This is a genomic window from Paenibacillus xerothermodurans, assembly GCF_002220865.2.
Lineage (GTDB): Bacteria > Bacillota > Bacilli > Paenibacillales > NBRC-103111 > Paenibacillus_S > Paenibacillus_S xerothermodurans.
The window spans coordinates 1-102,798 of record NZ_NHRJ02000013.1 but is presented as its reverse complement, the minus strand read 5'-3'; the positions used below and the strand labels follow the sequence as shown (position 1 = coordinate 102,798).

The 102,798-nt window shown below is 51.8% G+C and carries 90 protein-coding genes, 1 rRNA gene and 3 pseudogenes; 67 read left to right on the top strand and 27 right to left on the bottom strand.

The window, feature by feature from the left end:
- Nucleotides 1-608, top strand: a 608-nt coding sequence (locus tag CBW46_RS16870; protein WP_111361084.1) for an IS256 family transposase, incomplete at its 5' end; no start/stop codon positions are given.
- Nucleotides 609-628: 20 nt separating this feature from the next.
- Here CBW46_RS16870 and CBW46_RS16865 read toward each other — a convergent pair.
- Both CBW46_RS16865 and CBW46_RS16855 read right to left on the bottom strand, forming a co-directional pair.
- Entirely contained in the window at nucleotides 629-994 is a 366-nt protein-coding gene (locus CBW46_RS16865) for a hypothetical protein (protein ID WP_089201159.1), read from the bottom strand.
- Between the two features lie 1,203 nt (nucleotides 995-2,197).
- Nucleotides 2,198-3,712 (bottom strand): LysM peptidoglycan-binding domain-containing protein, encoded by a 1,515-nt coding sequence (locus CBW46_RS16855; protein WP_089201157.1) that lies wholly within the window; start codon nucleotides 3,710-3,712, stop codon nucleotides 2,198-2,200.
- Between the two features lie 335 nt (nucleotides 3,713-4,047).
- Between CBW46_RS16855 and CBW46_RS21420 the strand changes: the two genes are divergently transcribed.
- The 12 genes from CBW46_RS21420 to CBW46_RS16795 all read left to right on the top strand — a co-directional run bounded on the left by CBW46_RS21420 (nucleotide 4,048) and on the right by CBW46_RS16795 (nucleotide 15,473).
- Nucleotides 4,048-4,206, top strand: coding sequence for a hypothetical protein (locus tag CBW46_RS21420; RefSeq protein WP_165842354.1), 159 nt, complete (start codon nucleotides 4,048-4,050; stop codon nucleotides 4,204-4,206).
- Nucleotides 4,207-4,296: 90 nt separating this feature from the next.
- The gene (locus CBW46_RS16850) at nucleotides 4,297-4,596 is read left to right on the top strand and encodes a hypothetical protein (protein WP_089201156.1); all 300 of its coding nucleotides are present in this window, start codon (nucleotides 4,297-4,299) and stop codon (nucleotides 4,594-4,596) included.
- Nucleotides 4,597-4,875: 279 nt separating this feature from the next.
- Nucleotides 4,876-5,973 carry a BMP family lipoprotein gene (locus tag CBW46_RS16845; protein ID WP_089201155.1) on the top strand — a complete coding sequence of 366 codons (1,098 nt, stop codon included), beginning with the start codon at nucleotides 4,876-4,878 and terminating at the stop codon, nucleotides 5,971-5,973.
- 88 nt (nucleotides 5,974-6,061) lie between these two features.
- Nucleotides 6,062-7,585 (top strand): ABC transporter ATP-binding protein, encoded by a 1,524-nt coding sequence (locus CBW46_RS16840; RefSeq protein WP_089201154.1) that lies wholly within the window; start codon nucleotides 6,062-6,064, stop codon nucleotides 7,583-7,585.
- The gene (locus CBW46_RS16835; protein ID WP_089201153.1) at nucleotides 7,582-8,664 is read left to right on the top strand and encodes an ABC transporter permease; all 1,083 of its coding nucleotides are present in this window, start codon (nucleotides 7,582-7,584) and stop codon (nucleotides 8,662-8,664) included. Before CBW46_RS16840 ends, CBW46_RS16835 begins: the two co-directional genes overlap by 4 nt.
- Nucleotides 8,648-9,601 (top strand): ABC transporter permease, encoded by a 954-nt coding sequence (locus CBW46_RS16830; RefSeq protein ID WP_089201152.1) that lies wholly within the window; start codon nucleotides 8,648-8,650, stop codon nucleotides 9,599-9,601. The genes CBW46_RS16835 and CBW46_RS16830 overlap by 17 nt, the downstream gene beginning before the upstream one ends.
- Before the next feature lie 191 nt (nucleotides 9,602-9,792).
- Nucleotides 9,793-10,920, top strand: a complete 1,128-nt coding sequence (locus CBW46_RS16820; RefSeq protein WP_089201150.1) for an RDD family protein — start codon at nucleotides 9,793-9,795, stop codon at nucleotides 10,918-10,920.
- A 121-nt stretch (nucleotides 10,921-11,041) separates the two neighbouring features.
- Nucleotides 11,042-11,467 carry a metallopeptidase family protein gene (locus CBW46_RS16815; RefSeq protein ID WP_243633364.1) on the top strand — a complete coding sequence of 142 codons (426 nt, stop codon included), beginning with the start codon at nucleotides 11,042-11,044 and terminating at the stop codon, nucleotides 11,465-11,467.
- Nucleotides 11,468-11,732: 265 nt separating this feature from the next.
- The gene (locus tag CBW46_RS16810) at nucleotides 11,733-12,122 is read left to right on the top strand and encodes a hypothetical protein (protein ID WP_341538197.1); all 390 of its coding nucleotides are present in this window, start codon (nucleotides 11,733-11,735) and stop codon (nucleotides 12,120-12,122) included.
- 127 nt (nucleotides 12,123-12,249) lie between these two features.
- Nucleotides 12,250-12,795: a DNA-3-methyladenine glycosylase gene (locus tag CBW46_RS16805; RefSeq protein ID WP_089201148.1), complete on the top strand. Its 546-nt coding sequence runs from the start codon at nucleotides 12,250-12,252 to the stop codon at nucleotides 12,793-12,795.
- A gap of 161 nt (nucleotides 12,796-12,956) precedes the next feature.
- Nucleotides 12,957-14,063: a GIY-YIG nuclease family protein gene (locus tag CBW46_RS16800; RefSeq protein ID WP_089201147.1), complete on the top strand. Its 1,107-nt coding sequence runs from the start codon at nucleotides 12,957-12,959 to the stop codon at nucleotides 14,061-14,063.
- A 666-nt stretch (nucleotides 14,064-14,729) separates the two neighbouring features.
- A complete protein-coding gene (locus tag CBW46_RS16795) occupies nucleotides 14,730-15,473 on the top strand; it encodes a glycerophosphodiester phosphodiesterase (protein WP_089201169.1) in 744 nt (247 codons plus the stop codon).
- Nucleotides 15,474-16,048: 575 nt separating this feature from the next.
- Here CBW46_RS16795 and CBW46_RS16785 read toward each other — a convergent pair.
- The gene (locus tag CBW46_RS16785) at nucleotides 16,049-17,512 is read right to left on the bottom strand and encodes an S-layer homology domain-containing protein (protein WP_089201145.1); all 1,464 of its coding nucleotides are present in this window, start codon (nucleotides 17,510-17,512) and stop codon (nucleotides 16,049-16,051) included.
- A 340-nt stretch (nucleotides 17,513-17,852) separates the two neighbouring features.
- Here CBW46_RS16785 and CBW46_RS16780 point away from each other — a divergent pair, with 340 nt between their 5' ends.
- The 3 genes from CBW46_RS16780 (at nucleotide 17,853) to mgrA (ending at nucleotide 23,523) form a co-directional block, all read left to right on the top strand.
- On the top strand, nucleotides 17,853-21,722 hold the full coding sequence (locus CBW46_RS16780; protein WP_243633366.1) for an S-layer homology domain-containing protein: 3,870 nt from the start codon (nucleotides 17,853-17,855) through the stop codon (nucleotides 21,720-21,722).
- A 265-nt stretch (nucleotides 21,723-21,987) separates the two neighbouring features.
- Nucleotides 21,988-22,188 carry a cold-shock protein gene (locus CBW46_RS16775; RefSeq protein ID WP_025692494.1) on the top strand — a complete coding sequence of 67 codons (201 nt, stop codon included), beginning with the start codon at nucleotides 21,988-21,990 and terminating at the stop codon, nucleotides 22,186-22,188.
- Nucleotides 22,189-22,533: 345 nt separating this feature from the next.
- Nucleotides 22,534-23,523 carry an L-glyceraldehyde 3-phosphate reductase gene (gene mgrA / locus CBW46_RS16770; RefSeq protein ID WP_089201143.1) on the top strand — a complete coding sequence of 330 codons (990 nt, stop codon included), beginning with the start codon at nucleotides 22,534-22,536 and terminating at the stop codon, nucleotides 23,521-23,523.
- A gap of 10 nt (nucleotides 23,524-23,533) precedes the next feature.
- Here the strand turns inward: mgrA and CBW46_RS16765 are convergent, their stop codons facing one another.
- Both CBW46_RS16765 and CBW46_RS16760 read right to left on the bottom strand, forming a co-directional pair.
- Nucleotides 23,534-24,292 (bottom strand): YwmB family TATA-box binding protein, encoded by a 759-nt coding sequence (locus tag CBW46_RS16765; RefSeq protein WP_089201142.1) that lies wholly within the window; start codon nucleotides 24,290-24,292, stop codon nucleotides 23,534-23,536.
- 227 nt (nucleotides 24,293-24,519) lie between these two features.
- The gene (locus CBW46_RS16760; protein WP_424446657.1) at nucleotides 24,520-24,759 is read right to left on the bottom strand and encodes a cold-shock protein; all 240 of its coding nucleotides are present in this window, start codon (nucleotides 24,757-24,759) and stop codon (nucleotides 24,520-24,522) included.
- A gap of 739 nt (nucleotides 24,760-25,498) precedes the next feature.
- Here CBW46_RS16760 and CBW46_RS16755 point away from each other — a divergent pair.
- Nucleotides 25,499-25,756 carry a hypothetical protein gene (locus CBW46_RS16755; protein ID WP_089201140.1) on the top strand — a complete coding sequence of 86 codons (258 nt, stop codon included), beginning with the start codon at nucleotides 25,499-25,501 and terminating at the stop codon, nucleotides 25,754-25,756.
- 303 nt (nucleotides 25,757-26,059) lie between these two features.
- On the opposite strand, the gene CBW46_RS21530 is transcribed toward CBW46_RS16755, so the two are convergent.
- Nucleotides 26,060-26,908, bottom strand: coding sequence for a polyadenylate binding domain-containing protein (locus CBW46_RS21530; RefSeq protein WP_207802305.1), 849 nt, complete (start codon nucleotides 26,906-26,908; stop codon nucleotides 26,060-26,062).
- A 354-nt stretch (nucleotides 26,909-27,262) separates the two neighbouring features.
- Complete coding sequence (locus tag CBW46_RS16745; RefSeq protein WP_243633363.1) at nucleotides 27,263-28,570, bottom strand: erythromycin esterase family protein; 1,308 nt, start codon at nucleotides 28,568-28,570, stop codon at nucleotides 27,263-27,265.
- Between the two features lie 162 nt (nucleotides 28,571-28,732).
- Here CBW46_RS16745 and CBW46_RS16740 point away from each other — a divergent pair, with 162 nt between their 5' ends.
- The 4 genes from CBW46_RS16740 (at nucleotide 28,733) to CBW46_RS16725 (ending at nucleotide 31,774) form a co-directional block, all read left to right on the top strand.
- Nucleotides 28,733-29,461, top strand: coding sequence for an amino acid ABC transporter ATP-binding protein (locus CBW46_RS16740; protein WP_089201139.1), 729 nt, complete (start codon nucleotides 28,733-28,735; stop codon nucleotides 29,459-29,461).
- A gap of 36 nt (nucleotides 29,462-29,497) precedes the next feature.
- Entirely contained in the window at nucleotides 29,498-30,361 is an 864-nt protein-coding gene (locus tag CBW46_RS16735; RefSeq protein WP_089201138.1) for an ABC transporter substrate-binding protein, read from the top strand.
- 75 nt (nucleotides 30,362-30,436) lie between these two features.
- Nucleotides 30,437-31,096 (top strand): amino acid ABC transporter permease, encoded by a 660-nt coding sequence (locus CBW46_RS16730; protein ID WP_089201137.1) that lies wholly within the window; start codon nucleotides 30,437-30,439, stop codon nucleotides 31,094-31,096.
- Nucleotides 31,097-31,123: 27 nt separating this feature from the next.
- Nucleotides 31,124-31,774: an amino acid ABC transporter permease gene (locus tag CBW46_RS16725; protein WP_089201136.1), complete on the top strand. Its 651-nt coding sequence runs from the start codon at nucleotides 31,124-31,126 to the stop codon at nucleotides 31,772-31,774.
- A 255-nt stretch (nucleotides 31,775-32,029) separates the two neighbouring features.
- Here CBW46_RS16725 and CBW46_RS16720 read toward each other — a convergent pair whose 3' ends face one another.
- Nucleotides 32,030-32,995: an SPL family radical SAM protein gene (locus tag CBW46_RS16720; RefSeq protein ID WP_089201135.1), complete on the bottom strand. Its 966-nt coding sequence runs from the start codon at nucleotides 32,993-32,995 to the stop codon at nucleotides 32,030-32,032.
- A 260-nt stretch (nucleotides 32,996-33,255) separates the two neighbouring features.
- On the opposite strand from CBW46_RS16720, the gene CBW46_RS16715 reads away from it, so the two are divergent.
- From CBW46_RS16715 to CBW46_RS16680, 7 genes are all read left to right on the top strand, one after another.
- Nucleotides 33,256-33,792, top strand: coding sequence for a TRAP transporter small permease (locus CBW46_RS16715; protein ID WP_243633362.1), 537 nt, complete (start codon nucleotides 33,256-33,258; stop codon nucleotides 33,790-33,792).
- Nucleotides 33,793-35,091: a TRAP transporter large permease gene (locus CBW46_RS16710; RefSeq protein ID WP_089201134.1), complete on the top strand. Its 1,299-nt coding sequence runs from the start codon at nucleotides 33,793-33,795 to the stop codon at nucleotides 35,089-35,091.
- A gap of 99 nt (nucleotides 35,092-35,190) precedes the next feature.
- Nucleotides 35,191-36,219 (top strand): TRAP transporter substrate-binding protein, encoded by a 1,029-nt coding sequence (locus CBW46_RS16705; RefSeq protein WP_089201133.1) that lies wholly within the window; start codon nucleotides 35,191-35,193, stop codon nucleotides 36,217-36,219.
- A 616-nt stretch (nucleotides 36,220-36,835) separates the two neighbouring features.
- Nucleotides 36,836-38,686, top strand: coding sequence for a sensor histidine kinase (locus CBW46_RS16695; protein WP_243633361.1), 1,851 nt, complete (start codon nucleotides 36,836-36,838; stop codon nucleotides 38,684-38,686).
- Nucleotides 38,687-38,704: 18 nt separating this feature from the next.
- Nucleotides 38,705-39,478 (top strand): response regulator transcription factor, encoded by a 774-nt coding sequence (locus tag CBW46_RS16690; RefSeq protein WP_089201131.1) that lies wholly within the window; start codon nucleotides 38,705-38,707, stop codon nucleotides 39,476-39,478.
- Between the two features lie 246 nt (nucleotides 39,479-39,724).
- Nucleotides 39,725-40,207, top strand: a complete 483-nt coding sequence (locus CBW46_RS16685; protein ID WP_089201130.1) for a copper amine oxidase N-terminal domain-containing protein — start codon at nucleotides 39,725-39,727, stop codon at nucleotides 40,205-40,207.
- A gap of 145 nt (nucleotides 40,208-40,352) precedes the next feature.
- The gene (locus CBW46_RS16680; protein WP_089201129.1) at nucleotides 40,353-41,036 is read left to right on the top strand and encodes a GNAT family N-acetyltransferase; all 684 of its coding nucleotides are present in this window, start codon (nucleotides 40,353-40,355) and stop codon (nucleotides 41,034-41,036) included.
- A 146-nt stretch (nucleotides 41,037-41,182) separates the two neighbouring features.
- On the opposite strand, the gene CBW46_RS16675 is transcribed toward CBW46_RS16680, so the two are convergent.
- The gene (locus tag CBW46_RS16675; RefSeq protein WP_165842353.1) at nucleotides 41,183-41,974 is read right to left on the bottom strand and encodes a copper amine oxidase N-terminal domain-containing protein; all 792 of its coding nucleotides are present in this window, start codon (nucleotides 41,972-41,974) and stop codon (nucleotides 41,183-41,185) included.
- Nucleotides 41,975-42,252: 278 nt separating this feature from the next.
- Here CBW46_RS16675 and CBW46_RS16670 point away from each other — a divergent pair, with 278 nt between their 5' ends.
- From CBW46_RS16670 to CBW46_RS16630, 9 genes are all read left to right on the top strand, one after another.
- Nucleotides 42,253-43,128, top strand: coding sequence for a glycosyltransferase family 2 protein (locus CBW46_RS16670; protein WP_089201127.1), 876 nt, complete (start codon nucleotides 42,253-42,255; stop codon nucleotides 43,126-43,128).
- A gap of 60 nt (nucleotides 43,129-43,188) precedes the next feature.
- Nucleotides 43,189-44,955: a DNA helicase RecQ gene (gene recQ / locus CBW46_RS16665; protein ID WP_089201165.1), complete on the top strand. Its 1,767-nt coding sequence runs from the start codon at nucleotides 43,189-43,191 to the stop codon at nucleotides 44,953-44,955.
- Between the two features lie 14 nt (nucleotides 44,956-44,969).
- Nucleotides 44,970-45,644 carry a ribonuclease H gene (gene rnhA / locus CBW46_RS16660; protein ID WP_089201126.1) on the top strand — a complete coding sequence of 225 codons (675 nt, stop codon included), beginning with the start codon at nucleotides 44,970-44,972 and terminating at the stop codon, nucleotides 45,642-45,644.
- A gap of 222 nt (nucleotides 45,645-45,866) precedes the next feature.
- Nucleotides 45,867-47,324, top strand: coding sequence for a SulP family inorganic anion transporter (locus tag CBW46_RS16655; RefSeq protein ID WP_089201125.1), 1,458 nt, complete (start codon nucleotides 45,867-45,869; stop codon nucleotides 47,322-47,324).
- A 136-nt stretch (nucleotides 47,325-47,460) separates the two neighbouring features.
- Nucleotides 47,461-48,231 (top strand): DUF554 domain-containing protein, encoded by a 771-nt coding sequence (locus tag CBW46_RS16650; protein WP_089201124.1) that lies wholly within the window; start codon nucleotides 47,461-47,463, stop codon nucleotides 48,229-48,231.
- Nucleotides 48,232-48,434: 203 nt separating this feature from the next.
- Nucleotides 48,435-50,207, top strand: coding sequence for an ABC transporter ATP-binding protein (locus tag CBW46_RS16645; RefSeq protein ID WP_089201123.1), 1,773 nt, complete (start codon nucleotides 48,435-48,437; stop codon nucleotides 50,205-50,207).
- Nucleotides 50,204-52,342, top strand: a complete 2,139-nt coding sequence (locus CBW46_RS16640; protein WP_089201122.1) for an ABC transporter ATP-binding protein — start codon at nucleotides 50,204-50,206, stop codon at nucleotides 52,340-52,342. Before CBW46_RS16645 ends, CBW46_RS16640 begins: the two co-directional genes overlap by 4 nt.
- 75 nt (nucleotides 52,343-52,417) lie before the next feature.
- On the top strand, nucleotides 52,418-53,350 hold the full coding sequence (locus CBW46_RS16635; protein WP_089201121.1) for an MBL fold metallo-hydrolase: 933 nt from the start codon (nucleotides 52,418-52,420) through the stop codon (nucleotides 53,348-53,350).
- A gap of 120 nt (nucleotides 53,351-53,470) precedes the next feature.
- Nucleotides 53,471-53,845, top strand: coding sequence for a hypothetical protein (locus CBW46_RS16630; RefSeq protein WP_089201120.1), 375 nt, complete (start codon nucleotides 53,471-53,473; stop codon nucleotides 53,843-53,845).
- Between the two features lie 401 nt (nucleotides 53,846-54,246).
- Here the strand turns inward: CBW46_RS16630 and CBW46_RS16625 are convergent, their stop codons facing one another.
- The 3 genes from CBW46_RS16625 to CBW46_RS16615 all read right to left on the bottom strand — a co-directional run bounded on the left by CBW46_RS16625 (nucleotide 54,247) and on the right by CBW46_RS16615 (nucleotide 58,147).
- Complete coding sequence (locus CBW46_RS16625; RefSeq protein WP_089201119.1) at nucleotides 54,247-55,428, bottom strand: conserved virulence factor C family protein; 1,182 nt, start codon at nucleotides 55,426-55,428, stop codon at nucleotides 54,247-54,249.
- A gap of 97 nt (nucleotides 55,429-55,525) precedes the next feature.
- Complete coding sequence (locus CBW46_RS16620) at nucleotides 55,526-56,116, bottom strand: guanylate kinase (RefSeq protein ID WP_089201118.1); 591 nt, start codon at nucleotides 56,114-56,116, stop codon at nucleotides 55,526-55,528.
- 165 nt (nucleotides 56,117-56,281) lie between these two features.
- Nucleotides 56,282-58,147 (bottom strand): DEAD/DEAH box helicase, encoded by a 1,866-nt coding sequence (locus tag CBW46_RS16615; protein ID WP_089201117.1) that lies wholly within the window; start codon nucleotides 58,145-58,147, stop codon nucleotides 56,282-56,284.
- Between the two features lie 633 nt (nucleotides 58,148-58,780).
- On the opposite strand from CBW46_RS16615, the gene coxB reads away from it, so the two are divergent.
- The 7 genes from coxB (at nucleotide 58,781) to CBW46_RS16575 (ending at nucleotide 65,795) form a co-directional block, all read left to right on the top strand.
- Nucleotides 58,781-59,791 (top strand): cytochrome c oxidase subunit II, encoded by a 1,011-nt coding sequence (gene coxB, locus CBW46_RS16610; RefSeq protein WP_089201116.1) that lies wholly within the window; start codon nucleotides 58,781-58,783, stop codon nucleotides 59,789-59,791.
- 70 nt (nucleotides 59,792-59,861) lie between these two features.
- On the top strand, nucleotides 59,862-61,673 hold the full coding sequence (ctaD, locus tag CBW46_RS16605; RefSeq protein ID WP_207802310.1) for a cytochrome c oxidase subunit I: 1,812 nt from the start codon (nucleotides 59,862-59,864) through the stop codon (nucleotides 61,671-61,673).
- Nucleotides 61,670-62,290 carry a cytochrome (ubi)quinol oxidase subunit III gene (locus CBW46_RS16600; RefSeq protein WP_089201114.1) on the top strand — a complete coding sequence of 207 codons (621 nt, stop codon included), beginning with the start codon at nucleotides 61,670-61,672 and terminating at the stop codon, nucleotides 62,288-62,290. Before ctaD ends, CBW46_RS16600 begins: the two co-directional genes overlap by 4 nt.
- A complete protein-coding gene (locus tag CBW46_RS16595) occupies nucleotides 62,291-62,605 on the top strand; it encodes a cytochrome C oxidase subunit IV family protein (RefSeq protein ID WP_089201113.1) in 315 nt (104 codons plus the stop codon).
- A 132-nt stretch (nucleotides 62,606-62,737) separates the two neighbouring features.
- The gene (locus CBW46_RS16590; protein WP_243633360.1) at nucleotides 62,738-63,643 is read left to right on the top strand and encodes a cytochrome c oxidase assembly protein; all 906 of its coding nucleotides are present in this window, start codon (nucleotides 62,738-62,740) and stop codon (nucleotides 63,641-63,643) included.
- 32 nt (nucleotides 63,644-63,675) lie between these two features.
- Nucleotides 63,676-64,134 carry a DUF420 domain-containing protein gene (locus tag CBW46_RS16585; RefSeq protein WP_089201112.1) on the top strand — a complete coding sequence of 153 codons (459 nt, stop codon included), beginning with the start codon at nucleotides 63,676-63,678 and terminating at the stop codon, nucleotides 64,132-64,134.
- 461 nt (nucleotides 64,135-64,595) lie between these two features.
- Nucleotides 64,596-65,795: an MFS transporter gene (locus CBW46_RS16575; protein WP_089201110.1), complete on the top strand. Its 1,200-nt coding sequence runs from the start codon at nucleotides 64,596-64,598 to the stop codon at nucleotides 65,793-65,795.
- A 264-nt stretch (nucleotides 65,796-66,059) separates the two neighbouring features.
- On the opposite strand, the gene CBW46_RS16570 is transcribed toward CBW46_RS16575, so the two are convergent.
- On the bottom strand, nucleotides 66,060-66,578 hold the full coding sequence (locus CBW46_RS16570; RefSeq protein WP_089201109.1) for a hypothetical protein: 519 nt from the start codon (nucleotides 66,576-66,578) through the stop codon (nucleotides 66,060-66,062).
- Nucleotides 66,579-66,767: 189 nt separating this feature from the next.
- Between CBW46_RS16570 and CBW46_RS16565 the strand changes: the two genes are divergently transcribed.
- On the top strand, nucleotides 66,768-67,796 hold the full coding sequence (locus tag CBW46_RS16565) for a redoxin domain-containing protein (RefSeq protein ID WP_089201108.1): 1,029 nt from the start codon (nucleotides 66,768-66,770) through the stop codon (nucleotides 67,794-67,796).
- 101 nt (nucleotides 67,797-67,897) lie between these two features.
- Complete coding sequence (locus CBW46_RS16560; protein WP_089201107.1) at nucleotides 67,898-69,301, top strand: NAD-dependent malic enzyme; 1,404 nt, start codon at nucleotides 67,898-67,900, stop codon at nucleotides 69,299-69,301.
- A 341-nt stretch (nucleotides 69,302-69,642) separates the two neighbouring features.
- Here CBW46_RS16560 and CBW46_RS16555 read toward each other — a convergent pair.
- The 4 genes and pseudogenes from CBW46_RS16555 to CBW46_RS16540 all read right to left on the bottom strand — a co-directional run bounded on the left by CBW46_RS16555 (nucleotide 69,643) and on the right by CBW46_RS16540 (nucleotide 73,302).
- Nucleotides 69,643-70,413, bottom strand: a pseudogene (locus CBW46_RS16555) (SPL family radical SAM protein).
- A 109-nt stretch (nucleotides 70,414-70,522) separates the two neighbouring features.
- Nucleotides 70,523-71,356 carry a molybdate ABC transporter permease subunit gene (gene modB, locus CBW46_RS16550; protein WP_341538196.1) on the bottom strand — a complete coding sequence of 278 codons (834 nt, stop codon included), beginning with the start codon at nucleotides 71,354-71,356 and terminating at the stop codon, nucleotides 70,523-70,525.
- A gap of 2 nt (nucleotides 71,357-71,358) precedes the next feature.
- Entirely contained in the window at nucleotides 71,359-72,198 is an 840-nt protein-coding gene (gene modA / locus CBW46_RS16545) for a molybdate ABC transporter substrate-binding protein (RefSeq protein ID WP_089201106.1), read from the bottom strand.
- Between the two features lie 147 nt (nucleotides 72,199-72,345).
- Entirely contained in the window at nucleotides 72,346-73,302 is a 957-nt protein-coding gene (locus tag CBW46_RS16540) for an aldolase catalytic domain-containing protein (protein WP_089201105.1), read from the bottom strand.
- Nucleotides 73,303-73,604: 302 nt separating this feature from the next.
- Between CBW46_RS16540 and CBW46_RS16535 the strand changes: the two genes are divergently transcribed.
- Nucleotides 73,605-74,033: a hypothetical protein gene (locus tag CBW46_RS16535; protein ID WP_089201104.1), complete on the top strand. Its 429-nt coding sequence runs from the start codon at nucleotides 73,605-73,607 to the stop codon at nucleotides 74,031-74,033.
- A gap of 279 nt (nucleotides 74,034-74,312) precedes the next feature.
- Nucleotides 74,313-75,212, top strand: a complete 900-nt coding sequence (locus CBW46_RS16530; protein ID WP_089201103.1) for a cation diffusion facilitator family transporter — start codon at nucleotides 74,313-74,315, stop codon at nucleotides 75,210-75,212.
- A 452-nt stretch (nucleotides 75,213-75,664) separates the two neighbouring features.
- Here the strand turns inward: CBW46_RS16530 and CBW46_RS21920 are convergent, their stop codons facing one another.
- Both CBW46_RS21920 and CBW46_RS16520 read right to left on the bottom strand, forming a co-directional pair.
- Nucleotides 75,665-76,438: a hypothetical protein gene (locus CBW46_RS21920; RefSeq protein WP_243633359.1), complete on the bottom strand. Its 774-nt coding sequence runs from the start codon at nucleotides 76,436-76,438 to the stop codon at nucleotides 75,665-75,667.
- 272 nt (nucleotides 76,439-76,710) lie between these two features.
- Nucleotides 76,711-77,982, bottom strand: coding sequence for a BaiN/RdsA family NAD(P)/FAD-dependent oxidoreductase (locus CBW46_RS16520; RefSeq protein WP_089201102.1), 1,272 nt, complete (start codon nucleotides 77,980-77,982; stop codon nucleotides 76,711-76,713).
- 762 nt (nucleotides 77,983-78,744) lie between these two features.
- Between CBW46_RS16520 and CBW46_RS16515 the strand changes: the two genes are divergently transcribed.
- The 3 genes from CBW46_RS16515 (at nucleotide 78,745) to acpS (ending at nucleotide 80,578) form a co-directional block, all read left to right on the top strand.
- Nucleotides 78,745-79,179 carry a BrxA/BrxB family bacilliredoxin gene (locus tag CBW46_RS16515; protein ID WP_089201101.1) on the top strand — a complete coding sequence of 145 codons (435 nt, stop codon included), beginning with the start codon at nucleotides 78,745-78,747 and terminating at the stop codon, nucleotides 79,177-79,179.
- A 124-nt stretch (nucleotides 79,180-79,303) separates the two neighbouring features.
- Complete coding sequence (gene nadE, locus CBW46_RS16510; protein ID WP_089201100.1) at nucleotides 79,304-80,113, top strand: ammonia-dependent NAD(+) synthetase; 810 nt, start codon at nucleotides 79,304-79,306, stop codon at nucleotides 80,111-80,113.
- A gap of 69 nt (nucleotides 80,114-80,182) precedes the next feature.
- On the top strand, nucleotides 80,183-80,578 hold the full coding sequence (gene acpS, locus CBW46_RS16505; RefSeq protein WP_089201099.1) for a holo-ACP synthase: 396 nt from the start codon (nucleotides 80,183-80,185) through the stop codon (nucleotides 80,576-80,578).
- Nucleotides 80,579-80,731: 153 nt separating this feature from the next.
- Here acpS and CBW46_RS16500 read toward each other — a convergent pair whose 3' ends face one another.
- Both CBW46_RS16500 and CBW46_RS16495 read right to left on the bottom strand, forming a co-directional pair.
- Entirely contained in the window at nucleotides 80,732-81,118 is a 387-nt protein-coding gene (locus tag CBW46_RS16500; RefSeq protein WP_243633358.1) for a c-type cytochrome, read from the bottom strand.
- 243 nt (nucleotides 81,119-81,361) lie between these two features.
- A complete protein-coding gene (locus tag CBW46_RS16495) occupies nucleotides 81,362-82,219 on the bottom strand; it encodes an AraC family transcriptional regulator (protein ID WP_089201098.1) in 858 nt (285 codons plus the stop codon).
- A gap of 58 nt (nucleotides 82,220-82,277) precedes the next feature.
- On the opposite strand from CBW46_RS16495, the gene mutY reads away from it, so the two are divergent.
- Nucleotides 82,278-83,408, top strand: a complete 1,131-nt coding sequence (mutY, locus tag CBW46_RS16490; protein WP_089201097.1) for an A/G-specific adenine glycosylase — start codon at nucleotides 82,278-82,280, stop codon at nucleotides 83,406-83,408.
- 510 nt (nucleotides 83,409-83,918) lie between these two features.
- Here mutY and CBW46_RS16485 read toward each other — a convergent pair.
- On the bottom strand, nucleotides 83,919-84,536 hold the full coding sequence (locus tag CBW46_RS16485; RefSeq protein ID WP_089201096.1) for a superoxide dismutase: 618 nt from the start codon (nucleotides 84,534-84,536) through the stop codon (nucleotides 83,919-83,921).
- A 335-nt stretch (nucleotides 84,537-84,871) separates the two neighbouring features.
- On the opposite strand from CBW46_RS16485, the gene CBW46_RS16480 reads away from it, so the two are divergent.
- The 7 genes from CBW46_RS16480 to folE all read left to right on the top strand — a co-directional run bounded on the left by CBW46_RS16480 (nucleotide 84,872) and on the right by folE (nucleotide 89,669).
- Nucleotides 84,872-85,294, top strand: coding sequence for a GNAT family N-acetyltransferase (locus tag CBW46_RS16480; RefSeq protein WP_089201095.1), 423 nt, complete (start codon nucleotides 84,872-84,874; stop codon nucleotides 85,292-85,294).
- 265 nt (nucleotides 85,295-85,559) lie between these two features.
- Nucleotides 85,560-86,120 (top strand): DUF402 domain-containing protein, encoded by a 561-nt coding sequence (locus CBW46_RS16475; RefSeq protein ID WP_089201094.1) that lies wholly within the window; start codon nucleotides 85,560-85,562, stop codon nucleotides 86,118-86,120.
- Between the two features lies 1 nt (nucleotide 86,121).
- A complete protein-coding gene (lepB, locus tag CBW46_RS16470) occupies nucleotides 86,122-86,718 on the top strand; it encodes a signal peptidase I (protein ID WP_243633357.1) in 597 nt (198 codons plus the stop codon).
- Between the two features lie 24 nt (nucleotides 86,719-86,742).
- Nucleotides 86,743-87,912, top strand: coding sequence for a tRNA epoxyqueuosine(34) reductase QueG (gene queG, locus CBW46_RS16465; protein WP_089201160.1), 1,170 nt, complete (start codon nucleotides 86,743-86,745; stop codon nucleotides 87,910-87,912).
- Nucleotides 87,890-88,414 (top strand): methylated-DNA--[protein]-cysteine S-methyltransferase, encoded by a 525-nt coding sequence (locus CBW46_RS16460; RefSeq protein ID WP_089201093.1) that lies wholly within the window; start codon nucleotides 87,890-87,892, stop codon nucleotides 88,412-88,414. Before queG ends, CBW46_RS16460 begins: the two co-directional genes overlap by 23 nt.
- A gap of 366 nt (nucleotides 88,415-88,780) precedes the next feature.
- Nucleotides 88,781-88,993: a YneF family protein gene (locus tag CBW46_RS16450; protein ID WP_089201092.1), complete on the top strand. Its 213-nt coding sequence runs from the start codon at nucleotides 88,781-88,783 to the stop codon at nucleotides 88,991-88,993.
- Between the two features lie 85 nt (nucleotides 88,994-89,078).
- Nucleotides 89,079-89,669 (top strand): GTP cyclohydrolase I FolE, encoded by a 591-nt coding sequence (folE, locus tag CBW46_RS16445; RefSeq protein ID WP_089201091.1) that lies wholly within the window; start codon nucleotides 89,079-89,081, stop codon nucleotides 89,667-89,669.
- Between the two features lie 104 nt (nucleotides 89,670-89,773).
- On the opposite strand, the gene CBW46_RS22365 is transcribed toward folE, so the two are convergent.
- From CBW46_RS22365 to CBW46_RS16435, 4 genes and pseudogenes are all read right to left on the bottom strand, one after another.
- The gene (locus tag CBW46_RS22365; RefSeq protein WP_424446654.1) at nucleotides 89,774-90,190 is read right to left on the bottom strand and encodes a superoxide dismutase; all 417 of its coding nucleotides are present in this window, start codon (nucleotides 90,188-90,190) and stop codon (nucleotides 89,774-89,776) included.
- Nucleotides 90,191-90,202: 12 nt separating this feature from the next.
- Nucleotides 90,203-90,376: pseudogene (locus tag CBW46_RS22360) on the bottom strand (Fe-Mn family superoxide dismutase); the annotation flags it as partial.
- A 228-nt stretch (nucleotides 90,377-90,604) separates the two neighbouring features.
- Nucleotides 90,605-90,967 (bottom strand): annotated as a pseudogene (locus CBW46_RS22355) (DUF2935 domain-containing protein); the annotation flags it as partial.
- 126 nt (nucleotides 90,968-91,093) lie between these two features.
- On the bottom strand, nucleotides 91,094-92,116 hold the full coding sequence (locus tag CBW46_RS16435; RefSeq protein WP_089201089.1) for an alpha/beta hydrolase: 1,023 nt from the start codon (nucleotides 92,114-92,116) through the stop codon (nucleotides 91,094-91,096).
- A 279-nt stretch (nucleotides 92,117-92,395) separates the two neighbouring features.
- On the opposite strand from CBW46_RS16435, the gene CBW46_RS16430 reads away from it, so the two are divergent.
- Nucleotides 92,396-93,139 carry an IclR family transcriptional regulator gene (locus CBW46_RS16430; protein WP_089201088.1) on the top strand — a complete coding sequence of 248 codons (744 nt, stop codon included), beginning with the start codon at nucleotides 92,396-92,398 and terminating at the stop codon, nucleotides 93,137-93,139.
- 156 nt (nucleotides 93,140-93,295) lie between these two features.
- Here the strand turns inward: CBW46_RS16430 and acnA are convergent, their stop codons facing one another.
- Entirely contained in the window at nucleotides 93,296-96,001 is a 2,706-nt protein-coding gene (acnA, locus tag CBW46_RS16425; protein WP_089201087.1) for an aconitate hydratase AcnA, read from the bottom strand.
- 239 nt (nucleotides 96,002-96,240) lie between these two features.
- On the opposite strand from acnA, the gene CBW46_RS16420 reads away from it, so the two are divergent.
- The 7 genes from CBW46_RS16420 to CBW46_RS16390 all read left to right on the top strand — a co-directional run.
- Complete coding sequence (locus CBW46_RS16420) at nucleotides 96,241-97,263, top strand: amidase domain-containing protein (protein WP_089201086.1); 1,023 nt, start codon at nucleotides 96,241-96,243, stop codon at nucleotides 97,261-97,263.
- 130 nt (nucleotides 97,264-97,393) lie between these two features.
- Nucleotides 97,394-98,533, top strand: a complete 1,140-nt coding sequence (locus CBW46_RS16415; RefSeq protein WP_089201085.1) for a D-alanine--D-alanine ligase — start codon at nucleotides 97,394-97,396, stop codon at nucleotides 98,531-98,533.
- A gap of 116 nt (nucleotides 98,534-98,649) precedes the next feature.
- Nucleotides 98,650-98,970, top strand: coding sequence for a hypothetical protein (locus CBW46_RS16410; protein ID WP_089201084.1), 321 nt, complete (start codon nucleotides 98,650-98,652; stop codon nucleotides 98,968-98,970).
- A gap of 162 nt (nucleotides 98,971-99,132) precedes the next feature.
- Entirely contained in the window at nucleotides 99,133-100,122 is a 990-nt protein-coding gene (uvsE, locus tag CBW46_RS16405; protein WP_089201083.1) for a UV DNA damage repair endonuclease UvsE, read from the top strand.
- A gap of 99 nt (nucleotides 100,123-100,221) precedes the next feature.
- The gene (gene fabI, locus CBW46_RS16400) at nucleotides 100,222-100,992 is read left to right on the top strand and encodes an enoyl-ACP reductase FabI (RefSeq protein ID WP_089201082.1); all 771 of its coding nucleotides are present in this window, start codon (nucleotides 100,222-100,224) and stop codon (nucleotides 100,990-100,992) included.
- A 431-nt stretch (nucleotides 100,993-101,423) separates the two neighbouring features.
- Complete coding sequence (locus CBW46_RS16395) at nucleotides 101,424-102,290, top strand: inositol monophosphatase family protein (RefSeq protein ID WP_089201081.1); 867 nt, start codon at nucleotides 101,424-101,426, stop codon at nucleotides 102,288-102,290.
- A gap of 410 nt (nucleotides 102,291-102,700) precedes the next feature.
- Nucleotides 102,701-102,798, top strand: a 16S ribosomal RNA gene (locus tag CBW46_RS16390); the annotation flags it as partial.

Here is a 102,798-nt window from a genome sequence, read left to right as displayed (position 1 = left end):
TTGGTGAGAACGAATCGTCAAAGTTCTGGCTAAACGTGCTCAATGATCTGCGGAACCGTGGCGTGCAGGATATTCTGATCACTTGTGTGGACAACCTTACGGGAGTCTCTGAGGCCATTACTGCGTGTTATCCGGGCACTGAGATTCAACAGTGTATTATTCATCAGATTCGCAATTCTACACGTTACGTTTCGTACAAGGACTTGAAGAAAGTCACAGCCGATCTCAAGCCGATCTACAAAGCGGTGACTGAGGAAGCTGCCTTGTTGGAGTTGGATCGCTTTGAAGAGGCTTGGGGCAACAAATACCCACTCATTGTGCGTTCCTGGCGCAACAACTGGGCGGAACTCTCCACCTTCTTTAAGTACCCTCCAGAGATTCGCAAGCTGATCTATACCACCAATATGATTGAGAGCTACCATCGCCAGCTGCGGAAAGTCACCAAGGGTAAAAGCATCTTCCCAACGGACGACGCACTGCTCAAGATGCTCTACCTGGCCACGATGGACGTGACACGAAAATGGACTGGTCGCGTGCAGAACTGGGGACAAATCCTGCTCCAGCTCTCCGTCTTCTTCCCTGACCGAATCGGGCATCATTTACGTTAGAATCTGTGCTTCAAGAGGGTTTACACAAAATTCTGGACAGACCCAAGATGGGAGCTGAATAATAACCAAACATTGGAACCCTGTGATTGAGGGGCAGAAGGTGCGTATACATTCCCTCCTTGTACGTTTCTCACGTATGCCCCGTTAATGCCCCCTGTTCCTTCAGTCCGCACATCAATAGTATATGCTTCAGTAGCATGCATGCTTAAATCTGCATTGCCACCAGTAGCAGCCTTTTGTTGAATTGATGATGTGACGTTTCCATTCATACCTGGCAAGGTTCTTGATTCATTCCAAGTATAGGAAGTACCAGCGTAAGCTAAGGCTCCGGTCATTAGCACCGCACTTGCTAGGATTCCTGCAAAAAACTTGGATTTTTTAATCATTATTCATTCTCCTTTTATGTACATTATTTGTAAAACACGTACATCTAATGACAATCTGTAAACCTAACATCTACCGTTTTTTATAAACAATGGCCTTCAATAAAGATAGATATAGATTGGACGAGAAACTAAGTCGACCTTTTAAAACGTGGGTGAGGGAGCAAAAGGACCGCCGAATAAGAAGAAACGCAAAGCAGGTGCCGGTCTCCAGCAGGGCGGCTTCCTCTGTCACCGCCTTGTAGATGGGCTGGTAAATCAGCGGTTAGATTTTTAAATCTTCTTGTTTCAGTTTGCATGAATGGCATCAAAGCGTACTAGATGCCTTTTTAGCATCCACCACTGTGCCATAATGAACGAGCCGGTTGTAATCTTAAATCGAACGATAACCACGTAAACGGTGGAGGGTATGGAAAGGATCGTAGCGGAGGGAAAAAGTGTGAGATGGGCGTGTCCAACCTTGATACCGCTGACATACAAGAGTTGTTCCCTCTGGCCCAACGTACCGCGTGCGTGACGAATCAAGCATCTCGGCTCCCGCGCCATAGAATATGATTTGCTGCCTCGGCATAGACAGCATCGCATGCCGGTAACGGCCTACAGTCCGCACGCACAGGCAGGGGCGTTGAGGCGGGGGGATTGTGGAGAATCCGGTGGTGAGCAACATCGCAGACAAACATAACGAGCAGCCGCTGCAGCTGCTTTTAGTATGGTGCATGAGATACGGCGACGTTGATCGCGATTCCGATCACGTTGTCTGAGCAACATGCAGCCCAGAACATAGCGGCCCGCTTGATCGAGCTGACAGATCAGATTTGCGGCGGCTGGTTGCGGAGTTTCCCCAGCCCAAGCGAAAAGTCCCGCTGGATATTATTTGTTATGTCGATCTGCGGGTGAGAATGCATTATCCACACACTTATACACATAATGCACAGGCTTACAGAGCGGATTGTGCATAAGTTTTCAGAAGGATAATAACATATCCACAGCTTCGGATATCCACATCAACTGCCAGTTCGAAGTAACTCACTGTGTGCATTAACTGCTGTTCGAGATCACTATCTACAGCATTGGATCACCCTGCGAGGGTCGCCACCCATGACAGCTTGCTCCAGTGCAGAAACGCGAATACAGCCCGCTGCCGCTACGCAGAGGGCGGGTCGCTTCTTGCACGCCTGCCAATGGCGCTGTTCTGGAGGGCAGAGATCAAATGATCGCTTTCTCCACTACAAATTCTTCTGAAATCATGGTCCACATCTCGGGATCTTCCATGCCTAGTCGCCATAATGCCACGCCGCGAATGCCAAGACGCTCAGCCAGCAGCAGTTTCGCGCGAATACTGGCGGCATTTTCGAACCAGACTTCATGGTCGTTGCCCTCTTCATCGGTGTAAGCGAACATCGGCGTCTGGGTTTCCTCATCGAAAATAACGGTTCGGTTGTATCGTCTTGCGAGATCCATAGCCATCGCGTAAGTCGCATAAGTATTCCGGCCGGTCGTAAGATTGAAATCAAAACCAAACACGGACACAGCTGCAGTGATCTTTCTGCCCGGCATCTTGGTTAATGCGTAACGGACGACGGACTCCATCCACCCGATCGACACAACCGGTCCAGGTCCGCTGCCCGGCCACCCATGCTCGTTATAAAGCATCACCACAAACTCATCGACCACGCCTCCGATCACAGCATAAGTGAATGGCGCAGAAAAAGGATTCGTCGGTTCATCTGAGGTCCGCGACGGCACTGCCACGGAATAATAATATCCGGCGTCTCTTAGCTGCGGTTCCAGCTCTCTGTAAAGGGCGTTCAGAAGTTCCCTGTCCTCGTAGCGGACATCTTCGAAGTCGATGTTGACTCCATCAAAATTGTAGCTTCGTAAAACGGTGAGCATATTGGCGATAAACGCGCTGCGGTTTTCCATGGTAGCCAGCATGACGCCTATCACTTCTTGGTTAACCTCCTGATTTCCCCGCTCGTATAGCAGGTTATGGATGCAGGCGAGCATTTTCACGTTGTGGCGGTGGCCGTATCCTATGACCTCCCGCATGTACTCATCGTCGAACTCAGGGAATTTCTCTACCCGAGAGGGGTTTTCCCGGTCTATACGAAAATGGAACATGGCCGTGTTAGTCAGCTGGTCGGCCTGCGCTTCAAAGACCTCACGCGAGCTTGGCAGCGCCGGGCCTTCCTCTTCCACGTAGTATCCAAATATCTCGGTGATCGGGCGTTCTCCGCTGTGTGGCACCAAGTCCACAATGTCACGAAAAACCCATCCGGGGTTTGCATTAAACAAGCGTATCCGGACCCAATCGCCTTGTATGCCGGTCACAGGGAGTCGGGCGCCGCGAGCCATCTGTGCGACAATAGGAAAGCCGGTGCCCGGGCGGCTGCGCACGTTGGCACTATCGACCGTCACTATCGCTTCGGTATAGACGGGGATCACCAGACGCTGGCCAACGGCTAAGGACGACGAGGTCAGCCTGTTTAACTCCATGACGGCTTCCACGGTAGTATCGAATCTGCGTGCGATCAGATAGAGCGTATCCCCGGGCTGAACTTCGTATGTGAACGGCACGGTCACCGGAATCGTTAATCGTTGGCCCGGGATCAGGGCACTGGAGGCCAAATTATTAGCCTGCATCAACGCCTCCACACTGGTGCCGAACCGTCTTGCAATGAGATACAGCGTGTCACCTGGTTGAACCACATAAGTCAGCATGGGCAATCTTCCTTTACGTTTTCTGTCGATACCATGTTATTCATGACACCTGCCCAGTGGAACATGGAATTTTGTGCGCGGTGTGCGCTGTGCCGTGTCCTTTGGCTTTCTCAACTGCGCCAGCATTTATGTGCTAGACGGCAAATGACACTAAATATAAACGATTTGAATTATTTATCTAGTAAAACTAAAATGTAAGCGGTATGAATGTTTTCGGCAACCCGTAGCCAGTGAATGGGTAAACCGGGTAGCTCGATGCATCACGATATAAATAATAGAACTCATCTCACAAATAAGCGTCCTGAAACCAAAGCGAACTGGGAGGGGTGGCATGCATGCTTATATGGATCAACGGGGCGTTCGGAGCGGGAAGACGCAGACGGCGTACGAATTGCACAGAAGAATCCCTGATTCCTTCGTTTGCCATGCTACGATATATACACAGCAGCTATAACGGCACGATTATTGTGCCAATGACCGTGGTTGATCCGTAAGTTTTCGATGAAATTGGTGTGGTTACGGATTCCCATTTTCGGTATAATTAGTGGATTATTTGTCTGTGAAAAAAATTGAGAGGTGCTCTAATGAACAAAAAGGAACTGGAAGAAGGATTGATCCGTAATTATCAGCGGGAAGAGAACATGATGATTCTCGTGTTTGCCCAGTGGTGCATCAACAACGGCCTCGACCCTGAGGAGCTGTACCGCCGAGCGTATCCGGACCAGCAGGAGAATGTGGTGCTGCAGCAAACCCTGAAACTTACCGTTCCGAAGGAGGAGGCAGGGGACATTGCGGACGAAACCGTTCTTGGCGTGTTATCGTTATTCGGCAATGAAGAGCTGGCGTTTGTGGTGAGTGGGGAGATCCACCGAATGAGACGTTAGGCAGCTCATGCTCATAATTAGATTGTCGGAACGCAGAGAAGCTTTCGCTTGCACGAAAAAAGGCCGGCCTTTTTGGGTAAATGTCAGTAGAGCTCGACTTTGGCCTCGTCGGGGTATACAACAGACAAGAGGTTGACGTTAGAATTGCTCCATGTGACATGAACCCACCTGTAAATAAATTTCACCATAGATTCAAATGGACGTTTTTTCCGCTTATAGTTATAATTATCAATGGCTTAATAGAATAATAGTTAACCAGCGGAGGAGGCACCTCGACCAATGAAAAAGGGAATGATCGTATTTGCTGTGTTTTCGCTCGTATTAATGCTTTTTGCGGGCTGCGGCAACCAAGACAATCAAGCTGCGCAGGGAAAAGAAGGCGCGGCGGCAAGCTTTAAAGTGGGCATGGTCACTGATGCCGGCACCATCGACGACAAGTCTTTTAACCAGGGCACTTGGGAAGGTGTGGTGAAGGCGGCCGAGGAGCTGAAGCTTGAACACAGATATTTAAAACCGAACGGCACGACAGAGGCGGATTACACAAAAGAGATGGGCAACTTATATGACGCCGGCTACAAGATGATCGTTACGCCGGGATATAAATTCGAGACGGCTATTTTTAAGTCGCAGGATAAGTACGAGGATGCTAAGTTTGTGTTAATTGACGGCACGCCTCACGCCGGTGACATGAAATCCGTGGTGAAGCCTAACACGGTCTCGATCTTGTTCGCCGAACAGGAATCAGGCTTCTTGGCCGGGGTAGCGGCTGCGCTGCAGCTCAAAGAAGGTGAAGCCGGTTTCATCGGAGGGATGAAAATTCCGCCGGTGCAGAAATACAACTGGGGCTTCCAACAAGGCGTGAAGTATGCCAATGACAATTTGGGCACCAAACTCAACATTAAACCGGAGAACGTAATCTATCAGGGCACTTTTGATAATGTGGCGGCTGGAAGCCAATTGGCGGCACAGATGTATGACCGCGGTGTGAAGGTGATTTTCACAGCGGCCGGCGGTGTTGGAGTTGGTGCGATCAACGAAGCGAAAAACCGGGCGACATCCGGCAAAGAAGTTTGGGTTGTCGGCGTCGACGTCGACCAGTACCAAGATGGCGTCTACTCGGGCGACAAATCAGTGATCCTGACATCGGCGCTGAAAAAGATCGACACTGCAGCATATGACATGGTGAAGGCGGAAAAAGACGGCAAGTTCCCGGGCGGCCAGACTTTAATGTTTGACTCCAAAAATGACGGAATCGGTCTCCCTGAGAAAAATCCTAACTTAAGTGAAGACACGGTGAAGAAAGTGAGCGACATAGTAGCCAAGATTAAATCGGGAGAAATTAAAGTCGCGGCTGAGCAGGGCAGTTTGATCGAGTGATTGGTGAACTAAAAAAAGAGACGGACACCCGTCTTTTTTTTGTCTGCAGCCTCAGGTGGATAGCGTGTGGGTAAAGGAGGGGACATTCATGGAATATGTTGTTGAAATGCTAAACATTAGAAAAGAGTTTCCGGGCGTCGTAGCCAACGACGATATTACGCTTCGACTAAGGCGTGGGGAAATTCACGCACTGTTGGGTGAGAACGGAGCGGGAAAGTCCACGCTGATGAGCATCCTGTTCGGGATGTATCAGGCCGATCGCGGGACAATCAAAATCCGCGGGCAGGAGACCCGGATTTTGAATCCGAACAGTGCAACGAAGCTTGGTATCGGTATGGTGCATCAGCATTTTAAACTGGTGGGAAATTTCACAGTGACCGAAAATATTATTCTCGGGTCGGAGCTGCGCAAGGGGCTTGTCATAGACGTCAAGACGGCCGGCAAAAGAATTGAGGAATTGTCCCTGCAGTACGGACTGAATGTGGATCCTTACGCGAAGATCGATGATATCTCGGTTGGCATGCAGCAGAGGGTTGAAATTCTGAAGATGCTCTATCGTGACGCCGAGGTACTCATTTTCGATGAGCCGACCGCCGTGCTCACGCCGCAGGAAATCAAGGATCTTGGCCAGATCATGAAAAATCTGATTGGCGAAGGCAAATCCATCATTCTGATTACTCACAAATTAACAGAAATCAAGGCGATGGCTAATCGCTGCACCGTCATCCGCCGGGGAAAATCTATCGACACCGTCGATGTGTCAACCACGAGCGAACAAACGATGGCTGACATGATGGTAGGAAGGCATGTCACTTTCAAAGTGGATAAAGAGGTGAGTGTGCCAGGTGACGTGGTGCTGAAACTAGATTCCCTGTCGATTAAAAACAACAAAAACTTCTGGGCTGTGAATGAGTTCTCGCTGGAGGTGCGAGAAGGGGAAATTGTCGGCATCGCAGGCGTTGAAGGCAATGGCCAAACTGAGCTGATCGAGGGGATCACCGGGTTAAGAAAAATCGAGTCTGGCACGTTTTGGTTTGAGGGGCAAGACATCACCAACACGACCATACGGAGCCGAGTAGAGCAAGGCATTGCCCATGTCCCGGAAGACCGACACAAACGCGGCTTGGTGCTCGATTACACGTTGGCTGACAACATGGTGTTGGAGGTTTACCACCGTGCGCCGTTTTCCCGCAACGGCCTGCTGAACAAAGGGGCGATTCGGGACCACGCCAATCATATTATTCAAAGTTTCGACGTGCGGTCCGGGCAAGGCGCCGCATCTGTAGCCAGATCTTTGTCTGGCGGTAATCAGCAAAAGGCCGTGATTGGCCGTGAGCTCGAGAGGGACCCCGCTCTGCTTATAGCGGTGCAGCCTACACGGGGACTGGACGTCGGTTCCATTGAATATATTCACAAACGGTTGATCGAGCATCGGGACAAGGGGAAGGCAGTTTTGCTCGTCTCGTTGGAATTGGAGGAGCTCATGAACCTGTCGGATCGCATTGCCGTTGTCAATAACGGGGAGCTGATCGGTATCGTCCGGCCTGCTGATGTGGGCGAGCAGGAGATAGGATTGATGATGGCCGGAGTGAAGAGGGGGCAAACAACATGAAAACCGGAGTCATATCATTGGTTGCTGTGCTGTTGGGCTTGTTGGCCGGCGGCTTATTAATGGCAATCACCGGCCACAATCCACTGGACGGTTATACGTATCTATTTCAGGGCGGACTGAAGAACCTTGAAAGGGTAGGGAATACGTTAGCCACAGCCACCCCCCTGATCTTCACCGGGTTGTCGGTTGCTTTTGCGTTCAGAACAGGGCTGTTCAACATCGGTGCGGCAGGACAAATGCTGATCGGCGGCTTTAGCGCCACGGCCATCGGTCTGTCGCTGGATTTGCCGGGGCCGCTCCTGCTGGTCATTATGGTGCTTGCCGGGTGTTTGGGCGGTGCTCTGTGGGCGTTTGTGCCCGGGCTGCTGAAAGCCAAATATAATGTGCACGAAGTGGTCTCCACCATTATGATGAACTGGATCGCTTACTGGACAGTCTATTACGCTGTACCGGCTTACTTTAAGGGTCCTAGCTTGGAGACGGAATCGAGACCGCTGCCAGAGGCCGCGACACTCCAGGCGCCGTTTTTATCAGAGATGTTCGACGGCTCTTATATTAATTTGGGGTTGTTTATCGCATTTATCGTAGTGGCGATCATCTCGTTCATCATTAACAGGACGACGCTCGGATATGAACTGAAGGCGGTGGGCTTTAATCGGCATGCCGCTGAATATGCAGGTATTGCGGTGAACCGCAGCATGATTCTGTCCATGCTCATCTCGGGCGGAATCGCGGGTCTGGCTGGAGTAGCGCAGTACGCAGGCAACGCCTCCAACATTCAGATTGGCGTCCTGCCGTCGCAGGGCTTTGACGGGATCGCCATAGCGTTGCTGGGAGCCAATTCGCCGGTAGGGGTGATGCTCGCGGCGGTTTTTTTCGGCCTGCTATACTCGGGTAGAGGGTTTATGAATGCGATGACCGAGATTCCACCGGAGATCGCGGATTCAATTATCGCCATTATCATCTATTTTGCTGCTACCAGCATTCTGATCGAGCGGGTATTGAAGAAGATTAGCGCGCGGCGCAGTGCAAGCGAAAGCGGAAGGCAGGTGAAAAGCGATCATGTGGACAACTTTTGAACAAATATTTCCGTATGCGATCGCATTTACGATACCCCTGTTGATCACCGCCCTGGGTGCCTTGTTCAGTGAAAGGAGCGGGATCGTGAACATCGGTCTGGAAGGGCTCATGGTGGTTGGCTCCTTCACGGGCGCATACATCATTCACCAACTGCAGGAGCTTTGGCCGGGAAGCACACTTGCACTGTGGGTGGGCCTGCTGGCGGCGGCTGCGGCCGGGGCACTATTTTCCCTGCTCCATGCATTCGCCAGCGTTAATTTGAGCGCCAACCAGATTATCAGCGGCACGGCCATCAACTTGGTCGCCGGGGCATTGACGGTGTTTCTGGCCAGAAACATGACGGGAAGCGGTAATATCCGTATTACCACCGGCTTTCTGCCGATGGATATTCCACTGCTCTCATCCATACCGGTGATAGGTCCGCTGCTGTTTGCCAAGACATACCTCACAAGTTGGCTCATACTGGCCGTGGTGCTCGTCAGTGCGTTTGTGTTGTATAAAACTCCGTTCGGTCTACGCCTGAGAGCGTGCGGTGAACATCCCCAGGCGGCGGAGGCGGCAGGGATTTCAGTGGCGGCAATGAGATACACCGGCGTGATCATCTCAGGGGCGTTTTCCGCGCTGGGAGGGGCGATTATAATCGTGACCTACGCCGGCGAATTCACTGGCACCGTGGCAGGGTTGGGCTTTTTGGCACTGGCATCGTTGATATTCGGGCAGTGGAAGCCGCTCGGTATACTCGCGGCGACGCTGTTTTTCGGCTTCGCCAGCACGATCGCCAACGTATCCCAGGTAATTCCTTCGCTAACGGTCATTCCGCCGGTCATACTGAAGGTGTTTCCTTACGTTGTGACGCTCATCGCACTCATTGCTTTCTCAAAATCGTCGAATGCGCCTAAGGCGGTCGGCGAACCGTACGAGCCGGGGAAACGCTAGAAGACAACCGGGCGCGCGCAGATGTTCAGCCTTTTCATGGATTCATCATGGAAGGGCTTTTTGTCCTGAGAAATATTCATCAGTTTGTTAGTTGGAAAATAGTCCAAATACCGGATTGACTTAAAAAAACCGGAATGATTTAATTTGTGGTTGAATGGATTGTTTACCGCATAAAAGTAAGAGGTGGTGTTTTGGAACATCAATCGACGGAGATATACCAGCCCTTGCCGCTACCTGCCCCGCATAGACCGGACTTCAGATATTCACCTGCGGCGGATATGGGCGCGTTGTCTTCCACATATGGGGTGTCGGTGTTTTTCTTGCGCTGGGCGGCGACAATCATTGATTTTTTGCTGTTTTTATTTTTCTCCGGCGCGCTCCTAATTTCCCATTATTGGTCGGCGGGAAACGCCGTTTACACATCGGTCACGTTTCTGCTGCTGTCCGTGGGGGTTGCGGTGTACTACTTAGTGTTGGAAGGGCTGACGGGTTATACGGTTGGAAAATTTATTATGCGTATCCGCGTGGTGAATGCAACGGGAAATCCGCCGGGTGTGTTTAAAGCATTAATTCGAAGCTCATTTCATCTGTTTGAGGTCAACCCATTCTTCCTGGGGGGCTTGCCGGCCGGGCTCTGCGTATTGCTATCAGAGAAGAAACAGCGTGTTGGCGATATGCTGGCAGAAACATATGTAGTCAAGGTACGCGACTTGCCCGCTGCAAGCGGCGTGCACAATGTTGTATACGCCGGCGCGTGCGCGTTTGTCATGCTGACCTCTGTTGCAACCGGCACGTACGGCATCTATGTGTTGGCGCAACAAGATAGCAACAGTGCGAGCTCTACGATGATCAGCGGCATTAAAATGCACATCTTTCTCAGCGCGGACAAAGAGATACAAATTTCCGCACCGTCAGATTGGTCTCACGACAAGGAGCTGGGGGAAGAGGGCGACATTGCAATTTCCAACTCCGACTCAAGCCAGCATGTGCTTGCCCTGTCGGAGTCCAAAGACGCATACGATAATATGACGATAAATGATTATCAGGATATGGTAGAAAGAAGTGTGAGGAGAACATTTCGGGGTGTGAGAATGCTTGAATCTCCTCATCACACGGACATCAACGGGTATCCCGCCGTGCAGTTTGAATTCAGAGGGAAAGGCGATGGGGCCTCATACGCACACATTATGACCATTGTGGAGACTGGTACCGAGTTTCACCGGATCCACGCTTGGGTGCCGGAAGCCGACTATGAGGTGATGCGAGAAGAGTTATTGGACATTATCGCCAGCTTTAAAGAAGTGGACGGCCACATTTGATGAATTCATGGGACGTGTGCAACAAATAACAGTCCAATTCCGTATATAGTAGTTGTTGGATTTAAAACTTATGAAAAGGGTCAGGTGAGTTGGACTGGAGCAAGCGTTATTTGAGCGCGTCGTGAACGCGGTTTTGCCGCTGTCAGGCAGCCAGGTTGAGGTGAGCGTACAACGGCGCTTTCCCGGGAAGCGTTTGGTCGGCGGCAAGTATCAACCGGCATCACACAAGGTGACTTTATACCAAGAGCCAATCAAACAGCAATGCCGGCAGCTTTTCGGATCGTTAGATCGGTTGGAGGATTATATCGCGGTTGTTTTCGCACACGAGCTCGGACATGCGGAGGACCCTCAACTGGAGCAGCTTTCCCGTCTGTTAGATGGGGACTTGATGGTGAAGGAGCGGAATGCCATCGCTTTGCAGATCGAGGAGAATGCGTGGGCATTCGCGGAGGCTTGGCTCACAGGCATTGATCCGGCGTTCATCCGGCTCATCATTGATGAATCCCTTGCAGCGTATCGGCTTGCGGTGCAGTCCGATATAGCGTGAAGGGTATATACCAGGACCAGGAACACCATACTTAATGGGGCTCCTGGTCTTTTGTTTTTGTATATTGTTAGTTGATTATTTCCTACTAAGCCAATACACTCAATTATCAATAGAGCAGGTATTGGGGGCAAAGACGGCATATCGATCACGTGGGTGGCTATCGCCATTGCGATGGTATTTGCAATGAATATCGGTGCGAGCGGTGTGATAGCGGCTATCGGTATGGCCCTTGCTATCTGCGACCATTACGTTATTTAGTGCGAACATGATGGGCATACCGCTGTCCACGAGTGAGTTTACCGTCGGTGCAGTGGTCGGAGAAGGCGCCGCCTGCCAAAAGCTGCTGTTTTGGTCATCAATTCCCCCCTACTCGGCCTGCCCGTACCGCTCGACTCAAGTGACAGCGACTGCGATATTGGGGCTTGGTACTGCTGAACACGGATGGAAGCTGTGGCAAAAGGGGATCATCTCTAAAATTATCAAGGTGTGGATCGTTTCACCTGTCCTGGCTCTTGTTATGTCGTACACCAGGGTGCGCATATATATTGAACCCTCGCCGTACTTGTTGGTCGTGCTAGGTCCGCTGGTAGTGGCGAGCATCGGAGTAAAGAGCTTGTACGATACGATTCAACACGAGAAGCGTACGGGCCAATGAAGGCGGCGGCGGCATTTGAAGAGCGGGGCATAGGCGGAGATTGACAGGGCAAAACAGAATAGTAACCAGCTGTCCCCATGTGTTAGCCCACTTAAGCTGGATTTCTAATTTCAAAAAGGACGGATGCATGATGCACGCGATTCTGGAACAGGATACTGTAGCGCATCGTTTAATCGGTTGCCACCTCGTCAGGCAAACGCCACATGGTACGATCCGGGTGGAAATCACCGAGACAGAGGCGTACAAAGGCCGGGACGATCCCGCCAGTCATGCGTACCGTGCCGTGACGCCGCGGAACCGCCTGATGTTCGGCGAAGTCGGACGGTTGTATGTGTACTTGATATATGGCCTCCATTATTGTATGAATGTGGTGGCGCATGAGCCGGGTAACGCGGGTGCGGTGCTGCTGAGGGCAGCTGAGCCTGTCGAAGGGCTTGAGCTGATACGTGCCAACAGGCCGGGCGTTGCGGACCGGAATCTATTGAACGGTCCGGGCAAGCTTGCGCAAGGCTTAGGTGTCGACATCGGCTTCAATGGATATGATCTGATGCGCAGTCCGGATCGACAGCTGGCCCTGCACATATCTTCCAAAGCCCTGCCGGTGGCGGCGAGTCCGCGCATCGGTATCAGCCAGGCGAAAGAACTTCTTTGGCGTTTTACTCCCAGTGACTGATATATGGGCAAATTACGGTGCAAGAAGACAGCTTGAACACGGTAGTCTTGTGCCAGATACGCTGTCGGCCCCCGCTGTTTCTTTCTATCAATATCGTGTAAAATGGTAGAAAGGAACATGAATTCGTGCAAAGGCTCCAATTGCACCGAGGGGGATGGCCCATGTCATTTGTATTTCAAGCCGGAGACTACCCCGAACGTCCTGGCTGCTATTTAATGAAAGATGATACAGGCAAAATTCTATATGTCGGTAAATCCAAAAATTTGTGCAGCCGCTTGCGTTCTTATTTTCACCAAAATCATGCTCATAAAAAAACCAAGCCATGGGTCGAGCACATCGCGGCAATTGAAGTAGTGCTTGTCAACAACGAGGCGGAGAGTCTGCTTCTGGAAAATAATCTGATCAAAATCCATAAGCCGCCTTATAACCGTGCGCTTAAACGGGATAACAGCGGATATGCCTATCTGCAGCTGACGGACGAAAGATTTCCGCGCCTCGACGTGTGTTATCGGGAGCGGCGCTCGACTGCCCGAGCGACGCTCCGGGAGAGCACGCCAGGGACAGCATCGGGAATCCCACGGAAGCGGCTCGGTCCATTCAAAAGCGCTCGTTTCCGCAATGCAATGCTGGAGTTCGCGGCGGATCACTACGGTCTGCGTACCTGCAAAACTATGCCGAAGCAGGCATGCTTGCTGTATCACATCAACAAATGCAGCGGAGTTTGCGAAGGCAAGATTAGCGAGGAAGAGTACCGTGAGCGGGCGCAGCAGGCGGCGAGCTTACTCGAAAACAGCGGTCGGCAGTTGATTCAGGCGATGACAGCCAAAATGGAGAACTACTCAGCGGCGCTCGAATTTGAGAAGGCCGCCAACATGCTGCGTCATATTCAAATTCTGGAACATCTGTCGGATAAGCAGATCGTTGACAGAGATGGTGATTATGACCAAGACGTGCTCTATTTTCAAGACAGTCATGTAATGATCGCCAAAGTGCAGGAGGGCATGCTTCGCGATTTTGAATTGGTCGAGCTCGACCAGGGCCGTGACGCAATGGCATACGACAATTTTCTGCTGTCACGTTACCAGACGGACACGCCGGACGAGCTTATCGTTAACACGATTGGAGATGCCAAGCGGGTGCACGACAGTTTACGACGCCGGGCTACGAGGAAGATCAAAATCACCCAGCCCAAGCGAGGATTGAAGTATGATTTGCTGCAGCTGTGCAAAAGCAATTATGAATATCGGATAAATGCGCGATCTATGTAAGGCAGCAAAAGGAAACAGCCCGCGGCAGGCAGCAAGAAGCCCCGTCAAACCATGACGGGGCTTCTCTTTTACTCGTTCACAGGTACATATTTCATTTCTAGGAGTAGTACCATCATATCAAACACTATTTTATTTGACAAGATTAGACAACAAATAGTCATAAACGCCACTCGTATGTGTGAAAAGACACATTTTAGTTAAATATGACTATGCCCCCCGGTTCCTAATATCGAGTCTAGGTACAGTAATTCAATAATAAACCAGTGCGTTGACAATTCCTTTTATTACCGTGTATGATGGAGCAAGTTTCATAAACGTGATGGAGATCGGGAGATTCACATAAGTGCCTTGTCGCTGGACAATGCAAATTATGTGTTTTTTTGTGTTTCGGACTAAATCGGTGGGCTGAAGCGGACGAAGAGAGGGTATGGCAGTCTTGATGCTCTTTTTTATTTGGTGATAAATCAAGGCGGGTTAAAACCCGGGTCAAAGGAAAGCGTTTTGACAAGGAAAAGAAATTCGGCGAGAATGTGTTGGCCTATTTGTTTTTCGCACTCGCCTTAATCTTGTTTATCACTTTCTTGTTTTTCTCCCACCACCGGTTGCACAAGCGGATCCCAGAGGTCCAATAATCAAATGCGACTTAGCCGCAATGAAAGGGAAACTATGATGCCTAATAAACCGCTCATTATCGCACACCGCGGGGCCAAAGGAATGGCCCCCGAAAACACGCTTGCTGCCTTCCGGCTGGCCCTGAGTCAGGGATGCCAAGGCATCGAGCTTGACATTCATCTGACCGCCGATGACCACATTGTCGTATGCCACGATAGCACGCTGGATCGCACAACCAACGGATCAGGTGCAATAGTTAACCAAACTTTGATGGAAATCCAGGCCTATGATGCAGGCGGCTGGTGTGCCGATGAGTACAAGGGTGAGATTGTCCCTACGCTGGATGAGGTATTCGAGCTGGTACCTCAGACCGTTATGATTAACATTGAGGTGAAAAACGCTTATAGCGGAAGAATTGAGTGCAAACTAATCGATTTATTGCGGCAGCGTGGTCGGGTTGAGGACGTAGTCATTTCTTCGTTCGACCACAAATGTATCAGGCGGATCAAACAAATGGAGCCACGTCTAAAGATTGGTCTGCTTTATCAAGCCAATTTGCTAGACCCTGTCGCATATGCCCGCGGCTTCGATGTGGAGGTATACTCTCTCCATCCTCAATTTCAAATGCTGGATGCGGAAGATGTGCAGCAGGCGGTGGCGCAAGGTCTACGAGTGTATCCCTTCACGGCAAACTCAGAAAAGGATCTGAGCCGCCTGATGGAGATGGGCGTCTCCGGAATCATCACGGATTTTCCCTGCAGGATGAAAGAGTTGGTCGACGCTCGTCATTCAGGGTAACTTGCCAGCACTGACTTTTGAGCTTAAAACCGGCAGAGCGTGCCCATACGATGCAAACACTTGCACCGGCTGAGGGCACATAAACTTGTGCAACCAGGAGCACCCCGTTGATAGAGGGTGTTGTGGTTTTATTTATATTTGTTGCTTATCCACCGACGGGAAAAAGCCCCCTTCCTCCTCAGTAACCAAAACCAGGGCAGGGGTGGGGCTGACGTCAAATTAGATGCTGCGTTGTTGTCAGCTAGTTCGTACTCCACATTAGAGCAGCCGGCATAGTCTGCAGAGCAAGCCGGCACAGGCTGCCAATTAGTCCGACGTCAATGTGTCTGGCTGCCGGAGATGCTACAGCTGGCTGCCGTCGATGGCAGCGGCCTGTCGTAGACGACAGCCAGCGGCCCGCGTGCGATAGCCAACGTCAGCGAACCGGTGGCGCCAGTGGAGCATGGCGCCATCGCCGCTGGAGCAACCACAGCCGCCGGTGCCACTGTCGCCGCCGGCGGTGTGGTCGAGGTTATCGGGGCAGCCGCCGACGGTGTGGTCGAGGTTACCGGGGCAGCCGCAGCCGCCGACGCTGCTCAAGCCGCTGGCGGCCTGGTCGCAGACTCCGCTGGATTAGCGGGAATCGGCTCGGTTGCGGGCGGTGCGACTGGCTTAGGTTTTTCCTTGCTCAATCTGACGGTCAGGCTCACATTCCCGCCTTTCTTCAGCGGGTTGTTGTCGCGAAGTTGAGTTCGTATGCCTACCTGCTGTACGCTGCCCACTTCGATCGTCATTGGGAATGATTCCTGCTTTACCAAAGTGCTGTTTCCGTCTGCGATCAAGTACATATCTACCACATCGCCTGGGTCCTGACTCACCAATTCTATGGTGAGATAGTTGTAACCCATAGGCAGAACGGCTGTTTCGATTTCCCCGTTCTTTCTCAGATTTTTCGTGATGACGCCCGCCTCGCTGTAAGCGCCCTGCGTTTCAAATAAATCCCTAACCTTCACTGCGGTCTGGTTCGAAGGACCCGTCCCGTCCACCCAAGGGTTCGCCACACCACCCGGCGTCGTGCCGCCAATTGAACCAGCACTGTAGCCCGGACTGGCATTGGCTGCAGCAGATCCCCCGGATGCACCGCCACTCACAGCACCAATGCTCGCCTGATCCAAGTCGATAGTGGAGTAATCCGCGATCCAATAATTTTTTTTCAGATAATTATAAATGCGGTTCAGGATCGTCACGGCCTCCGCACGAGTGACCTTGTCCAACGGCCGGAAATATCCCCCGCTCGTAGCAGTCATGATTCCCGAAGCTTGGAGGTTTGCCAGACTGCTGGCTTGCGCGTTGGAGAAAGCATCCGTTCCGAAGCCGCAATCAGTTACAGCCGTTCCCATAAAGTATGTAGTCAGCACAATGTTGTTTGTTGTCAACAGTACGTTGGCGGAATCGAGTCTGCCGTCCGACTTTACTGCCGCGTCATATTCATCCTGCGTTTTAAACATTTTCATAGGGACGTCCTTATAGCCGGACACAACGGAACAAACGTCGTTGGGAGTCAACCGCCGGTCAATCATTCTGGTGTCAAAAAACGAATACAGCATGTTCGCCAGCTGCAAACGATTCAACTGTGTGTCGGGCCGGAAAGTTAGAAGGCCATTCGGGCTGAGTCCGTATACTCCCGACTGGAAAGTGCTGTCATATATATCTGAGATTTGCTTATACGCCCAATGCTGTGGACTGACGTCGGAGTAGCCGTTTATTTTTTCAACACCGAAGGCGGTCAGATTCGGACGATACGTATCGAACAAGCGATGTACCATCGCGGTCCACTCGGCCTTAGTGACAGCATGGTCCGGTCGAAACGTGCCGTCGGGATACCCTGTCAGTATTTGCTTTTCGGCCATCAGGTAGATGGAGCTTATCGCCCACGAGTTTTGCTGCATGTTCACATCTTTGAATGATGCCGCGGCAGAAGCTGCTGCAGCAGGTACCATTAAGCCGGCCATCAGCAGAAGAAAGAGCGATTTCACGCGTATTTTGAGCAATTGTTTCATTATTAAGCCCTCCAATCTTCTTAAATATATCGGCTTCAGGCATTAGAATGTTAACATTTGGGCTGCATATTCGTGCCCGACGGACAAACATCGCACCTCTCCATAATGTTGTCGAAGTTTTACACGGCTAGGAAAAAAGTAACACTTTTTCGACGTATTCCGATTTTTTTCTATCGACAGTTAAAAATTATAGCCGCTCCCGCCGATAAAATTTATATACTCACCGTTCCATACCGTTTTTGGAGCCTGGCAATAATGTAAGGCGGGTGATTTTCTAGCTAATGCCGGCTCGGTCAAAATGTATAATTTCATAACTTAAGGAGAGAGAAAATTGACGCATATGAAAAAAGTTATAAATTATGTGTTGATGTTTGTCATGTTGGCGTCACTCATACCAGTTCAACCGGCTGAAGCTGCAACCGGCATTGCCAACTTCTTCATTCCGGATGACGCCCAGCTGAAGAGCACAGCCAACATGGATTTATCGACACCTGCTGATCTTAACCGTTCGACTGTCAAAATCTCCAACTCTGCCACGCTGTCTATCGGCGGCATGTTTCAGCAGCTCAACGCCACATCGTTGGCGCTGACTGTCGACCAAATCACTTCGATTAACGGAGGGGCATGGGCGGTGCAACCAGGCAAAACCGCACTCACACCGGTCACTGCTACTAACAACCGTTTTCAGGTAAACTCCGTTCAGCTATTCCCTGGATACAACCGGCTTACATTCACAGGCATGCGGGGAGCGGCTACCACTACGGATGTATTCTATGTGCTGTATGAGTCGGCTCCTATCATCAACAAGCTGCAAATCACCTCAAACAGCCAAAATTACGATTTGAACGAAGGCGCTAGCCTTGTAGTGACTTCGGCAACTGCCTTAATTCAGGGTAGTGCGGATAACGCAAAAACAGTGACAGTGAACGGGCGATCGGCTTCGGTGCTGGGTAACGGAACGTTTTACGCTCCGACGGTCACATTGACTCCCGGATTGAATGAGTTCGAAATCACATTGACGAATCCTACAGACTCGCTCACTGTCAAGCGGCAAGTGTACTATTATGATGCAAACAGCCCATTCACCAAAGTCGACCTGACACATGGCACAGCGGACCCGGCAGATAGTTTCAGTGAAACATACAGCATTCTGGGCTCGGCCAACCCAACTTTTACGGGTGATGCTGTGACAGCAACGTTGAATTTGGAATTTTTAGCACCTGCGGCTTTTAACGAGGCAAGTGCAGCTGTGACTGTGAACGGCGCCGCACCGGTGTCTCATGACACTCCGACAGCTACAGTTATTACGAACACATACGGTGCGGCCTCATATAAATTGGTCAGTATTAAGAACGTGGTTTACAATTTGCAGGCGGCTGGCACTACGTTGAATACCAATCAGACGGCGGCGATCACAGTGAGTGACGGCACCACACCTACGCCGATCAGCGTCCGTTCAGCAGCGCTCCCTTTCACGATTGCGCCGAATAACACGATTATCAAAAAGGTTCTTTTGCTGCCGGATTACCCAGGCGGCGCAACAGCAGTAACCGCCACAACTCCTACAACGCCCTTAAACGGCAGCCAGGTGAAATCATCTGAGTTTTACGTGCTGGTGGAGACATCTAAACCAATAAGCGGCCCTAACGATATAAAGGTGGCTCTGCAGCCGGCGGGCAACCCTGCAGGTTTCACGGCTGTTGAGACCGGTGCGTCAGTAGATAGTACGGCCTGGGCTGGGAACTGGAAGGTAGTTAAAATTTCAAACCTGCCCGAGGGCGCACAGACTATAGCTTTCTCGTATCAAACCGAGCCTGTGTCTTTCACAGCTAGAGTGAGTTATGTTTCCAAGCTTTACATTGAACTGGACAATCTGTACGAAGGCCAAGTCATTGATGCAGCGACACTGACGGACCCCAAAATGATTCGTCTGGCGGGTAGATTTATTGGTTTCGAAAATCGGTTAAAGCCCGGCACACAGCTAATTATCAACAACAATGACAAATCAGGTCTAATGACGATCACCGGTTATGAAATCGACACGCAAACGGCGAATTATCCTACCGCAGGCATAACCACACCTGGTGTAACGATCGACGCAACCAACGGTCCATTCTTTCACGGCGAGAACACCGTAAAAATCATCGCAAAATATACGGATCAGCCTGGTACTGGAGTTTTACGCGAATATATTAAAGAGATTAAGTTCTACATCATCGACAGCAATACCCCGAACATTCTTGATATCCGTCCGCTGACGCCGCCGGCTGGCAGCGCAACGCGCGGCGAATTGAGTGACTCTATACCGTCGAATTACTTACCGGCATCGCCCGAGCTTCAGTTGAATAACGGTGTTTATACGACTACGTTGCGCGCTTTTGACTTATATGTAGAAGGTGCCGGTGCAGTCGGCATTACAATCAAAAAAGGGGCGGATCTGATCTACTCTGCCAATCCTGCTAACTTTGGCGCGTACTCTGCTCCTGTCGCAAACGCGTTTACTTCCGTCAGCTCTCACGGTAACCGCGGCGGGTTTAAGATTCGGTTGAATGATGTCGCGATTCCTATCGGTACGCATGTGTTCACGATTGAATTGACAAATGCGAATGGGGCCAAAGTCGTTCAGACGTTGACGATTGAAAGTCAAGATATGCCATACCGAATACTGGCACCTGTTGCCAACACAGGAAGTGCCATTCTCGTAAACAGAAACTTCGTTCTATTTGACATAGAAGCCGTGGGTGCTACGGACGTACAGATTGACGGTAATTCAGCCAAGCCGCGCGGAGCAGGCTTTCCGAATCGCTATACGTACACTTTGACTGGATTGAAGGGTGATGCAGACAACAAAATCTCTGTCGTCATCAAGCGTGCGGGCGGGGATATAGAAGAAACGGTGACCGTCACATACGTGACGAACCCTGATGCCGGTGCAATGTTTATGGAACCGCTCGGCACTAAGCATTCGGTCTTTAACAAAGCGGTACAGCTGAGCTTCCCGAAAGGAAACGCGCTGCGCCGCGTAACAGATGGCAAAATACAGCCGCAACCGAATATACTATTCGGAATCGCCAAACCAACTAACGGTAATACGGACTTGGTCAACGATTACAATCAGATTGTCGGCCACGACATTGACTTTAGAACGCCGAAAACACCGGTACAAACCACTATACCTATCGACAGCTCCTTATCTACGCAGTTCTCGTCGCCTTCATTAGGCAGAGACCACTTTGTCCGCGTATCGGATTACTACTGGATCTCGGCGGGTATGGCTGAACTGAAAAATGTCGGTGAGGCCGGATATAAAGAGGCGACAGGCGGATTGGCGCCTTACTCAACGGAAGGAACGTACACTCGCTATGACGAGGACAGAAAGTTACTTCCGAACGAACGCGGTACACTGACGCTGAAGTACGAAGACAGCGTGGTGGACCAAGCTGCAGCCGAAGTCACTGTCTTTTATTTGAATGATAAAGGAATTTGGAAAAACCTTGGCGGTAAAGTGGATCCCAAAGCGAGCACCATCACGGTGCCGTTCGACGATTTCGGATACTACATGGTGGGTAAATTGAGATACGGTTACGATGATATTTCCAACCACACCTGGGCGCGCGATGTTCTGCAAGCTCTTCTGGCAAAAGGTCACATGCCTGCAATATACCCAGACAGCTTCGGCGCCGGGGACAATATAACGCGCGGTGAATTCGCGGCAATGTTGGTGCGTTCCCTAGGCTTGAGACTCAATGCGGATGATAACCCAACATTTAACGATATCGATGTGAACAGCGTATCTGATGCATGGTCTTATGCCGAAATCGAGACAGCGGCACGTGCCGGCATTGTACAGGGGCTGGACAACCTTATTTTCGCGCCTGACGTCGAAGTGACAAGACAGGATGCGGCGGTTATGATTGGCCGGGCAACCAATGTGAAACTGGCGCCTAACGATGCCAAGCTGCAAGCAAGCATCAACAAGGCTTTTGCGGACGGCGATGTAATCAACACGTACGCACGTGCATCAGTCGACGCGGTGAATTCCGCTGGAATTATGGTCGGCAGCCCGGTGATATCACCACTGCCTACTGCAGCAAAGCCACTTCTGAACTTTAATCCTCTCGCTAATATGACAAGAGCGGAGGCCGGCCAAGTGATGGTACGGCTGCTGCAAAAATATCAGAAGGGCAGCTTGCCTGCGAACCTGTCCTAAGACTCATGAACAAAGGGTTGTCCTGCGCGGCAGCCCTTTATTTTCTTTTTTTTACCGCTAGATGTAAAATTTTTTTAAAAATGGCTCTATTGCAGTTTGCTTTTTGTATCTCTTCGTGGTAAGATGAAATTAATCGAAAACGTGAGACCTGAATTCACATATTGTTAAGGGTTATCATGACATATGGAACCTTTGGCAATGTGTGAATTTTTATTTTTGTAAATAAAATAGGATCATGTTAATACATTTTTAGGAGGCATATTACATGCAAACAGGTACAGTTAAATGGTTTAACGCAGAGAAAGGTTTTGGCTTCATCGAAGTTGAAGGTGGCAACGACGTATTCGTACATTTCTCCGCAATCGTTGGCGACGGCTTCAAAACTTTGGACGAAGGTCAACGCGTTGAGTTCAACGTTGTACAAGGCAACCGCGGACCTCAAGCTGAGAACGTTGTAAAGTTGTAATGTAACAAGAAGCTGCCCTTAACATCCGTTAGGGGCAGCTTTTTTCTGTCCACTTCAGGCGACACCGCTATGCGCACAAGGAAACACCAGTGGAGGCTTCTTCTCGCCGCTGCTAAACCGCTGTCAACCGCTGGCACGCTCAAGCACTCACACTAAGCACCAGCGGAAGTCTCTTGGCGCCGCCGCTAGATGGCGCTGACAGCTGAACTCAATCACACTAAGAATAGGCAGAGGATCCGTTAACATGTTTTTTTGTATGCGGTTTCATGCGGTGGCAGACGGCGTTGAGGGTTATTATCCGTCGGGGGAAAAATGGAAACAAAATCTACATAGGAGGTAATGATAATGGTGTATGTGGCGAGTGAGCAGAGGTACGATACGATGATCTACCGTAGATGCGGGAACAGCGGCTTGAAGCTGCCCGCAATATCGCTTGGGCTTTGGCATAATTTCGGCGGTGCGGATGTGTACGAGAATGGGCGCAGCATGATTCGCCGTGCGTTCGATCTCGGAATCACCCACTTTGACTTGGCAAATAACTATGGGCCGCCGCCGGGAAGCGCGGAAGAGACGTTCGGTAGCATTTTGCAGCAGGATTTTACCGCATACAGGGATGAAATGATTATTTCTTCTAAAGCCGGCTTTCACATGTGGCCTGGACCCTATGGAGATTGGGGATCGAAAAAGTACTTGATTTCCAGTTTGGATCAGAGCTTGAAGAGGATGCGACTGGATTACGTCGACATTTTTTATCATCACCGGCCAGATCCGGCGACACCTTTGGAAGAGACGATGGGAGCTTTGGACCAGGTGGTGCGGCAAGGCAAGGCACTCTACGCAGGTATCTCCAATTATGGCGCGGAGCAAACTCAGCAAGCGATTCGTATACTCAGGCAGCTGGGAACTCCCTGCTTGATCCATCAGCCGAGATATTCGATGCTGGACCGATGGGTGGAGCATGGACTGCTGGACGTACTGGAGACAGAAGGCGTTGGCAGCATTGCGTATTCACCGCTGGCCAAAGGGATGCTGTCGGACCGGTATCTGCGTGGGATACCTAAGGACTCCCGGGCGGGCGGACCCAGTGTGTTTTTAAAACCTGAGGACTTGACCGAATCTGTTATGGATAAAATTAACAGACTAAACAGCTTGGCTGAGCGCCGTGGGCAGAAGCTGTCACAGATGGCTCTGGCGTGGGTTTTGCGCGGGGAACGGGTCACTTCTGCACTCATCGGAGCTAGTAAGGTCAGCCAGATTGAAGACGCGGTAGCAGCCCTGTCCGCCCTGGACTTCACTGACGAAGAATTGGCAGAGATCGAATCAATTCTCGCCTAGCCGTAGCGATCTAGTATTCTATTGAAATTGCCGGCATGCCGATCGTCACTCTCTGCTTGAGGGTCATGGAGTCGCGGTGTACAGCCACCTGCAGATTCATCGCGTCTGCATCGCCAATGGCAGAGTTGGATTGGCTCAGCGTAGGCACGTGATAGCTGACACTAACACTGCCTGCGTCCTGATAGCGTCCAATTTCTGCTGCTTGCAATCGTTCGAATAATTTCGAAAACAACAGCTCTTGTCTGGTGTCAGTGACCTTAGCCGCACCCTGGATGGTTACACACCAATCGGGCGTCACATCCAACGCCTCCAGCTGCGCCGTCATGTCGTTTTGCACCTGCTGGAGCGCTCTCATTTCTTCCGAATGATCGACTTTCGCCGTGGCTGTCAGCTGTGAGGAGCCATCCTGGAAACCGATCCATAGGATGGTTCGTTGTACTCCGTCAGCACCCAACAATTCAGCCTGATATAACAGGTGATCATTGTTTTGCACTAACTGTGTGTGAGGCGATGCTATGTTAAAATGATGGCTTATACGCTCGCCCATTTCCATGAATTCATTTTTACTGCCAAATGGGTGATAGGCGGATGTATGCTTGATGATAACGGTTCTCTCGTTTGTCATGATGTCGTCAGACACCGCCAGCAACTGTGCCAAATCTTGCCCGTATGTACCGGGGCCCCTTGGCGCCGCCCAAGCGGTCGTCGCAATTACGGTTAGCAGCGCAGCCAGTAAAAGTAATCCGAGCATGGGTCTGATGGGTGTCATTGTGGGATCAGCCTCCGGTTCACGAATCTATGAATCTAGTACAAGCATTCACAGAATCGACCAGATTTATACTGGTGCCAATGCTGCTTTGTTCGCACTGAAGTTTTCCGTATAACAAAAATCCCCCTCGTGCAGTAAGGAATGATTTCCAAACCGTTCGCACAAGGAGGACGATTTTTTACATAGATATTGATGTCTACACTGATTATGCGGATGTTACCGCAGAGTTAGTGGGATTTATGGTGATTGGTGAGCAGGGGGAGCATCTTCGTATTCTTTACCATCTCAGACTGGCATATAGGGCAATGCGGACTATCCTCGAGAGAAAAATCTTCCCGCATCCAACATGAGCATCCATCGTTACTGCACATCCAAACGGATGTTTGTTCTTCCTGAACTGGTTCCATGGTTTTCTTAGAGAAATACAAGATGAACCCTCCTTCGGTTTGTGCAATGCAAGCATTCATTGTGAGGAGCATGGATGGTCATGAACTTAAAAAAACTGCCCAGACAGAGCAGTTCTTTTTTTAGAAGAAACTTCACAGTTTTCGGCTTGAGGTCCTCGGCTGCCCTCCTCAGCGTTAAACATTGAACTGTGCCTGTTTCCATCGTTGTGCTACGACACCCCAATGAATGTTTTGCTTAAGTGTTGCTTTGCATGAATAAAAAATTCACACATTAAAAAGAGTACCCTAGGTCTGACGTGATAACCCTTTTTAACATGTGAATTCAGCGCTCTATATATTATATAAAGTATACCACAAAATAGAACCTGTCTCAATAAATTTCCATTTTTTATGGTTTGCCTCATCACAAAATTTAATGCTGCTGAATACATAGGGAAGCCACACGACAAATTACCGCGGGGCAGGCTCCATAACTTCGGCTGGGGAGGCGGCTTGCTTTTCAAAGGGCGGAGCGCTAATCGTGCTCCCGCATGCGTAAGCCAGTTCGGTATTTTATTATGCCAAATGTTCGATAGTTTAATTCATTTTGGCAGCAGATGGTATAGCTGGACTGGGATGGGCTGGGTGGTGGGCGTAACCGGTTCCGAACGGTCTAATGGTCTCTGCTTTGCGCTCATCATGCACGTTAAATCGGATGCCGTAACAAGTTAGATTTAGCGTACGCCGCACCGCCACCGCATATTTAATGCGGTTAACTTTACATGTCACAAACAGGTTAAATCCGGTGGATAGCCATTCGATGCATACACAGGGATATGCCAGCGCGTATGCGGTGGGCAATCCTGCACTGACGCTCACTTTGGCAATTTCTACGGAGCGGGGTAAAGAATTGGATGAGCAAATTTGGGATGCCCAGACTAGATACATTATGGGGAAAATGGATGATGCAGGCTGGCAAGCGGAGGTTCACAACTGGCGCAAATCGGGAGGAGATACGTTGACTCAAAGAATACGAGGAGGTACGCTAAGTTGGCCAAATGATGCACCACAAATGTGAGCACAACTCTGTCGCGGACCGTGCTTTTTTATGCAGCGTTTGTTTGGGTGGGCGAGCTAATGGTTCGATGATTGAGCCGCTGCCGGGTGATCCCGGCGGCAGCGTTGCTCACTGTTGGCCGCGCTGATGCACTACTGCGCTCCCGAACTGCGGCGGTATGGCTTTCTGTTGAAGCATGGCCCTCCTTTGTGGAGCAAGGCCTCCTTCATGCTCATTGAACCCGTCCCAGTAACACCATAGCGGTGAGCTCAATTACGGCTCAGCTCAGCGGCCATTAGCTACCGCACCCAACCAGCATGGCCATTAAGCAATCGGGGAGCGAGTTATACCGCTACGGAGCTGAGCCGGAGCAGCCATCTGCTGAGTGAATCCATCCATCATGGGGGATGGCGCCATCATTGCAGGTGACATCGCGCCACCGAGCTGGGGCTGAGCAGCCATCTGTTGAGTGAGCCCATCCATCATGGGGGATTGAGCCATCATCGCAGGTGACATCGCGCCATCTAGCTGCGGCTGACCCGCCATCTGTTGAGTGAGCCCATCCATCATGGGGGATTGAGCCATCATCGCAGGTGACATCGCGCCACCAAACTGCGGCTGAGCGGCCATTTGCTGAGTAAGCCCATCCATCATGGGGGATGGAGCCATCATCGATGCGGACATTCCGTCCGCGAACTGGGGCTGAGCGGCCATCTGTTGAGTGAGCCCATCCATCATCGGGGATTGAGCCATCATCGATGGGGACATTCCGTCCGCGAACTGCGGCTGAGCAGCCATCTGTTGAGTGAGCCCATCCATCGCCTGCATCTGCGCCATAATTGACGGTGATATTGCCGTTCCGAACTGAGATTGCGCCGCAAGCTGCTGCGTTGGCGGCATTTGAGAAGTTTGTGCAAGACTATTCATTTGCTGGATCGCCTGTGTGAGCTGCTGCTGTGTTTGATTTAAGCGCCGTCTCTGGGCATCCATTTGATATGCCAGCTGGTCTTGTACTTGCTGCAACAGCTGCTGTACCTGTATAAACTGCTGCTGCAGCCGGCGTAGATTCTGTGTCATGTTGTTCAAACCGGTTGCATTTATAGCTTGCCTTGCTTGTTCAGCCTGCTGCATCTCCCGTATTACCTGCTGATAAGTGGGATACATGGTGCTCATCGCGATAACCTCCGTATAATTAAGGTAATGTGTTTGCCTGCGCCTCCACTTTGCATTGTATGACCTTAATACCATGTGAAAATACGGTAGGGTTTATGCGCGCGGTTACAGCCATTTGCCGAGAGCATAATCCATGTCGGCGTGGCCTTGGCGCTCGGCATGATCAACTCGAAGCCGTGAGAAGCTGGCGTATCGTGTGGGGCAAGGGTGCTGCAACAGGCGCAGAGAGACGCTAGCGTGACCGTGAAGGCAAGCGGCTGGCATCAACAGGCAAAAGAGGAGCTCGCGTTGCCATGCGAACAAGCTCCTCTCCCGCCTGTGACGTATGATGCTGCAGCAGCCGCACAGGGCTGCTTAACTATAGACTGCGGCAACCTCGAGCGGCTCGAGTGCGCTGCTTTCGTCAATATGGATGAACGCGTCGTAACGTTCCCCCATGATCGACGGCACGTAATTGCCTGCCTCAAAGCGCGGGTGGTAGACAACCCCGATCGCGCGGTGGCGAATCCTCTGCTGCAGCTCGGGAGCTTGCCGGTCGATAAGCAGGATGCGGTTCTCGCCTCCGCCGGCTTCGTGCAACATGTCCTCCCAGCTGTTTGGCCGCCCCGGCGGCACCACCATCCGTTCGGCAGGCGCGCCCCATTCTTGTCCGGCGATCACCGTGCCCCTGTGAGTACCGAAGCCGACAGCGAACACATTTTCCCGCCCGTGCTGTTCCCGCAGCAGCTGCCCTACATTGACCATGCCCTCGGCCGCCATGTCGGTCGCGCGTGCATCGCCGATATGAGTGTTATGCTCCCACACGATCGCTTTCGCATCCGGGCCATAGAAATCCTGCACGCGCGTCAGCGCCTCGACCATGTGCCTATCCCGGACATTCCACGATTCCCCATCATGAGTAATCATGCTCCGATAGTAGCGCTCCGCATTCACCGAAACTAGGGAATTGATTTCGGCGCTTAATGCAGCTTCATCGTCGTTCGGCTGGCGCTGCCGACGCTGCTGCATCTCAGTGAGGAGCTGAACTACCTCGTCTTTACAGCCTTCACCATAAAGTGCGGCCGCCAAGCCGTACGCTTGCCCTTCCCGTCCGTGCGGATCGAAACATTCGAGAGCGGCTCTCGCCATTCGCTCGATTTCCTCAGATCCGGTCTCTTTGGCGTACCGCATAATGGCATCCAGTGATTCCCACAAGCTGTATACATCAATCCCGTAGAAGCCAACTTTACGTTTGTTATCAGCCCGATCGTTGTAATCCCGTATCCATTGGATGAGCGGCATGATTTCGCGGTTTGCCCACATCCAGGTGGGCCATCGGTTGAAGTCCTGCAACGCCTCTTCTGGCGATTGCGCCGCCCCGGGGTATCTTTTCACAAATCGGTTAATCTCGTAGCAGGAAGGCCAGTCACCTTCCACACCGATAAAACGGAAGCCTTTTTGCTCAATCAGTTTTTTCGATATTTCGGCGCGCTGCGTATAAAACTCTGCCGTCCCATGCGACGCCTCGCCAAGTAAGACGATTTGAGCGTCGCCGACCGCGTCGACAATCGCTTGCAGATCGTTGGGCTGCCTGAGCGGAAGACTTTTGCGTTCAATGTATTCAATCACAGAGCCTGCGTTCATCCAACTATTCAACTCCCCAAGGATTTGTAATGCGGACATAGTATGCCCCCTTATACCACTCATTAAGAGCGGGACATAGAAATTTACAATGACGCTGTTGGTTTTTAGAGTCGTATTTTCAAGATTGTGGTAATAAGTTTTAAGTAACAGCTAGGTGCGCTTCAGAGTTTGATTCCGCTGTTTGGGGGTGAAAACCGTCTAATGATCGAATTTCGCAACGTTAACAAGCATTATGGTCAGTTTCATGTCCTGAAACAGATCAATCTCACCATCGGTGCAGGTGAAGTGGTGGTTGTGGTGGGCCCGTCCGGGTCGGGAAAAAGTACACTGCTTCGCTGTATCAACCGGTTGGAAACCATCACGGATGGCGAACTGACAGTCAACGGCGTTGCGCTTCACAGCAAAAAGACAGACGTCAATAAACTGCGCCGGCACATCGGCATGGTGTTTCAACATTTCAATCTTTATCCGCACATGACGGTGCTCGACAACATTACACTGGCACCGATCAAGGTGGCGGGTATGTCCAAGCAGGAAGCTGTAGCAACCGCAATGCAGTACCTGGAAAAAGTGGGCATTCCGGATAAGGCCAACGCTCTTCCGTCCCAGCTATCCGGCGGCCAGCAGCAGCGTGTGGCGATTGCAAGGGGGCTCGCGATGAAGCCGCAGATCATGCTGTTCGATGAGCCAACTTCAGCGTTGGACCCCGAGATGATCGGTGAGGTGCTGGATGTAATGAAAAGCCTGGCGCGCGAGGGCATGACGATGGTCGTGGTCACTCATGAGATGGGCTTTGCCCGCGAGGTCGCACACCGTGTCGTGTTCATGGACCAGGGGCAAATCGTGGAGGAGGCGGCACCGGCAGACTTTTTCAACAATCCGCGTGAGGAGCGGGCACGCCTGTTCTTGAGCCGTTTATTGCAGCATTAAAAATAAAATATGTGCACAAGAGAGGGGTTTACATGGATGCGTAGGAAAAAACCTTGGGGTACGTTAACGTTAATTCTCGTAATGCTGGCGCTCGCTATGGCCGGCTGTGGCACCGGCAGCACTGAACCGGCGCCTGCGGCACCCGCTGCGTCGGGCGGCGGAACGGACACTGGAACAGCCGCGGCGAGTACGCTGGACGCGATCAAGCAGCGTGGCAAGCTGGTTGTTGGCGTGAAGTTCGATACGAAGCTGTTCGGCTTGAAAGACCCGGCGACCGGCAAGGTAGAAGGTTTTGATATCGACATGGCTAAGGCGCTGGCCAAGAACATACTTGGTGATGAAACAAAATTGGAACTCAAAGAGGTCACCTCAAAAACACGAATTCCCATGCTGAACAACGGGGACATCGATATGATTATAGCAACCATGACGATCACTGAGGAACGTAAGCAGGAGGTTGAATTTACCGATGTCTATTTTAACGCAGGACAATCGCTTCTCGTGAAGAAAGGCAGCAATATCAAGTCCGTCGCAGATCTGAAAAAAGGGGTCAAAGTGTTAGCCGTCAAAGGTTCCACTTCCACAACCAACGTGCGTGCTAAGGCGCCGGAAGCCACTGTGCTTGAATTCGAGAATTATCAAGACGCGTTCACGGCGTTAAAAGCCGGGCAAGGGGATGCCCTGACGACAGACAACGCAATACTCTTCGGTATGGTGAAACAAGATCCGAACTTCGAGGTCGTTGGCGGTACGTTTACGGATGAACCTTACGGCATGGCCATCAAAAAAGGCGACAAAGCGTTCGTTAACCACGTTAACGAGTTCTTGAAAGCCATGAAGTCGAGCGGTGAGTACGACAAGCTGTACGAGCACTGGATGGGCGAAAAACCGAGCAAGTAAAAGCCGGGAACCGGGGATGAGCGAATATCCCGTACGCTCATCCTATTCCATCGCGGAAGGAGGCGCTCGGCGGGCATGGACAAGTTGAAGTTTGACGTTTTATTTAAGTATTGGGATACATATCTCGAAGGCTTTTTTAATACGCTGCAGGTTAGCGTGATCGCTTTAATTGGCAGTTTCATTATCGGCACCTTGGTCGCCGTCATGCGCATAGCGCCGATCAAGCCCCTCAACTGGCTCGGCGCCGGTTTTGTAGAATTTATCAGGAATATCCCGCTCATTCTGATTGTGTTTATGTTTTTTCTAGCTCCGTCGGTGGTAGGTTTTCCACTGAGCGGCTTTGTGGCGGGGACACTGGGCCTCATGATCTACACAGCCGCATTTATCGCTGAATCCGTGCGCGCCGGCATTCAAGCGGTGCCCAAGGGGCAGTCCGAAGCAGCCAGGGCTTCCGGCATGACGTACAACCAGACCATGAGGTACATCATCCTCCCGCAGGCGTTGAAAATCGTTATCCCGCCTATCGGCAACCAGTTTCTAAATTTAGTGAAAAATTCTTCGATTCTAAGCGTTGTAGCAGGGCTTGACTTAATGTATTACGCCGACCTGATTTCAAGCAAATCTTTTGTCACATTCAGTGTATATATTTTTGTCGCGATGTTTTATCTGGTGATTACGATTCCGCTGAGCATCGGGTTGGCCTATTTGGAGCGGAGAATGGCGAAATCCCAGTAGCAGGCCGGCCGTTGGAGGTGAGAGTTTATGGATTTTGCTGGCGCGTATACGTGGGAGCACATACGTTTTTTACTGGAAGGACTCGGTGTCACTCTTAAAGTTGCGGTGATCGCCATTGTGTTGAGTTTTTTGATAGGATGTCTGCTCGGCATCGTCCGCTACACCAAGCTTCCCGTAATTTCACAGCTTACTGCGCTGTGTGTGGAGATTATACGCAATCTTCCGCTTCTGCTCATTATCTTCTTCGCCTTTTTTGCCCTGCCGGAAGTAGGAATCAAGCTTAGCGTGCAGAACGCCGCCATTCTCGCGCTCACTGTGTTTGAGGCCGCCATGATATCGGAGATCGTCCGCAGCGGTGTCAAATCGATTGATCAAGGCCAGATCGAGGCCGCAAGGTCTTCCGGTCTGGGCTACACGCAAACATTGTGGCACATCACCTTGCCGCAAGCTCTACGCCGTATGATGCCGCCGATGGTGAGCCAATTCATATCGCTGTTAAAAGATACATCGCTGGCAGTCGTCATCTCACTTGGGGAGCTGATGCATCACGCGCAAATCATTAATGGGCAAAATGTGAATTTCATCATCCCGATACTTCTGCTTGCCGCCATCATTTACTTCGTTGTCAATTATACTTTGTCCATCGTGGCCCGCCGTTTGGAAGCGCGTCAGGTATAAGATGCCGATCAAAAAGCATCAAGATAATAATAAAAAACGAAAAGCTATCTCGCCTCTCACAAACTGGGAAAGTTCTGTGGGAAGAAAGGTAGCTTTTTTGTGTGCTGCGCCGCGGTTGTTCTTGCACCTGCGCTTATACTAACCAACTGTCGTGCCTCGCAGGCTTCGAGACAGAACGAATATGCCTTGCATGCGCTACTACTCCACGCAGGTCACCGGGTCTTTAGCTAATGCTGCAAACCGTGACAGCGCCGTTTAGAACAATGTTAATTGTACTGGTCCTTCAGGTTGCTGCTGCATGGCAGCCGGGGTCATATCTTTTTGAGGGTTTGGGACAATTTTCTGCATACCGATTTTGTGTTGACGCAGTAGTGCTTCTATATATCGCATGTTTGGTTCACGGTAGCTTGAAGGAGCGTATCCTGACGACGCATATAATTTTGCATATTTTTCGGTTAACTCGGGATAATGCTGCTGCAGTGTTTGGAAGAACCACACCTTCACAGCTGAAGTGCTCAGCCGTAAATACGAGGGCATCAGGAACTGCGCATGAGCTTCCGCGGCGGCCGCCACCAGTTCGTCCAGATCGGACTTGCTGTCTGTAATGTAGGGGAGGATCGGCGCCGCAAACACACCTGCACGTATGCCTTCCGCATTAAGCTGCGCCACGGTGGACAGCCGTTGGGCCGGGGACGGCGTGGACGGCTCGAATTGACGCCAAACGTTGTTGCTCAACGTACTAATGCTTACGTTCACGGAAATCGAGTTGAGCTGGGTCAATAAATCGATATCGCGCAGAATCAATGGGGAACGCGTGGTGATGGACACAGGAAGCTGGTACTCGACCAACACCTCAAGACAGCCGCGGGTCAATTTGGCCTTGCTTTCAATTTGTTGATAGGGGTCGGTCGCGGTGCCGATGGTAATCTGTCCCCATGAAGACGTGGGCTTTTTGCTGCGAAGCCGTTTTTCTATCTGTTCGCGAAGGATTTCCGGCGCTTCGGATTTCATAAAAATACGATTTTGGAATGTATCGTCAGCCTCAACACCGAGAAACTCATGCGTAGAACGCGCATAGCAAAAGCTGCACCCATGCTGGCAGCCCCGGTAAGGATTGATGGAGTAGTCGAACGGCATAGACGGCGCTTTCACAGGATTCAATATCGTTTTGGCCTTCATCGGCTCGTATTGTGTTTTGTTAGCCTTACTTTCGGATTTCATCAATGTCACCTCATCTGTGAATGTCACCTCATCTGTGAAGCGAATGTATGTTCTGTTTATCGTATCAAAACACATACATATGATCAAGTTATGTAAACATTTACCGAGATACATACGGCGTACTAATACTACAATAGTCCCTGCGCATTCGTTTCCAACCGCCCCACCTAAAAATATTACAAACTTTCCTAAAACCAACCGTGTTACTTTATGTTATTGCATTCATTACAATAGGGATTAGCAAAAAGGAAAGCACTTACATGCAGCAGGATTTCGCGCAGGAAGGGGATGATGTTTTGAAAGCGTTAAAACGAATCGCTTTAGCCATCGACAGTTTTGTTGAAACTTTTTCGTTGCTGGCGCTTCTATCAATGATTTTAATAGTCACACTTCAGGTTATGACCCGAAAATTATTTAACTTCGTACTGTTCTGGTCTGAGGAAATCACACTTCTGCTGCTCGTGTGGTTCTCATTTCTCGGTATTGCTATCGGGTTTCGGGAGAGGCTGCACTTGGCCATCGATTCATTCACAGGCAAATTTCCGGCTAACGTCAACTGGGTTCTGGACCGTGTGATCTATGCTTCTACCTTTGCATTCGGTTTATACCTGGTGGTTTACGGCACGGAATTTACGGTACTCATGCACGAAAGCACTTTGGCGGCCACTAAACTGCCTAACAGTCTAGTTTACGTCATTATGCCGGTCACAGGCGGGTTGGTATGCATTTATTCATTCTTGCAGTTCATTGGTATCGATACCAGAAGGCATCACGGCATGGAAGAGGGTGAGCACTAGATGGAAGAAACAACAATTGCCGTATTAATACTCACGATCAGTTTTGTTCTGTTAATGATGCTGCGTTTCCCGATCTCTTTGACGCTGGCATTATCTACACTGCTTACAGTGCTCTATTTGGAAATACCGCCCGCAGTGGTCGGACAGCGTATGATCCAGGGTCTGAGCTCTTACTCGCTGCTGACCATACCGTTCTTCATTCTCGCCGGTCATATTATGAGTGAAGGCAAGCTCGCATTGCGTATCGTCAATTTTGCCCAATTAATCGTCGGCGGAGTACGCGGCGGATTGGCGATGGTGAACTCGGTAGCATGTATGTTTTTCGGAAATATTTCCGGTTCGGCCGTGGCGGACGTATCATCGATCGGCTCAGTGATGATTCCGATGATGAAGAAAAAAGGGTATGACACCGACTACGCTGTCGGCGTTACCGTATCCTCCGCCATCCAGGGCGTTGTCGTACCGCCAAGTCACAACCTGGTGCTGTATTCTTTGGCGGCCGGCGGCGGCGTATCCATTGCCAGCTTGTTTCTGGCAGGTATCGTGCCGGGTATCATCCTATGTTTGTCCCTGATGGCAACAAGCTATGTGTTTGCTATCAAGAGAGGCTATGCCAAGGGAGAACCGGTTCAACGCAAGGACATTCCTAAGATCATTCTGGATGGTATCATGTCGCTCGCAACGGCGGCTATCATTCTGGGCGGTATATTTACAGGCTGGTTTACAGCTACGGAATCCGGCGCACTTGCATGTCTGTACGCATTTATTTTAACATTTGTCGTTTACCGTGATATTCCGATTTCCCGGATGTGGCTCATTTTGAAAAAAACGTTCCGCACCGTGGCGATGGTTCTGTTCCTGATCGCGGCATCCGACGCATTCAGCTGGCTGCTGGCATTCCTGAAAATTCCGTCCATGGTTACGGATCTGATGTTGAGTATTTCGGACAGCCCGATTGTGATTCTGCTTATCATTAACGTGTTATTGCTGATCCTAGGCGCTCCAATGGACATGGCGCCGCTGATTTTGATCATGACTCCAATTTTATTGCCGGTCGTAACGCACCTGGGCATGGATCCTGTTCACTTCGGTATCATCATGATGCTCAACTTGGGCATCGGGCTGTTAACCCCGCCGGTGGGCACGGTGCTCTTTGTGGGCTGCGCGATAGGCAAGATCTCGATCGCCGAAGGAACCAAGGCAATGATGCCGTTCTTCTACGTGATGTGTGTGGTGCTGCTGGTACTGACCTACATACCGGATCTGGTGATGTGGCTGCCTAATATGGCGAAGGATTGACTACGCTTTTGAAAAATCTTAAAAAATAAATACAGTTGGGGTTAAGAGGACTCTTAGCCCCCGTGTTACATTAACAAATAAGAAAAGGGGCAAGAAAAAATGAAAATGCTAACGAAAACGGTAAGCATCATTTCTGTGCTGGCTTTGGCAGGCGGTCTGCTGGCAGGCTGCGGCAGCAAAGAAACGAGTCAAGGTGCAGGTGAGGCTCCGCAGGACTCAGGCAAAAAATACACGTTCCGTCTGGCCGATACCCATCCAGCTGACTATCCGACAGTTATCGGCGATAAGAAGTTCGCAGATTTAGTCAACGAGCGCACCAATGGACGTATCAAAATTGAAGTGTTTCCAGCTTCTCAGCTCGGCGAAGAAAAAGCGGTGGTGGAGCAGGTTCAGCTCGGCGCTATCGAATTCACCCGCGTGAGCAGCGGACCTTTGGGCGAATTCAACAAAAACTTTGGCGTATTCAGCTTGCCATATGTGTTTGACAGCGACGAGCATTTGTGGAAGTTCCTTGAGAGCGAACCCGGCAACAAGCTGCTCGACAGCTTGGAAAGCTCGAAGATGAGAGGCTTGGCTTACTACAGCTCCGGCGCCCGCCACTTTTATTCGCGCAAACCTATCACGAGCTTGGCTGATATGAAAGGACAAAAAGTTCGCGTTCAGCAAAATAAAATCAACATCGACTTAATGGCGGCTCTCGGTGCGAATGCTACGCCGATGGCATATGGTGAAGTGTTCAGCTCCTTGCAAACAGGCGTTATCGACGCAGCGGAAAACAACTTCCCAAGCTATCAGTCTTCCAACCACTATGAAGTGGCTAAAAACTTGATCTTGGACGGCCACCAACGGGTGCCTGAAGTGCTGCTCATCTCTCAATCCACATGGAACAAGCTGTCCGAAGAGGATCGCAAAATTATTAAGCAAGCTGCTTTGGACTCTGTGCCAACACAGCGTGAAGCATGGGACAAATACGAGAAAGAAGCAGAAGCTAAAGTCCGTGCCGCTGGTGTAACCATCACCGAAGTGAAAGATGTTAAACCTTGGCAGGATGCAGTGAAGCCAGTACTCGACAAGTACCGTCCTGAATACAAAGATGTAATGGATCAAATCGACGCGGCCCGCAAGTAACGTCCGCTTGGCAGCTAAATAGCGTGCACCGGCCTGATTGGCTGGGACGCACTATTTTGTTTCGTGGTAGTATGTGAGTAGGAATCAGCGTGGAGTCAAACGGCGCTCATGCATCCGAGCGGCAGCAGCATATCGGCGTACCACTCCGGTTCCGCGCTGCTAAGGATGCTGCACCCGGGCCCGCCCGGCGGTAATGCTATGCTCCATAAACCAAACGCCGGACTGCACGGGGTGTGTGCTCCCACAATGTCGGCGCACCCCAGCGATTCGGTTACTAGCTAAAGCCCGCAGTATAATCACACCGGCGTGCCGAGCCGCGTGTGTGCTCCCACCATTATACGGCGTACCACCTGCTTGTGCGCAGCAGCTCATCATACAACCGGCGTATTGATCCGGATGTGCTCTCGTGGTCGGCCGACAGGCGAAGGGCTCAGCAAGTTTTGGAGAAACGACAGTGTTCGCCTTTGTGCAGCTTGTTGCTTCCATTGCAGCAATAATAAAGACGCAACAAGCAGCACCCAGCGATCGGAAAAACTTGCTGAAGCGCACAGCCGACCGAGGCCGACCCCATCCTCGCACGCCCGGTCCATACGCCAACTCCCGGAGGCGAACCACAGTGCAACCATGGCAACGGGCGGCGGACTGGTTCCAACGCTTCATACTGCTTCGAAATCTGCCGCTCACCTCCAAGATGTTTTTTTACTCCGCTTTTATTGTCGTATTTCCACTGGCGCTTGTCGGATTGATATCCTATGAGCGTTCGTCGGAAGTGCTTGAGCAAGAGGCGGGGCAGTACAGCCGGCAAATTATTGAACAGGTCAAGAGCCACGTAGAGTATTACGTGCGTGACATTGAAATCAACACATTGAGGATCATTAACCACCCGGATATGGTGCGCTTCATGCGCATGAGAACGCTGGAAGAAGTACAGCAGAGCGGAATACGCGAGAACATCGAGCAGGTGCTGAAAAACGCGACTTACTCACGTGCCGACATCTCAAATATAACCGTGGTCCTCGACGACTTGCAGGTGGTTGACGTGGCGAGCATCAACAGTCCGGTGCCCGTGGACCGTCTGCAGAAGGAGTACTGGTATGCAGACATTCCCATGGACGGCTCACCGAAACTGATCAGCCGGGTGATCGAATGGCCTGACCGCAACGAGCAGGTGATCTCCATCGTCCGGCGCCTGATCAGCCCGTATACGCTCCAGCCGATCGGGGTGATGATTATGGATGTAAATTTTAGACGCATTCAAGAAATCACCGAAAAGGTAACCATAGGACGCACAGGCTTTCTGTACATTGTCGACTCGCAGAATCACTATGTGTATCACCCTGATTTGCAGCAGGTTGGACAGCCTTCGAATTTCGATCATATGAGTGCTATGCTGACGGCAGACAGCGGCTCAATGATCACGGAGGACTGGCCTCATAAATTTCTCACTTATAGTTTGTCACCCTATCTTGGCTGGAGGCTGGTCACTTCAATACCGTATAAAGAGCTGACTCAAGGTGCCAATTATATCGGCCAGACGATATTGGGCACGCTTCTCATCACACTTGCGTTAGTGTATCTGCTGGGGATTGGGTTTGCGGCAAGTCTGCTTCGGCCCATTCGAAGGCTGCACCATTTTATGAAAAAGGTCGAGGTCGGTGACTTTTCCGGCAGGCTGGAGATCAGCTCAAAGGACGAGCTAGGCGTACTCACTGACGGTTTTAACAAGATGGTCGGGAAATTGGAAGAACTGCTGGAAGAAATATATTTTACCCGTTTACAGGAGACGGAGGCTTCACTAAGGCAAAAAGGGACGGAGCTCAAGGTACTGCAGTCGCAGATCAATCCGCATTTTTTGTACAATTCGTTGGAGACGTTGCGAGGGATGGCGCTCGATCAGGATATGGACGACATCGCGGAGATGTCGGCATCCCTTGCGAAGCTGCTCAGGTATAACTTAAAGAACGATTCTCCGACCGTGACGCTGCGCGAGGAATTACGCTTTTGTGAAGTATACTTGCGTATCCAGAAATTTCGCTTCGAAGATAAATTGGAGTATGAGCTGGATGTGCCAGAATGGGCGCTCGACCAGAGCATCGTCAAATTCTCACTGCAGCCCATCGTGGAGAACAGCATGATTCACGGCATTGAGCCGGGCGTAGGGCTGATGCATATCCGGATCACAGCGCTGAGGGACACGGAGAATTCCTTTTTTGTGGCAATTCGCGACACTGGCGTGGGCATGACCGAGCAGCAGCTGCATGACATCCACCGTGACCTGGATCGAAAGGACGTGCTCTCAGGCGGCGAGCATATCGGTATCGCCAATGTACACAGACGTATCGCTTATTTATACGGGACGGAGTATGGAGTTTCGCTTAACAGCATTCAGGAGAAGGGCACCGCGGTCCGCATTCGACTACCTTACGTGCAACAGACAGGCACCGATGTCCCTATTACAGAAGAATAAAAGGAGGCGACTGCCCTAATGTATACACTGCTGCTGGTGGACGATGAACGCTGGGTACGCACGTCGTTGAAGCGTGTGCTGGAGAAAACCGGACTACCGATTTCTGTAGTAAAAGAAGCCGCCCACGGCTTGGAGGCCCTCGACTGGCTCAAGGATCATAGCGTGGACCTGATTATGACGGATGTGCGTATGCCGGTGATGCAGGGGCTGCCGTTTGTGGAAGCGATCCGACGGCAGCGCCGGGATCAGCCGATCGTGGTCGTCAGCGGTTACGACGACTTCGGGTATGTGCAGCAGGCGCTCCGGTTCGGCGTCCTCGATTATTTGCTGAAGCCGGTGGAGGTAGCGGATATGAAGCGATGTCTGGAGCACTGGATAGATCAGCGGCAGCGACCTCAGGCGGAGACCCAGTCCGCCGCACAGCAGACGCGCGAAGCGTTGGAGAAATCGCCGATTCAGCAGGTGAAGGAATACATTCGTCTCAACATGGCGGGAGATATCACGTTGACGCAAGCGGCCGCGCGGGTACATCTGAATCCCAGCTATCTCAGCCAATTGTTCAAGCAGCAGCTGAACCGTAACTTTGTGGATTATATCGTCGAGGTGCGGATGGAGGAAGCGAAACGGCTGCTGTCCCGTACCTCGCTGCGGATCAACGAGGTCGCCGACCGTGTAGGTTACTCGGACGTCGCATACTTTAGCAATACGTTCAAAAAATGCAACGGCTGTACTCCATCCGAGTTTCGCAAGGATCCAGCAAAGTGTGTAACAGGGCCGCCGGCGCTCGGGTGAGCGGCGCGGCGGATATAGATGGTTCTGTGCATAACCGGTTGCAACATTTTTGTAAGCGGTTTTTCTTGATTTCAGCATCAATGGCGGCACCCTTTAATATGTTAATTATCGGGGTGTGTAGAATCGGCCTATTCGGGTGTTTCAAGCATTCGCCGCATAGGGTAAACCATCCTTAATTGGGATAAATAGCCGCTAGTGGAGGTGTCCCAGACGAAGACAATCGGTCGAGGAGAGGTGAGCGCTTGCATGAAGTCGATGAAAACTAAATGTATTCCGCTTGTTTTGGGCTTTGCTTTACTCATGCCGGCCGCGGTGGGAGCTGCGGAATTGACACCGGTCGAGGGTAGTATCGTGCCTTCGGAGATCATTTTTACACTGAACGGCACGGACATGACGGTCAACGGCAAAGTGACGGCCATGGATGCGCAGCCGACCCAAAAAGACGGCTTCACTTACATTCCTCTGCGGTACGCGGCTGAAGCTATGGGGGCGGTGGTGACATGGAATGCGGAAGATCGTGCTGCTACGATGCAGTGGGATAATAAGAGCGTTCTCCTAACGGTCGGTACGGATAAGGTTCTCATTAACGGTGAGGAGAAAATTGCGAGCTCCAACGTGACAATGATCGGCGAACGGGCCATGATACCGGTTTCGTTGTTCACTGAGCTGACGGGTTGGACCGCTGATCTGGCCGATGAAGGGAAGACGATTCGTTTGCTTAGACCATAGCGCGGGTAGCGGCAGCAATGAGAACAGGCAGGCTATAGGGCCTGCCTTTGGTGTCTACGTGAGCAGGATTAGCGTGTTTGTGAAGTTTGGAATGTGCTGCTCCAGTTGGTATACTAGGCTTAACACTGGGAATGGGGGAACAGCCATGGATTATATTCGAATCACCGGGATTAACGATCCGTATTTCCGCCAGATGCATGATCTCATGAAATTGGTGTTTCCGCCGGAGGAAGTGCTGGAATTCGAGCAGTGGGCGGGTCCTCTTAGCGATCCAGGCATACGCGTTTTTGTTGCCGTGCACGAAGGGGAAGTCGTCGGGGCAACGGAGTACCGGTACTATGATGATATGCAGGTTGCTATGACCGACTTCACCATCATCGGCCGGGAGGGGCTCGGGATCGGCCCGCTGCTGGTTAGAAACAGGATGGAAGACATCCTGCGGCTCGTACAAGCCGGCAGCGGCGTGCTTCATGGCATGTTTGCGGAAATTTACAATCCCTACCTGACACAGGACTACAACTTTGGCGGTGTGAAGCCAATGGATCCTTTTGTCAGGCGCGAGGTGCTGTCGCATTTGGGATTCCGTAAGTTGGATATCGATTATGTGCACCCATCCTGGCATAATGACGGGACTGCAGTGCAGGCTTTGGACCTGTGCTTTATGCCGTACCGGGAAGATGCTTTTGCTGTTGAATCCGTACCGACAGGCCGTATTACTAATTTCCTGGAGCGCTACTATGCGGTGCTCCCAAACAAGCCTCAGCAGTGGTACGACATGATCGAACAATTAAAGCGTATGCGCGAACCCGTTCGACTGCTGCCCCTGTAATGCTCACACAAAAACAAGGTAACGCGCCATGCCCATGCATGGATCGCTACCTTGTTTTTTGTGTGGCAGCCGAGGTTTGTTAATGTTCCACGCTGCCTGTGTTAGCCGTTCTATTGGCCCTGCGGGATACGTCATGCCAGTTTGCGTCAGAACGGTTTGTTTTCTTTTAACACATACTCCATAGCCGAGGGGGGCTGCCTTAACAGCCATTGTCCATAAGCGTCTTTATAAACGCTGCATATGAACTCATACACCACTGACTCCGCCGGGGCAATTGTCACCCCGCTGCCCGTTTTCACAGCCTTGGACACTGTGAAACCTGCCTGGAACGTGACCTTCGCCGAAGTTCCGTCTGGCGCTATGCTGAGCTGCTGTGTCACGACGTCGTTTTTCTTAATACCGTCGCCGCCTGTGATAACCATCGCATGCTGGATGAAGCTGCTGCTGTTAGTAACGTTGTCGATCAGCTTGCGGATTCTGTGTTGAGGATCACGGTTGAAATCGATATGAACAGCGCGGTCCTCGTCATTCCAGGTCACATCCGCACCGGCCGATTCGCTCACAAAGCGCAGCGGCATAAAAGTGCTGCCTCCCTCAATCATCGGTGCCGTTTCCAGATAGTAAGCAATCCCATTCACCGTTGCTGTTGTTTTATTAATAGATAAAGCGATAGTTAGATCGCCTCGAACGGCTGTCGCTGTTTCCGTGGCCGCGTCCCACGTTACGGCAAATCCTAATTTTTCGAACAGAGCGCGCATCGGAACCATGGTGTTACCTTGTGAAATAAATGGGGCTTGTTCCCATTGCTGCAGCTCCTGCTGCATATATATTTGAACCGGTGGTGCTGCCTCGGCGCCGGCGGGCACGGGAAGCAACGTGAGCAACGCAGTCAATAGCAACGCTAAACAGGTGTACCGAATGTTTCTTACGCTAAGCATGTTGTTTCTCCTCCTGATTAGTTTGACAACAGTATACATCAAAATGTGACTAAGAAAGAGATTCCACACGCACAATGTGAATTCCTTCAAGCCGGCACATCCCAAATAATCCTAACGTTAGCGCCGGAGATGGACGTGGCTGGCGGACAGGAATTTTGTGCCGTGTGGGCGCTGCGTCAAAGCCGGTGAACTTGGTTCGAGGTTTCCCTTTCGCGTTTTTTTTGGTATCTTTGTGGGTAGCGGCTCGTACGGAAATAACGTTAAAAAGGAGCAATCAGATGGAATCACCGCTGGTGTCCGTTATTATTCCGACATACAACAGGCCTGACTTTTTGTCGGAGTTGATCGAAGCTTTAGCTAGGCAGACTTACCGCCATTTACAAATTATCGTCGTGAACGATGCAGGGGAGCCGATTGACTTTATCCAATCGTTATACGCCGAGCTGGATATTACGATCGTCACCATGGGACGCAATCTTAAGCATGTTCATGCAAGAAACCGCGGTCTCCAACTGGTGCGCGGACAATATATTATGCTGTGCGACGACGATGACCTGCTGGTGCCTACACATGTCGAACGGATGCTGGACGCTGTCAACGACTCGGACTTGGTTTATTCCGACGTAGAGATTTTCGATTATGTTATGTCCGCTCACACCCGTGTACCCACGAAGCGTTTCGTGTTTGCCTATGAGCATGATGTGGCGGCGATGCGAAAGTTTTCCACGTTCGTATCTTCCGGATGTTTGTATCGGGCTTCGATGCATGAACGGCTCGGAGCGTTCGACACAGGGCTGTATCATTATTGGGACTGGGATTTTTTCCTGCGCGCGGTACAACATTACCGGGTGAAAAGGGTGCCGGCGGCAACGGCGTTGTACGCCTTCTCAGCACAGGGCGGCAACATGTCCGGACAGCATGAGAATATGAGGCCGTATTTGGATAAGCTGTCCGCGAAGCATGATCTAGGCTTTCTGCCAACAAAGAACTTTTTTGTGCTGTTGGAGGAGCCGGAGGTTGCCCGCCGCAAGGCTGCCACGGAAATAGTCTGGGACGGACAACCGATGGTTTCCCGTCGGGCGGTGCTGTTAACGGAGGCTGAGTCGCGACCTGCCGCGCCTGACGGTGACGGAGCAATGGAAACGGGGTTGTGACCGCAATCCGGTCGAAGAAATCCCTGTAAAAAGAGGAGGCGTGCGATCTTGGCTGGCACGATGAAGCAGGCAGAGACGCTGCTTAAAACATATTATGGATATAACTCATTTCGCGACGGGCAAAAGAAAGTCATCGCCAGTGTTGTAAGTCAGCGCGATACCCTGGGAATCATGCCTACGGGCGGCGGCAAGTCGATATGCTATCAGATTCCGGCACTGCTGCTTAACGGAACGACGATTGTTGTGTCGCCGTTAATCTCACTGATGAAGGACCAGGTTGACGGGCTCGACAGCATCGGCATACCGGCGACGTATATCAACAGCTCTCTCACGTACAGTCAGGTGGAGCAGCGCATTCACCGGGCGCGCCGAGGAGAGTACAAGCTGTTGTACATCGCGCCCGAGCGCCTCGAGTCGGAGCGGTTCGTGCAACTTCTAGCCAATTTGGAAATCCCTATGGTGGCTGTGGATGAAGCGCATTGCGTCTCGCAATGGGGGCACGATTTCCGGCCAAGTTACCTGGCGATCAGCCGGCTGGTAAGCAGCTTGCCGAGGCGGCCGGTCTTGACGGCGTTCACTGCGACGGCGACGGACCAGGTACGAGAGGACATAGTGAAGCATTTAGGTCTGAGTGAGCCGCAGCAATTTGTGACAGGGTTCGCGCGCGACAATCTTGCCTTTCACGTGATCAAAGGTGAGAACAAACGGGATGTCATGCTGGAATACATTCACGCGCACAAGGATGAAGTCGGTATCGTGTACGCGGCGACGCGCAAAGAGGTGGACAACCTCTATGAGCTGCTGCACAAAAAAAAGGTACCCGTAGGCAAGTACCACGCAGGACTGTCGGACAAAGAACGGGCGGAAGCTCAAGAGAAATTTTTGTACGATGAGGTGCGCGTGATAGTCGCGAGTAACGCCTTCGGCATGGGGATCGACAAATCCAACGTGCGTTATGTCATTCACTACAACATGCCGAAGAACATGGAAGCATACTACCAAGAAGCGGGCCGGGCCGGGCGGGATGGCCTGCCGAGCGAATGCCTGCTGCTGTTCAGTCCGCAGGATATTATGATCCAGAAGTTCCTGATTGAGCAGTCGATTACCGATACGGAACGCCAGACGCAGGAGTACCGCAGGCTGCAGCAGATGGCGGATTACTGCCACACATCGCAGTGTCTGCAGCGTTACATCGTGCGGTATTTCGGAGACGACGCTGAGGAATGCGGCCGATGCAGCAGCTGCAGTACGGAGCGGCAGTTGACCGACATCACGCTGGAGGCACAGAAGATTTTCTCATGTGTCCGGAGGATGCGGGAACGTTTTGGCGCCACCATGGTTGCTGCCGTGCTCAAGGGCTCACGCAGCAAAAAGGTGTTGGACATGGGCTTCCACGAACTGAGCACGTACGGTTTATTAAAGGACCGCACAGAAAAGGAGATTGTCGATCTCATTCAGCTTCTCGTCGCTGAGGGCTACCTGCTCATTTCCGATGGCAAGTACCCGGTGCTCAGGCTGCATGCGAAAGCCCAGGCAGTATTAGCCGGCAGCGAGCGCGTCATACAGAAGATTCGAGTGCGACAGGAGCCTGCGGCCCGTGAGGTGGAGGCTGAGCTGTTTGACGAGCTGCGCAGGTTGCGAACGGAGATCGCGAAGCGGGAAGGCATCCCGCCTTATATCGTGTTTCCGGACAGCACGCTGCGGGATATGTGCGGGGTGAAGCCTACGAATCCGGCGGCCATGCTGAAGATCAAGGGTGTTGGCGAGGCGAAATTTTTCAAGTATGGGGCTTATTTCATAGATTTTTTCAAAAATTATAGCGGCTAGAGGGGCGTCCCGAAATGGCTAAACAAAAGTATTATGTCGTATGGGAAGGAAAAGTTCCGGGAATTTACAAGACCTGGGCGGAATGTCAAGCGGTGACCAATGGCTATCCGCAGGCGAAATTCAAGGCGTATGAGAGTGAGGCCGAAGCTCAAGCGGCGTTGAAGCGTGGCTGGAAAGCCTCTTTCGCCGCCTCATCTAAGGCTGCTGCTGCGTCTTCCGCCGGTGCAGCGCAGCGCGGTTCGGAGAGAGCCAGAGCAGCGAAAGGCAGCAAATCGTCCGAGCAAGTAGTGCTGGACAGCATCTCTGTCGATGTAGGGAGCAAAGGCAACCCCGGATTGGTGGAATACAAGGGAGTGGACACGCGAACAGGAAAGGTCATTTTTCAGCATCCGCCGATCGCTAAGGGAACCAATAATTTAGGTGAGTTCCTTGCCATCGTTCATGCTCTCGCTTATTTAAAGCAAAAGGGAAGCTCAATGACCATTTACAGCGACTCCGTTACCGCCATCAGTTGGGTACGCAAAAAGGCGGTGGCAACGAACCTGCCTCGCGATGAGTCTACCAAGGAGATATGGGCGCTGGTTGACCGGGCCCTGGCTTGGCTGCACAATAACAGCTACAGCAATCCAATCCTGAAGTGGGATACTAAGGCGTGGGGCGAGATCAAGGCCGATTACGGCAGAAAGTGACGCGTGCGCCGGCAGCAGCAGCGCTAACTGAGCAAATAATAGTATGATAAAGCATGAAAGAGAATAACAATGATAATCAGGCCCTGCGTGACTGACAACGGAATTACAATATGTGAAAAATCCTCTCCAACCGTTTATAATCGATGACAGTGTACATCGGACCCCGGCGATCCTGAGAGTGGAGAGCTAAAGAATAACAAACGGAATAGGAGAGGATTTTTCTTGTTTTTGCAACAGCTGAGACGGGGTTTCTTAGGGAATGTCCGAAATGATGTTCTGTCCGGCGTCACTGTGGCGTTGGCGTTAATCCCGGAAGCAATCGCTTTCTCAATTATGGCGGGCGTAGACCCTATGGTCGGATTGTACGCTTCCTTCACGATTGCCGTCACCATTTCGATCGTCGGCGGGCGTCCGGGCATGATTTCCGCCGCAACCGGAGCGATGGCTTCCCTGATGGGGCCGATCATCGTGCAATACGGTGTGGAGTATCTATTTGCGGCTACAATTTTAACTGGAATTTTACAATGGTTGCTCGGTGTACTTAAAGTTGGACGGTTCATTACATTTGTTCCGCAATCCGTGATTGTGGGCTTCGTCAATGCGCTCGCGATTATCATTTTCATGGCGCAGCTGCCCAACTTTGCCGGAGAATCGTGGCCGATGTACGCGATGGTTGCAGGTACTCTTGCTATTATTTATTTACTGCCTTTGCTGACGAAGGCTGTACCTTCGGCATTGACGGCGATTATTGTCATAACGTTGATCTCTGTTTTCTCGGGTGCAGATGTGCGCACAGTCGGCGATATGGGCAATATCCAGCAGGCGCTGCCTCTGTTCCATATTCCACAGATCGCCTGGAGCTTCGACACGCTCCTCCACCTGCTGCCTTATTCTTTGGCCTTGGCGGTAGTAGGGCTGACCGAGTCTCTCCTTACCGCGACCATCGTCGACGAAATGACGGAAACAAAAAGCGACAAAAACCGTGAGGTGCGCGGTCAGGGCATTGCCAATGTGATCACCGGATTTTTCGGCGGCATGGCGGGCTGTGCCATGATTGGTCAGACCGTAATCAACGTGAAATCGGGTGGAAGAACCAGACTATCGACGCTAGTCGCAGGGTTGTTCCTGTTGTTTTTGATCCTTGTGTTGGGTGACATTGTGAAGCGAATTCCTATGGCTGCTCTGGTGGGCGTCATGTTTATGGTGTCCATCGGAACCTTTGATTGGGGTTCGCTGAGGACGCTTGGCAAAATCCCGCGCAGTGATGCCGTGGTCATGGTATTGACGGTGGCTATCGTCGTGGCTACCTCCGATTTGGCTATCGGTGTCGTATCGGGTGTCATTCTGAGTTCGCTCAATTTCGGGTGGAAAATGGCCAGCCTGCGCTGCCGCACCACCATGGATACAGCCGGTCGGAAAACTTACCACGTCAGTGGGCAGCTGTTTTTCGGAACGATGACGCATTTCGTCGAGCTGTTCGACCATAATGCGGACCCCGGGCACATCGTGATCGATTTCAGCGGATCCCATGTTTGGGATCATTCGGCGATCACGGCGATATCGAAGGTGACACAGAAATACGCCGGCGTCGGCAAAACCGTCGACATCACCGGACTCAATCATGAAAGCCAACGTATCATAGATCAGATGGGTCTTTCCGGCACCTCCGCACATCAATGACTAGTTTAATCTCCGGTACTTCCGCATCTGAAATAATTAACTCCATCAGTTATTAGGCGGCCCTTGAACTCCGGGGCTGCCTGCGTTGTTTTGTTGACACCATTTTTCCACACGAAGAACGAGAGGTTTATACGGCATGACACTTTGGGGAACTACGGGTAACGCTGCAGCGATCATTGTGGGCGCTTTGCTGGGACTTATATTTCATCGAATGAGCCCGGGAATCCGGAGCACTGTCGTGCAGGGGATCGGTATTGCGCTTCTGGTGCTGGGTGTGTCGATGGCGTTGAAGTCATCGAATTTTTTATTGGTGGTAGCAAGTCTGGTTATTGGAGGCGTGATAGGCGAGCTGCTGCAAGTTGAGCGCATGCTCGACAGACTGGGCGTACTTCTGGAACGCGTGGTGAATGCGATGATGAGACTGCTGTCCAGGCGAGGCTCCACAGCTCATCCTGTGAAAAATGAACGGGGGCGAATTGCCGCCGGGTTCGTGAATACGACACTCATTTATTGCGTGGGTGCGATGGCTATTTTGGGCGCTTTGGATGGAGGACTTCGGGGTGCCCATGACATTTTGTACACAAAGGCGATGCTCGATGGATTTTTATCCATCATATTTGCTTCCACGCTAGGCGTTGGGGTTATGTTTTCGGCGCTTCCCGTATTTGTGTATCAAGGCAGCATTGCTCTGGCTGCGTCTGGGATCGCTGCCATCATAGAGCAGCGGTTGCTTAATGCCATCATTACTGAAATTACAGCAGTCGGCGGCATTCTTATCATCGGTCTCGGCTTGAATCTGTTGGAGATCAGGCAAATCAATGTTGCCAATCTGCTCCCATCCGTATTGGTAGCAGCCCTGGCGGTGCCTTTTGTGCAATCGCTGACGGCGCTTTGGGCGGGCGGTTAAAGTCACAAAACTTCAGCATGAGTTGGATCACCTTATGAACTTCATCCGGGTGATTTTTTTAATAACAATTCAGGCACTTTGGCTGCATCCATATTATGGTGTAATACCTGGTGCAGGCCAGACCTTGTTTGGACAAAGCTTGCTTGTCACAACGTCATGAAGCTGACGGTTTTAAAAAAAAGCTTGTGAGGAGGGGTGAAGCCGTGTCTTTTATTAGGAGATTGTCGTGGTTTTTTCAGCAGCGCTGGAAGAACTACGCGGTCGCCATCGCACTGATGACGGCGGTTAGTAGTTTAAGCATTATCCCGCCAAGGATGGTAGGTAACGTCATTGACCAGATACGCACCGGCACGCTGGACGCTCAAGGTTTAACGCAAAGTGTTCTTTTGCTCGTGTGTCTTGGCGTTGTTATCTATGGCTTGTCGTTTGCGTGGGTGACCGCTTTGTTTGGTAACTCCATTCTGCTAGAGCGTGTACTGAGGGGAAGATTATTGGAGCATCTCACCAAAATGGCACCTTCCTTCTTCCAACGCAACAGTACCGGGGAATTGATGGCGTTGGCCACAAATGATGTGCTGGCGATCAGCCAAACCGCAGGTTACGGGGTTATGACGCTGGTAAACACGCTCGTCGGTACCGCCGTTGTTCTAATCACCATGATTTCCTTGATTAGTTATAAGCTAATGCTCGCCGCTCTCATACCAATGCCTTTGTTGGTGGTCGTAATCAACCTGTTGGGAAAGCACACACGCAAAAGGTTTGTCGCGGCGCAGGCTGCGTTCGGCAAGATGAACGATCAAGCTTTGGAGTCGATCTCAGGGATGCGCGTGATCCGCTCTTACGTGCAGGAGGAGCATGATATTGCCGCGTTTGACAAAGTGACCCGAGATGTTATGGATAAAAACAGGAGGGTGGCCGCCGTCAACGCGCTGTTTCATCCGGCCATAGCGCTGATTGTCGGCTTAAGCTATGCCATAGGGATCGGATATGGAGCGTACATGGTGTTTCATAATGAGATCTCGCTCGGGCAGTTGGTTTCTTTCAACATATACCTCGGCATGCTGATTTGGCCGATGATTGCTTTCGGCGAATTTATCAACGTGCTGCAGCGGGGTACGGCCTCGGTTGAGCGGTTGTCCACTGCATTTGTTCAGGCACCCGACGTACAGGATGCACCCCACACAGTGGACGTGGAGGCACCGGGGCAGATTATTATGAATCGGCTGAAGTTCCGATATCCTGGAGCGACTACCGACAGCCTCACGGATATCTCCTTTCAACTGGAGCGTGGGCAAACGCTTGGAATAGTGGGACGCACCGGCAGCGGCAAAAGCACTCTACTGAAGCAGCTGCTGCGGCAGTACCCGATTGCGCCGGAAAGCATGTTCATTTCGCAGGTGCCTATGGAACAAATCCCGGTCTCCCGCGTGCGGGGCTGGATTGGTTATGTGTCGCAGGAGCATTTGCTGCTATCGAAAACAATCCGTGAGAATATCGCCTTGGGTAAACCGGATGCATCTGATGATGAGATTTGGCGCGCGATTGAGTTAGCTTCTTTTACCAAGGACGTGGAGCAGCTGCCTGACGGGCTCGACACGGTGGTGGGCGAGAACGGGGTCATGCTCTCCGGAGGGCAAAAGCAGAGAGTCAGCATTGCACGCGCGCTGCTGATTGATCCTGAAATACTAATTCTTGATGACTCACTGTCGGCAGTGGATGCCCGGACGGAGAACCGCATACTAATGAATCTGCGCAGGGAGCGCGTAGGTAAAACCACATTTTTAGCGACACACCGCCTCTCCGCTGTCGCCCATGCAGATTGGATTGTGGTGCTGAGTGACGGCAGGATTGCGGAGGAAGGAACACATGAGCAGCTCATGCTGTTGGGCGGATGGTATAAGGAGCAGTTCGAGCGTCAGCAGACGGAAGCCGTCTTAATCGGAGGGGGAGAGAACGGGGAAGGAAGTGAATCATGAGGACAGCCAAACAAAAGGCAGCTAAACAAACGATTGCGCGGCGTTTGCTGGCTTACGCGATGCTGTACAAAACGCGGATAGCAGCGGCACTGCTGGTGCTCTGCTGCGCGGTAGCGGCTGAGCTCGCCGGCCCTTACATTGCGAAAACCATTATCGATAAGCATATCAGCAGTGTGCAACTGCCTTGGTACCAGGTAAGCGCGGACAATTTCCACGCGGAGGATGTCAAAGCAGTGCAACTCAGGGACAAAACGTACGTCAGAAGTGATTGGCTTGAGGACAACCGGGCGGCAGAGGCAGCTCTGGCAGCAGGGGCGGGGTCCGAGAAGTTAAAAGAGGTACGTTTCATGCAGTTGGACAGCGGGATGTACTTGATCGACAATGCCACGCGGTTTGATGGCAAATGGTCGCTGGTGCCGCACGCAGGCGCGGACTCCGAGTCTGATCAGGCAGTGGTGCAAGTACTGCGCATTACCGAGCAGGCTGAGCAATACCCAGCGACACGGCTAAGCGCCGGTGAAGTTGCAGCGTTGTATCAGTACGACGTAGGTGCGGTCATTCGCTGGTTGGCACTGTTCATCGGCCTGCTGCTGACGGCGAGCGTGCTGCATTATGTGCAGGCCTATACACTGCAGTCTACGGCTCTGCGCATCATTCAACGGATGCGGATGGATCTCATGCGTCACATCCAGGAGATCCCGCTGCGCTTTTTTGACAACACACCAATCGGGCAGGTGGTCTCCAGGATTGCTAATGATACCGAAGCGATCCGGGATCTTTTTATGAGTTTTATGGCCACATTCGTGGTCAGCACTATTAACATCATTGGTATTTATATCGCACTTCTGCTTTTGGATGTACGGCTCGCCTTAGTCACGCTGATTTTTATTCCGCTGTTTGCGGCGGTCATGTGGGTGCACTTGAAATATTCCAAACGATACATTACCGTAATGCGGGCAAGACTCAGTGATATGAATGCCATGATCAACGAATCCATCGCTGTGATGCCGATCCTTCAGGCTTTCCGGCAGGAGAAGGCACGGCTGCGCGAGTTCGAAGTGCTAAATGAGGACCGGTACCGCAACAATATCAAGCAAATTCGGTTGTTTTCTCTTTCCTCCCGGAATTTCACGGGTCTGGTAGGGTCATTGTTTACCGCCGCGACCATTTGGTATTTCGGCAGCACTTCACTGCAGACGGCTATATCTTTTGGCGTTCTGTATGCATTTATTGATTATTTGGGACGTTTATTCCAACCGATTATCGGCATTTTCGATCAACTTATGAATGCACAGCGTGCGGTAGTATCCGCAGAAAAGGTATTCTATCTGCTGGATCTGGAGGGACGTGAGCTGGAGGATGCACTGAGCACCTCCAAATCTAAAGGGCATGTCACATTCGACAACGTCAGCTTTGCCTACAATGAAGGAGAGCCGGTTCTGCGCGGCATTACGTTCGAGGCGAAAAAAGGCGAAACTGTGGCATTGGTTGGACATACGGGCTCTGGCAAGAGCTCAATTATGAACTTGCTGCTCGGGTTTTATGAACCAACCGCGGGGCAGATCCGTGTTGACGGCCGCAACATCTCCGAGATGTCGAAGCAGCAGCTGCGAAAGAATATGGGTATCGTACTGCAGGATCCGTTTCTGTTCGCCGGGGATATCAAGTTTAACGTTAGCTTGTATAATAAAGATATCGATGAACAAAAGGTGAAGCAGGCACTGGCCGATGTCGGTGCGGCTTCATTCATTGAACAGCTTCCGCATGGGTACGATGAGCCGGTCGTTGAGCGGGGCAGCACGCTATCCGCGGGGCAAAGGCAGCTGATTTCGTTTGCAAGGGCGCTCGCCTTCGATCCTGCGATTTTGATCCTGGACGAAGCGACTGCGAGCATCGACAGTGAGACCGAAGGCTTAATACAACAAGCCCTAAAAGTAGTTAGTGCGGGCAGAACGACCTTCGTGATAGCACACCGCTTATCTACCATCCGGGATGCCGATCTGATTCTTGTCCTGCATCGCGGTGAAATTGTAGAGCGCGGCAATCATCAGCAGCTGATGCAGCTGCAAGGCCGGTACTACAATATGTATCAGCTGCAAAAAGGCGCCGAAACTGTAGCAGAAAACGTTCGGTGATGTATGGCTGCCGCAGACCTGTCAGGGGCGGGGTCGTCCGCACAGAATAGGAATCTATGTAAAGGGGCACACAGCATGAAGATTGTTCGCAAGCGGTATGAAAATATGAATGGCGTCCGCCACGTCGGCGGCATAAATGATTTGCGCAAGTGGCGCAAGGAACGCAGGGCAAAGGTGAAGGACATGTCGTATACCGTGCCGATGTGTGAGGAGAGACAGGTAGAGCTGCTGCGTGACAATCAGGAGCTCACCACGATAACGTGGATCGGCCACTCTACATTTCTGATCCAGATGGCAGGTTTGAACGTGCTCACAGACCCTGTATGGGCAGAGCGGATGGGCCTGGAGAGGCGGCTTACACCGCCGGGTCTCAGCGTCCGGGAGCTGCCGCGTATCGACGTGGTGCTGCTGTCGCACAGCCACTACGATCATATGGATATGCGCAGCCTGCGCGAATTTAAGGCTGCGCACCTATTCGTGCCGGAAGGGCTCGGCAGTAAGCTGCGCGCGCGAGGGTTCGCTCGGGTGACAGAGATGAGCTGGTGGGACCGGGAGCAGCTTGGCGGGCTCGAGCTGCATTTTGTGCCGGCGCAGCATTGGACACGCCGGACGCTGATTGATACCAACCGGTCACACTGGGGCGGTTGGGTTCTGCAGCCCGCAGCGCGCAGTGAGGAGCGGGCGGCGGTGTATTTTGCCGGGGACAGCGGCTATTTCCCCGGCTTTAAGATGATCGGTGAGCGCTTCGCAATCCGATACGCTCTGCTGCCGATCGGCGCGTACGAGCCGGAGTGGTTTATGAGCGCTCAGCACGTTACGCCGGAGGAGGCGGTGCAGGCGTTCGAGGATGTGCAAGGGGAGATCTTCGTCCCCATGCACTACGGCACTTTCCGGCTGGCAGACGACACTCCCCGTGAAGCGCTGGACCGGCTGTTGGCCGAATGGGAACGGCGGAAGCTGCCGGGTGACGCCCTGCGTATGCTCAAGCTCGGGGAGACGTTGATGTAGCTCTGTGCAGGCGGCGCAATGCTAGTCGCCAGACAGTGTTGGCATGCCTGGCAGTGACCACCCACGGGCCGTTTGGGCGCAGCTGGGGAGACGTTCAGCAGAACTGTTGGAGGTGCGGAGATGCAATCACGTGTGGGATATTTAATTATTGGTTTTTTATTACTATGTTTGAGTGGATATATCTTTTTTGATGCAATTTGGGCTCACTCAACCGTACCACTGGTAACATCACACGTCTTCGCTGTGTCAGTGCTGTTGCTCTCTTACAGTTATCTTCATCCTCAGTTTAAAAAGAAAGATGAAAGAATGAAAATAATACGGGAAAAAGGCATGCATTATTCCTTTCTTGTATTGATGCTGTATTTTATTATTTTTGTCGTGTTACTTAGCGCTAACATCGTTAGCTTAACTGCTATTGCAGTAGTTCAAATTCTAATATCTCTTACTATAATCACTGTCGCTCTTTGCATGGTCATCTTATCCAAAATTTATTAATTGGGAGCAGAATGAAAATGAAGTTAGTGCTGCACCCCCATGGGAGGCAGCGCTGAGTTCGCTGCGCCGACCGCGTTTGTCAAATCCAGACAGTTCGATCACAGCTGGGGGGCACGTTGAGCGGGTCCATTGATCGTGTTCAACTCTCGATTGACGCAAGTGACGCGCGGCCACTGTCAGCTGAGCTTAGCGTTGGTGCCACGGTAGCACTTTCAACTTCTGCGGTTCTGTTAGCACCCTGAAACAGTTGGTTTCGTCCATCTCTACACACAAAATTTCCTGGGAAAAAAAGGCATCACCCTACCTCGGAACAGCCGGGTAGGCAAAAAAAGCATCGCCCTATCTCGGAACAGCCGGGTAGAGTGATGCTTTTCTGCGTTTATGCGCTGATTGCGGCAGATTCAGGTGGATTGCGATCTACGAGTCATTTGCTGCCACACCGATCCTTCCGCGGCATGACCGCCTTCGATGCGCTCGATGGCCATTTTGATCTGCATGCGAACCTCGAACTCAGGCTCATCCTCAGCTTCATGCAGAGCGGGTAGAGCTTCCTGGTCGCCTACTTCATATAGGAAACGGGCTGCACGCCAACGCACTAGCTTGTTTGGATCCTGCAATGCTTTAACCATCGCAGGCGCCGCCGCGGGATCTCCGATGTCCGACAGCGTATCTCCGGCCGTGCGTCGCACGGAAACAGAACTATCCTCGAGCGCTCGGTACAGGTATGGCAGCACCTCGGGTTCTTTCACGTCACCTAAATACACCGTGGCCAGCCGACGGACAGACGACTTTTCATCGTTCAGAGCGTCAACTAGCAGCGGGACGGTCTCCGCTGACGGCTTGACCTGCTGCAGCGCGGCATATCGCCGCTTCCATTCGGGGGCGGCCAACTCCTGCTGCAGCTCGGCTGGGCTCAGAGCGACACGGCCCGCTGATCTCACCGCAGCGGCGCCTTCCACCGCGCCGCCCAATTGCTGCTGTGCCTGCTCAACCAACTGCTGCAGACGTTCCTCATCGTAGGTGGCGTCTAACTCCTGGGTGACCTCGTCCAGCACCTCCTGAAGCTCGCCGTAGCGGATACCCCAATCTTCCAGCGACCGCTCCTTAATCAGGTTGGGGGATGCTGCAGCAGCCCGGACGGCGGCTTCGCTGAAGCGCTCCGGCATAGCGGCGCGAAGCTGTTCGGTCCCGCTTTGGACACGCACCTGCAACGGGATGCCGCGAAAGTGCTGAAGCAGCACTTGAACTTCACCAAAGTGTGCAGCACTCTCAGCCGCGGCCTCGCCTAGAGCAGCAGGGGCGTCATGCGCAACAGCCGCGTCGCCGCCTAGTACTTCCCGCACTTGCGCGAGGATAGGCTGCCAATCCGCTTTGGCCGTGCGGTCTACCGCGATGAAATCGGCAGCGTGATACACGCTTCTCACGCCATCGATCTGCAGCAGCTCTGTAATGAACGCCGGCGTATGGGGCTTGCCTGCATGGTCTTTATCATACGTAACTCTAACTCCTTCAGGCAGTCGTTCATCTAACTGCACCCGCATCGTGTTAGGGCTTGGTGTCGGTTCTATAGATACAATTTTCATGATCGATCGCACCTTTCTATGAAAAAAAGACCAATCGCCGTTACGGCGGTACCGGTCTTTTATCCATTTTATCAATTTTGCCTCGGACAGTCACATCTTAGTCCTTGTCAACAAGATTCCGGTGCAGATAATTGTCGTCCAAAGTCTTGGTCAAGTCAAATACGGTATGTGCTAGATCCAAGTTTTCAAACACGTGCTCGCACTGGTCTTTATATGCCATTTCTTCTTCATAGTGTGACATGTAACGCTGGATCAACTCCGGGGAATCACCGCGCTCCTGCTCGCGCTTCTGGATGGTGTCACGGTCTGCGTAAATGAAGATACGTACGGCTTGCGTTCCATACTGCTGCTTCACGGCATCGGCGCCAAAACGGTTAAGAATCAAGTATACCGCCCCGTATTTTTGCAATGTCCGAGCAATATCCTGCTCCTTCACTCCGTATAAATTACCGTCAATCTCAATGACCTCGACAAATTCGTTGTTCTGCTGAGCGGCGATAAAATTTTCACGCGTAGTAAAATGATAGTCCTGACCATCTACTTCCGCTGATCGAGGTGGTCTAGTCGTGTACGAAATAACCTGCTTAACACCAAGTGTACTGCCTGACATTTGGGCAACAGTTCTACGGCCTGCGCCGTTAGGTCCGGTAAAAATAAAAATGACGTCATTCGCGTTTAATTCGTACATGGATGCCCTCCTTGGTTTTGGAAGTTGGAAACCGGTTTCTTCCTACATTTTACATGCTTTACCATGTCGGGTAAAGGTGTCTTGGTCATGAAGTACCGTTCGGCGGCCAATAGTGTGTGAACCGGCATGCGCCGAGAGCCCAGCCACGCCGTTCGCGTGGCTGGCTCACCGGCCCCGGCGGCCTCGACCGCCGCCCTTGCGCTCGCCGCGTGCGCCACCGCCAGCTCCCGCGCCGCGTGCGCCTTCGGCTCTGCGTGCCCCGCGCCCTGCCGCCGCTTCTCTCGCCGCCCGCAGCGCCTCCCGCTTCGTGGTCCACTCGCCGTCGTCGCCGCCGCGCCTCGCGCCTGCGGCCCCGCGCGCGCCAGCCGCCGCCCGTCCGCGCTCACCGCGCGCCGTGCCATCGCGCCTCGCGCCTGCGGCCCCGCGAGCGCCAGCTGCCGCCCGTCCGCGCTCACCGCGCGCCGTGCCGTCCGCGGCGCCATCGCGCCTCACGCCTGCGGCCCCGCGAGCGCCGGCTGCCGCCCGTCCGCGCTCACCGCGCGCCGTGCCGTCCGCGGCGCCATCGCGCCTCGCGCCTGCGGCCCCGCGAGCGCCGGCTGCCGCCCGTCCGCGCTCACCGCGCGCCGTGCCGTCCGCGGCGCCGTCGCGCCTCGCGCCTGCGGCCCCGCGCGCGCCAGCCGCCGCCCGTCCGCGCTCACCGCGTGCCGTGCCGTCCGCCGCGCCATCGCGCCTCGCGCCTGCGGCCCCGCGAGCGCCGGCTGCCGCCCGTCCGCGCTCACCGCGTGCCGCCCCGCGCCGGCCGCGGCCTGCAGCCCTCTCGCCGCGCGTGCTCAAGTCGACCGGGCTCTCCGCCGCCGGCCGTCTGCGCTCGGCCCCGCCGCGTCCGCTTGTTCTCGCTTCGCTGAGCTCGCCATCCGCTTTCATCGTCCGCCGCGGCAGCTCCGCATTGATGCCGCGCTCGATCTCGGCAAGCGCTCCTTGGTCGCGCGGGGTCACCATCGTCACCGCCATACCTCTCTGTCCGGCTCGTCCGGTACGGCCTATACGGTGGATATAGCTCTCCACATCATGGGGCATATCGTAGTTGAACACGTGGGTGATTCCTTCAACATCCAATCCGCGAGCGGCAATGTCGGTAGCTACCAGCAGTTGGATTTTGGCATCACGGAACCGTTTCATCACTTGTTCACGCTTCGCTTGTGTGAGATCGCCGTGCAGCTCATCGGAAGCATAGCCGGCTTCCTGCAGCGCTTGATTCAGCTTCGAAGCCCGCAGCTTCGTCCGGCAAAAAATCATCGCCAAAAACGGCCGGTACTCCTCAAGCAGTCTAAACAAAGCCTCTTGCTTGCCGCGGTCCGTCGTTTTAACAGCGATCTGTTCGATCTCCGTCAGCGTGATCTGTTTGGACTTTACTTTGATTTCCTCCGGTTGTTTCATGTAACCTTTCGCCAGATTGCGAATGGGTCCCGGCATGGTGGCCGAGAATAACAACGTCTGTCTCTTAGGTGATGTTTGGATGATAATATCTTCGACCTCCTGCAGAAAACCCATGTGCAGCATTTGGTCCGCTTCATCGAGTACCAGCGTTGACAAGCGCTGTAGATTCACGGTGCCTCTGCGGAGATGATCCAGCAGACGTCCCGGAGTAGCGATGATCATGTGCACTGACCCTTCCAGCTGCTTCAGCTGGCGCTCAACATCCTGTCCGCCGTAAGCAGCAAGCACACGCACCCCTTTCATCGGGGCCCATTTGCGTACTTCGCCTGCGATCTGGATGGCCAGCTCACGGGTGGGAGTCACGATCAGCGCCTGCGTGTAATCTTTTGTCTCCTCGATACTTTCGAGAATCGGAAGCACGAACGCCAGCGTCTTGCCCGTGCCTGTTTGGGCCTGAGCAATAACATCTGCGCCCGATAGTATGACCGGAATTGCTTCCTTTTGTATAGGTGTGGGCTGGGTATAGCCGTGTTGCCTTAACGCCTCCGCCATCTGTTCGTCGATGCCAAGAGCGGCGAATAAATTTGATTTCATTATAGCTAATCTCCTCATCTACCAATTCATTCCACGAAGTAGTATAAGCAGCGGAACAGAATTCTACTGGATCTATATGTTCCGGTACTGCTGTCGCCCTAATCCCCATAGTTCTACCTGCATTCTACAGGAAGCGTGAGGAAAAAGAAACCGGCCATGCCGCAGCGGTCGCTCATCACATTGCAGCTATATAATTAAGGAAAGAACAGAGAACGGTATACCACATTCATCCAGCATCACGCCGGTTCAGCGGCATCGAAATAAAGCTGCTCTCCAAATCTTTTTTCCATAATTATCACGCAAAGTTCAAATCCAAAAGACATAAATCCAACTGGCCGAAATTATATTTTGAAAGTGTTTAATTTCTATAAATAGGATTCATTAAATGGGGGTAATTATACGTGTTCGAAGGTCCTATTTTAATGTCTGATAGAGGCGATTATTAGAGCCAGAATTCCCTGCGCGAACGTCGAAAAACCTAAGCAAACCGAGGATTGAGAACAATTTGTGAACTTCACGAGATTCATTGACAAAATTCAAGTGCCTAATTATAGTTAATATGGTAATTAGGTTCATTGACAATATATGACCTTTTGTTCGAAAAATATTAGCTTTAGAGGTGGGATTGATAAGATGAATCGATGGCAAAATCTGTGGCGTTTCATCCCTCTTTTCGGGTTGATGATGTTGCTTTTGACGGGGTGTGGAAGCGATACAATTTCCGCCCTAAAGCCAAGAGGTCCCGTTGCAAGAGACCAGCTGTTTTTGATGCAGCTGAGCTTAGGCATTATGGTCATCGTTGTCTTGGTTGTGTTCGCGATTTACATTTATGTGTTAATACGCTTCCGTAAGAAAAAGGGAGACAAAGACATCATTCCGAAGCAGGTGGAAGGCAGTCATACGCTTGAAATCATTTGGACAGTTATCCCAATCATCCTATTGCTTATTCTCGCTGTGCCGACGGTGAGCTACACTGTGAATTTGTCCGCCAATCACATTGAAAACAAGGAAGCGATTCACGTCAAAGTGACAGCGCATCAATTCTGGTGGCAGTTCGATTATCCGAAGCTGGGCATTGCAACGGCACAAGATCTCGTTATTCCTGTGAACAAAAAAATTGCACTGGAAATTACTTCTGCTGACGTGATTCACTCTTTTTGGGTACCCTCGCTGGCTGGTAAGCAAGACACTAACGTGGGCATGACCAACATTATGTATTTGGAAGCGGACGAAGCGGAAGTGTTCTTAGGTAAATGTGCTGAGCTTTGCGGCGACTCCCACGCTTTGATGGATTTCAAAGTTGTATCGAAATCCGAAGCAGACTTTAATGCCTGGGTAGAGGACATGAAGACGCCTGTCGCGATTCCTGCTGAAGCCAAGGCTGGTGAACAAGTGTTTAAAGACAACTGCTTGTCCTGTCATGCAGTGAGTGCGGATGGGCTCGGATTCGGTCCGAACCTGAACGGATTTGCCAAGCGTGAGATGATCGCGGGTGTCATGCCGCGCGGTGCAGAGAACGACCGGAACTTGCATGCTTGGATCGTAAATCCGCAGGAAGTGAAACCGGATACGCAGATGCCGCCGGTACCTTTGCAGGAACAGCAGGTTAACGATCTTATTAAATACTTGAATGCATTGAAATAATGCACATCTTGGTGAAAAGGAGGTAAACACGTTGGCTCACGCTCATACTCGAAAGCATTACACCGGATTAATGGATTGGTTGACAACAGTTGACCACAAAAAGATCGGTATCCTGTATCTGATTTTCGGTGGTTTTTTCTTTCTGCTCGGCGGTTTGGAAGCGGTACTGATCCGTATACAACTAATGTATCCAGATAATGAACTTTTTATTGGCAATACTTTTAACGAATTGACAACCATGCACGGCACAACGATGATCTTCTTTGCCGCGATGCCGCTGATTTTCGCCTTTATGAATGCGATTGTACCGCTGCAAATCGGCGCGCGCGACGTAGCGTTTCCTTTTGTAAACGCGTTAGGGTTATGGCTGTTTGTGTTCGGAGGCATCATGCTCAACGTGAGCTGGTTTTTGGGCGGTGCTCCGGCGGCCGGTTGGACAGCTTATGCACCTCTATCCTCCATTATCGATCCTTCGGGAAATTCGCATGGTGTCGACTTCTACGTGCTGGGACTCCAAATCTCCGGTCTCGGTACGTTAATCGGAGGGATTAACTTCCTGGTGACGATCATCAACATGCGTGCGCCAGGTATGACATACATGAGGATGCCTCTGTTCACTTGGACGGCGTTTATCACTTCCGCTCTGATCCTGTTCGCGTTTCCCGCGATCACCGTGGGCTTGGTTCAATTAATGTTCGACCGGTTGTTCGAAGGAGCTTTCTTCGATGTGTCGAAGGGCGGTAACCCGGTGCTGTGGCAGCACATATTCTGGATTTTCGGGCATCCTGAGGTTTACATCCTGATTTTGCCTGCATTCGGTATTATCTCTGAAATTGTTTCTACGTTCTCCAGAAAGCGTCTGTTTGGTTACAGCTCTATGGTATTTGCAACAGCGTTGATCGGTTTCCTGGGTTTCATGGTCTGGGTTCACCATATGTTTGCTGTAGGTATCGGGGCTGTAGGTAACTCGATCTTCTCGATCGCGACCATGGCCATTGCAGTGCCGACCGGCGTAAAGATCTTTAACTGGTTATTTACACTGTGGGGAGGTCAAATTACTTTCTCCACGGCAAATATTTTTGCAACGGCATTTATTCCTACATTCGTTATGGGCGGTACGACAGGAGTTATGCTCGCGGTACCCGCAGCAGACTTCCAATATCATGACACATATTTCGTTGTAGCTCACTTCCACTACGTAATCGTGGGTGGTTTGGTGCTCGGCTTGTTCGCCGGCATGTATTACTGGTGGCCAAAAATGTTCGGCCGCATGCTCAACGAGACTCTGGGCAAAATCCATTTTTGGACGTTCTTTATCGGCTTCCATTTAACATTCTTCCCTCAGCATTTCTTGGGATTGATGGGTATGCCACGCCGCGTGTTTACATATCAGCCTGGCGTCGGCTTAGAAGAGGGTAACCTTATCAGTACAATAGGCGCTTTCTTGATGGGTATCGGAACTATCGTATTCCTGATCAATGTTATTTCAACGCAGCGTAAGCCGCAAAATGCACCTGCAGATCCTTGGGACGGACGTACTCTGGAATGGGCTATTCCGTCGCCTGCACCTGAGTATAACTTCAAACAAACTCCACTGGTACGCGGCTTGGATCCGCTGTGGAAGGAGAAGATGGCGGGCAACAAAGAGATGACGCCGGCGGAGCCAATCGGTTCTATTCATATGCCGAATCCATCGATCCTCCCGTTGATTTTCTCGGTTGGCTTCTTCATAGCGGGCTTTGGCTTCATGTATCATGAATACCTGGTTGTAGCGGTAGGTATGGGCTTGTTGTTCGGTTCCATGTTCCTGAGATCGATTAACGATGATCCTGGCTTCCATATCGAGCCGGAAGAACTTGAAGAAAAGGGGGTTAAGGCATGAGTGCACATCACGAAGCAGGTGGCGCCTTGCCACCTCACGCGGAAACCGCGACGTTGGAAGGCAAGAATAAAGTACTTGGTTTCTGGTTATTCCTCGGCGGAGAATGCGTGTTGTTCGGTATGCTTTTCGCCTCCTTTATCGCACTGCGTAATCAAGTGCCGGACGGCCCGACGGGTCAGGAGATATTCCAATTAGGTCTGGTTGCTTTGTCTACGTTCATTTTGCTGACAAGTTCGCTGACCAGTGTGTTCGGTACCATGGCTTTACACCGTGGCGATTTGAAAAAGCTGAACATGTGGATGATTATCACCGTGCTGCTCGGTTTGAGCTTTTTAGCTCTCGAAATTTATGAATTCGTTCATTATGTGCATGAAGGGCATGTATTCTCCAAGAGCGCGTTCGCGACCTCGTTCTACACGTTGGTTGGCTTCCATGGTGCGCACGTCGCGTTTGGTATAGTGTGGATCACGCTATTGGTCATCTCCTCTATGAAGAAAGGGCTCACGGTTGTGACAGCACCTAAGTATTATGTGGCTGGGTTGTACTGGCACTTTATCGACGTCGTATGGGTATTTATTTTCACCGTCGTGTACTTGATGGGGAAGGTGGGACCGTAAATGAGCAGCCAACAACATACTTCAAATGCCGGCGGGCGGCATAAGCTGGAAGGCCCTAGAAATCACTACGTGTCATACATTATTTCGATCATATTAACCATGCTCGCTTTTGCAGCAGTGTTGTATGGGGGATTGGACCGCAGCTTTCTAATTTTGTTCATGGTTGGATTAGCGATCGTTCAGATCATCTTCCAATTGGCATACTGGATGCACATGAAGGATAAAGGACACCTCATGCCAATCGTTGGCTTACTGTTCGGTGGTTTCGTGGCCTTGACGGGAGTAGCTGCTGCAGTATACTGGATGTGGTGGTAATAGAAGAGGAGGCGGCTTTTATCTGAAAGCCCCTCTTTTTTTCATAGGGATTGCACTAATTTTCACAAATAACCAGTAATATCAAAATCTTGTAATTTCCTCAACTAGCATACAGAGGAAGGAGAGGTTAACATGAAGTCAGAGGCTACAGCGCATATGGGACACTTGGGCGATACGGCGGTCGGTGTTGGAGGCAATTTCGCGACGCTTTGGAGTCCAGCTTTGGCTCTTATATTGATAGTCATGGGATGGCTGTACGGGCTGACTGTTCATCGCTGGCGGCATCAATTTACTGATTCGTCTCCGGTGGGCGCGCGCGAGCAATTTTATTTTTACTCAGGGCTGCTGTTGTTTTATGTGGCTGAAGGCAGCCCTTTGAGCTATTATGCACATCACTACAGCTTCAGTGCGCATATGCTCCAGCAGTCGATATCCTATTTGATTGTGCCTCCGCTGCTGCTGTTAGGCACCCCGGGATGGCTGCTCCGCTCGCTATTTCAACATGCTGCCATGCAGCGTCTCATTAATGTTGCAGCGTCGCCGCTGGTCGCGTTATTCGTGTTCAACTTCATTTTTTCCTTTTACCATATACCGATGGTGATGGATACGTTGATGACGCATCCGCTGCTGCATTTCATGTATAACATTATTTTTCTGCTGGCTGCGTTTCAAATGTGGTTCCCTGTATTTTGCCCGCTGCCGGAGTATAATAAGATCAGCGACCTCCGGAAAATGGGATACATTTTCATTAATGGTATTCTGCTTACTCCAGCTTGCGCGCTGATTATCTTTGCCGGGAAACCGCTGTACGATTCATATGCGAACGTGCCGGAATCTTACCTGCTGTTGACGCTCGTGAACGATCAGCAGCTGGGCGGTGTCATTATGAAGATCGTGCAAGAAATCGTGTATGGCATTGCGTTGGGCTATGTGTTCTTTCGTTGGTATCGCAGAGAGCGGCAGCGTGATGAGGAAGAGGAGCTGGCTCATAGCATCCATGGATATTCTGCTTCGCAAGTGGACATCCACCGGATATAATAACTTTATTTTGATTGGTGGGAACAAAAATAATGCAAATTCTGCCTACGATTAGTACTACGTTTATCGTTATCAGTGCTATTTTTGTAGCGTTAGGCTGGGCGCAAATTATGAAGGGGAATCGCGAATCCCATCAAAAGCTTATGCTTTGGGGAGCCGGTTTCGCGCTGGCCTTTTTCATTGTGTATATGTCCCGAACGGTGTTCGTCGGTAACACCACATTCGGCGGACCGGAAGAACTGAAACTCGCATATCATGTATTTCTTATATTTCATATTGTACTCGCTACTACAGCAGCTGTGTTTGGAATCATTACGCTGCTTCATGCCTTTAACAAACGGTTTGCCAAGCACAAAAGGATAGGCCGTTGGACAGCCGTGATCTGGCTGCTGACAGCGCCAACCGGCGTGGCGGTGTACGTGCTGCTATACGTTCTGTATCCTGGTGGCGAGACGCGGCCGTTGATAGAGGCAATCCTAGGGACGTACTAGGGCACGAAAAAGAATGCACAGATCGCAAAAGCAGCAGGCACTTTGAACCTGCTGCTTTTTTTTGCACCACACACATGAAGGTATATCATGGAAATCACCCCTGGAGGACCCGGCAGAAGCAGAAGCGGCCCGATGCTGAATGTTGTCCGCACTTTCCTGGCAGCATCAGTTGGCCGCATTGCGAGGGATATATTACATACCTTGGCGTTCCGGCACTCGGGAACTTTCTGCCCGCAGGAGCGGAGCTCTTTGTTCTCCATTAGATCGATCACCTTATTGTAACTTACGATCCAGTGGAAACTAACTAGGTTTTTTTCAGCCCTTTTATCAAATGTTGTAAAGCGTTATGATTCGAGATAGGTACAGCGGGCAGCTTCACCTCTGCTGAGGTTATCTTGGAGCGGTTTTTTTCGCTTGATCGTGTGCTGGTCAAATCACTCAGCTTATGTAAAGGAGATCTCATGTCGTCCACCACAGCAACCAACTATCGCATTCCTTTGTTCTGTATAGTTACGTTATTGTTCTGGTTTTCCATGTACACTTGTGTGCCGATCCTGGCGGCATATGTTGAGTTTTTGGGCGCATCGCATAAAATGGCAGGTCTGATTGTCGGCATGTATGGCTTCAGCCAGATGCTGCTGCGGATCCCGGTAGGCATCATGTCGGACCGTTTTCATAAACGGCGGTTGTTTATCGTATTTGGCTTAATGTTCACAACCTTGGCCGGGGCCGGCATCCTAGTGTCTCAGAGTGTGACATGGATTCTCATCCTTAGGGCGTTGGCGGGCGCCGCCGCCGCAACTTGGGTGGATTTCACGATACTGTTTGCGAGCTACTACAGCAAGGAAGAAACCACCAAAGCCATCGGCACGATTACGGTATATAACACATTGGGGCAGATGCTGGGGATATTATGCGGCGGATGGTTTGCGGATATGTATGGCTGGGAGTCATCCTTTTTAATCGGGGCGCTGGTAGGGACTGTGGGATTCGCCGCCTCTTTCTTCCTGGTTGAAAAGTTCGATGAAAGCGCACAAAAAATTACCGCCCAAGGGGTGATAGAGGTCGCCCGGGACAGGACATTGATCGTAGTATCATGCCTCGCTATCCTCTTTCAACTGTTGACGTTCGCAACGGTGTTCGGATTCACGCCGGTGTATGCTCAGTCTTTGAACGCAACGAAGCTTGATATGGGACTGCTGACCTTTTTCTCAACCCTTCCGACAGCGGTAGCCGCATGGCTCGGGGGGAGCCACTTGGCAGCGCGGCTAGGAGACAGAAACGTCATTGTTGGCGGATTCATCTTGAGCGGTATTTTCACGCTGATCATACCATGGACTAACAACCTCGCAGTGCTGATTCTCACTCAAGCCATCGCAGGATTCGGGCGGGGATTGGCCACACCCATATTAATGGCGCTCAGTATTAAGCACATGGCACCGGGCCAGCGTGCGACCGCGATGGGCTTTTATCAAGCTATTTATGGTTTAGGCATGTTTTTGGGGCCGCTGTTCATGGGGATCGCGGGAGATATACTCACTCTCCGACAGGGCTTCGTGATCGTAGGTGCGCTGGGCTGCCTGTCTGCCTGGCTGGCTCATCGAATGATACGCACCCCGTCAGCGCAGAAGGCAACAAAAAAGGGAAGCGCCGCTTACTAGCGAATCATTTGTCACGCCTGCTGCCCCGAGTTGAGCTCGATACGATTTTGTGTCGGCAAAGCAGGTGCAATGCAGGCTCTTTTCCATGACACGGCTGTGCGGCTCCACTCTCAATGTGAGGTCCCGGCTGTGCGGCTCTACTCTCAATGCGAGGTCCCGGCTGTGGACGGCGCCTCTGATAAAACAGAACTGACTTCCGTGTATACTGGCTTCCGCTTATACGGAAGTCTTTTTTGTCATCGAGTGGCTCCTCCGCAGAAAAATTCATCCCTTGCGTTGAAAGCCTTCATCCAGCAAATACTCCTCCGCTTCCTCATAGGTCTCGAACGCTGACTCGAGATTATCACCAAAATACAGGTGCCACAGCTCGTCCTCCCGTGTCAGAATGAGAGTTTCATTGTCTGGGTTGACCCATTGTTCATGGTCGCTATGTGAGGCGCTCAGTCCTACGTTACTATCCGATGCTCTCACAGCTTCATTGGCACTCTCCTTGGTGGGCGTCGTATCACCGGACAGCAAGCGAATTGCGGCTGCCAGCAGTGTGCGGAGCTGGTCGGCGGAGTAATCGCGGATGTTGACCAGCTGCTTGCTGTCGGTCTCGTAGCCCGGCAAATTACCGGCATACACATAGCCATTACCGTTCGGATGCAAATGGTAAACCACGTTCTTTTTCTCATAAATGCTGTCTTCGTACTGGTAATTCACCCGGCCGAGGGAGACGTCTTTCCGTTGCAGTTCGGGAAACGATTCGATGATCTTGATTTTTTCTTCAAAAGTGAGCATGCCTAACCTCCATTGATTATCCGTTGAACGGTAGGTCGATTATAGCACACGGCCGATTCTGGACGAAATTCAAGCTGCACAGCAATAAAAAAACATAGGCGCGGCTATCAAAATTGGTGATTTGACAGGTTGCCGTCCCACGGTCCACAATGGAGACAGAAACCTCACGAGTAGGAGGTGTGATCGCAGTTGGATACCTGGACGCTGGGGCCGCTAGTTATACAGCAAAGCATGTTCATCATCGTGGCCTCGATCCTGACAGGCTTCGGCGTGCTCAGACTGCGTCAATATCATGAGCCCGAGTTGGCTAAGGGCATAACGGGGAGGACTGTAGAAGCGCTTCTGATCGGACTTGTGATCTGCAAGTTGAGCGGTGTGCTGTTCGATCCGCAAAGCCTGCGGGATGATCCCCGGTCCTTGTTGTATTTTCATGGGGGTGCTAAGGGAATTTGGCTGGCGCTCGTGCTGATGTGCGGGTATGTATGGTACCGGGAGCACAAGTCTTCGCACTGGCCCGTGTACATTGATGCTTGGCTTATCGCTATTTTGACAGGTTACCCTGTTTACCGTATCCTGCACCATTTTTTGCTTGAGGGCAGCAAGGTGACGGACACAATCATCATTATTTTATGCGCCCTTGTGCTCATCATTCGTTTTGTTGGACAAGCTGCCGCAGGAGGGAGGCGGACACAGCAGCTTTTTCTGGCTTTCATTATCGGTCATATGCTTATCACTACGGTGGCTTCGCACGTTTGGGAGAAACCGCTTTCGAAAGGCGTCAGCCAGGGTCTTGTCACAGGCATCCGCGTTGGCCAGCAGGCACCGGACTTTGCACTGGAGGATCCGGCAGGCACACGCGTGAAGCTGTCGGACTTTCGGGGACAGAAGGTACTGGTGAATTTCTGGGCGACCTGGTGTCCGCCCTGTAAGGTTGAGATGCCGCATATGCAGCGGTTTTACAGCGAGTACCAGGACCGCGAAGTTGTGATTCTGTCGGTGAATGCAGCCCATACTGAGGCGAGCAAGATCGTAGTCAATTCTTTTATCAGGTATTGGGGATTGACATTTCCGGTTGTGCTGGATACGTTGGGAGATGTAGGAAATACATACGGTGTGGCTGCGTATCCTGCTACTTATGTGATCGATGAGCACGGCATAGTACGCGATAAAATCCAAGGGGCGATGAATGAACAGATGCTGCGGGAGGCGGTAAAATAAGGCGTGTGTCCACCACATCTAAGACTCGGACGATTTAGTCAAAAGTATGGCGATATGATGAGTGTATTAAATTTATCGACATTGGAACAGGGGGATTCATTATGGCTAATACAAGTATTATTCTACGGGTAGAGCTTACACATGATAAGGTGTCTTTCGGAGATGTGGCGTCCGCTATCAGCAGGGCAGGAGGAGATGTAACTTCCATTGACGTTATTCGCGTCGGTAAAGAGTCCTCGGTGCGGGACATTACGGTCGACGTGCAGGATGCAGCGGAAGCTGCGGTTGTCGACGCGATTAAGCAGCTGGAGGGCAGCACACTAATCAACGTGTCGGACCGAACGTTTTTGGCGCATCTTGGTGGTAAGATATCCACGCAGCCGAGCATGCCTATTAAAAATCGGGATGACTTATCCCGTGTGTATACTCCAGGTGTAGCACGTGTCTGCACAGCCATTCATCAAGATCCGCAAAAAGCGTATTCATTGACTATTAAAAGAAACACGGTTGCCGTAATCAGCGACGGCACGGCAGTGCTCGGGCTAGGCGACATAGGGCCGAAGGCTGCCGCACCCGTCATGGAAGGTAAGGCGATGCTATTTAAGCAGCTGGCGGGCGTTGATGCGTTCCCGATCTGCTTGGATACGACGGACACGGAGGAAATCATTCGTACGGTGAAGGCGATCAGTCCGATATTCGGCGGCATTAACCTGGAGGATATCAGCTCGCCCCGCTGCTTTGAAATCGAGTCACGGCTCGGGCAGGAGCTGGATATTCCCGTTTTTCACGATGACCAACACGGTACCGCGGTGGTCATGCTCGCCGGCCTGCTCAATGCGTTGAAGGTCGTGGGTAAGCCCATCGAATCAATCCGCGTGGTTGTGAATGGCATTGGCGCAGCCGGAGTGTCGATCTGCAAGATGCTGTTAGCTGCCGGCGTGAAACGGCTGGTGCCGGTCGACCGAGAAGGCGCTATTATACGTGGTGAAACATATGAGCAGCCGATGTGGCAGTGGCTGGCTCAACAGCCGCAGGTGGAGGCGGTGTCCGGCACCTTGGATCAGCTGATCAAGGGAGCGGATGTGTTTATCGGGGTGTCCCGCGCAGGCCTGCTGAAGGTTGAACATGTGCAATCGATGGCAAAAGATCCGATCGTGTTTGCGCTAGCTAATCCACAGCCGGAAATCGATCCCGAAATCGCGCAGCCTTATGTACGCGTATTAGCAACGGGTCGAAGCGATTTTCCAAACCAAATCAACAACGTACTGTGCTTTCCCGGCATTTTCCGTGGAGCGTTGGATTGCCGTGCCAGCCATATCAACGAGGAGATGAAGCTGGCTGTAGCGCGAGCTATCGCTTCGGTAGTTTCCGACGCAGAGTTGAACGAGCTGTATGTCATTCCTAGCATTTTCAATGAGCAGGTCGTAGCAACCGTGCGGCACGCTGTCATCGAAGCAGCAATTAGAACGGGCACCGCCCGCAGAATTCCACCGGATTTTCGTTGAGACGACGCAGTACTAGCACGCCACCTCCCGACATGGACACATTAGGTCGGGAGGTTTTGTTATAGCCGCAACCAATGGCGATTGATAGCAGAGCACGTTAATCGGCTGAAATCACGCTATTGTTAGCTCTGACCACAAGAACATTATAACGTCGATTCACTTGCCAAAATTAGCTGTGGATACCAGAACAGATAACGTCTATTCACTCGACAGAACTAGTTCTGAATAACAGCCAAATACGTCAATTGACTCGCCAAAATTAGCTCTAACTACGAGTGCGCGGTGGCGTGCGAGCGAGTTTTCATTGCCTCACGGCAAAAATCCCGATTAACTCATGAAAATCACATCCTCCGCTGCTCCAGCACGCGATTATACGCATCTCTGCCATACCAGTCCAAAAGGCCGAGTTCCTCGTACATCCCTCGGATGCCCAGCCGCTCCGTCCTCTTGCCTGCACTGCCGTCACCCATGAAAAAGTCGTCGATGCACACACGATCCACGACAGCCGCCAAGCGCCCTGCAAACTCGTCCGAACAGGGCAGCGCTGGCGACACCGCCGCTTGCACGGCTAAGCCTGCCTGACACAGCTGTTTCATCGCCCGAAGCCTTGCCGCGATTGGGGCGCACCGGGCGTGAATACCCGGCGGACGGTTTCCATGTCGGTCTCCACAGTAACGCTGACACAAGCGCGTTCCCGCAGCTCCAGCAGCAGATCGATATCGCGCGTCACCAGCGGGCTGCGGGTCTGCACGAACAGGAAGTCCGGCTGCTCCCGGACCATAACTTCGAGCAGGGAGCGCGCTAGCCGTTCGCGATATTCGACCGGTTGATAGGGATCCGTGGCGGATGACATGAAGACGGTGACCGGCCCTTTCTTTTTGGCCCGGATCAGTTCGTTCTGCAGCAGCTCGGCAGCACCTTGTTTCACATGAACCCAGCTCCCCCATGCAGCACCGCGGAACTTGGCTATGGGCATTTCGCGGACATAGCAGTAAAGAACAGGAAAACGCACAACCGGCATACGGATTCAGCGTATGGCTGTAGCCGGTCAAAAAGCCGCTGGCCGGGTTCAAGAGCTGTTTGGGTGTTGATTGGTTGATCGTCGGATGCATACTGCTGCTGTCCTTTACATCAGCGTCCGAGGCTCATGCCCCAATGCGAGAGAAAATGTCTCGCAACACATTTTTTCACCGGTTTTTCGTCCGGCTCTGCGGGGTCGGCTTATGCTGCCTTCTTGCGGCTGACTGACAACAGCATAATGAACGAAATAAGCATCATACACACAGTCCACCACCAAGCCAATGTCAGATTTCCCGAATCAACCGCGACGTATATGGCGGTCGGCAGTGTCTGGGTTTTTCCCGGAATGTTGCCAGCCACCATCAAGGTGGCGCCGAACTCGCCCAAGCTGCGGGCGAAGCCAAGAACGTAGGCAGTGAGAAGAGAGCGCCATGCAAGAGGTATGATAATCCAACGCAGCAGCTGTGGCTCTGAGGCACCCATAGAGCGCGCAGCATCCAGCAGGTCGCTGTCCACTGACAGAAATCCAACCTTCATAGTTTGGTAGACTAAGGGAAAAGCGACGACAACAGCAGCCAACACGGCTGCCCACCATGTGAAGACGAGCGGCTGGCCGAACAGCCATTCTATGGCTCTGCCTAAGCTGCTCTTCCGTCCGGCTGACACGAGCAGGATGAAGCCAACGACGGTGGGGGGAAGCACGAGAGGCAGCAACAGCACTGTTTCCAGCAAAGTACGTCCCGGGAACGAACGGTGCTTCGACATCCACCATGCGGCCAGAGTGCCCAGCACAAAGACAATCACGCTTGATGTTAGCGCCACCTGCACGGACAAAGTGATCGGTGCGGCGAACTCATGCCAGTTTAGAGCTGCGCCGGCCGCGGCCGGCGGCACCACAGCTGGCGCAGCTGTCAGATCGCTTACCAGCGTCTCCGGTGCCATCGAAGCCAGCTCGCTGACCGGCGTATCAGCTGATGCTGACAGCGCCTGACCCGCTGCTGCCGAAGCGTGTGAGCCGTTCATAACGCGCTTCACGATCAACTCGTCTCCTTCGGAGGAGTGAAGCCGTAGCGGGTCAGCACATTCACTGCCTCTTTACTTTGTAAATATTCATAAAATGCCTGCGCCTCATCCCTATGACTCGTGCTCGACACGATTCCCACCGGATACCGAATAGGGGAGTGTAATGCGGCATCCACTTCCTGCACCACCTTGACTTTGGCTGAGTTCAACGCATCCGTCCGATACACGAAGCCTGCATCGGCATTGCCGGATTCGACATAGGTCAGCACCTGTCGTACGTCTTTCGTCAGCACGATGCTTGCCTGTAGCGGCTCCCACAGCCCCAAGGCACCCAAAGCTTCCCTCGCATAACGACCGGCCGGTACTGTAGACGGCTCTCCGACGGCAATCCTTTGGATGCGGTCCTGCTGCAGGTCTGCCATAGCAGTGATGTGCTCCGCGGAGTCGCTTGGCGCAATTAATACCAGCTGGTTCGTGACGAGATTGCGCTGCCGACCCTCATTCACCAATCCCTGGCTGATCAAAGCCGCCATATGATCTGAGCCGGCCGACAAGAACACATCAACGGGGGCACCTTGTTCGATTTGCCGCTGTAACGAGCCTGAAGCGCCGAGGTTGAGATTGATTTTCACCGGCTGTTTTGCCTCATACAGTGGTTGGATCTCTTTTAGCGCACCTGCAAGACTTGCCGCGGCCGATACGGTCAGTTCAACCCGCGCGTTGGAATCGTGAGTGCTTTCCCCGCCCACACCGCGGGTTGAATGTGCGGTAGGCTGCGCCATACTGCAAGCTGTCAACAGCACCATGGCGGCGCTGAGGAAAATCATCGAGCACATTTTTATTTGACGATGCATTATTTTCACGCTCCTGACTATCCTTTGATTATACGAGAAAATCGTGAGCGGCGTAAATGTTATGTAATACCTGCTCGCTGCGCGTGCGAAAAAGACGGTGCCGCAGCGACCGTCTTTTGAAGTCAATGATATTCATCTGAGTGATGATTAATTAGTAGGCATAACTTCCGGCGAAGTAAGTTTGTCATAAAATTCGACATACTTGTCCTTGTGAGCGCTGGCACGAAGCGCCATGCCGGAACGCGGGTGTTCATTGAGCACGCCGGCGATCATGTACGGTATCACATATCCCCATTCTACTTTTTCGCGGATGGGCGCAAGATGTCTTTCGATCAAATCCAATACCGGGCGAAGATTGTATCTTGGGTTTTTCAGCTGGCTGACCAGCAGCTCCGTAGGACAGTTGCCGGCAGCGCGTCCCATGCCGTAGACAGAAGCGTCGAGGAACTGCACTCCTTTTCCGGCTCCGATCAATGTGTTGGAGAACGCTAACTGCATGTTATTGTGCATATGCATACCGAGCTGCTTTTCCGGCAGCAGGCGCTGAAACTTGGACACCAGATAATCGATATCTTTGTTATCCATACTACCGTATGAGTCAACCACGTAGACCACATCTACCGGGCTTTTCCTGATTTCTTCGAGGGCCTCGGTCAACTCATTTTCCATTACGTGAGACAAGGCCATAATGTTGATACTGGTTTCATAGCCGTATCCGTGGAACTTATCAACCAACTCCAATGCTTTATCCACATCTTTAATATACGTTGCGACGCGAATTAAATCCAGCTGACTTTGCTCCCGTGGGAGAATGTCATTTTCATCAACACGTCCGATATCGACTAACGCGGAAAGTTTGGTATCGGTTTTCGTTGGAAAAACTTCTTTTAAAAAATCCTCATTCAAAAACCGCCAAGGACCGGCGTCGGCTCCTTTTAGCAGTTTGGCAGAGTTTTTGTATCCGATTTCCATATATTCCACACCGGCTTCGCTTAAACCCGCGTACATATCTTGTACCATTTTTACGCTGAAATCCCAGTTATTGACGAGCCCCCCGTCACGAATTGTACAATCTACAATTTTCTGATTATAATCTCTTGTCATATGAAAATGTTCCCCTTTCGTACGCTCGTAGTTGGCATCGCCAATAGGAATTACCGCGCTCTTTACCGCTGTTGGGCTTTTAAGCTTTTTTGCTTTTAAGTGGTAAAGTATATTTTTCACTGAATTTATAATTACATAGCCAGGCAGGTTTTGTCAACGGAAAATATATATTATTTCACCCTTCTACGCGAGCGGTGAGCCAGGTCGTTTTCACGCAAACAGTGCCCTGCTGGGGGAATAAGTTTACCAGTTTGCGGAGAGCCTAAGCCGGAATATTGATGCGAGAAAGGAAAGATTCCGATATGGCCGAGACAGCGATTTATTTCGAATTTGATAGCGAGCGGTCCGCTTTGCTAGCACGGGATACGTTAGAAGAGCTGGGTTATAAAACCGGCTACCACTCTGAGCTGCCCCGACCGACCCTGCACATACAGCTGGATGAAAATGATTTGACCTCCGCTTTGGAGATCACGCAAGCCCATGGCGGGCGGCTGCTGGAACATAAGCAAGGGCTGTCCGATGCGGAGGCGTATGCTATGGCTTATAACGAAGAAGATTACGTACCGATACCAGCGCATATTGTGAATGAGGACTGGATGGAGGATCATGACGAGCGTGCCCGTATAACCGCTTCCGAAATGCCGGACGGAGGGATACCTGCCGAACGAGGCGATGCGTTGGACCCATCGCCTCGCGAGTTTGACTATATTGAAGCCGGCATCCGGCTGTAACGTTTTCAAGTCCCAAAGAACAGCGGTGAAGCGCACGCGCGGCCCCGCTGTTTCTTTTTCGCGTCCGATGAATACCGTAAGCTGCCGGCAACAGCAGTGTCTCTCAGTCTCCAGTGGTTTGTGGGATGAAAATTTTGATCGGGAAAACAAAGTTGCCTTATATCTAATTTTCGTTGTTGGGAAAAAACTGTTTCTCTAGACCCACAACAGGTGCCTTTGTTATGATGGGGTGTACTTTCAAATCGAGCAGATTCGACATGGAGCTGGAGGAGACCGCGCGTGGAGGCATATGATAATCTGAAACAGGGTGAGAAGGGGGCATGGCTCAGTATTGCGGCCTACATTCTTTTGTCTGTTTTCAAAATCAGCATGGGATATGTCACGGGCTCCGAAGCATTAACCGCAGACGGCGTCAATAACACTACTGATATAATGGTGTCGCTCGCGGTGCTGATCGGATTGCGTATTTCACGCAAACCGCCAGACCGAGATCATCCTTACGGCCATATGCGAGCCGAGACGATAGCATCGTTGGTCGCGTCATTTGTTATGTTTGCTGCGGGTATTCAGGTCATGCTGCAGGCCGGCAAAAGCTTCTTCGCTGGCAATCTGCATGCTCCAAACCTATGGGCCGCGTGGATCGCGCTGTTCTCAGCCGCGCTCATGTGGGGCGTCTATTTGTACAACAGGAGGCTGGCGCTCCGCATCAACAATCTGTCTTTAATGGCGGCGGCCCAGGACAACCGGTCAGACGCCTTTGTCAGCATTGGCGCCGCCGTGGGCATCCTTGGTGCGCATCTCGGATTTCCGATGCTGGACGCGTTGGCCGCGTTTGCGGTTGGTGTGGTGATCTGCAAGACGGCGTGGGATATATTCTCGCACGCGTCGCACGCTTTGACCGATGGATTCGATGACGAGAAGCTAAAGGTGTTTCAGGCAACCGTGCGTGAAACGCCTGGTGTCAAGCGGATAAAGGACATCCGGGCGCGAGTGCACGGCAGCCACGTGCTGCTGGACGTCGTGGTGGAAGTAAGTGCGGAGCTGAGCGTGGAGCAGAGCCATGACATTAGCGACGCCATTGAGCGGCGCATGCAAGCGCAGCACAGGATAGAAAACGTGCATGTGCACATCGAACCTCACACGAAGCCACAGCGGCCGGAACACCGACAACAGTTGTAATGGAGCAGCAGGCGGTAGAGGCGTAAGCGGCATTCGAAGTTGAACATCGTAAGATGCAATGGTTGAGACACGTGGCTGACGGGCCGTGGTGGTTTAGGTGGTAAATTGTTAACATGGCACAACTCCCCATCATGTTATACGCACCCATCATAGCTAAACGCACGTCAACGCGACAAACGGGGAGCCGGAGGCCACTGAAAAAGTCCCTGCGATCAGAGCATGCTACAGTCACTCAAGGAAATTGAGGAGACTGCACCTTTTTCTTGTTATAATTAAATCGATAAAGTGAGATAACCGTGCACGGACCTGCTGGAACAGCAAAAAGACGACCAGTTTATCCAAATATCTGGATAATGGTCGTCTTTCACTTTGTTCTTTAGTGGTCAGCACCACAAAAGCACGAGGCTACAGCGGCCTCCACAGCCGCGCTCTGCCTTTTTCCGTTGCGCGGATTATTCGTCATCTTGTTGGCTGGCCGATTTTGCTTGCTTTAGCGTGCTTTGCGCTTGCTTTAACTGCGATTTAGCCTGCTGCAGCTGCTGGGCGCTTGTCATGCTCTGAGCTTGCGACATCATGCTGGCCGACATGCTCTGAGATGGAGGCTGCATAGCCGCCATGCCCTGAGACGGAGGCTGCATAGCCGACATGCTCTGAGTCGGAGGCTGCATAGCCGACATGCTCTGAGTCGGAGGCTGCATAGCCGACATGCTCTGAGTCGGAGGCTGCATAGCCGACATGCTCTGAGTCGGAGGCTGCATAGCCGACATGCTCTGAGACGGAGGCTGCATAGCCGACATGCTCTGAGTCGGAGGCTGCATAGCCGACATGCTCTGAGATGGAGGCTGCATAGCCGACATGCTCTGAGATGGAGGCTGCATAGCCGACATGCTCTGAGATGGAGGCTGCATAGCCGACATGCTCTGAGATGGAGGCTGCATAGCCGACATGCTCTGAGTCGGAGGCTGCATAGCCGACATGCTCTGAGATGGAGGCTGCATAGCCGACATAGTCGCTTGCTGCAGCTGCTGCTGTGCTTGCTGCGCCTGCTGGGCGCTGGTCGCCGCGAGCTGGTGCGCTTGCTGCGTCATCTGATCAGCCTGCTGCGCTGTAGTCATCGCTTGTCCCGCTTGCTGAATCAGCTGTTGTGCTTGCTGCTGAACTTGCATCGCGTTCTGGTGCGGATTCACTGGTGGCGAAGCTGGGGTTGAACTAGTAGGTTGAACCATAAGGCACCTCCATAATATTGTGGGGAACCTTAGTAGTTTGATTAATCAACATCTATTTATGCCACGTAACATATGTCAAAAAGGTGCCGGAGGCTTGTTTTCGCGCACACTGCAAGCGGTTGGGTCGACGATGGGTGTCCGCCTTGTCGGAACACCCAGCAGGGTGAGGCTCGAGCTGGCCGCGCTGGTCCGTCCCGCTGGCAGCAAACATGAGGGTGCGTGTGACAGTCGCGGCGCCGGCGTCCGATATGCCAACCGCAATGTTGCATCGCTTATCGCTGCTCAGCGTAGCGCTCCGCAGCGCTTTTGCCGGCTGTGTACCCAGTGGTGAATGCAGCGGTAATGTTATAGCCGCCGGTATATCCATGAATATCCAGAATCTCACCACAGAAAAACAGCCTGTATGTAATTTTCGACGACATAGTTTTGGGATCAATTTCCTTTAAGTTCACGCCGCCTCCGGTGACAAACGCCTCCTCAATGGAGAGTGTCCCGTTAACGATAATCGGAAAAGCCTTCATAAACTGCGCCAGCTGCAGCCAAGGCTGCTTAGGAATGTTAGCAAACGTGAGCTCGTCGCTAAGGCCGGCCTTCTCCAACAGAATCGGCAGCAGCCGCTCCGATACCGCGTTTTTTAGAACGTTCTTGATCTGCTTCTTTGGCTCGGCTTTCGCCAAGCTTAGTGTCCACTCATACACCTCGTTCACCGTGCGCTGTGGGAATAGATCCACCGTCATCTTGGCGGTCCCCGTTTCGGACTTTTTCACAGCCTTTACTACAAACTGGCTGCAGCGGAGTACCGCTGGCCCGGACAGACCAAAATGCGTGAACAGCATGTCTCCCTCGTGCTCAATCAGCTTTTTGCCCTTTGTGTTCCACACGGATAAAGTGATGTCGCGCAATGCGAGCCCTTGCAGCTGCTTCCCACGGATGAAGTCCTCCCCTGAGGTGATAGGTACTTCGGTAGGGTATAATTCTGTGATGGTATGGCCCGCCGCCTCAGCCCAAGCGTATCCATCGCCGGTAGAGCCCGTGTGCGGCACGGATTTGCCGCCAGTGGCGATAATCACCGCGTTCGCCTCAACACGCTTTCCGTCCCGCAGTTCTACGCCTCTAACAGCGCCGTCGATGTACAGCACACGTCTTACGGGGCTATTCACCCGAATGTCCACACCAAGCGATCGTACCTCGCGGACAAGTGCATCGACGACCGTCTTCGCTTTGTCGGAAACTGGGAACATCCGCCCGCGGTCTTCCTCTTTCAGGCGTATGCCCAGACCTTCGAAAAACTCGATAATATCCCGATTATTGAAGTTGGCGAACGCGCTGTACAAAAACCGACCATTACCGGGGATATGATTGATGAGCTCGTCAATTTCTTTGGCGTTCGTTACATTGCATCGTCCGCCGCCGGATATTCCGAGCTTTCGTCCTAATTTGTCCCCCTTGTCGATCAGCAATACATTTGCTCCGTGGGACGCTGCGGCGATGCACGCCATGAGCCCGGAAGGGCCGCCTCCAACGACAATAACATCATAGGCCATCCTAATTTGGCTCCTTCTGTGCGTGTAATTTTATGTCCATTTTAGCGTTGATCCAACTCACAGGCAATTTTGTGTGCACTCGCAGGTCGAAAGTTGCGGCGGAATACTTGGCTTTTGCGCGATGTGCGCGTGCCGCTCGACAGTCTGTGCGGGGGCGTGCAGATATTGCCCGGGAAATGTCGAGCCATGATTAGCCCATTTCGCTAAGGTAGACATGTTTTGGCACACGCGGAAGTTGCGAGGTATAGCTCTTGCCCACAAATTGCGGCGCACGGACGTCGGGAAGGCCAGGCAGCTTTTGTCAATCCACGTGATCAGTTGTGAAATGAGGTGGTTTGCATATAATAAACACAATGATTAACGTGACATCAGCTTACGAGGGCGGCTTACAAGGGCACCCAAGAGCTTGAACCGCCGGGACGCGTGGCAGCGTGTCGCCTGGCTGTTAGGTCCCGACAATTTCTTTGGTTTGTAACACGCGTAAGCCTCGGCGTTGAAGCAAGTTGAGGCAGCCTGACCACGGGATGATTGACTGGCTTCCGGTTAGGGTCGGTGGGGCGGCCGGGTGTTTTCCCGCCCAGCATTTGTCCGGTGCGCCACCCTGAATTTGTGCAGGCCGTGGCCGCTGATGATCCGCCATGGGGATGTCGCCCAAAGACGGCGCAAGAGCGAGAGGGGCTTTGCTTTCATTCCTTGCCGATTGTATAATGGAACATATGGCTAGTTTTTCAAGACCCCATTGTCGTAAAGGAGTGAAAGTTTATGTCCATGTCATTTGAGTCATACATGAAAGACATGATCCAGCCAATGCGTGATGAATTAACTCGGATCGGGATCACTGAGCTGCGCACGCCGGAAGAAGTGGAGGATCACCTGCCCAACGCGAAAGGCACGGCGCTGCTCGTAATTAATTCTGTGTGCGGCTGCGCGGCCGGACAATGCAGACCGGGCGTGGCGCGTGCACTGCAAAATGAAGTAAAGCCGGATCATTTGTTCACGGTGTTCGCTGGACAGGATAAAGAAGCGACCGCCAAAGCACGCGAGTATCTGGCTCCTTATCCGCCGTCCTCGCCATCTATCGCCTTGTTCAAGGATGGGGAGCTCGTGCACTTCATTCAACGGCATCAGATCGAGGACCGTTCCGCGGAAATGATCGCTTCGGATTTGATCAACGCATTTCAACAGTACTGCAAATAATGCCCCAAACAAGACTCCCGACGACTGCGGATAACATCGCGGACGCTCCGGGAGTTTTTTGTATTTGCTTTCCTGTTCTAGTAAACTATACTTGAGAAAAACCAAGTGAGAGAGGTACGGTACAATGAGCCTACAGCAAGAGATTATTGCTAAGCTTGGCGTGAAGCCGAAGATCGATGTGGACGAAGAGATTCGCAAGCGGGTGGATTTTCTAAAAGAATACGTGTTGAACGCCCGAGTGAACGGACTGCTTATCGCAATCAGCGGCGGGCTCGACAGTGCAGTGGCCGCGGGTCTATGTGTCAGAGCAACTGATGAATTGACCCAAGAGCAGGGCAAGGAATACAAGACGGTAGGCGTGTTCCAGCCGTACGGCAAGCAAACGGACATCGCGGACAGCTACGCGGTTGCAGACGCATTCAATCTCAAGTATCGGATGGAAACAAACATTGAAGACGCTGTGAATGAAATCGCGCTGGAATCGGAATCCGCACTGAAGTCCATTGGAGAAAATCGTCATCTCAGCCGTGGAGGCAAAGGTAATGTCAAAGCAAGAACGCGGATGGTAATACAATACGCAATTGCATTTGAGCTCAACTTACTGGTGGTGGGCACAGACCACGCGTCAGAGGCCATCACGGGATTTTACACGAAATACGGCGATGGGGCTGTAGATATTACTCCGCTAAGCACGCTGAACAAGCGTCAGGTGCGGCAATTGGCTGCAGCGCTGGGCGTGCCGAAGAGCGTTCTGGATAAGGCACCGACCGCCGGTTTGTGGGAAGGGCAGACGGATGAAGCCGAATTAGGCATTACGTATGACGCCAACAGTGCTTACCTGGAAGGTAAAACGATAGATCCGGCCGAACAGGATAAGCTCGAACGGCAGTACCTCAAAACAGAGCACAAGCGTGCTCGAATACCGGGCATTTAAACGTAAATGCAGGACGGAACGTAGATCCGTTGTAATTTCAGCTGTAAAAGAAAGGGTCGGCACTGTACAATGATCATGGGCATTGGTACGGACTTGCTTGAAATCGCCAGAGTGAAAAAAATCATCGAAGGGCCCGCCGGCGACCGGTTTGTGACCAGGGTGCTGACTCCGGGCGAGCAAGAGCTCTTAGAGAGCAGAAAAGGAAGGCTAACGGAGTTTGTCGCGGGGCGGTTTGCGGCAAAGGAAGCCGTCACTAAGGCGCTGGGCTGCGGCATCGGTAAGCAAGTGGCGCTGCAGGACATAGCGATATTGTCTGATGAGTTGGGCAAGCCGCACTGCGAAGTAAGCGCGGATGCTCTGCGGCGCTTGCAGCTGTCACCCAACGCCATTATGATTCATTTAAGTATCACTCATACGCAAGATTTGGCTATGGCCTATGCTGTAGTGGAACGCACATACACATAATTTACGGGGTAAAATAATGAAAGAACAGCCGTGGACTGTTCTTTTTTTCGGGCCACTTTCTGCTGGCCGCACACGAGCCGCGTTATAGCGCAAGCCTACTTCGGCGCTGAGATATATCGCGATGCTGTGTAGCAAAGCCTTAGCTGAACAGATTTACTTCTTTCCCGCCAACCATTCTGCTAACGCGTCGATTTCTTCTGGCTTCAGCTTATTAGCAAACGGTTGCATGCCATTGCCGCCATTTTTTATCTGCCCGCTAATCTGTTCCTTAGTCATCCGACCGCCCACTTGCTGTAGATTTGTAGGGGGACCGACTCTGCCCTCGAGATTACCGCCGTGACAGGACAAGCAATTTTGCGTATACAGCGTCTTCACTTGTTCCGATGCTCCGGCCATGGCCTCCTCAGAGGTACGGCCTTGATTCTTGCCTCCACAGAACGGTTCGCGGCTATGATCTGTGCCTCCGCCGCAGCCCGTCAGAGTCACCATGACCATTGAGCCTATTAGTAGGGCGCGGCAGAGAGCTTGAATACCCTTCATGTCAAGACCCCTTCCTTCTCGTTCCTGTTCCATACTTGGATTAACCAGGCGAGCCAAGCATGCTTAGCCGGTCGAAGCCTCCTAATGACCGCCTCGTGCCGTATTGTGGTTGAATTTCCACCCATAGTCACCTCAAAATGCAGTCCGTCCGATGCTTTCAATCATTGGTAGGGTAGCATTTTTTGTCGGTAGACGTCAATGCTTTGATTGAGGGCATGACGCACATACCATCGCGTACGCTGCTCATTTGCCGAGAGGGGAGACGCGGTGTTTTTTTGCGTAATCTCGTGGTGACACTCCAGTCACTTTTTTGAATATGCGGCTGAAATAGAATTCATCAGTATACCCTACGCTACCTGCGATAGACTTCAACCGGTAGTCGAATAATACCAAAAGCTCTTTGGCGCGATCGACCCGCAAATGCGTGAGGTAGTCGATTGGACTGTATCCGATGTATTTTTTGAACAAACGGGAGTAATGGCTTACGCTAAGCCCGGCCATCTGAGCCAGCCCTTCCAGTGTCAGCGGCTCCTGATAATGCCCTATCATGTAATCCTGTGTCAGCTCGATGGCGGCAGTGGTATCTCCCGTTATTTTCTGAGAGCGGAAGTCTTGGATCAAGGTCAAGAAAAACTCCAGCAGTAATATTTTTCGCCGCATGGCGGTCATATGTCCTCTGCGTTTCCACAGCAGATCCAGCTGTTCGAACAAATAGATCAACTGAGGCGTGTTGTTAACGGTGTACATACCTTCCAGCGGAAAAGACGTTTCCCCCGCGCTGCGGTAAATCCACTGTTCCTTCTCCTCGTAAGTTTCCGTATAATGAAAACGGAGGAAGTAGTATTCGAGCGGATGTTCAGCATCAGTTTGCCGCTCTACGACCATGCCTGGGCTAAAACAGAAGATCTTGCCCGGCTCCGCGGGATAGTGCGTGCCGTTGATGGCGAATGTGCCCTTGCCTTTAATAATCAGCCAAATCGAATGATGTTGAATTGAGCGCGGCCATTGATGCCAGTCGGGACTACACTTTTGATGGCCTACGAGCAGAATGGAAATGACCAGCTTGTTCAGGCGTGCTGCCAGCTCGCCGGGAGTCAACATCCGCTACACCCCTCATAAGTAATAGATGCTTTACTTTAACCGTTTAAAAGGAGAGATCATGTACTCAGAAGAAAAGAAACAGTATTTTTCCACCGAGCTGCTGGGTTGGTACCGGCGGCATCGTCGTGACTTGCCTTGGCGGCGGAGCAACAATCCCTATTATATTTGGATTTCAGAAGTGATGCTGCAGCAAACTCGCGTGGAAACGGTAATTCCGTATTTTGAGCGGTTTATCGAACGGTTCCCTACGATGGAGTCACTAGCGAATGCGCCGGAGGAAGAAGTGCTTAAGCTGTGGGAAGGGCTTGGCTATTATTCGCGGGCTCGCAATCTGCAGGGAGCTATCCGCGAGGTGCAGGAGCGCTACGGCGGCACAGTGCCCGACACGAAAGAAGAGATCTCTTCGTTGAAAGGCGTGGGTCCTTATACATCGGGAGCCATATTGAGCATAGCATACAACAAGCCTGAGCCAGCGGTCGATGGCAATGTTATGAGGGTGCTATCCCGATATTTTCTTATAGAAGAAGACATTATGAAGAACAGCACCAGAAGCTCCATGGAGAAGCTGGCTGTGGAACTGATTCCCGAAGGGGCGGCGGGAGAGTTCAACCAAGGGCTGATGGAGCTGGGGGCGATGGTGTGCACCCCGCGTGCGCCGCACTGTCTGACGTGCCCGGTTAGACAACATTGTTCTGCGAGGGAAGCCGGTCTGGAAGAGGCGCTCCCTGTCAAAAAAAAGGCCAAGCCGCCACGGCCGGAGTACCGTATAGCCGCCTTGATCGAGGGCAGCGGAAGCAACTCCGGCAAAATATTGATACGGCAGCGTCCGCAGGAAGGGCTCCTTGCCCGAATGTGGGAGCTCCCGCATGTGGAAGTACCATATATGTATCCAGCAGCCCCATCGCTGCCGCGAGAGGTTCCCGAAGGTGTCAATAGTCTGGTTGACGCATTGGCCGGTGAGACCATCGGTTTTAGTCCGGAGCGCTGGTTTATGCAGGCGGAGCACACGTTCAGCCATATTCATTGGGAGATGCAGGTTGTTTTAGGCACACTGGAACGTCCGGTAGTGCCGGGCAGCCGCGATGCACATCTGCCGTCACATTACCGATGGGTCGATGCAGCGTCGATGGCACAGTTTGCTTTTCCCAACGTGTTTTTAAAAATCATCAACCGCTATTTTAGCAAATAACTGCTTTATGACGCCGAAAATTTGCTCGTTCGCTTACGCAACGGCTGCATCGTAACCTCTAACAATCTTAGGCTGAGCGTAGGAGAGCTTTCAAGAAACTGACAAAACTCGGCCCGGCCCAGCGTTATAAATGGTACTCGCCTCGAGTGTGTCCGCCGCCGCTGCGCGGGTCAGCCCTTTTTGTCAGAGAGATATTTCACCGAACAAGTCTCCGTCACGAACAAGGACTGCCGCCACATGATGACAAAAATTATGGAAGAACTCCCAGATACTCTTATCATACATGGGGCGGCACCATGTGAAAAGGTTCCACAGCCCCTTTACAGTGATTTTTCTATGCGAACCTACACACATGTCATCGGTTTGATGGGGTTGAATTTGAAGTTGTCGCGGAGCGCCATCAATCCGGCTATTAGAGGACAACACCAGCCGCATGTAGTCGGCGAAAACACAAAAAAACCGGGATCATTCGATCCCGGTGTGGAGTGTCGACAAAGTGCCGATAGAACCTTATTTACCTGTCGCTCCCGCATAACGCTGGCCCACTGCATCCCAGTTCACAACGTTCCAGAACGCTGAGATATAATCAGGGCGTTTGTTTTGATATTTCAAGTAGTAAGCATGCTCCCAGACATCCAGTCCGAGGATTGGCGTGTTGCCTTCCATCAGAGGGTTATCCTGGTTGGCTGTGCTGCTAATAACGAGTTTGCCTTCTGGAGTTACGGACAGCCAAGCCCAGCCGCTGCCGAAACGCGTTGCGCCCGCTTTAGCGAAGTCTTCTTTGAACTTGTCGAAGCCTCCAAGCTCGTTGCTGATGGCATCCGCCAATGCGCCTGCCGGTGCACCGCCGCCGCTAGGTCCGATCACTTCCCAGAACAAGGAATGGTTCGCATGTCCGCCTCCGTTGTTGCGAACTGCGGTACGAATGCTTTCCGGCACACTGTGCAGGTCTGAAATTAAGTCCTCAATGCTTTTGGATTGAAGATCAGGGTGGGCTTCCAATGCAGCGTTCAAGTTGGTTACGTATGTGTTGTGGTGACGGTCATGGTGGATCATCATCGTTGTCTCGTCGATGTGCGGTTCCAGTGCATTGTTTGGATAAGGCAGAGCTGGTAATTGATGTGCCATTCGTGAATCCCTCCTATAGGATATGTAATTACAGTGTCCATTGATTATTATCCCTTATTTTACATATCAAATCAACATGTATGTATAAAAAGTCTCAATCCCCACATACGCGGTCGACACCAAGTTAAAATTTCTCAGTTGATCTGTTTTTATACATTAATTATATGTAAGCGCCTAAAAAACAACGCTTACACTCGTATGCCGTGAAAATGTTAAGAATCTCACAGTTTTTTTAACAAATTAGCAGGGATTCGATGATTTTTGTCGTATTTTTATACTTTGTATCATTAATTAGTAGCTTGCCTAAATACTAGCCGCGGGGAGAGTGCAGAAATTTGGTTGTTCGTTCCTTCCAGTTGTCTGATTATATTTCCGTTACCGAGCTGTTCAAAAACGTACTGACTGAGTCCTGTTATGACGATACTATGGAAGCTTTCGCGAGACAGCTTTCCTGGGATAGTGAATTGGTGTTGGTTGCCCTCGAAAACGAACAAATTGCTGGTGTCATCATAGGGACGATCGACAACCACAATGCCTACTATTACCGCATAGCCGTCGGCGAACAATTTCAGCGCCGCGGGATTGGCAAAGCTTTGATCGAAGCAATGAGGCAGCGATTCTTACAGAGAAAAGTAAAACGCATCATGGTTACCGTCGATGTACATAATGAAATGGTGTTACCGGTGTACGAGTCGGCTGGATATCAAGCTGCCGATTTTTCACGCTCGGCGCATCGCCTGAGTATCGTCAACGGCTAATTGCTGTTGACATGATATTGAGCAATGATGCGCTTGAAGCTAGCATGGCCCGCTCACATAAGCAGCGGCCATGCTTTTTTGCGTTATGGTGAATTGTTGGCTCTTGAAAGCCGTTCGACATAGGTTTATGCTAGAAAGAAACGCCCGCCAATGTAACGTTGTGCAAGTGGCGAACAGGAGGCAGCGCCACCTGGATTAGAACACTGATAACAGTTTTGCAATAGCTGAGGCAAGCTGAATGTATAAATAGAAGGGTTTGGAGCTTATGTCGAAATTTTGTTCCTATATCATAAAAAGCTTCAAGCACGATGGTCATCTGCATCGCATGTGGGCGGAAAACTGGTTGGTTCCCCAAGCGCTGCAGCTTGAGCCCCATCAGCTCGAATCTATGCTTGTGCTCATCAACAGCCAGACTAAAATTGTAGAGGCGGACGGGAAGGAATGGGTCAGTAGAATACCGGCTATCTCATTTTTCATTCCCAAGCAGTGGTTTAACGTCGTTGCCTTACTGGAGGAAGCGGGGGTGCGCTACTACTGCAACGTGGCGTCACCACCCTACGTTTGCGGACGTGTCATCACTTACATCGATTACGATTTGGATGTGATACGTATGCCGCGCGGAGGAATTCATGTGGTCGATCAGGAGGAGTATGAGCGCCATAAAATGATTTATCATTACTCTGACATTGTGGACGAGAAGGTCAAACAGGGATTGCAGGACCTAATGAAACGCATCGAGACCAATCAAGCGCCTTTCTGTGATGATGGGGTACGTTACTATTATCGTGAATGGGAAAAGTGGAAAGGTCGAGAAACGGAGGCGTGACATGCGTTTTTTTGCGCCGAGAAAGCCGGACGGAGAGTTAACCGGGCATACAATGCCAATGGGGGGCTCTGCCGGTTTATTGGCTGAGGTTTGGGATTGGATGAAATCTGTCGTCATCGCACTGCTGGTAGTTGTGCTGGTACATCAATATGGCTTCCATCTATCGACGGTGAAGGGCGCATCTATGCAGCCTACTTTGGAAGAAGGGGAATGGCTGTTCATCAACAAGACCATTCGTTTTTTCGGCGCGCCTGAGCGTGGGGATGTCATCGTGCTGCGGGAGACTGACGGCATTAACTCCGATCATCCTTACTTAGTGAAGCGGGTAGTCGCGGTGGAAGGTGATGAGCTGGTCATCCAACAGGGGAAGCTGTTCGTCAACGGGGTTGAAGTAGAGGAAGCCTACACGGACACGCCGATTGAGGACGGCGGGTTTGATCCGTACACGGTGCAGAAGGGCTGCTTATTTGTTATGGGGGATAACCGTCACCGCCATGCCAGCTATGACAGCCGCAGCTTCGGAGCCATCTCACTGGAACAAGTGGAGGGACGCGTTGAATGGATCATCTGGCCGTGGGATAAATTCAAATCACTGTAAAAGAAACGAGGTGAAAATAAAATGATGTCGGAAGCTGCAGCAGATTGGAACGATATAGATTGGCACCAGCTGAAGCTTGACATGAAAGAGGCGGCCGAAACACTCGGGATCGACAAGATAGGCATTTCCAGTGCAGATCCTTTCGTTGATCTAAAAAGTATACTGAAACAGCACAGGGAGAAAGGCTTCGAGTCGGGGTTCGAGGAGCCCGATCTGGAGAAGCGGACTGAGCCTTCGCTCAGCTTGGCCGGACCCAGATCCATCATATCGATCACTGTGGCCTATCCTTCCAAGATGAAGGACGCCCCAAGGTCGGAGAAGGGCGCTTACCGGGGGATTTTGTCCCGTTCCGCATGGGGCATGGATTACCATCAAGTGCTGCGCAACCGGCTGCAGCGGTTGGAGGCATGGATCCTCGGGCGTGTGCCGGACGCCCGGCTGGAGACTATGGTGGACACAGGCGCGCTGGTAGACAGGGCTGTAGCAGAGCGGGCGGGAATAGGCTGGGTCGGCAAGAATTGCTCCGTGATCACACCCGAGTTCGGTTCATGGGTATACTTGGGGGAAATGATCACAAATCTGCCGTTGGAGCCTGACGTGCCGGTCACGGAGAGCTGCGGCGATTGCACACTTTGCATCGACGCCTGTCCTACCGGCGCGCTTGTCGGTCCAGGGCAGTTGAATGCGCAGCGGTGCATTTCTTTTGTCACTCAGACAAAAGGCCATATCGAGGACGATGAGTTGAAAGAAAAAATCGGCAACCGCTTGTACGGTTGTGATACCTGCCAGATTGTATGCCCTAAAAATAAGGGTAAAAACTGGACTCACCATCCTGAACTGCAACCGGATCCAGAGCAGGCCAAACCGCTCCTGACCTCCCTGCTGCACATGAGCAACCGTGAATTCAAGGATCGGTTCGGAACCAGCTCCGCAGCATGGCGCGGCAAAAAGCCAATACAGCGGAATGCGGTGCTGGCTTTAGGGCATTTTCGGGATGAAACGGCGGTGCCTGAACTCGTCGACCTGTTGAGACACGACATCAGGCCTGAGATACGGGGCGCGGCAGCGTGGGCGCTCGGCCGCATAGGGAACTCGCAGGCGATCGACGCGATCAATGAGGCCAGAGCCGAGGAGTCCGATGAAATAGTACTGAAGGAGTTGGACAAGGCCTATGCTCTGCATGAGGTATACTGAAATAGACTCTCCAATAGGTCCGCTGGTGCTTGGCACTGCCGGGAGCGCACTTTGCCTTATCGAGTTTGGACGTTTCGCCGATGTGGAACCCAAACTGCAGCAGTGGTCGCAGCGCTGGTTCAAGACGCGTGAGTGGAGGTCTGACCATGCCGCCCTGCGAAACGTGGAGGAACAGCTGCAGCAGTACTTTGCATGCGACCGCCGAACATTCGATGTGCCGCTGGATCTCCGCGGGACACCGTTCCAGGTTAAGGTATGGGAGGCGTTGGTTCGTATTCCTTATGGTACAGTGTGCTCCTACAAGGACATCGGACAAGCGATCAATGGTGTAAAGGCGGTCAGGGCGGTCGGCGGCGCCAACCATCGCAATCCTATACCGATTATCGTGCCCTGCCATCGCGTGATAGGCGCAAACGGTTCGTTGGTGGGTTATGGCGGGGGATTGAACGTGAAAGCCTATTTGTTGCAAACGGAAGGCTGCGAGATATCCTCTGCGCGCTAGGAACGGCGGTGCTGCAGCAAGCTGGGCTGGGATGATACTGGGTGATCACTTTCCGCTTGCAAAGTTTTCAGGGGAGAAAACGATGAGATACGTACATGTTGAGCATCTCGAGCCGGGGTAGTTTTTGGGGAGAACGATTATTCCGGCAACGGGGCGCGTGCAGCTTTCCGACATTCGCACTATGGATAATGAAATGTACGTCCACGCGCTCAACGTAACTATGATGTCGGTTTTGATAGGTAGTGATCATGCGACGGCAGCCACGTATGATAAGCGCCTGCCACGGCGTGCGTTAGCATTTGTGCACTTGAAGACTATTTGCTATGATGTACAATGGATAACTTCTGAAAAAGGGTGAATAACATAATGTGGGACTACATTATTCCGATCGTCACGCTGTTGGTAGGCGCGGTAGGCGGCTTTTTCGCCGGTGTGTATTACTTGCGCAAACAGATTGAGAATATGCAAAACAATCCGGAGATGCTGGCACAAATGGCTAAGAAGATGGGCTACAACATGAATAAACAGCAAATGCAAAAAGCTCAGCAAATGATGAAAAAACAAAAGTTTCGCCGATAAAAATATATGTGCCCGGGGCTTGGCGGTCACGGGCAACGTTGGAAGAGTTAGCCTAAGGTTAGGTTAGCATGAAGGAGGTTAAGTTATGCCGGCTAGAGAATATCGAAATACCCGCGTGGATGAAAACCGGGCTTTGATTGAAGGCCATGTAAGAGAGATTCTGCGTCTGATTGGTGAAGACGTGGACCGAGAGGGATTGGTAGATACACCCGCCAGGGTAACCCGGATGTATGAGGAGATATTTGCGGGATATGAGGCCGACTACAAAGACATCTTGGGCGTCGCTTTTGACGAACAACATGAAGAATTAGTGATCGTCAAAGATATTGTGTACTACAGCCAATGCGAGCATCACATGGCGCCGTTTTTTGGGCAAATACACATCGGTTACATTCCGAGCGGTAAAATCGCCGGCTTAAGTAAGTTCGCGCGGCTGGTTGAGGCCGTAACACGCAAGCTGCAGGTACAGGAACGGATAACCTCAGAGTTAGCGGATATCATCGAGTCTGAGCTCACTCCGCATGGCTGCATGGTCGTGGTTGAGGGCGAGCATCTGTGTATGTGCGCACGCGGCGTAAAGAAGCCTGGCAGCAAAACAGTTACATCCGCTGTGCGCGGGTTGTTCCGCACGGACGCAGCCGCACGCTCTGAATTTTTGTCACTTGTGAAACACTAGCCTACGAACCCGAGCCACTGTGATATTACGGTGCAGTATGCAGAGAATCCTCTTTTCGCCCGGAATGACGAATCCCGGAGCGGGAGAGGATTTTTTGCGCCGCATCATAACGATGGCCAATTGGTGCTGCGAGCCTGCGATAAGCGCTCGTTCACCTGCTGCCAGTCAACTGTGTGCCACCATGCGTCAATATAATCGCGGCGGTTGTTTTTGTATTGCAGATAATATGCATGTTCCCACATATCAAGCACAAGAAGCGGAATCACGGGCCACGCAGACAGATGGTTATTTTTATCGGCGTGAACGATTTCGAGTTGATTATTGAGCGGGCTCCATGCCATGACCACCCAGCCTGCGCCCTCTACGCTATTGGCCGCGGCGGTGAATAGTGACTGGAACACCTCAAAGCTGCCGAAGGAGCTGGTTATGTCCGCAGCTATTGTTCCTGTCGCTTCCCCTCCGCCCTGAGGCCCCATGCTGAGCCAGAATAGCGTGTGAAGATAGTGGCCCACGCCGTGCATCGTGCACTCATTTTGCCAGTGCTTCATTAGAACGTAATCATCGGCTTGGCGGGCGCTTGCGAGCATCAATTTCGCGTTGTTCAAGGCTTCCAAGCAACTGCGGTGGTGTTTATCGTGATGGAGCCGCATCGTCTCCGCATCAATGTAGGGTTCCAATGCGTCATACGCGTATGGCAGCGGAGGCAGCTTCTGCCCTTCGACTGTTATGGGCTGCTGGGAAGGGGGCTGTTGCGACCAAGTGCCTTCTCCTGTGGCGGTCAACGCCTCCGCCTGTTCTGCTCTGTCTGTTGTGTGGGGCTGCTGTTGGTGTGCAATCCCCGGCGCCGGTATTGCTGAGTAAGCATGGACCTGTGGGACACCATAGTACAATTCTCTAGGAGGATCATTGTTCACAAACTGAAATAGCCCAATGAAGTATTCGGATTCGCTGATGACATGCCGGACGACAGCCAAGTGTTCTGCCCTGGTACGAAGAACTTCGCTGTTCTCCTGCATCTTGCGAAGCAGTCGGACAAACTGCTGAGATTCGATGGTAGACACCCTGATCAACTCGAATACAGCATCAATATCGTATGGGCTGAAGGGGAGCCGTGAGTCGAGAGCTGCGCGGATCCATTGTACGGCTGTCTGTTCGGCCTGTTCAAATGAATGCTCCCATAATCCAAGAACCGACGTATAGCCGGCTTCCAGGGCCGGGACGACAGAACGGACCAGAAGCGAATGTTCCTTTTCACGCTTCTTCCAATTCCGAATCTCCTCTAAGACCCTGAGCGGCATCATACCCTCATACACCTGGAGCATCGAAAAAACCTCCCCCGTACTCTCGCAGCCCATACTGTCGGGCTATCAAGACTACATATATTCGGGGAGGCTTGGCTCTATGTTCAAGCGCGGCTAAGGCGCTCACGTTTGCGCTGCAGCAGTGTGCTGTCTGGCAGGCATATTCTTTAAGAATCCCATCGCTCGAGCGATGTATTCTTCCTGGTGGCCTTTGAAAATCAACTCATGTCCGTCGTTTTCAACAAGCCACAGCTTCGAGCCCGAAGCATCGGGTTGATTACGGTAAATTTCCCGCGCCATTTCGAAAGGCGCGCGCTCATCCTTTTGACTGTGGATGAAAAAGATTGGCATATCGTACTCGGCCTCTTTGACCTGGCCGTAAGGGATCTGGTTGAGGCTCACTCCGTTAATCAACGGAAAGAATAGATGTACCAGAGGCTGAGACGGAAACTTGGGCAGATTCGCCTCTTGCTTCATATTATGATAAAGTGTGTCCGGCTCCAGAATAAAAGTGCTATCCAGGATCATGCCGGAGATATCTTCTGTTTGCAATGCGGCCTGCAGTGCGGTTCCGGCACCCATGGAAAAGCCCCACACGTATACCTCGCCGGCTCCTCTCTCCTTGGCGAACTTGACCGCCCCCAACAGCTCTTGTGATTCGCGAATTCCTCCGGTGACGCTTGCTTTGGGCTGCACGTAACCGTAATCGAACATAAGCACATTGTAATTTTGCTTATGTAATTGTTCGGCCAAACTGTACAAGGGAACCCAGATTTCTTCCCGGTTGCCGCCGTAGCCATGCGAGAAAATGACGGTTTTACTGGTTGAGGAATTATGGTCTGCGGGAATAAACCAACCGGATAGAATAGAACTGCTATTCACACTGGGAAACTCAATATTCTCATACGCTGCCCCAATGGACAGCATAGGATTCGAACGCAGCTGGTCGATATGCGGCCGGGCAAGTGTCCATGCAATGTAAGCATGAAAGGCCATAACAAGGCTGGAGAACAGCAATACACATGAGACGAGAGCAATCAGCAGCTGCCTGATTCTGCGCCGGGCAATGGATTGTGGTTGAACCGTAGTTTCTACCTGCGTGGTGGCAGGGGTTAGTGCAACGGACGCTGCAGGGTTTTGTTCCATCGGAATCCCTCCTGTTTAACGTGGATGTCTTGTTGCTTTGTGGGCCGCGTACGGCGTGTGGAAAACATGAGGACTCGACGGGTCTTCATTCCCTTAAGTGTATACTAAAGCCGCTGTGCGCCTGCGTCAATCGGATACGACAACATGTAAGGTAGCTGTAATCTGGCTGTAATACAGCCTGTTCAGGTAATAATTCGCTTTACCCTGGGTGCGGGTTGAGTTATACTATATGTAACTGAGTTTCATCAAGTGAAACAAAAAGTCGGGGGATTAAATGAGATGGAAGATGGCAAATCGACAGTGCGCGCGGTGGAACGTGCTTTAGATATTCTGCTCTGTTTCACCGATTCAGAGGATTTGAGCTTGACGGAAATTGCTGCTCGTGTCGACCTTCACAAGAGTACGGTGCACAGGCTGTTGGCTTCATTGGAGGGCAGGGGGTTTGTCGTGCGTGATCCGGCCTCGGAGAAGTATAGGCTGGGATTCCGAATTTGGGAGCTGTCGGCGAACCTGACGCACAGCGATGACCCGGCGCTCATTCTTCTGCCGGAGATGGAGCACTTGCGGGATCAATTGGACGAGACGGTCAGCCTGTATGTGCGCGATGGCATGGAGCGTATCCGCGTCCAAGCGGTGCAGAGCAACCAAGCGATTCGCCGTGTGGCTCCGATTGGCGCGAGGATGCCGCTGTATGTTGGCGCATCCAGCAAGATCCTAGTGGCCTTCGCTGATCCGGAGGTGCAGCAAGCGATTCGGCAGGACCCCTCGTGGCCGGCCGGTATGGAGCAAAGCGTGTATATACGGCAGCTCGAAGAGGCGAAGACGCTCGGCTACGCGACAAGCTTCGAGGAGCGGGAGCCTGGAGCCGCAGCCGTAGCGGTCCCGATATTGAACCGCTCCCATCGTCTTGTGGCGGCGCTCGCGGTGAGTGGGCCCTCCAATAGGCTCACACCTGAGAAGATGAAAGCACATGCGCCGGTGCTAATGGAAGCCGCCCGCCGCATGGGCACGATGTTGAAATAAGCGTAAACGCAGCAAGCCCGATTGGGCTAAGGCTGCGTTTTTTGTTAGCACGACTTTCTCCGGCTTGCCCCCATGGTACGCTTTCTCCGGGTTCCCATCCATAATACGAAAAATCCCCGCAGCCGCGTTCGCTGCGAGGATTGCAAAGAAATTAGATTAGGCCATAATTTGACGCAATACCGTTTGCAGAATACCACCGTTACGGTAGTAGTCGATATCAACCAGGCTATCCAAACGAACGATGGCTTCGAAGTGGAAGCTGGTGCCGTCTTCCCTTGTTGCAGTCACATTCACGCGCTGCCCAGGCTGTACTTCGTTGTTCAATCCACTGATATCGAATGTTTCTGTACCGGTAATACCCAAAGTTTTCCAACCTGTACCTTCAACAAATTGCAGAGGCAGTACACCCATGCCTACCAGGTTGGAACGGTGGATACGTTCGAAGCTCTCTGCGATAACAGCTTTCACGCCGAGCAGGTACGTACCTTTCGCTGCCCAGTCACGGGAGCTGCCTGTGCCGTATTCCTTACCGGCGATAACGACCAGATTTGTTCCTTGCTGCTGATATTTCATCGAAGCATCGTAGATGGACTCCACCTCGCCGGTAGGCAGGTATGTTGTCACGCCGCCCTCGGTGCCTGGCGCAACTTGGTTACGAATGCGAATGTTCGCGAATGTACCACGCATCATCACCTCATGGTTACCGCGACGGGAGCCGTACGAGTTGAAATCTTCCTTCTTTACGCCATTCGCCAACAGGAACTTGCCGGCAGGGCTGTCAGCCTTAATGTTACCAGCAGGAGAGATGTGGTCGGTCGTCACGGAATCGCCTAGTAGTGCGAGGGTTTTTGCTCCGCGTATGTCGGCCATATCGGCAATACCTGCGCCAAGGTTCTCGAAGAACGGAGGATTAGCGATATAGGTTGACTTTTCATCCCACTCATACAACTCGCCTTCCGGTACGTCGATCGCGTTCCAGCGGGCATTGGCACGGAACACATTGGAGTACTTCGCACGGTAAATATCAGGGCTCATCGCCGACGCGATAGCCTCTTGGATCTCCGCGTTGGTCGGCCAGATATCTTTTAGGTAGACAGGCTGGTTCGCTTGGTCATAACCTATTGGATCGTTCGCCAAGTCGATGTTCACCGTACCTGCAAGTGCATAAGCCACAACCAACGGCGGGGACGCCAGGTAGTTGGCTTTTACCTGTGCGTGCACACGGCCTTCGAAGTTGCGGTTACCGGACAATACTGCCGCCACGGTCATGTCATTGTCGGCGATTGCTTGCCCGACTTCCTCAGGCAGCGGACCGGAGTTGCCGATACAGGTTGCACAGCCGTAACCCGCCACGTGGAAGCCCAACGCTTCTAAGGACTCCAACAGGTTAGCGTTTCTCAGGTAGTCGGTCACAACGAGCGAGCCGGGAGTTAAGCTGCTTTTTACGTAAGCCGGCTTTCTCAGACCGCGCGCCACTGCTTTTTTGGCTACTAAGCCTGCGCCAAGCATAACGCTCGGATTGGAGGTGTTGGTACAGCTGGTGATTGCAGCGATAACGACCGCGCCTGTACCCATTTTGCTGACTTCACCGGTCGGATGTTTGATTTCCACGGTTTCAGCGATTCTCTCGTCGCTCAAGCCGTAGCCGCCTTTCTCAATCGGTGTACGGACGATCGTGTTGAACGATTCTTTCATGGACGTCAGTTCGATCCGGTCCTGCGGCCGTTTCGGACCTGCCAAGCTTGGCACGACAGCGGACATATCAAGCTCAATTACGTCGGTGAACGTCGGATCCGGCGTAGCGTCGGTGCGGAACATGCCTTGTGCTTTATAATACGTTTCTACGAGTGCAATCTGAGCTTCATCACGGCCGGTACCACGCAGATAATTTAATGATTCGTTGTCCACTGGGAAGAAACCGATCGTCGCGCCATATTCCGGAGCCATATTAGCCACAGTTGCACGGTCTGCCAAGCTGATGTTGCTTAAGCCCGGTCCGAAGAATTCAACGAATTTGCCCACCACGCCTTTTTTGCGCAGCATTTCGGTGACGGTTAACGCCAAGTCGGTTGCTGTGGCGCCTTCCGGCAAAGTGCCTGTCAACTTGAATCCGATAACTTCCGGAGTCACGAAATACAACGGCTGGCCCAGCATGCCTGCTTCCGCTTCGATACCGCCAACGCCCCAGCCAACTATGCCGAGACCGTTAATCATGGTAGTGTGGGAGTCCGTACCTACGAGAGAGTCAGGATACACTTCTGTTTCACCGTCAACGACTTTGGTCGCTGCCACGGATGCCAAGTACTCCAGGTTCACCTGATGCACGATTCCTGTGGCCGGAGGCACGGCACGGAAATTGTCAAAAGCCGTTTGGGCCCAACGCAGGAAGCGGTAACGTTCCTCATTGCGCTCGAACTCATAGTTCATGTTTGTGTCCAAAGCATCCTTGTTTCCGAAAGCATCCACCATTACGGAGTGGTCGATAACGAGGTCAACAGGCACGAGAGGATTGATTTTCTTCGGATCTCCGCCCGCACGTTTCACTGTATCTCTCATGGCAGCCAGGTCAACGACCACCGGCACACCGGTAAAATCCTGCAGAACGATACGCGCCGGGATAAAAGGAATCTCCTTATCATCGCGTTCCTTGGCCCAGTTTGCGATTTGTTTTACATGCTCGGAAGTGACGGCTCTGCCGTCAAACTGGCGCACAGCCGCTTCCAAAAGTACTTTAATGGAAAAAGGCAGAGCCGAGATGTTACCCAGGCCTTGCTGCTCCAATCCGGGAAGGCTGTAATAGTGGTACGTTTTACCGCCGACTTCCAGCGGCGTACGTACCGAATACTGGTCTTTGTTAGCCATAATTACTTTTCCTCCTCATACTAGGCGATCTTAGCAGAAATCAAGGTGTTTCATCTAGTGAAACACGATTTCATATTTGCCGTACCTCAAGTATACATCGTGGAGGACGCTTCGTAAAGGCTAAATTGAATCATTTTTGGCACAAAACCTACATATATTTGGAATAATTATCATGCCTGCGACGGCAAGCCATAGTGGGGTTATTGTTGTCTGTTCACCAATGAATGGGGGTAGCTCGTATGTCTTGGAAAACGACGCTCTATGATTACGTCCACCATAAAAATCAAACGCACATGGATTATTCCATCGCACCTTTGCTGCCTTTTGTCACCGATACGAATTATTTGCAGAGTGAGATCAAGCGCTTGGCCCGCACCGCACATTCTGATCAGGACCGCCGCTTCGTTCCGGTGAAAAGTGAAACACGCCTGGCCCTTATCGGGGTGTCCCAGGAGCCGCAGGCGATCACCGCGGATATTAAGCTAAAAAGGACCTCGGTCGGGACGATAAGCAGCACCGAATTCGAGCAGCAGCAGCTGCAAACCGAACGGGTTGTGCTCGGGCAGTTGGATGATAAATGGTATGTTACGCAGATCAAGCCGTTAGACGCTGAATTCAGCACCGTACTGGACAGGATGAACCCGACAGAGTCAGCCACGGAACAATACGACAGCCTGCACGACCAAATCTTCCCGCGCCTCCCGTCCCAACCCTATTTAAATTACAATGTTGTGCCTTATCTGGAATCGATGGACCGCAAAGCATATAATCGGAACAAAGCGGTCGAATACGCTGATAGTTGGTGGGCGAAAGGTAATCCTGCGTACCTGGAATTCGAGGTAGATTGCACCAATTATGTCTCCCAGTGCCTCTTTGCAGGCGGGGCGGCGATGAACTATACTGGAAAAAGGGACTCGGGCTGGTGGTACAAAGGACGCTACCACGGGCAGGAACTGTGGAGCTTCAGCTGGTCGGTAGCACACAGCCTGCAGACATATCTCATGCATAGCCGGAACGGGCTGCGCGCTGAAGCCGTGTCTCGACCGGACCAGCTCCAACTGGGGGATGTGATTAGCTATGACTGGGATGGCGACGGCCGCTATCAGCATAGCGCAGTGGTGACCGCCAAGGATTCTAACGGCATGCCGCTGGTGAACGCCCATACCTCCCACAGCCGACACCGTTATTGGAGCTACGTAGATTCACCCGCTTGGACGGAGCGCACCCAATACCAGTTCCTGCACATCGCAGATCATGTGTGATAAGAGGCTCATGCCGCACTCATAACTCATTTTTATCGAACTTATTGCACCGGATTTTGCTGCTTGGCAGTCTTCTCGAGGCGGGTTGCCGTTGTTCTATGCATATACAATGATTTTTCGGAGGTTATTTATGAACGACAAAATTCGCATCGGATTAATTTACGGCGGGAAATCCGGGGAGCACGATGTATCTCTGCAAACCGCGCTCGCCGTGATCAAAGCATTCGACATGAACAAGTACGAAGTGGTTCCTTTCTACATAACAAAAGAGGGTGATTGGCGCCGCGGGCCGCAGCTGCAGGGACCAGTAGACCATGTGTCAGCCCTCACCTTTGATAATCAAGCGGCGCGAGGCGTTGGCGCGTCGGCGGCACTGCAGCCGTTTTTTGCCTCGCTCCAACCCGCAGCGGAGGCCGGTGCTGGCAATACGCAAGCAGAGCACAAGCCGCTGGATGTCATTTTCCCACTCCTGCACGGCACGTTTGGCGAGGACGGCACGGTACAAGGCTTGCTGGAGATAGCAAATATCGCTTATGTTGGAGCGGGTGTCCTGGCTTCCGCAGTCGGTATGGACAAAGTCATGATGAAGAAGATATTTGCTCAAGAAGGCTTGCCCCAGTGTGTATTCCGTCACTTTACACGCTCACAATGGGAAAAAGACCAGGCTTTTTTCCTGATGGAAATTGAGGTTTCTATTGGCTACCCCTGCTTCGTCAAACCTGCGAACTTAGGCTCGAGCGTGGGCATCAACAAAGCCCGGAATCGTGACGAGTTAATACAAGCAGTCGAAGACGCATTTCAATTTGACCGCAAGGTGATCATCGAAGAAAATATCAATGCCCGGGAAGTGGAGGTGGCAGTGCTGGGCAATGATGAAGCTCAGGCCTCTGTGGTTGGGGAAATTATGTCCTCGAACGAGTTTTATGATTATAAAGCCAAATACATCGACGGCAAGTCATCCATGGTCATACCTGCGGAAATTTCGACAGAGCTGTCGGAGGAGCTCCGGCAGATGGCCGTGCGCGCATTTCATGCGGTCGACGGCTCCGGTCTCTCCCGCGTGGATTTCTTCTTGAGAAAAGAAGATAACAAAATCTTTATCAATGAAATCAACACGATGCCGGGGTTTACTCCTTTCAGTATGTATCCTTTGCTATGGCAGGAGACGGGCAAACCTTACCGCGAGCTGCTCGACGATCTGATTATCCTTGCCATAAAGCGCCACAATGATAAGCAGCGACTGCGGTACAGTTTCGAAGTGCAGGCGTAATGGTGCAGGCCGATTCACATGGCATATCCGGGCGAACAGACCTTGCCATGGCCGTATAACTCACGTTATGCTGTATGCATCAGCAGTAAATGCCGCCGCTTGGGAGGAGAACAACAATGGGATTTCAAACGGAATTCAATTCTGTCTGCAAATTTAAGTCCGAGCAGGAATTATACGAACTGTTGGAATATGGCCGTGGTAAGATGGTAAAAAGCGGTTTTCGCGTATTTCCGACAGGGCAGATGGTCATCGCTTACACGCCCGACAACAAAGCGACGGCGATCGTGAAAATAATTGCGTCTATAGCGGAAATCAACTTCCAAGGGGAAGAAGTCACACAAGTAGAAATGGAGCTCGTCCGGCGGTTGACCGAGGAAGAGTCGCGAGTGCAGACAGCGCTGGCGCATGAAATGTTTTTCAGCTTGCAGCAGGCGTAATTCACATCATTTTGATAACATCTTTCCGGAGTGGGAAGGTGTTTTTTTATTTCCGCAAATGTATGCCGCCGTACGGGACGGCATCCCGTTAAAAAGCATCGACTCATCGCGTAATGGGCAATCTATGCCGTATAACACATTGAAACCGGAGCGTGAATGAAGATGATTGTTCGCTTGGGCTATGTTGCCATGTCGATGCTTGTCGCTAACGCCTCGCCCTCAAAAACAATGACGGCAACCAACTTTGCCAAGCTGCATGATCGACAAGCCGCAGTCCGCAAGCTGGAGCGTATTGCCGCCGAAAACATCCATAATACGCTAAGACTTTTGAAGCATAACCGCGCTTATGATATTCACGTATACCGCTGCTCCTCCAGGCTGATCCCGCTGTTAGGTCATGAGATGTTGGCCGATTGGGATCCGATGCCCGTGTTGAAAGATGACTTCGCCGAATTGGGAAGATATGCTCGGGAACATAATATGCGGCTGAGCTTTCATCCCGACCATTTCACTGTGCTAAGTTCTCCGAGGGAAGACGTGCTCAAGCATTCCTTTGAAGATCTAGACCGGCATGTATCCATGCTGGAAGCAATGGGATTGGGGGAATCGGCAAAATGTAACATTCACATAGGCGGCACGTACGGCAATAAGAAGACCGCTCACGCCCGTTTTGTCCAACGGTTCCAGGAGTTGCCCGCCCGCATTCAAAGAAGACTCACGCTGGAAAACGATGATAAAACATTTACCGCCGCGGAAACGCTGGAAGTATGTGAGCAGGTCGGCGCGCCCATGGTGCTGGACGTCCATCATCATCAGGTGAACCACGAGGAGGAGCACAGTGATCCTGCCGAGCTGTGGCCGCGGATTCAGCGCACGTGGCAGGGAGAGACCAGTCAGTACTACGAGCACGGTTTGCCGCCCAAAATTCACGTATCAAGCCCCAAAAATGAGAAAGATGTGCGCGCACACGCAGACTTCATTGACTTGCCGGTGTTAATGCAGTTTTTGCGTGCGATCGCCCCTCACACCCCTCGGTTGGACATCATGATCGAGGCGAAAAAGAAAGATCAAGCACTATTCAAATTGATGGAGGACGTACATGATGAAGCAGGCGTGAACGTATTGAATCAAGCGTCCTTTGAGCTGGCATAGCAGACATAAATGTGACTTGAAATATCAGGTAAAATAAGGTAATTTTAGTGAGGGTACAAGCCTGCGGCCTGATTTTATTTGAGAGGGGATTTCTGCGTTATGACTGAACTGCTATCCGGCAAAAACATACTTATTATGGGTGTGGCTAACGAACGCAGTATTGCATGGGCGATCGCCCAGTCGTTGGCGTCCCATGGCGCACGCCTTGCTTTTACATATGAGAGTGAGCGGGTGGAGGAGCGCGTGAGGAAGCTCGCCGGCACCATTCCGAACTCAGTGATATTGCCCTGCAATGTGACGGTGGACGCGGAGATTGAAGGTCTCGCAGCCGCGGTGAAGGAGCATTTTGGCGTGCTGCACGGACTTGTCCATAGCATAGCTTTCGCGAAAACCGAGGAACTGGAAGGCTTGTTTGTTGACACCTCCCGTGAAGGTTTCGCTTTGGCGCACGATATCAGCGCTTATTCGCTGGTGGCAGTGGCACAAAAATTGTACCCGTTGATGAACGAGGGCGGCAGTATTATGACAATGACCTACCTTGGTGCGGAAAGAGCAATGAAGAATTACAACGTTATGGGCGTCGCCAAGGCAGCTTTAGAAGCCAGCGTTCGCTATTTGGCCAACGATCTAGGGCAGTTCAATGTGCGTGTCAATGCGGTGTCCGCAGGACCTATTCGTACTCTGGCCGCCAAAGGCATCAAGGACTTTAACTCCATTCTACGCGCGGTGGAAGAGAAGGCTCCGCTTCGCAGGACGACGGAAACGGCTGAAGTTGGCGATACAGCTATGTTTCTCATGAGCCATCTTTCGCGCGGTATCACCGGCGAAGTGATCTATGTGGACAATGGCTATCATATAGTAGGAGTTTAGTAGGAGAGTCATACCGAGGGGCCATACCGCATAACCTTATAGTGGTCCAACCGTTCGCGGAGTTCTACCCGGTAACTCCGGCACTGACTGTTGAGTTTGCTCAACAGTTTTTGTTTTTGTGCTTTTTTTTCCGCTTGAGGCACGTTCTGCATTCTCCGGGTGTCTCTCGTGTGGCGATCAAGGTTGTGGCGTGTAATGTGTTTATATGAAATGACAGTGCTGTTTTATTACCAAAATTATAAAGCCGATGGTTTCCCGTTCCGCAGCGTATCTACCATTACCATGCTCGTGTGTGAGTGAGACGTTCTTGCAGGGCCGCACAAACGCTCCGCAGGTCGGTATCCGCGAAACAATATAGCTTTTAACACGTATATTTACTATACTGAGGTTGATAGTGAAATCTATTTTTTGCAAAAAAAGGGCTGATTGAGATGTCAAGCGAAACAAACCCTACGTTTAGCGTAGGCAGCAAAAACTTTACGGCAGTTGCCATAAACACGGCGTCGAAGGCCGGTGAGTGGATCCAAAGTAAACTTGGGGATTTCAACAGCTTACAAACAAAATATTCAGCTCAGGATCTTGTGACCGAAGTGGATAAAGGCGCCGAAAAAATGATACGCAATCTCATCCAGACTCATTTTCCCCAGCACTCTATATTGGGGGAGGAGGGTGTACAGCCGGGACCTGCCGCGTCGCAGCTGGCTCTGCAAGAGATGAGTGGCGCTGAATATCTATGGATTGTGGATCCTTTGGATGGCACAACTAACTTTGTCCATGGGTTTCCGTTTTTCAGCGTGTCCATTGCACTTGCACACAAAGGTGAAGTTATCGTTGGAGTCGTTTACAATCCATTATTTAATGAGCTTTTTGTCGCTGAAAAAGGAAAGGGAGCATATGTAAAAGGCAAGCGAATGCACGTCTCGCAGGAGGCCAGATTACTTGACAGCTTAATTGCTACGGGGCTGCCGGCCGACCGTACCGGGGCGCTGCCTGTGAATTTGCTCGGCTTGAATGCGCTGTCGTCCAAGGTGCGCAATATTCGGGTAGCCGGCTCAGCCGCTTTGCACTTGGCTTATGTTGCCGCAGGACGTTTAAGCGGTTTTTGGGAGATTGGCCTGAACTCTTGGGATATTGCCGCGGGTGCGTTACTGGTTACAGAGTCCGGTGGCACAATAACAGATACTGAAGGCAACCCATATCATCTCGGAGTACGCAATGTGATGGCCTCCAACGGGCTCATCCATCAGGAATTCCACACGGAACTTGCTCATGCGAACGCATTAAAAATCACGGTATGAGAACGTAGAACGATTTGGGCCTATTCCCTGCTTGCTGCGGGCTGAATAGGCTATTATTATGTGCATAAGTGCAGCTGCGCCAACATACTTTGATGTAGGAAAAAAATAACAACATTGAAATGCTTGCAATTGGTCTTTGATACATGCTATATTTATCTTCCTGCCATGAACGGCTGGCGTTGCGCATGTGAATATCGGTCCCACCGAAAAAATTCATGCTTGCAATGTGGTGGGTGAATGTGTTATATTAATTGGGTCGCCTTTAACGGAGACGTTGAGGTGCATGAGTAATTGCCCTTTGAAAACTGAACAACGAGTGAGTGTAAAATAAAGAGAATGAAAATTCTCGCTAGCATTACTTTTTGAGCTTAAGACAAGCTTAGCTGATAGACCGCTGCTAACGCAGCACTTTATTGGAGAGTTTGATCCTGGCTCAGGACGAACGCTGGCGGCGTGCCTAATACATGCAAGTCGAGCGGATCTCACCTTCGGGTGAGATTAGCGGCGG

What these genes read in the sequence shown, in the direction of transcription:
- CBW46_RS16835 (WP_089201153.1), top strand. Translation starts at nt 7,582, where the DNA reads ATGAAAACCGGAGTCATATCATTGGTTGCTGTGCTGTTGGGCTTGTTG.
- acnA (WP_089201087.1), bottom strand. Translation starts at nt 96,001, where the DNA reads ATGGCTAACAAAGACCAGTATTCGGTACGTACGCCGCTGGAAGTCGGC.
- CBW46_RS16865 (WP_089201159.1), bottom strand. Translation starts at nt 994, where the DNA reads ATGATTAAAAAATCCAAGTTTTTTGCAGGAATCCTAGCAAGTGCGGTG.
- CBW46_RS16740 (WP_089201139.1), top strand. Translation starts at nt 28,733, where the DNA reads ATGATCGAATTTCGCAACGTTAACAAGCATTATGGTCAGTTTCATGTC.
- CBW46_RS16575 (WP_089201110.1), top strand. Translation starts at nt 64,596, where the DNA reads ATGTCGTCCACCACAGCAACCAACTATCGCATTCCTTTGTTCTGTATA.
- CBW46_RS21530 (WP_207802305.1), bottom strand. Translation starts at nt 26,908, where the DNA reads ATGAGCACCATGTATCCCACTTATCAGCAGGTAATACGGGAGATGCAG.
- CBW46_RS16450 (WP_089201092.1), top strand. Translation starts at nt 88,781, where the DNA reads ATGTGGGACTACATTATTCCGATCGTCACGCTGTTGGTAGGCGCGGTA.
- modA (WP_089201106.1), bottom strand. Translation starts at nt 72,198, where the DNA reads ATGCATCGTCAAATAAAAATGTGCTCGATGATTTTCCTCAGCGCCGCC.
- CBW46_RS16435 (WP_089201089.1), bottom strand. Translation starts at nt 92,116, where the DNA reads ATGGAACAAAACCCTGCAGCGTCCGTTGCACTAACCCCTGCCACCACG.
- CBW46_RS16795 (WP_089201169.1), top strand. Translation starts at nt 14,730, where the DNA reads ATGATGCCTAATAAACCGCTCATTATCGCACACCGCGGGGCCAAAGGA.
- CBW46_RS16855 (WP_089201157.1), bottom strand. Translation starts at nt 3,712, where the DNA reads ATGCTGACTTATGTGGTTCAACCAGGTGACACGCTGTATCTCATTGCA.
- mgrA (WP_089201143.1), top strand. Translation starts at nt 22,534, where the DNA reads ATGGTGTATGTGGCGAGTGAGCAGAGGTACGATACGATGATCTACCGT.
- CBW46_RS16475 (WP_089201094.1), top strand. Translation starts at nt 85,560, where the DNA reads ATGTCGAAATTTTGTTCCTATATCATAAAAAGCTTCAAGCACGATGGT.
- CBW46_RS16520 (WP_089201102.1), bottom strand. Translation starts at nt 77,982, where the DNA reads ATGGCCTATGATGTTATTGTCGTTGGAGGCGGCCCTTCCGGGCTCATG.
- CBW46_RS21920 (WP_243633359.1), bottom strand. Translation starts at nt 76,438, where the DNA reads ATGGTTCAACCTACTAGTTCAACCCCAGCTTCGCCACCAGTGAATCCG.
- CBW46_RS16585 (WP_089201112.1), top strand. Translation starts at nt 63,676, where the DNA reads ATGCAAATTCTGCCTACGATTAGTACTACGTTTATCGTTATCAGTGCT.
- CBW46_RS16420 (WP_089201086.1), top strand. Translation starts at nt 96,241, where the DNA reads ATGTCTTGGAAAACGACGCTCTATGATTACGTCCACCATAAAAATCAA.
- CBW46_RS16630 (WP_089201120.1), top strand. Translation starts at nt 53,471, where the DNA reads ATGCAATCACGTGTGGGATATTTAATTATTGGTTTTTTATTACTATGT.
- CBW46_RS16460 (WP_089201093.1), top strand. Translation starts at nt 87,890, where the DNA reads ATGCTCTGCATGAGGTATACTGAAATAGACTCTCCAATAGGTCCGCTG.
- CBW46_RS16500 (WP_243633358.1), bottom strand. Translation starts at nt 81,118, where the DNA reads ATGAAGGGTATTCAAGCTCTCTGCCGCGCCCTACTAATAGGCTCAATG.
- CBW46_RS16430 (WP_089201088.1), top strand. Translation starts at nt 92,396, where the DNA reads ATGGAAGATGGCAAATCGACAGTGCGCGCGGTGGAACGTGCTTTAGAT.
- CBW46_RS16845 (WP_089201155.1), top strand. Translation starts at nt 4,876, where the DNA reads ATGAAAAAGGGAATGATCGTATTTGCTGTGTTTTCGCTCGTATTAATG.
- CBW46_RS16540 (WP_089201105.1), bottom strand. Translation starts at nt 73,302, where the DNA reads ATGACAAGAGATTATAATCAGAAAATTGTAGATTGTACAATTCGTGAC.
- nadE (WP_089201100.1), top strand. Translation starts at nt 79,304, where the DNA reads ATGAGCCTACAGCAAGAGATTATTGCTAAGCTTGGCGTGAAGCCGAAG.
- fabI (WP_089201082.1), top strand. Translation starts at nt 100,222, where the DNA reads ATGACTGAACTGCTATCCGGCAAAAACATACTTATTATGGGTGTGGCT.
- CBW46_RS16765 (WP_089201142.1), bottom strand. Translation starts at nt 24,292, where the DNA reads ATGACACCCATCAGACCCATGCTCGGATTACTTTTACTGGCTGCGCTG.
- CBW46_RS16800 (WP_089201147.1), top strand. Translation starts at nt 12,957, where the DNA reads ATGTCATTTGTATTTCAAGCCGGAGACTACCCCGAACGTCCTGGCTGC.
- acpS (WP_089201099.1), top strand. Translation starts at nt 80,183, where the DNA reads ATGATCATGGGCATTGGTACGGACTTGCTTGAAATCGCCAGAGTGAAA.
- CBW46_RS16745 (WP_243633363.1), bottom strand. Translation starts at nt 28,570, where the DNA reads ATGTCCGCATTACAAATCCTTGGGGAGTTGAATAGTTGGATGAACGCA.
- CBW46_RS16640 (WP_089201122.1), top strand. Translation starts at nt 50,204, where the DNA reads ATGAGGACAGCCAAACAAAAGGCAGCTAAACAAACGATTGCGCGGCGT.
- mutY (WP_089201097.1), top strand. Translation starts at nt 82,278, where the DNA reads ATGTACTCAGAAGAAAAGAAACAGTATTTTTCCACCGAGCTGCTGGGT.
- CBW46_RS16805 (WP_089201148.1), top strand. Translation starts at nt 12,250, where the DNA reads ATGATGCACGCGATTCTGGAACAGGATACTGTAGCGCATCGTTTAATC.
- lepB (WP_243633357.1), top strand. Translation starts at nt 86,122, where the DNA reads ATGCGTTTTTTTGCGCCGAGAAAGCCGGACGGAGAGTTAACCGGGCAT.
- CBW46_RS16760 (WP_424446657.1), bottom strand. Translation starts at nt 24,759, where the DNA reads ATGAATGCTTGCATTGCACAAACCGAAGGAGGGTTCATCTTGTATTTC.
- CBW46_RS16735 (WP_089201138.1), top strand. Translation starts at nt 29,498, where the DNA reads ATGCGTAGGAAAAAACCTTGGGGTACGTTAACGTTAATTCTCGTAATG.
- CBW46_RS22365 (WP_424446654.1), bottom strand. Translation starts at nt 90,190, where the DNA reads ATGCACGGCGTGGGCCACTATCTTCACACGCTATTCTGGCTCAGCATG.
- CBW46_RS16395 (WP_089201081.1), top strand. Translation starts at nt 101,424, where the DNA reads ATGTCAAGCGAAACAAACCCTACGTTTAGCGTAGGCAGCAAAAACTTT.
- CBW46_RS16710 (WP_089201134.1), top strand. Translation starts at nt 33,793, where the DNA reads ATGGAAGAAACAACAATTGCCGTATTAATACTCACGATCAGTTTTGTT.
- CBW46_RS16705 (WP_089201133.1), top strand. Translation starts at nt 35,191, where the DNA reads ATGAAAATGCTAACGAAAACGGTAAGCATCATTTCTGTGCTGGCTTTG.
- CBW46_RS16495 (WP_089201098.1), bottom strand. Translation starts at nt 82,219, where the DNA reads ATGTTGACTCCCGGCGAGCTGGCAGCACGCCTGAACAAGCTGGTCATT.
- coxB (WP_089201116.1), top strand. Translation starts at nt 58,781, where the DNA reads ATGAATCGATGGCAAAATCTGTGGCGTTTCATCCCTCTTTTCGGGTTG.
- CBW46_RS16600 (WP_089201114.1), top strand. Translation starts at nt 61,670, where the DNA reads ATGAGTGCACATCACGAAGCAGGTGGCGCCTTGCCACCTCACGCGGAA.
- CBW46_RS16535 (WP_089201104.1), top strand. Translation starts at nt 73,605, where the DNA reads ATGGCCGAGACAGCGATTTATTTCGAATTTGATAGCGAGCGGTCCGCT.
- CBW46_RS16730 (WP_089201137.1), top strand. Translation starts at nt 30,437, where the DNA reads ATGGACAAGTTGAAGTTTGACGTTTTATTTAAGTATTGGGATACATAT.
- CBW46_RS16680 (WP_089201129.1), top strand. Translation starts at nt 40,353, where the DNA reads ATGGATTATATTCGAATCACCGGGATTAACGATCCGTATTTCCGCCAG.
- CBW46_RS16755 (WP_089201140.1), top strand. Translation starts at nt 25,499, where the DNA reads ATGCATACACAGGGATATGCCAGCGCGTATGCGGTGGGCAATCCTGCA.
- CBW46_RS16775 (WP_025692494.1), top strand. Translation starts at nt 21,988, where the DNA reads ATGCAAACAGGTACAGTTAAATGGTTTAACGCAGAGAAAGGTTTTGGC.
- CBW46_RS16670 (WP_089201127.1), top strand. Translation starts at nt 42,253, where the DNA reads ATGGAATCACCGCTGGTGTCCGTTATTATTCCGACATACAACAGGCCT.
- CBW46_RS16810 (WP_341538197.1), top strand. Translation starts at nt 11,733, where the DNA reads ATGATGGGCATACCGCTGTCCACGAGTGAGTTTACCGTCGGTGCAGTG.
- CBW46_RS16560 (WP_089201107.1), top strand. Translation starts at nt 67,898, where the DNA reads ATGGCTAATACAAGTATTATTCTACGGGTAGAGCTTACACATGATAAG.
- CBW46_RS16780 (WP_243633366.1), top strand. Translation starts at nt 17,853, where the DNA reads ATGAAAAAAGTTATAAATTATGTGTTGATGTTTGTCATGTTGGCGTCA.
- CBW46_RS16590 (WP_243633360.1), top strand. Translation starts at nt 62,738, where the DNA reads ATGAAGTCAGAGGCTACAGCGCATATGGGACACTTGGGCGATACGGCG.
- CBW46_RS16850 (WP_089201156.1), top strand. Translation starts at nt 4,297, where the DNA reads ATGAACAAAAAGGAACTGGAAGAAGGATTGATCCGTAATTATCAGCGG.
- queG (WP_089201160.1), top strand. Translation starts at nt 86,743, where the DNA reads ATGTCGGAAGCTGCAGCAGATTGGAACGATATAGATTGGCACCAGCTG.
- CBW46_RS16620 (WP_089201118.1), bottom strand. Translation starts at nt 56,116, where the DNA reads ATGTACGAATTAAACGCGAATGACGTCATTTTTATTTTTACCGGACCT.
- CBW46_RS16675 (WP_165842353.1), bottom strand. Translation starts at nt 41,974, where the DNA reads ATGCTTAGCGTAAGAAACATTCGGTACACCTGTTTAGCGTTGCTATTG.
- CBW46_RS16725 (WP_089201136.1), top strand. Translation starts at nt 31,124, where the DNA reads ATGGATTTTGCTGGCGCGTATACGTGGGAGCACATACGTTTTTTACTG.
- uvsE (WP_089201083.1), top strand. Translation starts at nt 99,133, where the DNA reads ATGATTGTTCGCTTGGGCTATGTTGCCATGTCGATGCTTGTCGCTAAC.
- CBW46_RS16650 (WP_089201124.1), top strand. Translation starts at nt 47,461, where the DNA reads ATGACACTTTGGGGAACTACGGGTAACGCTGCAGCGATCATTGTGGGC.
- CBW46_RS16685 (WP_089201130.1), top strand. Translation starts at nt 39,725, where the DNA reads ATGAAGTCGATGAAAACTAAATGTATTCCGCTTGTTTTGGGCTTTGCT.
- CBW46_RS16690 (WP_089201131.1), top strand. Translation starts at nt 38,705, where the DNA reads ATGTATACACTGCTGCTGGTGGACGATGAACGCTGGGTACGCACGTCG.
- folE (WP_089201091.1), top strand. Translation starts at nt 89,079, where the DNA reads ATGCCGGCTAGAGAATATCGAAATACCCGCGTGGATGAAAACCGGGCT.
- CBW46_RS16485 (WP_089201096.1), bottom strand. Translation starts at nt 84,536, where the DNA reads ATGGCACATCAATTACCAGCTCTGCCTTATCCAAACAATGCACTGGAA.
- CBW46_RS16515 (WP_089201101.1), top strand. Translation starts at nt 78,745, where the DNA reads ATGTCCATGTCATTTGAGTCATACATGAAAGACATGATCCAGCCAATG.
- CBW46_RS16410 (WP_089201084.1), top strand. Translation starts at nt 98,650, where the DNA reads ATGGGATTTCAAACGGAATTCAATTCTGTCTGCAAATTTAAGTCCGAG.
- CBW46_RS16715 (WP_243633362.1), top strand. Translation starts at nt 33,256, where the DNA reads ATGCAGCAGGATTTCGCGCAGGAAGGGGATGATGTTTTGAAAGCGTTA.
- CBW46_RS16570 (WP_089201109.1), bottom strand. Translation starts at nt 66,578, where the DNA reads ATGCTCACTTTTGAAGAAAAAATCAAGATCATCGAATCGTTTCCCGAA.
- CBW46_RS16615 (WP_089201117.1), bottom strand. Translation starts at nt 58,147, where the DNA reads ATGAAATCAAATTTATTCGCCGCTCTTGGCATCGACGAACAGATGGCG.
- recQ (WP_089201165.1), top strand. Translation starts at nt 43,189, where the DNA reads ATGAAGCAGGCAGAGACGCTGCTTAAAACATATTATGGATATAACTCA.
- CBW46_RS16625 (WP_089201119.1), bottom strand. Translation starts at nt 55,428, where the DNA reads ATGAAAATTGTATCTATAGAACCGACACCAAGCCCTAACACGATGCGG.
- CBW46_RS16785 (WP_089201145.1), bottom strand. Translation starts at nt 17,512, where the DNA reads ATGAAACAATTGCTCAAAATACGCGTGAAATCGCTCTTTCTTCTGCTG.
- CBW46_RS16840 (WP_089201154.1), top strand. Translation starts at nt 6,062, where the DNA reads ATGGAATATGTTGTTGAAATGCTAAACATTAGAAAAGAGTTTCCGGGC.
- CBW46_RS16830 (WP_089201152.1), top strand. Translation starts at nt 8,648, where the DNA reads ATGTGGACAACTTTTGAACAAATATTTCCGTATGCGATCGCATTTACG.
- CBW46_RS16635 (WP_089201121.1), top strand. Translation starts at nt 52,418, where the DNA reads ATGAAGATTGTTCGCAAGCGGTATGAAAATATGAATGGCGTCCGCCAC.
- CBW46_RS21420 (WP_165842354.1), top strand. Translation starts at nt 4,048, where the DNA reads ATGCTTATATGGATCAACGGGGCGTTCGGAGCGGGAAGACGCAGACGG.
- CBW46_RS16415 (WP_089201085.1), top strand. Translation starts at nt 97,394, where the DNA reads ATGAACGACAAAATTCGCATCGGATTAATTTACGGCGGGAAATCCGGG.
- CBW46_RS16595 (WP_089201113.1), top strand. Translation starts at nt 62,291, where the DNA reads ATGAGCAGCCAACAACATACTTCAAATGCCGGCGGGCGGCATAAGCTG.
- rnhA (WP_089201126.1), top strand. Translation starts at nt 44,970, where the DNA reads ATGGCTAAACAAAAGTATTATGTCGTATGGGAAGGAAAAGTTCCGGGA.
- CBW46_RS16720 (WP_089201135.1), bottom strand. Translation starts at nt 32,995, where the DNA reads ATGAAATCCGAAAGTAAGGCTAACAAAACACAATACGAGCCGATGAAG.
- ctaD (WP_207802310.1), top strand. Translation starts at nt 59,862, where the DNA reads ATGGATTGGTTGACAACAGTTGACCACAAAAAGATCGGTATCCTGTAT.